The organism is Cyclobacterium sediminis (genome assembly GCF_054781075.1).
Genome location: NZ_BAAGVC010000011.1, coordinates 115,344 through 230,686 on the forward strand (window position 1 = coordinate 115,344; position 115,343 = coordinate 230,686).

Annotated in this window: 96 protein-coding genes (2 of these 96 cut by a window edge); 49 read left to right on the plus strand and 47 right to left on the minus strand. The window is 38.7% G+C overall.

Features of this window, described 5'->3' with window-relative positions; translation table 11 throughout:
- Positions 1-488, plus strand: the final stretch of a protein-coding gene (locus tag ACYVHJ_RS13515; RefSeq protein ID WP_339904977.1) for an acyl-ACP desaturase. It extends 517 nt beyond the left edge of the window; the window shows 488 of its 1,005 coding nt (coding positions 518-1,005); its start codon lies beyond the left edge, outside the window; it ends in the stop codon at positions 486-488.
- Between the two features lie 351 nt (positions 489-839).
- Here the strand turns inward: ACYVHJ_RS13515 and recQ are convergent, their stop codons facing one another.
- The 3 genes from recQ to rho form a co-directional block, all read right to left on the minus strand.
- Complete coding sequence (gene recQ / locus ACYVHJ_RS13520) at positions 840-2,969, minus strand: RecQ family ATP-dependent DNA helicase (protein ID WP_460515601.1); 2,130 nt, start codon at positions 2,967-2,969, stop codon at positions 840-842.
- Between the two features lie 337 nt (positions 2,970-3,306).
- Positions 3,307-5,031 (minus strand): hypothetical protein, encoded by a 1,725-nt coding sequence (locus tag ACYVHJ_RS13525; RefSeq protein WP_460515603.1) that lies wholly within the window; start codon positions 5,029-5,031, stop codon positions 3,307-3,309.
- 246 nt (positions 5,032-5,277) lie between these two features.
- Entirely contained in the window at positions 5,278-7,089 is a 1,812-nt protein-coding gene (rho, locus tag ACYVHJ_RS13530) for a transcription termination factor Rho (protein ID WP_460515605.1), read from the minus strand.
- Positions 7,090-7,365: 276 nt separating this feature from the next.
- Here rho and ACYVHJ_RS13535 point away from each other — a divergent pair, with 276 nt between their 5' ends.
- Positions 7,366-8,460, plus strand: coding sequence for an AI-2E family transporter (locus ACYVHJ_RS13535; protein WP_460515607.1), 1,095 nt, complete (start codon positions 7,366-7,368; stop codon positions 8,458-8,460).
- Between the two features lie 69 nt (positions 8,461-8,529).
- Here the strand turns inward: ACYVHJ_RS13535 and ACYVHJ_RS13540 are convergent, their stop codons facing one another.
- The 5 genes from ACYVHJ_RS13540 to ACYVHJ_RS13560 all read right to left on the minus strand — a co-directional run bounded on the left by ACYVHJ_RS13540 (position 8,530) and on the right by ACYVHJ_RS13560 (position 15,212).
- Positions 8,530-9,003, minus strand: a complete 474-nt coding sequence (locus ACYVHJ_RS13540; RefSeq protein WP_339904803.1) for a glycosyl-4,4'-diaponeurosporenoate acyltransferase CrtO family protein — start codon at positions 9,001-9,003, stop codon at positions 8,530-8,532.
- 229 nt (positions 9,004-9,232) lie between these two features.
- Entirely contained in the window at positions 9,233-9,565 is a 333-nt protein-coding gene (locus ACYVHJ_RS13545) for a glutaredoxin family protein (RefSeq protein ID WP_460515609.1), read from the minus strand.
- Positions 9,562-10,998, minus strand: a complete 1,437-nt coding sequence (locus ACYVHJ_RS13550) for an MFS transporter (RefSeq protein ID WP_460515611.1) — start codon at positions 10,996-10,998, stop codon at positions 9,562-9,564. Before ACYVHJ_RS13550 ends, ACYVHJ_RS13545 begins: the two co-directional genes overlap by 4 nt.
- Positions 10,999-11,007: 9 nt before the next feature.
- On the minus strand, positions 11,008-12,468 hold the full coding sequence (gene gtfA, locus ACYVHJ_RS13555; RefSeq protein ID WP_460515613.1) for an alpha-amylase family protein: 1,461 nt from the start codon (positions 12,466-12,468) through the stop codon (positions 11,008-11,010).
- Between the two features lie 59 nt (positions 12,469-12,527).
- Complete coding sequence (locus ACYVHJ_RS13560; RefSeq protein WP_460515615.1) at positions 12,528-15,212, minus strand: TonB-dependent receptor domain-containing protein; 2,685 nt, start codon at positions 15,210-15,212, stop codon at positions 12,528-12,530.
- 251 nt (positions 15,213-15,463) lie between these two features.
- Here ACYVHJ_RS13560 and ACYVHJ_RS13565 point away from each other — a divergent pair, with 251 nt between their 5' ends.
- Positions 15,464-16,513 (plus strand): LacI family DNA-binding transcriptional regulator, encoded by a 1,050-nt coding sequence (locus ACYVHJ_RS13565; protein WP_460515617.1) that lies wholly within the window; start codon positions 15,464-15,466, stop codon positions 16,511-16,513.
- 137 nt (positions 16,514-16,650) lie between these two features.
- Here the strand turns inward: ACYVHJ_RS13565 and ACYVHJ_RS13570 are convergent, their stop codons facing one another.
- Positions 16,651-17,535 (minus strand): glycoside hydrolase family 43 protein, encoded by an 885-nt coding sequence (locus ACYVHJ_RS13570; protein ID WP_460515619.1) that lies wholly within the window; start codon positions 17,533-17,535, stop codon positions 16,651-16,653.
- 544 nt (positions 17,536-18,079) lie between these two features.
- Between ACYVHJ_RS13570 and ACYVHJ_RS13575 the strand changes: the two genes are divergently transcribed.
- The 24 genes from ACYVHJ_RS13575 (at position 18,080) to ACYVHJ_RS13690 (ending at position 51,915) form a co-directional block, all read left to right on the plus strand.
- Complete coding sequence (locus ACYVHJ_RS13575; protein WP_339903291.1) at positions 18,080-21,181, plus strand: SusC/RagA family TonB-linked outer membrane protein; 3,102 nt, start codon at positions 18,080-18,082, stop codon at positions 21,179-21,181.
- Between the two features lie 27 nt (positions 21,182-21,208).
- On the plus strand, positions 21,209-22,714 hold the full coding sequence (locus ACYVHJ_RS13580; RefSeq protein ID WP_339903290.1) for a RagB/SusD family nutrient uptake outer membrane protein: 1,506 nt from the start codon (positions 21,209-21,211) through the stop codon (positions 22,712-22,714).
- A gap of 327 nt (positions 22,715-23,041) precedes the next feature.
- A complete protein-coding gene (locus tag ACYVHJ_RS13585; RefSeq protein ID WP_460515621.1) occupies positions 23,042-24,082 on the plus strand; it encodes a ThuA domain-containing protein in 1,041 nt (346 codons plus the stop codon).
- A 28-nt stretch (positions 24,083-24,110) separates the two neighbouring features.
- On the plus strand, positions 24,111-24,962 hold the full coding sequence (locus ACYVHJ_RS13590; RefSeq protein ID WP_460515623.1) for a sugar phosphate isomerase/epimerase family protein: 852 nt from the start codon (positions 24,111-24,113) through the stop codon (positions 24,960-24,962).
- A 59-nt stretch (positions 24,963-25,021) separates the two neighbouring features.
- Positions 25,022-25,846 (plus strand): sugar phosphate isomerase/epimerase family protein, encoded by an 825-nt coding sequence (locus ACYVHJ_RS13595; protein ID WP_339903287.1) that lies wholly within the window; start codon positions 25,022-25,024, stop codon positions 25,844-25,846.
- A 3-nt stretch (positions 25,847-25,849) separates the two neighbouring features.
- Complete coding sequence (locus tag ACYVHJ_RS13600) at positions 25,850-26,653, plus strand: alpha/beta fold hydrolase (RefSeq protein ID WP_460515626.1); 804 nt, start codon at positions 25,850-25,852, stop codon at positions 26,651-26,653.
- Positions 26,654-26,795: 142 nt separating this feature from the next.
- A complete protein-coding gene (locus ACYVHJ_RS13605; protein ID WP_460515628.1) occupies positions 26,796-27,488 on the plus strand; it encodes a hypothetical protein in 693 nt (230 codons plus the stop codon).
- A gap of 131 nt (positions 27,489-27,619) precedes the next feature.
- On the plus strand, positions 27,620-28,750 hold the full coding sequence (locus ACYVHJ_RS13610) for an FG-GAP repeat domain-containing protein (protein WP_460515630.1): 1,131 nt from the start codon (positions 27,620-27,622) through the stop codon (positions 28,748-28,750).
- Positions 28,751-28,918: 168 nt separating this feature from the next.
- Positions 28,919-30,496, plus strand: a complete 1,578-nt coding sequence (locus tag ACYVHJ_RS13615) for a calcineurin-like phosphoesterase C-terminal domain-containing protein (protein WP_460515632.1) — start codon at positions 28,919-28,921, stop codon at positions 30,494-30,496.
- Between the two features lie 244 nt (positions 30,497-30,740).
- Complete coding sequence (locus tag ACYVHJ_RS13620) at positions 30,741-31,250, plus strand: cupin domain-containing protein (RefSeq protein WP_460515634.1); 510 nt, start codon at positions 30,741-30,743, stop codon at positions 31,248-31,250.
- Between the two features lie 205 nt (positions 31,251-31,455).
- Positions 31,456-32,997, plus strand: coding sequence for a sulfatase (locus tag ACYVHJ_RS13625; protein WP_460515636.1), 1,542 nt, complete (start codon positions 31,456-31,458; stop codon positions 32,995-32,997).
- A gap of 441 nt (positions 32,998-33,438) precedes the next feature.
- Positions 33,439-34,209, plus strand: a complete 771-nt coding sequence (gene ku, locus ACYVHJ_RS13630) for a non-homologous end joining protein Ku (RefSeq protein ID WP_339902058.1) — start codon at positions 33,439-33,441, stop codon at positions 34,207-34,209.
- Entirely contained in the window at positions 34,210-36,639 is a 2,430-nt protein-coding gene (ligD, locus tag ACYVHJ_RS13635; RefSeq protein ID WP_460515638.1) for a DNA ligase-like domain-containing protein, read from the plus strand.
- A 117-nt stretch (positions 36,640-36,756) separates the two neighbouring features.
- Positions 36,757-38,265 carry a TolB family protein gene (locus ACYVHJ_RS13640; RefSeq protein WP_460515640.1) on the plus strand — a complete coding sequence of 503 codons (1,509 nt, stop codon included), beginning with the start codon at positions 36,757-36,759 and terminating at the stop codon, positions 38,263-38,265.
- A gap of 523 nt (positions 38,266-38,788) precedes the next feature.
- On the plus strand, positions 38,789-39,364 hold the full coding sequence (locus ACYVHJ_RS13645) for a DJ-1/PfpI family protein (protein ID WP_460515642.1): 576 nt from the start codon (positions 38,789-38,791) through the stop codon (positions 39,362-39,364).
- Positions 39,365-39,573: 209 nt separating this feature from the next.
- Positions 39,574-40,302 (plus strand): carbohydrate-binding family 9-like protein, encoded by a 729-nt coding sequence (locus ACYVHJ_RS13650; RefSeq protein ID WP_460515644.1) that lies wholly within the window; start codon positions 39,574-39,576, stop codon positions 40,300-40,302.
- 329 nt (positions 40,303-40,631) lie between these two features.
- Positions 40,632-41,867 (plus strand): hypothetical protein, encoded by a 1,236-nt coding sequence (locus ACYVHJ_RS13655; RefSeq protein ID WP_460515646.1) that lies wholly within the window; start codon positions 40,632-40,634, stop codon positions 41,865-41,867.
- The gene (locus ACYVHJ_RS13660) at positions 41,864-42,811 is read left to right on the plus strand and encodes an IPT/TIG domain-containing protein (protein WP_460515648.1); all 948 of its coding nucleotides are present in this window, start codon (positions 41,864-41,866) and stop codon (positions 42,809-42,811) included. Before ACYVHJ_RS13655 ends, ACYVHJ_RS13660 begins: the two co-directional genes overlap by 4 nt.
- 366 nt (positions 42,812-43,177) lie before the next feature.
- Positions 43,178-44,755, plus strand: a complete 1,578-nt coding sequence (locus tag ACYVHJ_RS13665; RefSeq protein ID WP_460515650.1) for an SGNH/GDSL hydrolase family protein — start codon at positions 43,178-43,180, stop codon at positions 44,753-44,755.
- 110 nt (positions 44,756-44,865) lie between these two features.
- Positions 44,866-45,564 carry a response regulator transcription factor gene (locus ACYVHJ_RS13670; protein ID WP_460515652.1) on the plus strand — a complete coding sequence of 233 codons (699 nt, stop codon included), beginning with the start codon at positions 44,866-44,868 and terminating at the stop codon, positions 45,562-45,564.
- A 5-nt stretch (positions 45,565-45,569) separates the two neighbouring features.
- Positions 45,570-47,027 carry a sensor histidine kinase gene (locus tag ACYVHJ_RS13675; RefSeq protein ID WP_460515654.1) on the plus strand — a complete coding sequence of 486 codons (1,458 nt, stop codon included), beginning with the start codon at positions 45,570-45,572 and terminating at the stop codon, positions 47,025-47,027.
- 285 nt (positions 47,028-47,312) lie between these two features.
- Complete coding sequence (locus ACYVHJ_RS13680) at positions 47,313-48,560, plus strand: spondin domain-containing protein (RefSeq protein WP_460515656.1); 1,248 nt, start codon at positions 47,313-47,315, stop codon at positions 48,558-48,560.
- 276 nt (positions 48,561-48,836) lie between these two features.
- Positions 48,837-51,488 carry a PAS domain S-box protein gene (locus tag ACYVHJ_RS13685; protein WP_460515658.1) on the plus strand — a complete coding sequence of 884 codons (2,652 nt, stop codon included), beginning with the start codon at positions 48,837-48,839 and terminating at the stop codon, positions 51,486-51,488.
- 100 nt (positions 51,489-51,588) lie between these two features.
- A complete protein-coding gene (locus ACYVHJ_RS13690) occupies positions 51,589-51,915 on the plus strand; it encodes a DMT family transporter (RefSeq protein ID WP_460515660.1) in 327 nt (108 codons plus the stop codon).
- Between the two features lie 768 nt (positions 51,916-52,683).
- On the opposite strand, the gene ACYVHJ_RS13695 is transcribed toward ACYVHJ_RS13690, so the two are convergent.
- Together ACYVHJ_RS13695 and ACYVHJ_RS13700 are read right to left on the minus strand one after the other, a co-directional pair.
- The gene (locus tag ACYVHJ_RS13695; protein WP_460515662.1) at positions 52,684-53,595 is read right to left on the minus strand and encodes a helix-turn-helix domain-containing protein; all 912 of its coding nucleotides are present in this window, start codon (positions 53,593-53,595) and stop codon (positions 52,684-52,686) included.
- A 1-nt stretch (position 53,596) separates the two neighbouring features.
- A complete protein-coding gene (locus ACYVHJ_RS13700) occupies positions 53,597-54,109 on the minus strand; it encodes a hypothetical protein (RefSeq protein ID WP_460515664.1) in 513 nt (170 codons plus the stop codon).
- A gap of 568 nt (positions 54,110-54,677) precedes the next feature.
- Between ACYVHJ_RS13700 and ACYVHJ_RS13705 the strand changes: the two genes are divergently transcribed.
- The 4 genes from ACYVHJ_RS13705 (at position 54,678) to ACYVHJ_RS13720 (ending at position 57,269) form a co-directional block, all read left to right on the plus strand.
- Complete coding sequence (locus ACYVHJ_RS13705) at positions 54,678-55,013, plus strand: ArsR/SmtB family transcription factor (RefSeq protein ID WP_339901890.1); 336 nt, start codon at positions 54,678-54,680, stop codon at positions 55,011-55,013.
- A gap of 94 nt (positions 55,014-55,107) precedes the next feature.
- Positions 55,108-55,317, plus strand: coding sequence for a hypothetical protein (locus tag ACYVHJ_RS13710; protein WP_339901889.1), 210 nt, complete (start codon positions 55,108-55,110; stop codon positions 55,315-55,317).
- Positions 55,318-55,488: 171 nt separating this feature from the next.
- Complete coding sequence (gene arsB / locus ACYVHJ_RS13715; RefSeq protein WP_460515666.1) at positions 55,489-56,544, plus strand: arsenic resistance protein; 1,056 nt, start codon at positions 55,489-55,491, stop codon at positions 56,542-56,544.
- A complete protein-coding gene (locus ACYVHJ_RS13720) occupies positions 56,541-57,269 on the plus strand; it encodes a metallophosphoesterase family protein (protein WP_460515668.1) in 729 nt (242 codons plus the stop codon). Before arsB ends, ACYVHJ_RS13720 begins: the two co-directional genes overlap by 4 nt.
- Positions 57,270-57,315: 46 nt before the next feature.
- On the opposite strand, the gene ACYVHJ_RS13725 is transcribed toward ACYVHJ_RS13720, so the two are convergent.
- On the minus strand, positions 57,316-58,764 hold the full coding sequence (locus ACYVHJ_RS13725) for a sulfatase-like hydrolase/transferase (protein WP_460515670.1): 1,449 nt from the start codon (positions 58,762-58,764) through the stop codon (positions 57,316-57,318).
- A gap of 273 nt (positions 58,765-59,037) precedes the next feature.
- Between ACYVHJ_RS13725 and ACYVHJ_RS13730 the strand changes: the two genes are divergently transcribed.
- From ACYVHJ_RS13730 to ACYVHJ_RS13790, 13 genes are all read left to right on the plus strand, one after another.
- Positions 59,038-60,855: a helix-turn-helix domain-containing protein gene (locus ACYVHJ_RS13730; protein ID WP_460515672.1), complete on the plus strand. Its 1,818-nt coding sequence runs from the start codon at positions 59,038-59,040 to the stop codon at positions 60,853-60,855.
- A 122-nt stretch (positions 60,856-60,977) separates the two neighbouring features.
- Positions 60,978-61,961: an NAD(P)-dependent alcohol dehydrogenase gene (locus ACYVHJ_RS13735; protein WP_339903243.1), complete on the plus strand. Its 984-nt coding sequence runs from the start codon at positions 60,978-60,980 to the stop codon at positions 61,959-61,961.
- Positions 61,962-61,995: 34 nt separating this feature from the next.
- A complete protein-coding gene (locus ACYVHJ_RS13740) occupies positions 61,996-62,928 on the plus strand; it encodes a leucine-rich repeat domain-containing protein (protein ID WP_460515675.1) in 933 nt (310 codons plus the stop codon).
- 250 nt (positions 62,929-63,178) lie between these two features.
- Positions 63,179-63,637, plus strand: a complete 459-nt coding sequence (locus ACYVHJ_RS13745; RefSeq protein ID WP_339903241.1) for a hypothetical protein — start codon at positions 63,179-63,181, stop codon at positions 63,635-63,637.
- Between the two features lie 615 nt (positions 63,638-64,252).
- Entirely contained in the window at positions 64,253-65,338 is a 1,086-nt protein-coding gene (locus tag ACYVHJ_RS13750; protein ID WP_460515677.1) for an SGNH/GDSL hydrolase family protein, read from the plus strand.
- A 22-nt stretch (positions 65,339-65,360) separates the two neighbouring features.
- Positions 65,361-65,789 carry a DUF1330 domain-containing protein gene (locus ACYVHJ_RS13755; RefSeq protein WP_460515678.1) on the plus strand — a complete coding sequence of 143 codons (429 nt, stop codon included), beginning with the start codon at positions 65,361-65,363 and terminating at the stop codon, positions 65,787-65,789.
- Positions 65,790-65,948: 159 nt separating this feature from the next.
- Positions 65,949-66,572 carry a TetR/AcrR family transcriptional regulator gene (locus ACYVHJ_RS13760; protein WP_460515680.1) on the plus strand — a complete coding sequence of 208 codons (624 nt, stop codon included), beginning with the start codon at positions 65,949-65,951 and terminating at the stop codon, positions 66,570-66,572.
- A gap of 5 nt (positions 66,573-66,577) precedes the next feature.
- On the plus strand, positions 66,578-67,579 hold the full coding sequence (locus tag ACYVHJ_RS13765; protein WP_460515682.1) for an NADP-dependent oxidoreductase: 1,002 nt from the start codon (positions 66,578-66,580) through the stop codon (positions 67,577-67,579).
- A gap of 252 nt (positions 67,580-67,831) precedes the next feature.
- Positions 67,832-68,584, plus strand: a complete 753-nt coding sequence (locus ACYVHJ_RS13770) for a YoaK family protein (protein ID WP_460515684.1) — start codon at positions 67,832-67,834, stop codon at positions 68,582-68,584.
- Positions 68,585-68,708: 124 nt separating this feature from the next.
- The gene (locus tag ACYVHJ_RS13775) at positions 68,709-68,966 is read left to right on the plus strand and encodes a TetR/AcrR family transcriptional regulator (protein WP_460515686.1); all 258 of its coding nucleotides are present in this window, start codon (positions 68,709-68,711) and stop codon (positions 68,964-68,966) included.
- 18 nt (positions 68,967-68,984) lie between these two features.
- A complete protein-coding gene (locus tag ACYVHJ_RS13780) occupies positions 68,985-69,230 on the plus strand; it encodes a TetR family transcriptional regulator C-terminal domain-containing protein (protein WP_460515688.1) in 246 nt (81 codons plus the stop codon).
- A 201-nt stretch (positions 69,231-69,431) separates the two neighbouring features.
- Positions 69,432-70,166 carry an SDR family oxidoreductase gene (locus ACYVHJ_RS13785; RefSeq protein ID WP_460515690.1) on the plus strand — a complete coding sequence of 245 codons (735 nt, stop codon included), beginning with the start codon at positions 69,432-69,434 and terminating at the stop codon, positions 70,164-70,166.
- A gap of 16 nt (positions 70,167-70,182) precedes the next feature.
- Entirely contained in the window at positions 70,183-70,986 is an 804-nt protein-coding gene (locus ACYVHJ_RS13790) for a hypothetical protein (protein WP_460515692.1), read from the plus strand.
- Between the two features lie 193 nt (positions 70,987-71,179).
- On the opposite strand, the gene ACYVHJ_RS13795 is transcribed toward ACYVHJ_RS13790, so the two are convergent.
- The 27 genes from ACYVHJ_RS13795 to ACYVHJ_RS13925 all read right to left on the minus strand — a co-directional run bounded on the left by ACYVHJ_RS13795 (position 71,180) and on the right by ACYVHJ_RS13925 (position 100,648).
- Positions 71,180-72,556, minus strand: coding sequence for a sulfatase family protein (locus tag ACYVHJ_RS13795; protein WP_460515694.1), 1,377 nt, complete (start codon positions 72,554-72,556; stop codon positions 71,180-71,182).
- A 231-nt stretch (positions 72,557-72,787) separates the two neighbouring features.
- On the minus strand, positions 72,788-75,091 hold the full coding sequence (locus ACYVHJ_RS13800; protein ID WP_460515696.1) for an alpha/beta hydrolase: 2,304 nt from the start codon (positions 75,089-75,091) through the stop codon (positions 72,788-72,790).
- A 33-nt stretch (positions 75,092-75,124) separates the two neighbouring features.
- Positions 75,125-76,573 carry a hypothetical protein gene (locus ACYVHJ_RS13805; RefSeq protein ID WP_460515698.1) on the minus strand — a complete coding sequence of 483 codons (1,449 nt, stop codon included), beginning with the start codon at positions 76,571-76,573 and terminating at the stop codon, positions 75,125-75,127.
- A 12-nt stretch (positions 76,574-76,585) separates the two neighbouring features.
- Complete coding sequence (locus ACYVHJ_RS13810; RefSeq protein WP_460515700.1) at positions 76,586-77,440, minus strand: rhamnogalacturonan acetylesterase; 855 nt, start codon at positions 77,438-77,440, stop codon at positions 76,586-76,588.
- 56 nt (positions 77,441-77,496) lie between these two features.
- On the minus strand, positions 77,497-79,209 hold the full coding sequence (locus ACYVHJ_RS13815; RefSeq protein WP_460515702.1) for a RagB/SusD family nutrient uptake outer membrane protein: 1,713 nt from the start codon (positions 79,207-79,209) through the stop codon (positions 77,497-77,499).
- Between the two features lie 26 nt (positions 79,210-79,235).
- The gene (locus ACYVHJ_RS13820) at positions 79,236-82,802 is read right to left on the minus strand and encodes a TonB-dependent receptor (RefSeq protein WP_460515704.1); all 3,567 of its coding nucleotides are present in this window, start codon (positions 82,800-82,802) and stop codon (positions 79,236-79,238) included.
- Positions 82,803-82,925: 123 nt separating this feature from the next.
- Positions 82,926-83,996, minus strand: a complete 1,071-nt coding sequence (locus ACYVHJ_RS13825) for a FecR family protein (protein ID WP_460515706.1) — start codon at positions 83,994-83,996, stop codon at positions 82,926-82,928.
- 117 nt (positions 83,997-84,113) lie between these two features.
- Positions 84,114-84,710 (minus strand): RNA polymerase sigma factor, encoded by a 597-nt coding sequence (locus ACYVHJ_RS13830; RefSeq protein WP_339902596.1) that lies wholly within the window; start codon positions 84,708-84,710, stop codon positions 84,114-84,116.
- 321 nt (positions 84,711-85,031) lie between these two features.
- A complete protein-coding gene (locus ACYVHJ_RS13835) occupies positions 85,032-86,087 on the minus strand; it encodes a prenyltransferase/squalene oxidase repeat-containing protein (RefSeq protein WP_460515708.1) in 1,056 nt (351 codons plus the stop codon).
- A 234-nt stretch (positions 86,088-86,321) separates the two neighbouring features.
- The gene (locus tag ACYVHJ_RS13840; protein ID WP_460515710.1) at positions 86,322-87,140 is read right to left on the minus strand and encodes a ferritin-like domain-containing protein; all 819 of its coding nucleotides are present in this window, start codon (positions 87,138-87,140) and stop codon (positions 86,322-86,324) included.
- Positions 87,141-87,164: 24 nt separating this feature from the next.
- Positions 87,165-87,866 (minus strand): ferritin-like domain-containing protein, encoded by a 702-nt coding sequence (locus tag ACYVHJ_RS13845; RefSeq protein ID WP_339902599.1) that lies wholly within the window; start codon positions 87,864-87,866, stop codon positions 87,165-87,167.
- 296 nt (positions 87,867-88,162) lie between these two features.
- The gene (locus tag ACYVHJ_RS13850; RefSeq protein ID WP_460515713.1) at positions 88,163-89,728 is read right to left on the minus strand and encodes a hypothetical protein; all 1,566 of its coding nucleotides are present in this window, start codon (positions 89,726-89,728) and stop codon (positions 88,163-88,165) included.
- Between the two features lie 35 nt (positions 89,729-89,763).
- On the minus strand, positions 89,764-90,399 hold the full coding sequence (locus ACYVHJ_RS13855) for a GyrI-like domain-containing protein (RefSeq protein WP_460515715.1): 636 nt from the start codon (positions 90,397-90,399) through the stop codon (positions 89,764-89,766).
- 191 nt (positions 90,400-90,590) lie between these two features.
- Positions 90,591-91,223: a nitroreductase family protein gene (locus ACYVHJ_RS13860; protein ID WP_339905415.1), complete on the minus strand. Its 633-nt coding sequence runs from the start codon at positions 91,221-91,223 to the stop codon at positions 90,591-90,593.
- 10 nt (positions 91,224-91,233) lie between these two features.
- A complete protein-coding gene (locus tag ACYVHJ_RS13865) occupies positions 91,234-91,698 on the minus strand; it encodes a MarR family winged helix-turn-helix transcriptional regulator (RefSeq protein WP_339905416.1) in 465 nt (154 codons plus the stop codon).
- Positions 91,679-92,122, minus strand: coding sequence for a DoxX family protein (locus ACYVHJ_RS13870; RefSeq protein WP_460515717.1), 444 nt, complete (start codon positions 92,120-92,122; stop codon positions 91,679-91,681). The genes ACYVHJ_RS13865 and ACYVHJ_RS13870 overlap by 20 nt, the downstream gene beginning before the upstream one ends.
- A 116-nt stretch (positions 92,123-92,238) precedes the next feature.
- Positions 92,239-92,910, minus strand: a complete 672-nt coding sequence (locus tag ACYVHJ_RS13875) for an SCO family protein (RefSeq protein WP_460515719.1) — start codon at positions 92,908-92,910, stop codon at positions 92,239-92,241.
- Positions 92,903-93,505, minus strand: coding sequence for a toxin-antitoxin system YwqK family antitoxin (locus tag ACYVHJ_RS13880; RefSeq protein ID WP_460515721.1), 603 nt, complete (start codon positions 93,503-93,505; stop codon positions 92,903-92,905). The genes ACYVHJ_RS13875 and ACYVHJ_RS13880 overlap by 8 nt, the downstream gene beginning before the upstream one ends.
- Positions 93,492-94,280: a YHYH protein gene (locus ACYVHJ_RS13885; RefSeq protein ID WP_460515723.1), complete on the minus strand. Its 789-nt coding sequence runs from the start codon at positions 94,278-94,280 to the stop codon at positions 93,492-93,494. Before ACYVHJ_RS13885 ends, ACYVHJ_RS13880 begins: the two co-directional genes overlap by 14 nt.
- A gap of 64 nt (positions 94,281-94,344) precedes the next feature.
- Complete coding sequence (locus ACYVHJ_RS13890; protein WP_460515725.1) at positions 94,345-94,824, minus strand: hypothetical protein; 480 nt, start codon at positions 94,822-94,824, stop codon at positions 94,345-94,347.
- A complete protein-coding gene (locus tag ACYVHJ_RS13895) occupies positions 94,824-95,105 on the minus strand; it encodes a hypothetical protein (RefSeq protein WP_460515727.1) in 282 nt (93 codons plus the stop codon). Before ACYVHJ_RS13895 ends, ACYVHJ_RS13890 begins: the two co-directional genes overlap by 1 nt.
- A gap of 2 nt (positions 95,106-95,107) precedes the next feature.
- Entirely contained in the window at positions 95,108-95,728 is a 621-nt protein-coding gene (locus tag ACYVHJ_RS13900) for an RNA polymerase sigma factor (RefSeq protein ID WP_339902399.1), read from the minus strand.
- Between the two features lie 63 nt (positions 95,729-95,791).
- Entirely contained in the window at positions 95,792-96,820 is a 1,029-nt protein-coding gene (locus ACYVHJ_RS13905; protein ID WP_460515729.1) for a 2-hydroxyacid dehydrogenase, read from the minus strand.
- Positions 96,821-96,897: 77 nt separating this feature from the next.
- Positions 96,898-97,794, minus strand: a complete 897-nt coding sequence (locus ACYVHJ_RS13910) for a DUF6528 family protein (protein WP_460515731.1) — start codon at positions 97,792-97,794, stop codon at positions 96,898-96,900.
- A gap of 102 nt (positions 97,795-97,896) precedes the next feature.
- Complete coding sequence (locus ACYVHJ_RS13915; protein ID WP_460515733.1) at positions 97,897-98,607, minus strand: ZIP family metal transporter; 711 nt, start codon at positions 98,605-98,607, stop codon at positions 97,897-97,899.
- Between the two features lie 151 nt (positions 98,608-98,758).
- On the minus strand, positions 98,759-99,847 hold the full coding sequence (locus ACYVHJ_RS13920) for an Ldh family oxidoreductase (RefSeq protein ID WP_460515735.1): 1,089 nt from the start codon (positions 99,845-99,847) through the stop codon (positions 98,759-98,761).
- A gap of 171 nt (positions 99,848-100,018) precedes the next feature.
- A complete protein-coding gene (locus ACYVHJ_RS13925; RefSeq protein ID WP_339902404.1) occupies positions 100,019-100,648 on the minus strand; it encodes a 3-keto-disaccharide hydrolase in 630 nt (209 codons plus the stop codon).
- A 290-nt stretch (positions 100,649-100,938) separates the two neighbouring features.
- Here ACYVHJ_RS13925 and ACYVHJ_RS13930 point away from each other — a divergent pair, with 290 nt between their 5' ends.
- The 5 genes from ACYVHJ_RS13930 (at position 100,939) to ACYVHJ_RS13950 (ending at position 104,786) form a co-directional block, all read left to right on the plus strand.
- Positions 100,939-101,322, plus strand: coding sequence for a TraR/DksA family transcriptional regulator (locus ACYVHJ_RS13930; RefSeq protein ID WP_303613144.1), 384 nt, complete (start codon positions 100,939-100,941; stop codon positions 101,320-101,322).
- 2 nt (positions 101,323-101,324) lie between these two features.
- Complete coding sequence (gene scpB, locus ACYVHJ_RS13935) at positions 101,325-101,885, plus strand: SMC-Scp complex subunit ScpB (RefSeq protein ID WP_303613145.1); 561 nt, start codon at positions 101,325-101,327, stop codon at positions 101,883-101,885.
- A 132-nt stretch (positions 101,886-102,017) separates the two neighbouring features.
- On the plus strand, positions 102,018-103,058 hold the full coding sequence (locus ACYVHJ_RS13940; RefSeq protein WP_460515738.1) for a pseudouridine synthase: 1,041 nt from the start codon (positions 102,018-102,020) through the stop codon (positions 103,056-103,058).
- A gap of 58 nt (positions 103,059-103,116) precedes the next feature.
- Positions 103,117-103,398, plus strand: a complete 282-nt coding sequence (locus ACYVHJ_RS13945; protein WP_303613147.1) for a DUF427 domain-containing protein — start codon at positions 103,117-103,119, stop codon at positions 103,396-103,398.
- 5 nt (positions 103,399-103,403) lie between these two features.
- The gene (locus ACYVHJ_RS13950; RefSeq protein ID WP_460515741.1) at positions 103,404-104,786 is read left to right on the plus strand and encodes a mercuric reductase; all 1,383 of its coding nucleotides are present in this window, start codon (positions 103,404-103,406) and stop codon (positions 104,784-104,786) included.
- A gap of 562 nt (positions 104,787-105,348) precedes the next feature.
- Here the strand turns inward: ACYVHJ_RS13950 and ACYVHJ_RS13955 are convergent.
- The 8 genes from ACYVHJ_RS13955 to ACYVHJ_RS13990 form a co-directional block, all read right to left on the minus strand.
- Positions 105,349-106,620, minus strand: a complete 1,272-nt coding sequence (locus ACYVHJ_RS13955) for an FAD-binding oxidoreductase (RefSeq protein WP_460515743.1) — start codon at positions 106,618-106,620, stop codon at positions 105,349-105,351.
- A 178-nt stretch (positions 106,621-106,798) separates the two neighbouring features.
- On the minus strand, positions 106,799-107,956 hold the full coding sequence (locus tag ACYVHJ_RS13960; protein ID WP_460515745.1) for a DUF4221 family protein: 1,158 nt from the start codon (positions 107,954-107,956) through the stop codon (positions 106,799-106,801).
- A gap of 690 nt (positions 107,957-108,646) precedes the next feature.
- Positions 108,647-109,051 (minus strand): group III truncated hemoglobin, encoded by a 405-nt coding sequence (locus tag ACYVHJ_RS13965; RefSeq protein ID WP_460515747.1) that lies wholly within the window; start codon positions 109,049-109,051, stop codon positions 108,647-108,649.
- 6 nt (positions 109,052-109,057) lie between these two features.
- Positions 109,058-109,405 carry a cupin domain-containing protein gene (locus tag ACYVHJ_RS13970; protein WP_460515749.1) on the minus strand — a complete coding sequence of 116 codons (348 nt, stop codon included), beginning with the start codon at positions 109,403-109,405 and terminating at the stop codon, positions 109,058-109,060.
- A gap of 668 nt (positions 109,406-110,073) precedes the next feature.
- Positions 110,074-111,540, minus strand: a complete 1,467-nt coding sequence (locus tag ACYVHJ_RS13975) for a glycine--tRNA ligase (RefSeq protein WP_460515751.1) — start codon at positions 111,538-111,540, stop codon at positions 110,074-110,076.
- A gap of 41 nt (positions 111,541-111,581) precedes the next feature.
- Positions 111,582-114,419 carry a PVC-type heme-binding CxxCH protein gene (locus ACYVHJ_RS13980; RefSeq protein WP_460515753.1) on the minus strand — a complete coding sequence of 946 codons (2,838 nt, stop codon included), beginning with the start codon at positions 114,417-114,419 and terminating at the stop codon, positions 111,582-111,584.
- A gap of 3 nt (positions 114,420-114,422) precedes the next feature.
- Entirely contained in the window at positions 114,423-115,286 is an 864-nt protein-coding gene (locus ACYVHJ_RS13985) for a sugar phosphate isomerase/epimerase family protein (protein ID WP_460515755.1), read from the minus strand.
- Position 115,287: 1 nt separating this feature from the next.
- A protein-coding gene (locus ACYVHJ_RS13990; RefSeq protein WP_460515757.1) for a PQQ-dependent sugar dehydrogenase crosses the window boundary here: on the minus strand, positions 115,288-115,343 show its end. The gene runs 1,657 nt beyond the window's last position; only the last 56 of its 1,713 coding nucleotides appear in the window; its start codon lies beyond the right edge, outside the window — the gene reads right to left on this strand; it ends in the stop codon at positions 115,288-115,290.

A 115,343-nucleotide genomic window follows, 5' to 3' on the forward strand; every position in this document is an offset into this window, starting at 1 on the left:
TCCAGGAAAGGGCTACCAAGATCTCCCATGTTAATACAGGAAAACTTGCCGACAAAGCAGGAGATCATGTATTAGGGAAAATATGTAAACAAATTGCAGGCGATGAAGCTCGACATGAAAAAGCATACAAAAGTTTCATGTCCGAGATAATGAAAATTGATCCTAATGGAGCCATTCTTGCCTTTGAAAAAATGATGAGGAAACAAATTGTTATGCCCGCAGTATTGATGGCCAAAGGTGGAAACAATCCTTCTTTATTCGATCAGTTTTCTGCAATAACCCAGAAAGTTGGCATATATACAGGCTGGGATTATGCTCGGATAATCGACCATTTGGTACAACTTTGGAATATTGAAACAGCTACCGGACTCAATGACGTGGCCGCCAAGGCCCAAGAATATTTATCCGGATTGTCTTCCAGGTACATGAGGCTGGCAGATCGGATGAAAACTCCTGACGAAATCAGTCTGGCGTGGATAAGTAAATAAAAGGGCTAAAAAAATATTTAAAAAATGCCCTTTTAAAGAAATAAGTAAAACGGAAGTTTAAAAAGTTGCTTAATCACCCATGACAAAGATACTCAATGCGCAAACGTCAAAAAATACCCCAAATGGGGTATTTTTTTTGCATTTATGCCTGAAGCAGCACTATCGGAAAGCTTGTAATTGAATGTTAACCACCTATTTGGAGCACAGAAGAGCAGATTTAGCTAAATCCATAAGGAAAAACCGATTAATAAATTGTTTAAATACCTGCTCCAACCAATTTGCTAAGCCAACTCATCATCCACTATACATGAAAAGGAATTCCAGCGAATGCGTTTATTAAATACAGTCTAATCAGTTGTTTGCTTTATTATTCCCTGCCAAAGCTACCTTTAAGTCAAAATAGGAAAACTTCTCACCAAAATGATCTTTTAGCCTTTTTAAACCTTGGCCTTCCAGTTGCTTGTCAGCCTCCAGTATTTCCTTGCTGCTTTCTTCATTTAAAAAAGTGTCCTTTGTTAATTTATTTTCCTCAATTAGCTGAGCAATATGCCCTTCAATCGTAGTTTTGGCTAAGGATCTATATTGGGCAATTTGAAAAATGGTCTTCCCTTCTTGGTACAAGGCAAAGGTCTCTTGTACGGAAGCTGAAGGAGCCCTTTTCAGCTTCCGTTTGGGTGCTCCGGGATTTTGACCGGGGTGAATATCATTCTCCTCTACATGCGCATTGATTTCCTTTATAAAGGCCTTCCCATATTTTTCTAATTTAAGCTGCCCTATTCCCCCGATTCTAATTAATTCCTTTTCATTTCTGGGATATCGCTGGCTCATTTCTACGAGGGTAGCGTCAGAAAAAACAATATAGGGTGGCACATTCTGTTGATCCGCTAAAGTCTTGCGAACATTTCTTAGTTTTTCAAACAGGGCCTCATCTTTTTTATTGCTTGGCTCACGGAGATTAAACACTTCCTCTTCCATGGCCAAGAGAAATTTTTCCTTTCGTTTCAATTTCTCCCATGCCAAGTCACTTAGCTTCAAAATAGGTCTTTGAGGATCTTCTTGAAAAAGATATCCCTCTGCAATTAACTGAAACCCTAACCTTTTCCAGAAATCATCACTTCTATCTTTTCCAATCCCATAAACCGATAGTTCTTTTTGGGCATTGGTAACTTTTACAGATTGAGATCCTCTCAACACCAAAATAACATGTCCCAGACCATATTGTTGTCCCAAACGAACAACTGCCGAAAGAAGCATCTGGGAAAAAATAGTCATGTCTGATTTATTGTCTTTTTGAAAACAAACATCACAGTTGCCACAATCCTGGGAATATTCTTCACCAAAATACCCTAACAAATACTTTCTCCTACATGATTTGGTTTGGCAAAATTCTACCATGGTATTCATTTTTGCCTTCATGTGTCTGACATACTCCTCATTTTCGGCACTTTCTATCATTCTCTTTAAGGTGATACTATCCCCCAGACTATAAAACAGCAAGGCCTCTCCAGGTAAACCATCTCTACCTGCGCGCCCGGTTTCTTGATAATAGCTTTCAATATTTTGAGGCATATTGGTGTGCACCACAAAACGAACATTGGACTTGTCTATTCCCATCCCGAAAGCAATGGTAGCAACAATTATCTTTACCTCATCCTTAATAAATTTTTCTTGATTTTCTTGCCTATTTTCTTTGCTGAGGCCGGCATGGTAGGGCAAAGCAGAAAAACCATTGGCATTGAGCTTGGCTGCTGTGTTTTCTACAGATTTTCTGGAAAGACAATAGACTATTCCGGAATCATTGGGCCGATGCTGTAAAAAATCCACCAATTTGCCAAAGCCATCAGATCTTAAGGTAACCCTGTAAGTAATGTTAGGCCTATCAAAAGACGAGATAAACCACTCCGGTTTGTTCAGGTGTAGTCTGGCAGCAATATCTTTACGGGTTTGCTTATCTGCCGTAGCCGTTAATGCCAAAAATGGGGTATCCGAAAAAGCCTTTCTCAAGGCACCCAATTTTAAATATTCCGGTCTAAAATCATGGCCCCACTGTGAAACACAATGCGCTTCATCTACAGCTACCAGAGAAAGATTCATATCTTTGAGCGCATTTACCAAGGGGTGGGTGCCTGAAAATAATCGTTCAGGAGCAACATACAGTAATTTGATACCTCCTTTCATGACTTGATCAGAAACATACCTTTGTTCGCTGATATCCATGGTAGAGTTTAAAAATGCAGCCGGAATACCTATTTCATTCAAGGCGTCTACTTGATCCTTCATCAAGGCAATGAGCGGTGAAATAACCAAGGTGAGCCCCGGCAACACCATGGCTGGTACTTGATAGCAAACCGATTTACCCGCTCCGGTAGGCATTAATGCTATACAATCTTTTTTCTTTATTACTTGGCGAATAACGGACTCTTGTTGCCCCCTAAATGAATCATATCCATAATATTTTTTAAGTACATCTATTGGTTGCATGATGAAGGGAATTTGCGCGAGTTGTAAAGAGAAAGATAAATTTAACACAAATAGGCGTCCTTTTCAACTTCCACTCCAGGCATTCAATGGCAAGCCTTTAAGCGCTCTTCAATGTTGAATATATTATGCTTAAAGACTCGTTTCAATAGACCTGATTAACTGAGGCTTAGCAATTACTAAAAAAGCATACCATTACATCAGCTAGATCATAAAACCTTCTTCTACAAATCATATAGGCTAGCTATTAAAATACAAAAAGGAGCTTCCTGAATTAGAAAGCTCCTATTTACTGATAAAAAAAATTATAAATACAACCATACAAAAATCGGGTGACAAACTATATTTTCATTATCTTCATTCGGTAAGCTTTCCCTTCATAAATTACTTCTAAAACACCCATTCCTTTGCTGGCATTGTTTACTACAGTCAACAACCATTGATCTAGCTCCATTCCCACTTCACCTTCAAAACTGGCTACTGAAGAGCTTTGTAAAAATCTTACGTTTACAGGACCTGATATTTGACCTGAAGCCAATTTAATATTTAAAGAGGACCCATCAGTTGGATTGGGGTAGGCAGTCAATAAAATTGGTTCTTCACCGGATTCTTCACCTGAAGCTTTTATTGAAACTACATCACTTACCATTTGATTTCCATTAAAATCAACTTGTCTGATTCTATAGTAAACCATACCAGCTATATCACTTAATTCAGGGTCTTCAAAAGTATATTTACTAATTGAGTTGGTCCATCCGGAACCATTTATTACAGCTATTTTTTCAAAGTTCCCAATACCATTGATGGAACGCTCAACCTCAAAATGGCTATTCCCATCTTCTGAGGTGGTTTCCCATACCAATTTAGAAACATTATTATTCGTTGCGAGTACATCAAAAGATTTCCAAACTACAGGTAGTGCAAAACAACCCATGCCATAAAAGGAATTCCCACTTAAATTTACATGACTGGAATTTTCTTTGGTAGAGTTTGGATAATCACAAATAAACATAGCACCATCATCTTTAGCCACTACTTTTGCGCCATTGGTAGCAGTAAAAGTACTTCCCAGCATTAGCTCACTTTTATTGTTTAAGGATAATTTACCATTTGTCATGATAACTTCATCGTGAACAGTTCCTCTAGCATTGTCATTTAGCTCAATTTTTGCTCCCCCGCTAGTAAAAAATTTTGATTCAAAAGAAAATTCAGCCTTATCCTTTAAGGTCATTGATCCCCCTCGTCCCATTTCCACATCTCCTATCAACCTAATATTTGCATTGTCTTCTATTTTAATCGATCCACTACTTCCCGTTGAAGAAGTCCCTCCTACCAATAAAGAACTGCTATTGTACATTTTCAAATCGCCATTTCCAATCAACATGTTTCCTGAAACAGTTACTACACCTGAAAAATCTTTGGAACCAATGTTGATTTCACCTCCCGATGAATAATTAAGTTCTCCTGTTTGAAATTGCCCTAATACATTTAATGTACTTTTACTCCTGACATGTGTTTCACCATCGACTATCAACATGGCGCCTTCTTCTATGGTAATAACAGGTTTATTGTCACCGATTTCAAAATTGTTAATGGTCAATTTTGCATTATTTGGAACTATGATTTCAACCCCTCTATCAATATCGAATTTTCCATTAACCACCAATTCAGCACCTTCAACTAAGACTATTTCTGGTTCTGACCCGCCCCCATTGATGGTAATATTGTCTTCAAAAATTAATTTTCCGTTGGGGCCAATTTCAAGGCTAGTAAAAACACCGCTTCCAAAACCTGAAATATTGCCACTATAGGTAACTTCATGATTAATTACGACAGTTACTTCACAACCCCAGCTCTTAGACACAGGAGGTTGTCCATCACTCACATTACTCCATTTAGAGCAGTTTGAAGAACTTTCCCAAGTATTATCTGCTTTCCATTCTCCATCCTTCACACTAACAAAGTCCTGCGAATAGATATTTCCTGTCACCAAGCCAAAAGCGACGGTAAGGATAAATAAAGAAACTATTTTAAGAAGCTGAGTGGAATTAAAAAAAACTTTCATAGCTGTTTGTTTTTATAACAGTATAAAAGTACCCAGGACTATGGCCAATTGGTGTCTTATTCGATCAATGCGATATTTTGGAGGTTAAATGAAGGTAAAACAAAGGTGAAAAAATTATAAGATTCAATTATTTATATCTAAAAAGCGGTTTTATAGGTTTAAAAAAAATAAAAGCCCGTATAAAACGGGCTTCTATTTGGAGCTAATTAGGCTCCTATTTTTTGAACAATAGATCTACTATCCTGTCTAACTATTCATGCTTACCAAAAATTCGGCATTGTCTCGAGTACCTTTCATTCTTTGGAGTAAAAATTCCATGGCTTCCTGAGAGGTCATATCAGACATGATTTTGCGTAGAATCCACACACGTTGCATTTCTTCTTTGTCCATCAATAAATCTTCTCTTCTGGTACCTGAACCAGGCACATCAATGGCAGGATAAATTCTTCTGTTTGAAAGCTTCCTATCCAGAGATAGTTCCATATTGCCCGTTCCTTTAAATTCCTCAAAGATCACCTCATCCATTTTAGAACCTGTTTCCACGAGTGCAGTGGCAATAATGGTAAGTGATCCACCATTTTCCACATTTCTGGCAGCACCAAAGAAACGTTTTGGTTTATGTAAGGCATTTGCATCCACTCCACCCGACAAAATCTTTCCGGAGGAAGGCACCACAGTATTGTGCGCCCTGGCTAGCCTTGTAATGGAATCAAGGAGTATGACCACATCATGTCCACACTCTACCATCCTTTTGGCTTTTTCTAAAACCAAAGCGGCCACCTTCACATGTCTTTCAGCTTGTTCATCAAAAGTTGAAGAAATTACCTCCGCTTTAACAGAACGTGCCATATCCGTCACCTCTTCCGGTCTTTCATCGATCAAAAGAATCATCAGGTGAACCTCAGGATGATTTTCTGCAATTGCATTGGCAATTCTTTGCAAAAGCACTGTCTTTCCTGTTTTAGGTTGTGCCACAATCATCCCCCTTTGACCTTTTCCAATTGGTGCAAAAAGATCAACGATTCTGGTGGATAAATTATCATGGGTAGTGGTTAGGCTCAAACGCTCTTCAGGAAACAAAGGAGTGAGGTATTCAAAAGGAATCCTATCCCTTATTTCATCAGTAGTTTTTCCATTGACGGTTCCTACCTTTAGCAAAGCAAAATATTTTTCACCTTCTTTTGGGGGTCTGATTTGACCTTGGATATTATCTCCGGTTTTAAGGCCAAAAAGCTTAATTTGAGATGGAGACACATAAATATCATCCGGTGATGCGAGGTAATTGTAATCCAAAGAGCGTAAAAAGCCATATCCATCAGACATGATTTCAAGGACTCCGGAATTTTCTATTATCCCATCAAAATCTTTAATGGTTACAGAGGGTTTTCTCTTGGGGTTATAAGGTTTCTCTGAAGTTGATTGCTCCTCAGTCACCTCTTTAGAGGGCTTCCTTTTGGTAAACTCTTGCTCCTTGGACGCTGGAGCTGAAGCCTCTGAATTGCTTTTAGCATCTTCTATATCTACTACAGCTCTTCTTCTAGGCCTAAAGCTTCTACCTTTATTGTCCTCCCCTTTAACTGGCTCGTTGGATTTTTTATAATTGGATTTATCCTTTGCCTGTTTTTCTTTATTTTCCTGTTTTTTTGGTGCTTGACTGTTGGCTTTTTCTTCAGCTTTGGGAGAGCTTTCTTCTGCTTTTACCGATTTCTCCTTGGGTTTGGGAGCTCTGGAAGGCTTAGTACTTTTGTCCGAATCTTCAGTATTTTCTTTCGTAACTTTTGTTACATTTTGCCTTTTAAACTTTGGTTTCTCCTCACTTACAGGCTTGGTAGCCTTTTTATTGCTATCTGCTCCGGTTGTATCCTTTTCAACTTCCACTTCTACTTTGGAAGGTTTTTTTCTTGGTAGGGATTTCTCCGGAGTAATGGCTTGCTGATCCAAAATGGCATAAACCAAATCTTCTTTTTTCAAAGATTTAAAGTTTTTTACCCCCAACTCCTCGGCGATCTCCTTTAACTCAGACAGTAGCCTGATTCTTAATTCTTCTATGTTATACATAAAAAACGCGTGAATGAAATTCTAAGACTTTGTAAATGATAAAATGGTATGTATCTTGATAAGTATAAAAAGGTATACAGACAATTCTGAAACTGCCAGGGTGGCAATCTTCTGCTTTTCGATCTTACAATATTACATCAATCACGAGTAATACGCAAATTTTTATGGAATTGTTATTAAATTAGTGAAAACCAAGCATCTCCATATTTAGAAATATTATACTGGCTTTCCGTTTTCCTAATTCTTATTTTTATTGACACAAAGATTGACCCGGCCATGTCAGAAAGTAAACTTCATCCTCTACAATTTTTTGCCTACGCTCTAATTTCCATTGCGCTCTTTTTATACCTGATGAATATTGGTGCATTTATTTTGGTCCCTTTGGTCTGGGGTGTGTTTTTTGCTTTCGCCTTATACCCTGTCAGCAATTGGCTTGAATCCCATTTATTTCCAAGACCCTTTGCCATCGCCATAAGCATCTTATTTGTGACAGCCATTGGGGCAGCCATTGTCTACATCCTAATTAACCAAATGGTGCTCCTACTATCGGATATCCCTGAAATGAATGCATTATTGCAGGAGAAGGTGAATAAATATTGGGCTGAATTACAAACCACCTTCGGCATTGACAATTATCTTAATAGAGAAAAGTTGCAAGCTATAGAATGGTTTGCCGGTGGTAATTTGAATGAAACCCTCTTCAATACAGGTAAGTCCATTACCTTAATCGGTATCATCCCTTTATACATATTTTTACTATTGTATTATAGGGATTTTTTCGTGGCTTTTTTATTAAAAGTATCTTCCAAAAAAAATGAAGCTATTTTAGAATGGGTTGGTGAAGCGGGAAAGGTGATTCATGCTTATTTGATTGGAATGGTAAAAGTAACCTTTCTTGTGGCCTTACTTGCCGGCATGTATTTTTATTTTTTCGGCATTAAATACTATTTACTCTTCGCTCTATTTATAGCAATACTCAACCTAATCCCTTACATAGGGGTGGCCATTAGCTCAATTTTAGTGATCTTTTATGTCTTCCTGACTTCTGACACCATATTTGCTCCCATTCTCACATTGGCTGTACTTTGGGGCATTCAACTTATTGAAAATAATATAATCACCCCTTTGGTGGTAGGAGCTAAGGTTAAAGTAAATGTTTTAGCCGTTATATTAGCCGTCCTAATAGGTGGGGCTGTGTGGGGCATCTCAGGTATGGTCTTATTTATACCTATGGTGGGAGTGTTAAAAATCACTTTTGATAGTACCCCTTCCCTTCAAGCATACGGCTATTTACTAGGTGATGATTTTCCTAAACCAAAAAATGGACAATCTTTGATTAAGCAGCTCAAAAATAAGTGGTTAAAAAAATAACTGCAGATAAAAAGAAAAACTCCCTCTATAGATAATCTTTACCTCGACCTTAAGATCCAAGGTTTTTGTTTAGGAATTAAAAAACCTGCCAGACTCCATCAGTCGATCAATCCTCCGCTTGTTTTCCTGCTGCAGTAATGAGGGATAAAGATTCATTAATGCATTGACCAACATTATTACAAAAGAAAAAAGGTATTGACCATAAACAACCTTAACCAAGGCAAAGCCCCCTACAAACAAAAAGGCCGCTAAGTGGCTTATTTCTGAAAATGTCATTTCCTTTCTTATTTTCACCAATTCGCTATACACAACTTTTGCTTTTAGCTTCATATTTGGATTAAAAAATTTAAAAGGAGTGTTCTTTACAATCCATTTGAAATAAGGAAGCCCCAAATTTTTATTTACGGCTTTGTTCTCAATAAAATTAAGTTTGGATAGTTTTTGGTAATGATTCGTTTTCATCAAAACTGCATTGATCACCATTCCAACTATCCATGAAATAAAAGATATTGAGACACTGAATATTAAATAATCTTTCAACATTGACATTGAATTAAAGCAATACCCACAGCACTTTTTTTTCACCTTATCCTCACCAATAAAAATAATAATTCACTGACTAGAAATCCAAGTTACAATGGGGCTTTCTGCCCTGCAATGGCAATTAAATTGACGCATAGGCTTTACTTTCTGCTTACCCCTTTCATTATATAAAGCTGATTAGTGGATTTAAAGGCCTCTGCTACACCATTATTACAATTGAAATAGGTATTTATTTCTTTGGGTAATTTTGTTTCTTTAATGCAATTTGCAGCTTCTTGAAGTCTGCACCAATTATTAATTGTTTATTATTTAGGTCAAGAATAGGGATGGATACATTCCCCCGAATTTTATGTTTTTTTAATTTATCTATCAACTCCAATTCTTTTTCCTTATTGGCATCTAAATCGTAGAAAGTATAATGCATCCCTGCACTATCCAATTCCTCTTTCAGTTTTTTACAATGATTACATTTTTCACTTCCGTATATTATTATCTTATTCTCCACCTGTTGCTTGCATCCAAGGCTACAAAAAATGACAATAATTAAAAATAAATTTTTCATATTTTACTTTCTGAAGTTTTTAGTCGCATAGCCAATATACCTGCCACCATAAATGATCCTCCTGCAAAGAGGATGGCATTAATAGGGTTATCGTTTAGCAAATTCTGAATGATAGGGCCAAAGGTTAAGGTTTGGATAAACATAGGCACAACGATCATCATATTTACAATCCCCATATACACCCCTCTTCTTTCTTGTGGAATAACTTTAGACACCATAGAGTAAGGCACTCCCATAATAGTAGCCCAACCGATTCCCAATAAAACCATGGGAAGAAGCAATAAAATTTCATCCTGAATAAATGGTAGTACTAACATGGCTATACCTGTTAGAAATAGGCTAGTAACGTATACAAACTTATTACCGAATCGAGCTGCAAAGGGCACAAGAGCCAGGGCCACAATCATGGTAACCAGATTATAAGTCCCGTTCATCAGACCGGTCTGTGCCAATGCCTGTTCAGACAATCGCTGTATTCTTTCAGCAAATTCTAAATCAGCCGGACTTACAACCGAGCCACTCACGCACAGCGCTTTGATCGTTTCAAATTTTAATATATCATTATTGCTAATTCCATATATAGAGGTCCTCAACATCGGTGTAATGAATTGCCAGTAGATAAACAAGGCATACCACTGAAATAAATAGACTACAGATAATGTTTTCAACAATTTTGGCATATCGGCAATTGCCTCAATAATTTCCAAAATAGGAGCAGTTGCTTTTTTTAAAAAAGGTATGTCATTGTTGCGTTTCAATATCTCCAGCTCTTTTTCAGAGGGAGGGATTTCAGGGGTCTTGATTACTGACCAAAAAATGGTACCCAATGAAGCAGCTGCCCCTAGGAAGAAAGAATAATACACCCAAGTTGGGATACCAGAAGCCATAGCTGAGGAAGGGTCACAAATTCCCGTACTTGTTTCATTATGGGAAAACCAGATCTGAAACAAAAATATAGAGAAGTTGGCAATTGTGATTCCTGCGCCTACGAAAAGACTTTGCATTTGAAAACCAAACGTCAGTTGCTCGTCAGGTAACTTATCAGCCACCAGAGCCCTGTAAGGTTCCATGGCTGTATTGTTCCCAACATCAAGTATCCAAAGTAAGCCTACTGCAAACCATAGCTCTGAACTGTAAGGGAAAGCAAACAAACTAAGGCTTGCTATAATCGCACCTATCATAAAGAAAGGCTTTCTTCGGCCCCAGCCAGGCACCCAGGTTTTGTCAGAAATGGCTCCTATTATAGGTTGGATGATCAGTCCCGTTACAGGACCTGCCAAATTCAATAATGGAAGCTGGGCATGGTCTGCTCCTAAAAATGAAAAAATAGGGTTGACCGCTGTTTGTTGAAGTCCGAAACTAAACTGGATACCAAAGAATCCGAGATTCATGTTCCAAATCTGCCAAAACGATAATTTGATTTTATTGCTCATTGGCTTGTTCTAGAATGGTTCAAACATAGAGGTACCCTTGCTGTCCGAATAATTTATTCTGAATAAATCCTCTTCGAAATCAACAATAAGCGTTGAATTGAACTCACCATTAACCCAGGTCAAGATAAGGACATTGGAATCACTTTTTTCAATAATAAAATCACCATTAAAGGAAGGGTGGTTGTTTCTAAATTTCATTATCTTAATCATGGATTTGACAACATCTCGTTCCAAACAACCCTTTATTTCCTCATCTCCATAATAGTGTCTATTAATATCACGGCCTACTTTTGTTTTTCTCAGCAGCTCCATGTCATTTTCTCCGGCAAGTAATCCCATATAGTATACTTGAGGTATACCTGGGCAGAAAAACTGAATGGCCCTTGCAATCAAATAGTCCTTATCGTTTTTACCGAGTGCATCATAAAAGGTACAATTGACCTGATAAAGGTCAAGATTAGACGCTGCTTCTCCGGTTGCTTCAAGGCTTTGTCCATTGGCATTTTTATGAATACTTTGAACCAAAAGATCAACATCTTCATCAGTCAATAACCCTGGTTGACCATTACTCCCGGTAACATCTATCACACCTATCCCATCATGTGTGTCCAGCACCGTCACACAATTTCTAGGGCTTATTTCCAACCAGTTTTTTAATTCAGTAAATCTTTTACTTCTAATACTATGAAGCACTAAAGGAGGCAAGGCAAAATCATAGACAAAATCAACTTTCTGTGCAATCTTAATCTGTTCTCGATAATAAGAATGAATTTCCACCAATACTTCCATTCCTAAATGTTTGGCCTTTCCTGCAAGTTTATCAAGAAACTCATAGGTTTCTGGAAGCATAAAACAAGAAGTACCAGCCTTCTTAATTGCATATCCAGCAGCATCCAATCTGATCATCTTAATACCAGCCTGACTAAATTTTTCAAGTATAGAGTTCAAATAGTTTTCTCCCAATGGATGCAAAACATCTATATCCAATTGGTTACTTGTAAAAGTAGTCCATAAATTAATTATTTCACCATTAGCAATTGTTTTTTTTGTAAAAGGCGTACTAGGTCTAGGCCTGTAAATTGCCTCAATATCCTCCACCGAAGCCCCCTTAGGGAATACTTTTTCTTTGGTCAAGAACAAATCAAAAAATGGGGAATCAACACCTTTTTCTTCCACATCTTTAAACTCCTTAGATTGGGCAGAAACGTGGTTTACGATAATGTCTCCCAAAACATCAAAATCTGCACCTATTTTGGAAACATCCTCCCATGAACCAATCCTCTCGTCTACCCTTGTGTGATCAATTGGGTCATACCCGGCATCTGCACCGTCAATTGGGAAATAAAAAGGCAATAAATGAACCCCTCCAAATGCATCTTTAAATTCGTTCTTAAGTAATTTATGGATTCCTTTTAATCCATTGTCGCCAAGCCTATTGGCATAGGTTATTAGTTGTATCTGGTTTTTCACGATCTAATTCTCTAGATTGAAAAGGGCAGTCATTTCTGACCACCCCCCCAATCATATGCCTAAAATTTAAACTTAAGTGTAACAGAGGTTGTGCGGCCATTGATGGATCTGGCACGAATCACATTCGTAACTCCATCTGTAATAGACCCTTCTTCTGACTCTGTCAATCCAAATGCATTGAACAAGTTATTGGAGTTAACACCAATCGAAAGTCCTTCAACGATATCATAGTAAGCGAAAGCATTCACTTGCGTATATCCCGGCATTACCAAATCGTTGTTATCTTGTGCATACATATCAGTAGTACCTATAAGGTTAAATCCTACTGTACCCTTTTTAAAATTATAAGATGGTGTTAGATAATAGATAAAATCTGCTTGTCTCCTTGGGGTATTCCCTTCTATTTCAGGGTTTAATTTATCTTTTGAAATTTCAGCGTTGGTCCATGTAACACTACCTCTCACATCAAACTTACCGAATCTTGCTGCTGTTTCTAGTTCAAGTCCTAAGGCTGTATACTCTCTGTCAAAAAACTGTTGAGTAGTTGCTTCAAAATTTTGTTCCTCGAGATTCGAATAAAATGCTGTTCCAAAAATTCCAATTTTAGGTGATTTATATTTGAAGCCGGCTTCCATTTGCGTAACCATATCTGAATTTAATCCACCTACAGCAGATCCGTCAGCAGCTATTCCTGGTCCAAACAATAACCTGTCTGCATTGGCCCTACCCCCACGGCTATACCGAGCAAAAGCTGCCTGACTATCTGAGATTTTGTAATTTAAACCTAAAGAGTAAGAAAGGTAACTCCAATCGTAATTAATGGGGTTTGCATTTGCATTATCTACTGAAGAAACGCTTTGCTCCGGCACTGAAATCATTCCATCTCGGTTCATATCTATAGCAGATTGTACAGCACCTGCATAGGTACCAAAAGCGCTACCATAATCATATCTTAAACCTGCATCTACAGAAAGATCTCCGAATTCAAAACTGGTATTTACGTAAGGTGCATTTACATCATAAACTGCATCATAATTTCTGGTACAGCAGTTGTCCCAAAAAGGAACCCCATAAGCAATAAGGCCATTTTCTGTAAAGGTGGTGTTGCCATCTGCACTTGAAACGTCCAATAAAGCTGCATTTGTGGAATTAACTTCCATTAAGTAAGAATTCCACAGCCATGACATATTGATATGCTGGATGCCTTTATAAAAACCAAAAGTGAAGTTTACATTGTCCATTTCCTTTGACAATTGTAAATCATTGGAAAAGTTATTGAAATTATTAAAGTCCACATCAAAAAGGTGAATTCTCATAGCCAGACCATTACCATTCAAAGCAGATGGATTATTTATGACATTTCCTGCATTTGGGCCATTTGCATAACTCAAGACCGAATTATCTCCACCAATTGAATTAGCCATTGACTGGGCATCTGCAACTTCTGAAGGGAATGGAGACACAAAACGCCCCGTATTAAATTGTTGTCTGAATTTATTGACAATGGACCAATCATTACCTAGGTAAAAGTTAAACTCTCCGCCAATCGCAGTGGATATAGGATTCATACCTTCCTGAATACTACTTCTCCTTAAGTTTCCATCTGCTCCCATACTCAAGTTGGTCATTAAATAGGGTGAATGAGGAGTTCCACTTAATGCGTTGAAATTATTGACATTCCCTAATACAGGAGAGCTATTTGACCCTGTTACCTGAACAGGCATCGGAAGATATCCTATAGACCTGTCATTGAGATGCTTGAAATACAGTCTAACAAAACCTTTATCAAATTTCTTGGTCAAATTAGCTTTAATTTGTCCCCCTGAATTTGCATTGTATCCTGCATCTCTTGGACCTTCTCCTTGTCTCCAAAACCCTCCAATGTGGAAGTTCATGTCTTCTCCAATTGGAGCACCATATTCGAAATCAGTCCTAAAAGTATTATAGTCCATCCCTACTGTGGTTCCAACAGAACCTCCTTCAACTTTACCTGATTTACTAATAAAGTTGATGACACCTGCAGGAGAATTACTTGAGAGTACTGATGCAGAACCTCCCCTTAAAGCTTCAATTCTATCAATCGTATTATCTGCCCTTAAAAATATATCAGCATTCCCAAACGAAATATCTCCAAACTGCATCACTGGAAGTCCGTCTTCATGTAATTGCAAGAATTTAGCACCTCCTGTAGCAATAGGTATTCCTCGGACAGTAATATTTGCATTTCCTTCTCCTCCTGTTGCCTCTGTTTTCACTCCAGGTAAATTTCTGAAAATTTCTGCAGTGGATCTGGGTGCTGCCTGATTAAATTGGTCTGTCCTTATAGAACTTACAGAAATACTTGATTCAATGGCGGTTTTAGGATCTGTATTACCTGTTACGATGACTACATCCAAACCGACAAGGTCTGCACTCATCTGGAAATCTCTGGAAATATCACCTTGTCCTAAAACTACAGGTTCCTCAATAGTTGAAAACCCTAAAAAAGAAACCTTCAAGATATGCTCCCCTTCTAAATTTGTTTCCAAATTATATTTCCCATCAAAGTCTGAAATTGCTCCAAGAGAAGTGCCTTCCAAACTTACAAGGGCGCCAATAATAGCTTCTCCGGTTTGCTCATCAGTAATAGTTCCGGAAAGTTTTGTGGAAGTTTGAGCAAAAGCATTAAAATCATTAAAGAAAAATATTAATGCTCCTATGGCAATGGTAAGTGTTTTTGTAATATTATTTCGTAATAGTTTCATGATTGGGTTATTATTTAAGTAATCGACTTGAATAATTATCAAACTGATAATGGAATAATACTCTGGCCAAATATTATTTACACCCCAAACATGAAAAACATTTGTTTAATAGTCAATAGTGAGTAATTTTATGAAATTACGAAACCGATTACGTAATCGATTTCGGTTTCAAATAAATTTTAATTTATAATCTTTCTAAATAAAAACCGGCGCTTTTTTTATGAATTCACTCTTTGCTTTACCCTATATTTATGCCTAAAATCCGTGTAACTCTGAAAACAATAGCCTCTAAATTAGGTGTTTCTGTGCCTACTGTTTCCCGCGCACTAAAGGATTATCCAGACATTAGCAAGGAAACGAAAACTGCTGTACTAAAACTTGTAGATGAACTCAATTATATCCCCAATAACCTGGCACTAAATTTACGCAAAAACAAATCCAACATTATTGGAGTAATTATACCCGAGGTGGTTCACTTTTTCTTTTCAAGCGTGATTAAAGGAATAATGCAATCAGCCGAAGAGCAAGGCTACTCAGTATTGCTCACTCAATCTCAAGAACTATTAAACCTTGAAAAGAAACATGCAAAACTACTTTTCTCATCACACGTAGATGGGTTGTTGGTGTGTCTTTCTGATGAAACCAAATCCTTTGATCATTTTAAAATTTTTAAAGAGTTCAATATCCCATTAGTTTTGTTTGACAAAGTACTCGACACTGAAACAATAAGTAAGGTGGTTATTAACGACAAAGAAGGCGCTTTTCAAGCCACCGAACATCTGATTCATCAGGGTTGTTCAAAAATTCTTTTTCTAAAAGGCCCGAAAGTTCCTCTTAATACAATAGAGCGTTTCAATGGCTATAAAGAGGCCCTTAATAAATACAACATCCCGCTAAACACTTCCTATATCAAGAGCTGTCCCCACATTACCAGACATGAAGCTTACAAGCTTGTAGATCGAGTAATTAAAAGCAAACAAACTTTTGACGGAATTTTTGGGGTTAGTGATATTTTATCTATAGGAGCATTAGGGGCCTGCCAAGACAATGGAATTAAAGTCCCGGAAGAAGTTTGCATAGTTGGCTTTAGTGATTCTGAAATGTGTGAGATTTCCAGACCCCAACTAAGTTCCGTCTATCAACCTGGATTTGAAATTGGTAAAAAATCAGCTCAAAAATTAATACAGGAAATTCAATTAATTGAAAGTGGCGGGGAATATAGACCAGAACATATCACCTTAAAGTCCACCTTGAGAATAAGGGAGTCCAGCAACAGAGTTTTAAAGAGCAAACAAAATTAATAGTATCTAATTGCTTGGATAGCCCATATTTACATTTCTTTCTAAAAAACAATCTATAACTCAAGTAAAACTTCAAGCCAAAAGACCTAGTTTATGAGCTTTACCCTATGAAATGACTGGATAAACCTTCAATTTTCTTACTCTAAGCGCTTTAAAAACGCATCAAAAAACGCCCTATCTACTTTAAGAACTGAGCCATGTCTGGTACCTTCCGGAAAACTGGTACTTTCTGATACATCTGTCCAGTTCTTTAAATCCGGGGACAATACGGCACCCATTTCATGCTTTCTGTATTTGTCAAAATAAACAATCCATTGCCCATCTACCTGGGTCACGGTGGGACCTTCAGCCCAGTAATCACCCGTAATAGGCTCTCCTGCATCGCCATACCCACTATCAAGTGAATCACTCACAGCTATTCTTATATTCTTCTTTGCTGGCTCACGGGTTTCATCTTTCACAAAAAGATAATATTTACCTTCATGTTTTTGAATGGTGCCATCAATCACATTAAAACCTGGTTCATAAAACATTTCTGTTTCTGAAAAGGTCTTGAAATCTTTTGTGGTTACATAGTATTGTCTATGATTATAGGCATCGTCTAGTTGGGATTGGGTCTCAGGGTATAGCCCTTTTATAGTAGTAGACCAATAAATAATATATAATTCCTCATCTGCATCATAAAATACCTCCGGCGCCCAAGTATTGCGAGCCCCCTCTTCATGAGCCATTACTGGAATAAACTGTTGTTCAGACCAATTGATTAAATCTTCTGAATAAGCATACCCTATGCCTTTCTCTTTCCAACTAACTGTCCAAACCATATGGAACAATCCATCTCCACCTCTTATAATACATGGATCCCGCATAAGTTTATCTCCACCGACAGTAGGTCTAAGCAAAGAAGCACCATCGTTCAAGGCTTTATAAGTATAACCATCTGTAGAATAAGCCAGGTGCAACCCATCCTCCCCATTACCTGTGAAATAAGAAAAAAGATATACCTCTTCCTTTTTCGTCATTTGAGCAACTGATTGACATGAATAAAACAACAAAAGAAGTGGTAATAATACCCAAGCTGTAAGGTTCCAAAAACGCATAACTACAATAATAAAATTTAATCTAAGGTAATAACTTCTAAACTAGATTAAAATATTTTTTGCCTTATCAAAAAAAATAGTGGGTAAGTCACAAGTACCAATGGTAATTGCCTTTCATTCCCATTTATCAAAAAAAATCATTACCCCTAAGCACCTAGCCCTACTTTAATCGGTCTGATTTTACCCAACGACCTGATTACCAACAGACTAACCATAAAGTAAACTGGACTTAAGTCTATATAACATTCAATTAAACTTAACACGGGTATCCAAACAGATTATTCCACATTAACTTAAAATAAAACTAAATTACGGTTTTTAAATGTTTTTTATTTATTTAATCATATTTTGATTTAAATAAATAAAACAGGACAGAACAGGATGGCTTTATTTACTTTTTTAATCAATTTTATAAAAAAGTAACCATTTTATATTGCTTTATTATTATCAATTAAACCCAAAAATTATGAAAAGAAATTTTATTAAATCAAACAAATTCCAGATACTGGCTTTTGTTCTCTCTCTTTTCTTACTATCCGGTCCTTCATTGGCCCAAGGGAATAGAACAATTAATGGCCTGGTAAAATCTCAGGAAGACCAAGAATTGATCCCGGGAGTATCCATCTTGGTTCAAGGAACAAACCGAGGCACTGTCACCGACATTGATGGTAAATTTAGCCTGGAAGTCAACAATGGTGAAACCCTGGTCGCTAGCTTTATTGGCTATGAAAACAAGGAAGTGACCATTGAAGAAGGAATGAATAATATAGAGATTTTACTCAATTATTCGTTTTCAGACTTATCTGAGGTGGTCGTTGTAGGATATGGGACCCAAAAAAAATCAGATCTAACAGGTGCCGTAGGATCGGTTAGTAGCGAAACCCTTCAAGAAAGGCCTTCAGCCTCTTTAACCCAAGCGCTCTCGGGGAGAATTCAGGGTGTTAATGTATCTGTAAATTCCGGGAGACCCGGAGGACGTGCCAATATCAGAATCAGAGGAAACACTTCTGTAAGTATCGCCAATGATCCTTTGTATGTAATTGACGGAGTCATTATCCATGCAGCCGGCCTAGCAAACGGTAGCACCCCCATTGATTATATCAACCCCAATGATATTGCTTCAGTAGAGGTACTAAAGGATGCCTCGGCTACTGCCATTTATGGTGCAAGAGGAGCAAATGGAGTGATTTTGGTAACCACAAAAAGAGGCAGCAACAAAGGAGGAATGATCACCTTTGACACTGATGTAAGTGTGGGTGTATTGCCAAAGAAAATCCCCTTACTCAATGCAGAAGAATTTCTTATGGTGGAAGATATCGCCTATCAAAATGCACAAAAATACGATCCCACAGGTTGGGCCAATGGCATTTATACCGATCCAAAGTTAAAAAGAACCAATCCCTTATTGTTTGATGCGAATGGAAATCCCCTACATGACACAGACTGGCAGGATGAATCTTTCCGTAAAGCGATTACTCAAAATCATCAATTAGGACTTACGGGTGGCAATGAAAAAGACAGTTATGGAATCTATGTCAATCACAGAAATGAAGAAGGATTGATGCGAGAATCCTACCTAAAGCGATATGCAGGCAGATTTGTGTTTGACAGCCAGATAAAGCCATGGTTAAAAGTAGGAGGAAGCTTGAGCTATACAGATCAAAAAGAAAGCCAGGTGGATCCGCTTGGGGCTGGAGGCATAATCGCCATGCGCCAAGTACTGGAAGCGCTTCCCATTATTCCTGTTCGATACAGCGATGGAAGCTGGGCAGGCAATGAAGATTATCCGGGTATGGAAGGGGGAAACAATCCGCTTCATGTAGTAAATGACCGTGTATATATTGTCAATACCCAAACCATGTTAGGCAATATCTATGCTAATTTTAACCTGGCAGAAGGGCTTGAGCTTCGCTCAGTATTAGCCAGCAATATAATCAACCAAAGGGTGGACTATTATGGAGGAAGAACCCTAAATTATATTGCAAGAAACCAACGAGGGGATGCTTCCGTAATGAATGATCGCTTAAACTCCTGGCAGTTTGAAAACTATCTTACTTACAATAAAGACATCGATGAAAACCAATCTATCAATGCCTTACTGGGTATTTCTTGGCAGCATGTTGATCGGTTCAATAGTACTGCAAGGTCTCAAGATTTTCAGGATGATTATTTCAAATTTAATAACCTGGGAGCCGGAGCCAATGTTTATCAAACACTTTCTGGTACTTCAGCCTATGGTTTAAACTCTTATTTCGGTAGGTTTAACTACAACCTAAAAGAAAAATATTTAGTAACCTTTACCGGAAGAATTGATGGATCATCCAAATTTGGAGAAGCCAATAGGTACGCGGTATTCCCATCAGCTGCTTTGGCATGGAGAATTTCTGAAGAAGATTTTCTTAAAGACCATAAAACCATTTCAAACCTAAAATTAAGGGCCAGTTATGGGGTAACCGGAAATTCTGAAATAGCCGCCTATCAGGCTTTGGCAGGAATGGGCAACTATACGGTAATCTTCAATGACTCAAGGAGTATAGGACTGGGTGTCAACCGGCTTTCAAACCCTGACCTTAGGTGGGAAAAAACATTTCAAACGGATGTAGGGTTGGAGCTTGGACTGCTAAATAACAGGCTTACATTTGAACTGGACCTGTATAGAAAACTGACAGAAGACATGCTACTAAATGCCCCCGTTCCCTCCAGCAGTGGGTACAGCTTGGTTACTAGAAATATCGGTAGCATGGAAAACAAAGGAGTTGAATTTGCCCTTAATTCTGTAAACATCGTAAACAATGATTTCAAGTGGGACACGCACTTTAATATCTCTATAAACCGAAACAAAGTTTTGGAGCTCACCGGTGGAGCAGACATATTTTCCGGCTCTACTATCATTAGAGAAGGGGAACCTGTTGGCTCTTTCTTTGGATTTGTTCATTTGGGAACATGGGACACAGATGAAACTGACCTCGCTGCCCAGTACCTCAAACTACCGGGAGACATCAAATATGAAGACGTTAATGGAGATGGTGCCATTAATGACAACGATAGAGTGATCATTGGCCAGGGAATTCCTAAAGGATTTGGCACATTTATGAACACTTTCCAGTACAAAAACCTGGAATTAATGGTTGACCTGCAGTTTAATTATGGAAATAAGGTACTGTGGCGAAGCAAGCACTCCGCTGAAGACCGTCAGGGGATCGCCAATAGTTTTAAAACGGTATTGAATGCCTGGACACCAGACAACCAAAACACAAATATTGCCCAATTGAGACCATTGACTGCAGGATACAATACCTTCAATGATTCAGACAGGACACAGGATGGTTCTTTCCTCCGAGGAAGAAATTTACTCCTTGCCTACACCTTTGAACCTACCCTAATTCAAAGGCTAAAATTAAGCAGATTAAGGGCTTATGTGTCGGTTCAAAATTTCTTCCTAAGCACCAAGTTTCAAGGCTATGACCCTGAAGTTTCCACTTCCGGATCTCCATTTGACCAAGGTGTAGACCTTTATGCTTACCCAAAGCCAAGGGTTTTTATGCTCGGATTAAATATCGCCCTTTAAAAAGTTTCACTTGAATATTTGAATGCTATGAAAAAAAATATAAATAAAATAAGTCGTGTGATCCTTATCAGTTTGCTAATGATCACCACTTGGGGATGCAATGAATTCCTCGATGAGACAGACAAATCGAATTTCACTTTAGAGAATTATTTCACGCTTCCTGAACATGCCTCCAGTGTAGTCAATTCCATCTACGAAAGCCTTAGACCGGTGATGCAATCAGGTTTTGGTGGAGGTCCGTGGATGATGCTTGAATTTTCCACAGGCTTGGCCAATACAGAACTTGGGCAGGCACAAAACAGCTTATTTGTAAGGAATTTGATCAACAATTCTGACAATGGTTATGGACAAACATACTGGACCAGTTACTACAGAGGGATAGCCAATGCGAATCTGGCGATTGAAAAAATTCCTGAAATAGAGATGGACAGTGAGACCCAAAAAAGACTTTTGGGAGAAGCTCGATTTCTACGGGCATTCTATTACTTTAACCTGGTAAGAATTTTTGGTGACATCCCGTTGATAACCTCTCCGATTGACTTAACCAGTCCGGAACTGTATCCGGAAGCTGCTTCTACAGCTACCATTTATGATCAGATTGTGGCAGACCTTGAAGTAGCTGAGAATGCCGGTCTACCTTGGAGAGACACCAGCGGCAGGGTTTCACTGGGGGCTGTAAAAACTTTAATGGCCAGTGTTTACCTCACCATGGCCGGTTATCCCCTACAAGCCGGAGACCAGTATTACCAACTTGCCGCAGAGAAAGCCAATGATGTTATCCAATCAGGTACCTTTGATTTGTTTGCTGATTATGATAAACTTCATTCTGTTGAAGATAAAAATCAAGGTGAGCATATATTTATGATACAATATGCAGCCTTTACTATTCCTTCTTCTTGGCAGGTTTCCATTATTCCTTATAATCGAGGCATTTCTGCTTATAGCGCAGAGACCGGAGGCATCTTCTCCAATCAAGAGTTTGTAGATGCATTTGAAGACGGTGACAAAAGAGCTGATGAAAAGACATTCTTCTATACAGAATACAGTTTGGAGTCCGACAGAAGCACCATCAAAGAACTGGGAGACTATTATATCTGGAAACATTTTGATGAAGAAGCCCAACTAAATTCTACCAGTAGTGGCTTAAATTGGCCTGTCTTCCGTTTTGCTGAGGTATTACTTATCTATGCTGAAGCAATGAATGAAGTCAATGGACCAACGGATGCTACCTATGAAGCCATTAACAAAATTCGAGACAGGGCGGAGTTGCCCGCACTGGAAAACCTTAGCCAGCAAGAATTTAGAGAAGCTGTATGGCGCGAAAAATGGGTAGAGATGTGCTTTGAAAACAAAACATGGTTTGACATGGTAAGGTTACGAAAAGCCTGGAATGTAGTTTCCGGAGAATTTGAAGATTATGTTGGGCATCAATTTACCTATGGTCCTACGGTAACTGAGCGGGAATTGCTTTTCCCAATTCCTACTGCCGAAATCAGAAACAACGACAAACTGAGCCAAAACCAAGGTTATTGAGATACCAATATAACTTAACAGTCAATTAAAAGAAAAGGGGTAAAAAGAAATTGAATCATTCTTTTACCCCTTTTATCCTTTTTTACTCAGATCTAATTGAATAAATGAAGGAATGTTACAAACAATTTTATTACTTTAAACCCGAATTATCCCAAAGGGATTTATTTTAGGTAGGAACTATAATAATTCAGTCAATTCGATGCAATTTTAAACAGGACTCATTTCAATAGATCCTCTTTTATAAATGCCTAGACGATTGAGCTTTCTTCGCTAATTATAGTGGCAACTGATAAACCGGAATAAAACTTGAAATAATAATTACAACCAATGAAAACAATCCGTCAGATTAAAAACAGTAGGCTCAAAGTAGCCAGCCTCTTCGTTTTCACTTTCTTAATCACTGCAGGTTTAGCCTTGGCTCAAGAAGACAAGTTGCTTTTGCAATTCGAAGGAGAAAATGGTGCCGGGAAAGGCAAAAATATAGTCCTAATAAGTGGTGACGATGAATACAGATCTGAAGAAGGATTGCCTATGTTGGCAAAAATCCTTTCCAAACATCATGGTTTTAATACCACTGTTTTATTTGCTATCAATCCTGAAAACAATAATGTAGTCCCAAATTATAAAACCAATATCCCGGGCATGGAGCATCTTCAGGAGGCAGACCTTGTTATCATCTTGTTGCGATTCAGAGAACTTCCCGATGAACAAATGAAACATTTTGATGATTACCTGAAGTCAGGAAAACCTTTGATTGCTTTACGTACTTCTACTCATGCCTTTAATTATGGAAAGGACAGCAAAAGTCCTTACGCCAAGTACCACTGGCAAAGCAATGTACCCGGATGGGAGAAAGGATTTGGTAAAAAGATATTGGGTGAAACATGGGTAGCACATCACGGCCACCATGCTGTGGAAGGTACCAGAGCTCTTTTAGATGGAATTCAGGTTTCTGCCAAAAACCCTATATTAAATGGAGTGACCGACATTTGGGCTGCTTCTGATGTATACACAGTAAACGGTATTGGTGAAGATGCTGAGGTTTTGATCCATGGTGCATCTACCTCCGGAATGAATGCTGAGGCACCAATCAACTGGAAAAAATCATTAATGCCTGTGGTATGGACCAAAACCTACCAAATAGAGGGAGGTAAAAAAGGAAAAGTATTTGCAAGCACTTTGGGGGCATCCATAGACCTATTAAGTGAGGACTTGCGCCGATTAATCATTAACGCAAGCTATTGGGGACTTGACATGGAAGACAATATACCTGAAAAAGCCAATGTAGATATTGTCGGAGATTATGCGCCCACCATGTTTGGATTTGACAATTTCCGACGCGGTATGAAAGTCACAGATTTCGAATAATTTTTAAAGCCTAAAATAATAATAGATAATGAATAAGATTGGATTTAATGTCTTGGCCTGGTCCGCTGCAGTTTCTGATGAATTGAAACCAATTATCGAAAGACTCAAAACCATAGGCTATGACGGGGTGGAGTTTTTTGTAGGTGCACCGGATGAAAAAGCCTATAAAGAAATAGGCAATTTTACCCAAGGACTAGGACTGGAAAGCAGTACAGTATTTGTGATGGGACCTGATGAAAACCCCATAGACCCTGATGCTAAAATAAGGGCTAAAGCCCTAGAAAAAATGAAATGGACCATAGACCGTTCTTATGACTTAGGTGCAAAAGTTATCTGTGGCCCTTTCCATTCTGCTTTCTCCACATTTGCCCAAAGATCCCCCAATGAGGATGAATACAGCAGAAGTGCTGAGGTTTTATACCAAGCAGGAGAACATGCCAAGCAGGCAGGAATTGTACTTACACCGGAAGCACTTAATCGCTTTGAATGTTACCTGTGCAATACCATGGAGCAATTGCTTCATTTGATCAGCAAAACAAATCACCCGAATGTTAGGGCCATGTTTGATACCCATCATGCAAATATTGAAGAAAAAAACCTGGGAGATGCCCTAAGAAAAATAGCACCGGTATTGAGTCATGTACACATTAGCGAGAATGACAGGGGCACTCCCGGCTCCGGCCATGTTCCTTGGGATGATACCTTTGCTACCTTGGCTGAAATAAAGTTTAATGGATGGCTAACCATAGAAGGGTTCACCAGAAATGACCCTGATTTTGCTAACTCCATTGGCGTATGGCGAGATTTCTCCGAACCTTGGGAAATGGCAGAAAATGGCTACAAATTCATTAAGTCCATGGGAGAAAAACATGGGCTCTAAGCCCAGGATAAAATATCATAAAAAATTTATTTTAACAGTAACTAAAATAACCAAAGCAAATGTCTAAACTACCCTTTCGTTTCGGCGCAGAAGTATACACCTGGTTTATGAGTAACAATGGAGAAACTTATAAAGGCCAGCTGGGCCACATGATAGAAGTTATCTCCAAAGCAGGCTTCACAGGAATCCAACCTATATTTACCTGGATGGGTCCTTTGGCCGATGCTGACGCTCTTGAGGCCAAGCTAAAAGAACAAAATATTTCACTAGCAGCAGTAGCTTTAGCATTAGATTGGAACGGAAACAAAGAAACTGAAGAGGAGAAAAAGATAGCAGATGAAGCCATAAAATTACTGTCTAGATTCCCTGATTCAGTTCTTTGCACAGTTCAGATTCCAACCGGAAGACATGAGCTTACACAGAGAAGAAAAAACCTGGTAAATATCGTCAACACCGTATCAGCAAGAGCGACAGACAAAGGGGTTATTAGCAGCTTTCACCCCAACTCTCCCCACACTTCCATTACCAGAACGGAAGAGGACTATAAAGTAATCCTAGAATCTCTGGACCCTAAAGTCACAGGCTGGTGCCCTGATGTAGGTCACATTATCAACGGAGATATGGACCCTTTGACCAAAATGAAAGAATACCGTTCCTTGATCAACCATGTGCATTATAAAGATTGGGATGGCAATCCTGAATTCACACTTATGGGCAATGGGAAAGTAGCCCTTACAGAGATTACCCAATGGCTTAAAGATGAGAAATTTGATGGATGGATCATTTGTGAAGACGAAGGCGAAGAAGCTTTGGAGGACCCTGATTTTGTAACCCTTCACGATGGAAAATGGGTGCAGGAATCTTTAATCCCAAAACTAAAATAAACTATGCCTTTCATTAAATCCAATGGGATCAACCTTTATTACGAAGAGCATGGAGAAGGGGAACCCTTACTATTGATCATGGGCATTACTGCCCCCGGAGCAGTGTGGGAAAAACATCTTGAGTATTGGAAGCAATTTTTCCGATGCATCATCGTAGACAACCGTGGTGTTGGACAGTCTGATAAACCAGCCGGCCCTTACACTTCTTCCATGATGGCTGATGATTGTGCAGGCTTACTGCAACACCTAGGCTTGGAAAAGGTAAGGGTGGCAGGAGTTTCCATGGGAAGTATCATTGCTCAACAACTCGCCTACCGTCATCCAGACCACGTAAAGTCCATGGTCCTCATGTGTCCTTGGGCAAGATGTGACAATACCGCAAAAGATATTTTCCGTCATATGATGGACATCAAAGCCAGACTAAAACCAGATGAATTTAATCGATATATTCAACTGTTAATTTATTCTAAAGCTTCCTTTGATAATGAAGAAACCTACAAAGGAATGCTTGAAGACAGGTTAAAGGCCAATAATGACACCAACCCCCAACCATTAATCGGACTTGAGGGACAAGCTGCTGCCTGCATGGAACACTATATCCTGGAACAATTGAAAGAAATAAAGCAACCTGTGCTTGTCTTAGGAGGTGAAGCGGACAAATTCACCCCGCTATGGATGACCAAAGAAGTTGCTGAAAACCTTCCAAACTCAGATTTACACACCTACTCTAAAAGTGGGCACGCCTTCCATTGGGAAAATATCGATGATTTTAACCCGAGGGTAAAACAATGGTTATTAACACATTAGATTGAAAACCTTGACCATTAGAAAAATAATGGTCAAGGTTTTTTTGGGTAGCTAAACTAGGTTATTTTTTGAAAATAATGATTCTTTCATTATCTTGAGATCACCCCTACATTACCCATACTAAAAACCAAACCCTCACCCAATGAAATTCTTCATTCCTACGGAAAAGCTTTTTAAAGCTTTTTTAGTGGCAATCTTATTGTTGCTAGTTTTAAATATTATCAGCATCTTTCTGGCTATTAATCTCGATCAAAATGACACTTTAGGCTCGTTCCTAATACTGCTTTTTGATTTTAATCAGGAGGCAAATATTCCCTCTTTATTCTCTACCCTACAATTTCTGGTCGCGTCCCTTTTATTGTTAATCATTGCGGTTTATAAAAAATCAAGCGGTAAAAAACATTTGAGATGGCTAGGTATTTCTTTCTTGTTTTTCCTTTTAATGTTAGATGAAGCCATATCCATCCATGAATTTTTATTCACTTTTCTTCAGGAACAGTATCATAATTCTTCATTTTTTTATTATACCAGCCTACTTGTTTTCGGATTAGTTTTGGCAGGAATTGGCTTGATTTACATTCCTTTCTTCAATCACCTCAATAAAAAACTACTCATTGGTATGTTTTTGGCAGCAGGCATATTTTTATTAGGCGCCATTGTTTTTGAAACCATCGGAAACAATGTTTTTGAAACCTATGGTTTAAGCTTAGGATACAGGTTGCTATATACAATTGAAGAGACACTTGAAATGCTTGGACTTGCAATTTTCATTAATGTACTTAATTGGTACATTGGTATAAAAATGCAAAAAATATCCATTGTGCTTACAATTTAATAAATCCTTTATTCCTAATCTACCGATACAAATAACTCTATCAGGATAGCAAGACAATTAAAGCTTTGCTAAGCATTAGAATACTGGACAGTACAGGATAGTTCTGATCGAAAAACTACTATCTTTAAAACATGAATCTAAGCCTGAATATTGCACTTATAGTGGCAGGGTTGACCAATGACCCCAAGCCTATAACTTTTGAAAAACAAATTATTGCCATGGAGACCGCTGAGTCCGCAGGGGTTTTCGATGTAGATGAAGATGGTCATTTGGATATCGTCTCCGGTAGTTACTGGTACAAAGGTCCTGAATTTTCCATGAGACAATTAATCGGTCAAGTTAAGCGAGTGAGTGAATACTTTGATGATTTCTCTACCATTCCCATGGATGTAAATGGAGATGGAAAGACAGACTACGTAACCGGCGGATGGTTTGGAAAGACCCTATATTGGGTAGAAAACCCCGGAAGCAATAAGGAATGGGCGGTGCGCGAAATCACCAATCCCGGGAATGTGGAGACCACACGTGCCTGGGACGTAGACAATGATGGCCATCCCGACATTGTCCCCAATACACCCAATCAACCACTTGCATATTATACCTTAACCCGAGATGCAAACGGAAAAGGTACGGGTGAATTTGTTAAACACCCGGTAACTGAAAAACATGGCCATGGCTTGGGATTTGGCGATATCAATGGAGACGGTAGAGGAGATTTTATTGTCGCTGAAGGTTGGCTAGAAGCCCCACAAGACCTAAAAAATGGCACATGGGAATTACACGAATCTTTTCAATTGGGCGCTGCCAGCGTCCCCATCATCGTAACAGACGTAAATAGTGATGGATTAAATGACCTTATAGTGGGACAAGGCCACGACTATGGTTTACATTGGTACGAACAAGTAAAAGAAGGGAATACCCTTTCCTTTGTAAAACATGCCATTGACCCTTTCCAATCTCAATACCATACCATGGAGTGGGTAGACATAGACAATGATGGCGAAATGGAACTGGTTACCGGTAAACGCTACCGGGCACACAATGGAAATGATCCCGGAGGAAATGATTTTATGGGCATGTATTATTTCAAGTGGAATGGAGAGTCTTTTACCAAAAATGTGATAAGCTACGGCCCTTTTGGAGAAGGTAAAGGAGCAGGCCTTTATTTTTCCGTCACAGACTTAAATGGCAATGGAATGAAGGACATTGTGGTGGCTGGAAAAGATGGCCTGGTAGTGTTCCACAACAAAGGAAGCCGATAAAAAACCATCGTGTTTAACCAAGTTGTTAATTACTGGAAATTTAAATTAACTTTTAATTAATAAGCAGCACTGATCCATGATTGGTGCTTTCTTTATATTTGGTTTTATTTCGGAGAGACTATCACTAAAATTATTTTTCTCCCTGGTACTTTAAACAAATAATCGTTCATGAAAAAACTAATCTGCTTTTGCTGGGCAATAAGTCTCAGTTTTAGTCTTCTGGCTCAAAACACCGTCACAGGCTACGTCTATGAAGACAGCAATCAAAATGGAAAAAAGGAACGCAGAGAAAAGGGCATTCCTGAAGTGGCTGTCAGCAACGGAAAAGAAGTGGTACTTACTGATAAAAAAGGGAAGTACGCTTTACCAATAGGAACCGATAATATCATTTTTGTCATCAAACCAAGTGGGTTTAAAGTGCCTGTCGGTGAAAATCAATTGCCTGACTTTTATTATATCCACAAACCTGAAGGATCTCCCGAATTACAGTACAAAGGTTCTGAACCAACCGGTAAACTACCAAAGACAGTGAACTTTGCTCTGCACAATAGCGAAAAGCAGGATAATTTCACAGCAATGATATTTGGCGATCCACAACCTTATAACAAAACAGAATTGGATCAATTTGCTAAAGGTGTGGTTGATAAGGCCAAAAATGAAAGCAATATTAGTTTTGGAATTAGTCTTGGTGATCTGGCAGGAGATGACCTGGATTTACACCCTCCCTATGTAGAGATTCTAAAAAGAACGAACTGGCATTGGTACAATGTAATGGGCAATCATGACATGAATTACGATGCAAAAATAGACGAGCATTCTGACGAATCTTTTGAAAGGGTATTTGGACCTGCCACCTATTCTTTTAACCACGGAAATGCTCATTTCATAATTTTAGATGATATCCTTTATCCGGATCCCAGAGATGGCAATGGTTATTGGGGTGGATTTACTAAAACGCAGCTGGATTTTGTAGAAAATGACCTAAAACATGTAGCCAAAGACAAATTGATTGTTTTGGCCTTTCATATCCCTTTACAACATATCAACGAAAACCGCTTCAAAGACAGTGACCGACAAAGACTTTTTGATATTCTAGCTGATTACCCAAACCGGCTTGCAATGTCTGCCCATACTCACTTGCAACGACACAACTTCTATTCAAAAGAAGATGGATGGAAAGGAAGTAGCCCATTCCATGAATACAATGCAGGGACCACTTCAGGGGACTGGTACTCCGGAAAAATAAATGATGAAGGTGTTCCCATTTCAACCATGAGAGATGGTACACCAAAAGGATATGCCCTACTTCATATTGAAGGAAATCAATATAAAATAGATTACCAGGTAATCGGAGCACCAAAAGAACACCAGATAAAGATCTTTAACCCCAAAGTAGTCGCTAATAACCGAGGTTCGGGCTCAGGTATTTTTGCCAATTTTTATATGGGAGACAAAAATGATAAGGTAGAATACCGAATAGACAATGGCCCTTGGAAAAACATGAACTGGGTAGAAGCCCCTGACCCTTCTTATGCAGCAGCTGTGATGGAATGGGACTTGATGGACAAATTAGAACCCGGAAGAAGACCTTCCAACCCCGTCAATGTTACGCACCTGTGGAAAGGAAGCATCGACACCAAGCTGCCGATAGGAAAACATACCATCACCGTCAGAGCCACAGACATGTTTGGCCGGACATTTACAGAGACCAGCGAATATACTGTAGCTGAGCCAGTGGCTTATTAATCTAACACATAAGCTTACCTATTAAATGGGTGGCTAAAGTATCAGGCAGAGTACCTGATACTTTAGCCACTTTTTTTATTTAGCCCTGCTAATGAGAAATCGACAATAGGTCTAAATTACATCTTTTGGGTTTTAAATAGTTACCCGAGAATGGAATTAAAACAGGTCACAGTGGTAAACCTCATCCTAAGTTTAAAAAAAGTCACGACTTAATAAGCAATTAGAAAATTCAGTATATTTAAAAATGCATGGAAATTCAATCAATAAAATAATTGACGCATTAGACCTGGCGCCTCACCCTGAGGGAGGATATTTCAAGGAAACTTATAGAAGTACAGATGAAATCAATCAAAGTTGCTTACCTGAAGGATATAAGGGCAAAAGAAATTATGCCACTTGTATTTATTTTTTACTGACCTCAGATGATTTTTCTGCTTTCCATAGGATTAAACAAGATGAGATTTGGCATTTTTATGATGGCTCTCCTTTAAGGTTACATACCATCTCAGAATCCGGACTTCATCAAACACAAATAATTGGTAAATATTTTGATAAAGGGGAAACACCCCAACTCATTGTTCCAGGAGGGCATTGGTTTGGGGCGGAAGTTATTGAGGAAAATTCATACAGCTTAGTAGGATGCACTGTTTCACCGGGATTTAGTTTTAATGATTTTGAGTTAAAATCCAAGAAAGAGCTTAGCAACTTATTTCCACATTGTAAAAAAATAATCGAAAGGTTAACGCATTTTTAAAAAAACTGCATTTAATTTAATGGTTGAAACGATTTCTCCCCCATACAATCTCCCCAAAATACTCAAACCTAACCGAAAAAGTCCCGAACACGGTTGAATTCATGCACAGATGATTCCCTTTCTTATCAAATTCACACACAGAATTAATGGAAGTTTTCTTCTCCTAAAGATTAATATTTATACAAAGAAAACCACTGCAACACCTATGAAAAGTTTAAATCGGAAAATTCATTTATCTCTTTTATCAATTGCATTGCTGATTCTCAGTAATTGCAGTCCTCCACAACAACAACCGGAGAAAAGACCAAACATTTTATTTATTGCGGTGGATGACATGAATGACTGGGCAGGTTTCTTGTCCGGCCATACCGGCATGAAAATTCATACCCCGAATATTGACCGTCTTGCAGCATCTTCCATGATCTTTACCAATGCACATACTCCTGCACCTGCATGTGCACCTACGCGTGCAGCTATTCTTACGGGCGTGCACCATGCCCGATCAGGCGCTCAAAATGTTTACTGGGGAGATGGACCATTATGGAGAGAATTTGAAGCCCTTAAAGAGGTCACAACCTTAGAAAAATTCTTCAAAAACAATGGCTATAAAACACTTGGAGCAGGTAAAATTTACCATAGCCAAGCTCCCCCCTGGTCACCCACGAGTCAGGTAGAACCTGAAAATTGGGATTATTATTACCCCAGCCCCTACATTTCTCACCCATTCCAAATGAGGGCACCTGAAGAGGTCATTTACCCTGAAGATGTAGACAATGAAAACCGCCCCGGAGGAGGAGCCAATAGTTGGTGGACTTGGGGAGCAATTCCTGTTGCGGACGAAAAAATGGCTGATTATCATGTAGCCGACTGGGGGAGCTACCAACTCAGTCAAAAACATGACAAGCCTTTTTTCTTAGCTGTAGGGATGTGGAAACCACATGACCCTTGGGAAGTGCCACAAAAATATTTTGACATGTATCCACTAGAGGACATTGTATTACCGGAGCGCAAAAAAAATGACCTGGAGGATTCATTTGATCATGGAAGAAGATATATCATGAAATGGGTGCTGGAAAATAATCAATGGGAGAAAATCATTCAGTCCTATGCTGCATCCATCACTTTTTCTGATGCCATGGTAGGACGTCTCCTAGATGCTTTTGAGAACTCTGAGTATGCAGAAAACACCATTGTTGTATTGTGGTCTGACCACGGCATGCACATGGGAGAGAAAGACAATATTGAAAAATTTACCCTCTTCGAAAGATCAACCAGAGTCCCGCTACTAATAGCTGTCCCGGGAATGTCACTTGCAGGGAAACGATACAACCAACCAGTGAGCTTAATGGATTTGTATCCAACTCTTGTAGACCTTGCCGGGCTGGAAAAACCTGCTCATCTGGATGGGAATAGTTTGGTACCACAACTGAAAGACCCAAGTATAACTTCCGATCCTGTTATTTCAAGCTATAAATTCAAGTCTATTGAAGGTCATGCAGTAAGGAGCATGAGGTACAGGTATATCTATTACCCTGAAATAAATTTGGAAGAACTCTATGACCATGATAACGATCCAAATGAATGGGACAATATTGCCTATAAGGATGGAAACAAGACTATCATTGAAGAGCACCGAAAGATTTTATCAGAGATGCTATCGGATTTGACTTGGAAAGAAGGTACACCTGAAGGGTATTCAATAGATAAGGAAGGCAATGTGAAAAAAGATGACTTTGTTTCTTTTTAACCTAATTCAGTAAGAATTTCTAAATTGTTGATTCCCATTTTATATGGCAATAACCTCATTAACATTCTTCTATTGAAATCCTATGGGCAGTTTTCGTATTACAAGGACTGCCCATCCTTTTTATTGTCACTTCTTCCAGGGATTTTTTATTCTAAACCTTAAACCATTGGTAAATAATGGGTTCAACCACAGAATTTTGGCAAAATTGTTGCGTAAAAAAAAACTATACCGTCAACATCGTATCTTAAATACTTCAACCGGCTTTGGATATAAACAAAGGTTAGCAACAAGCTTTATGCAATTAGCTAGGGATTTTATACATCTTACCATACAATATAGAATAGGGCTGTTATCGCAGAATTGAACCCTTGGAAGATCATCAAGCCTTCAGCAGGTTTAAGAAACGAATAGACAAATTTCGGATTTTAACCCCAGCAAACTATGAAATCAATTTGGAATGGCACTGTCAGTTTTGGACTTGTCTCAATCCCTATAAAAATGTATTCGGCTTCAGAAGGGCGAACCCTCGATTTAGACATGCTTGACAAACATGATCATGCACGCATCAGGTACAAACGGGTGAATGAAAATACAGGAGAGGAGGTAGCTTATAAAGACATCGTGAAGGGCTATAAAAAAGACGATACCTATGTAATTCTAGAAAAAGAGGACTTTGAAAATGCCAACCTAAAAAAAAGCAAAACCATCGACATAGAAGAATTCGTAGAGGAGACTGAGGTGGCGGATATGCTTTTTAAAAACCCATATTACCTCGAACCCCAAAAAGAAGGAGGGAAAGCTTACAATTTGCTAAGGGATGCCCTAAAGAAGACCGGAAAACTTGGCGTGGCAACTTTTGTTATGCGGCAAAAAGAAAATCTTTCACTCATAGGTGTGTACAAGAATGTCATTGTTTTGCATGTCATTCGTTTTGCGGAAGAAATCCGCGACACCAAGGAAATTAAAGTACCAAAATCTAAAACTTCCGATAAGGAAATTGCCATGGCAGAATCCCTGATTGAAAACTACACCGAGAAATTTCAATTCGAGAAATACAAAGATGTTTATAATGAGCAACTTTTAAAGACCATTGAATCTAAATCTTCAGGTAAAAAAGTCAAGGTTGAAAAGGTTAAAAGTGAGCCAACCGCTGCCAAGGATTTGATGGCAAAACTTAAAGCAAGTCTTGAGCAAAGAAAAAAAGCCTCATAGATGGGACTCAAAGCATACCGGGAAAAGCGAAGTTTTAAGGACACACCTGAACCTAAAGATCTGCTTGAAGAGAGCAGTCAATCCAGGTTTGTCATTCAAAGGCATCGTGCCAGTCATTTGCATTATGACCTGAGATTGGAAATGGATGGAGTACTAAAGAGCTGGGCTGTACCAAAGGGACCTTCCATGAATCCACGGGACAAACGACTGGCAGTACAAACCGAAGATCATCCGGTAGCTTATTTAACTTTCGAAGGAGTCATTCCAAAAGGCAATTATGGTGCAGGAAAAATGACCATATGGGATGAAGGACATTACCAAAGCTTAAATCAACAAAATAATCTTATCAAAGATCATAAGAAGGGGAAGCTGAAAATCATTTTTCACGGCAGGAAACTTAAGGGAAGCTTTACCCTGGTGCGTTCTTCCGCTATGAACAAAAAAGAGCAATGGTTGCTTATAAAGCACGACGATGCATTTGCTACTGACCTGGATTACGATGCTGAAGATTTTAATGTTGAGGCTTTTTCATTGGAGCAAAGTGAAAGTGCAAAGCAGCTGGATTTAAGATCGCTGGTAAAACCCATGCTAGCCTCACCCGGCACTACAATTTTTAATGACAAGGACTGGATATACGAACTAAAATATGATGGCTATCGGGCATTGGCCAATATCAGTAATGGTAAGGTGGAACTCTATTCCCGCAATGGAATTTCCCTCAATGAAAAATTTTATCCTATTCATATAGCGCTCAATAGAATTGAGCATACTGCAATTCTTGACGGTGAAATAGTGGTCCAAGACGATGAAGGGCTTCCCCAATTTAATGCCCTTCAAAATTACAATGAAGAGACAACCAAAGGAAGATTGGTATATTATGTATTCGATCTGCTGCATCTAAACGATCACGATACCTTGGAACTTCCGCTTCTAGACCGAAAGCACTTGCTGAAAGAATTGATTCCGGAAACCTTTCATTTGCGCTATTGTGACCATATCGAAACCATGGGGATAACGGTATACGAACGAGCCATAGAAATGGGTATGGAAGGAGTAATCGCTAAAAAAGCCAATTCAACTTACGACTTAAACCTTCGCTCTCCCAATTGGCTAAAGTTCAAAAAGATTGAAAATACAGAAACCATTATTTGCGGTTATACAATTTCAGAGAAAAAGTCTCGAAAGTTTGGTGCATTAATACTAGGAATGATTGAAGATGGTCAACTGACCTATGTAGGGACTTGCGGTTCAGGTTTTTCAGAAGAACAGTTGAATGAAATGTATTATAAGTTTGAAGTTCTCAAAACTGAAAAGCCTGTATTCGATATACGCAAGCACCTGAAAGGACGTGAAGCAGTGTGGATGATCCCTAAGCTGATTTGTGAAGTTAAATTTTCTGAATGGACTTCCTCAAAAGTAATGCGCCATCCCGTTTTCTTAAGGTTAAGGGAAGACAAAAATTTAAATATTGAACAAAGCCCTACTCCATTTGAAAAAGTAAGCACTCAAAAAAAGACAGTTGAGGAGGAGTTTGCATTGAAAGTGGAAGATGTTATGGTACACATCACCCATCCCGAAAAAACTTATTGGCCGGTATCCGATTATACCAAATACGACATGTTAGACTACTATATCCAAATGTCGGACTTGATTTTACCCTACCTTATGGATCGCCCGGAAAGTTTGCACAGGCATCCCAACGGCATTCAAGGTGAATCTTTTTATCAAAAAGACCATGAACATTTACCTGACTGGATAGATACCCACAGCATCCATTCATCCTCTTCTAACAAAGTAATCAAATATCTAATATGCCAGCAAAAAGCCACCTTGCTATATTTAAACAATTTGGGATGCATTGAGCTACACCCCTGGCATTCTACAATCTATCAATTAGACTACCCTGACTATGCTATCATCGACTTAGACCCTTCTGATAAAAACACCTTTGAACAGGTCATAGAAACCGCCTTGGTTGCCAAAGAGGTACTAAAACAGGCAAAAATTGAGGGGTATTGTAAGACTTCCGGCTCATCAGGTTTGCACATTTACCTTCCTATGGGAGGGAAATACAGCTATGAAGAAGCCCGAAATTTCACCAAGTTGCTTTGCTACTACATTCGGGAAAAACTTCCCCAAATAACTACCATGGAACGGTCGCTTAAAAAAAGGGGGGCAAAAATATACCTGGATTACCTACAAAATCGCAAAGGACAAACCATTGTTGCTCCTTACAGTTTAAGGCCCAAGAAGGATGCTCCGGTATCCATGCCATTGCTTTGGTCGGAAGTCAAATCCGGATTAAAGCTCACCGACTACACCATGAAAACCGTTCCAAAGATAATGGCTGAAAGGAAAGATAATTTTAAAGCTGTTTTAGGGAAAGCGATAGATATGGACATTGCCCTCGAAAACTTGACCAAACTATAAAGCACTAAATCAATTGATTAAAAACAATTTAATTGTTACATTATCAGAATAAAAACAACATCTTTTTTTTTGAATAATTCTGAATCGGCAAAATCCCAATAGAAGACCTAACTAAATATGCACCTCATCAAATATACATTAAATACGACGATTTTATTTTTGGTTTTGAATTTCACCTATGCTCAAACTAAAATTGGTTTGTTCGATAATCATCTAGACATTGGTTCAGTCAAAAATAAGGGGTTTGCCCAATATCATAAACAGGATCAAACCTACACCATTGGAGGTAGCGGTGGAAATATGTGGTTTGACAAAGATGAATTCCAGTATCTCTGGACTACTTTACAAGGAGATTTTATTGTGAGGGCTGAGGTTGAGTTTTTAGGAAAAGGTGTTGACCCTCATCGGAAGGCAGGATGGATAATTAAAAATGACTTAAATGCAGACACACCACATGTGAACGCATCTATTCATGGAGACGGGCTAACCGCTTTACAATTCAGAAGTACCATCAAGGGTAATACAGAGGAAATTGTAAGTTCAGATAGCCTTCCCAGTGTCATCCAGTTAGAAAGAAAAGGAGACACCTTTATCATGTCATCAGCGAAGTTTGGACAGCCATTCCGAGAGGTTATTACCACTAATATCAGTATTAAAAATCAGGTATATGTTGGACTGTATGTATGCGCACATAATGCTGATATAATGGAAGTAGCTAAGTTTAGAAATGTCAGAATCATTAGGCCTCCCTCTCCGGATTTCAAACCCTACCGAGATTATATTGGTAGCAATCTTGAGGTGATGGATGTATCGACGGGACATAGGAAAATCCTCCACAGCACGGCCAATTCCATTCAGGCCCCCAATTGGACACCAGATGGAAATCATTTGATTTATAACGGCGGGGGCCGTCTTTACCAATATGAGATCAATGAAGGAACAATAAGCCCATTCAATACTGGCTTTGCCATCAAAAATAACAATGACCACGTTTTAACTTTCGATGGCAGTTTAATGGGCATTAGCAATCACAATGAAGAGGACAATAATCAATCCACCTTGTATTACCTACCCTCAAAAGGAGACTCCCTTCCTGTGAGAGTTACTCCACAAGGTGCCGGGGATTCTTATTTACATGGTTGGTCACCTGATAATAATAAAATGATTTTCACGGGAAATAGGAAAGGGCAATATGACATCTATACTGTTGATATCAAGACCGGTGTTGAACAACAATTGACTCACCTGAAAACTTTAGATGATGGAGCAGAATACAGCCCTGATGGGGAGTATATTTTTTTCAATTCAGCAAGATCCGGTAAAATGAAACTTTGGAGAATGACCGCAAATGGTGAAAATCAAGTCCAATTGACGAATGACGAGTACAATGATTGGTTTCCTCATGTAAGTCCTGACCAAAAATGGATTGTTTTTATTTCTTTCCCAAAAGAAATTGATCCCAATCAGCACCCATTTTACAAACAATGCTTATTAAGAATTATGCCTTTCAACGGAGGAACGCCCCAGATAATAGGGTATATATATGGTGGTCAAGGATCAATAAATGTTCCTAGTTGGTCTCCAGATAGCAAATACATCTCTTTTGTAACCAATACCAGGCTTTAAGCAGTCATTCCCAAAACTCAATTGATGCGATAATTAAAATTGTTGTAGGACTTTTTTTTCTCTCTTGGACGATATTGCCTTGTACTGAGCTTACACTGGAGAAAGAGATCCAAAATTCTCCATCAAATGTATGGGCGTAGGAAGATGGCTGTCAATTCCCACAAATAATGCAAGATTGGGTAAATCAACGGTAACCTAATCGTATGAATTATAAGTTTGCTTTCAAGAATTTTCCTTGGTTAATTGCTGAAACATCTAGGCCTTCGGAAATCATTTTTGAATGCTATCAAAAATATTTAGAAATGGGTTTTTGCCCATTGAATCGGTCTTTTTTATCCTATATTCACTCTTAAAGATAAAAACCGTAGACAATGAAATTTATATTTAAACCTAATTGTAAAAACCTATCGTTTCATATTAGGTTAGAAATAACTAAATTAAGAACCTATAGCACCGGAAAACCATCAATGAGAGGTTGAGTACAACCTTATAAAAATCAATTGTAATTTTTAAATTCCAAGAAATGAAGAAGGTATTATTCTTAACAGGAGACTTTACAGAAGACTATGAAACCATGGTTCCATTCCAAATGCTTGAGATGGTTGGTTACACTGTTCATACGGTGTGCCCGGACAAGAAAAAGGGAGACGTTGTAAAAACTGCCATCCATGATTTTGAAGGTGATCAGACTTATACGGAAAAGCCGGGCCATAATTTCGTTCTCAACTACAGCTTTGATCAGGTAAACGTTAGTGACTACGATGGATTGGTAATTGCCGGTGGAAGGGCACCGGAATATTTGAGATTGAATGATAAATTGATTGAAATGGTCAAACATTTTTTTGAAAAAGATAAGCCTGTAGCTGCGATCTGTCACGGTATACAAATCTTGACTACAGCTGGCGTAATTAAAGGTAGAAAATTAACCGCCTATCCTGCTGTTGGCCCTGAAGTAACCTTAGCAGGCGGCGAATTCCAAGATATCCCTGCAGACCAAGCCTATGTGGATGGCAACCTTGTTACCTCCCCGGCCTGGCCGGGTCACCCAAGTTTTATTAGAGAATTCTTGAAAATCATGGGTACTAAGATTGAGATATAGAAAAATTGATAAAGGGGCAAATTGCCCCTTTATTTTTAATTAGAAAGCTAATTTTTTTGCGATTAAATTTAACATAAGTTTAATGGGAGTCTAACCATTTGAAAGAAATTTTACTGATCAAAAAAGTGAGATTGCTAATTCCCCAATAATATCCCTAAATAAAAAAAGCACTATTTCCAACTTGAAGTAGAAAAACTCCTACACCAATTATGAATATATGTAACCTACTAGTTATCTCCACTTTCCTTTTACTAGTCCATTGTACAGGTAACTCGTCCAATCCTATAATTGAAGCTACACAGACTTCTAATCCAGTGACCATCGATGGTCGAGCCAATGAACCCATTTGGAAGCAAGCCAAACCTATAACCCTGAAGAATAATCGTACTGGAAAGGAAGTTCAGGAATCAGCGCTACAAACCCATGTCAAGGCATGTTATGATGACACCAATTTGTATTTTCTATTTAAATGCAATGATCCGGATATATGGGCTGATTTCACACAACGTGATGAATATTTGTGGAAAGAAGAGGTGGTGGAAGTATTTATTGATGTGGATGATAACCCAGATACCTATGTAGAAATCGAAGTCTCCCCTGCCAACATTATATTTGACAGCTATATTGTGGATCCAGAAAATATTGATGTTCCCGCTACAGCTAAATTCAATTTACCGGGCCTAAAAACAGGTGTAACTGTACAGGGAACGCTTAATAAGCGGGATGACAAAGACATCAGCTGGACCGTAGAAATGGCCATTCCCTTTGAAGATTTAGCCAATGCAACTACTGAAAAAGTAAGCCCTGAGACTGAAATTAGGCTTAATTTTTATCGACTGGATAAAAACCAAGGCCAAGAATTTGCATCTTATGCTTGGTCCCCTACCGGTAAGAGCTTTCATAAACCAGCTGTTTTTGGGAAACTGGTGTTTAAATAAAAAGCCCTGAGAACATATTTGGTCAACTCATTTCTTAAAAAACAATAAGCTGCTTTTCATACGTGTTAAATTCATTGGAGTAAATTAATTCGGTTTGTGATTAAAAAGAAAAATCACAAAATATTTTTTAGTTTAAAACTTAATACATTTATTTTTTCTTAGCTCTTTTTCTTTATGTTTGTAAAGAAAAATTTTTATAAAAAGACATATACATACGATAGTTAAAGAGAGATTTTTCGATTTTTAATTCAATATACCATTCATTTACAGCACATTAACAATCATTTTAGCAGGATTTTTGAAGTTTAAAAAATAACTTTTTATTAAATATGAGTTTCACAAAGTTACTGGCAACAGCTATTTTATGTATGTTTGCCTTTTCCCCTCTTGCTTATAGCCAAGAGGTAAATCAAGATTACATCATCAATCAAGAGGGTCACAAAATTTACGGTACCATTAAAAAATCCTTTGATTTTAATCATACCAAATCTATCCCTTTTATAAATACTGAAGGAGTTAAAACCAATTATTATCCTGAAGAAATTCAAGAATTCGGATTGGAGAATGGCAGAAGGTTTAAGAGCAGGCCCATGCCTAATAAAGAAAAGGAAGGAACAGTCTTTTTTCAAATAGTTTTGCAAGGAAATGTCAGCCTATTAAGTTATCGGAACCGTTATTTTATAGAAAATGAGGCGCATTTCTTAGAATTATATGTCGTTTCTGAGTCCAAGGATGTCGATGGAAAATTAGTGAGGACAAAAGACCGGGAGTATATGGGGCGCTTAAGCTATATTCTTTACGGTCCCTGCGGAAATGAATTGCAGGAAAAAATTTCCAAAACTAATTTATCAGAGAAAGAGCTAATATCTACGTTTGAGGCCTACTATGCTTGTGAGAAAAAACCCTATCAATTGAATGTCAAAAATCTTCCTTTTGTAAGAGCCTCACTTGTCCCTGGAGCAGGCGTACAGTATAGCCAATCCTATTTAACAAAAGATTCCTTCGATGAAATCCCTCATGTTTTCAACACCAACTATAGCCCATTTATAAGCCTTGGAGTTAAGCTGGATCACTGGAGGCGATTGCCACGTTTTGCTTTTGACTCGGGCATAGGTTTTACCAAAGGTGATAATGTGATTAATATGGAATTGTTTAAACCAAATCAGCGATATTCTGCTACAGAGGAGTTTTCTAGTTCAACAATAATTATCCCCATCTTTATCAATTATTTAACATTTCGGACCCGAAATAATGAATTCTATATTGGTGCTGGAGCAGTCATACGCTCCAATACATTAAAAAGTAAATTTAGTATTGTTGACCATAAAATCACCTATGAACCTGTTACAGTACGGCTTTCTGAAGAATCTGTATTCTCTTACTCATCTTCAAAATTTTCACCAGCAATAAAACTAGGCGTCAACTTCTTGTACAAAAATCGATTCGGCATAGTTTCAGAATTTCAACTGGAGCATGTTTCAAAAGGATACACGATAGATTTAAGCAGTCGTCAATCTTACTACAATTCCCTTGTTGCCTCTTATATGATAGGTTTTAGGTTATGAAAAGACATTTATTTATTATCGCATTATCGGCCATTTTCTCAATTACTGGCTGTGAACAAGAAGAATTGTCACCAAGGACGAACCCCAGATTTAGTGCTACCTACATTCAAAGTATTGATGAAACGGGGGTAGGATTTGCTTGCAATATCTACGATTTTGGTAGCGAGGAGATTATTGAATACGGCTTCCTTTATAGCCTAAATGACTATCCTATTATGGAAAATTCCGAGGTTATTTCGCAGGTAGGCAAACCGGGAGATCAGTTTTCGATGAAAGTCGAACAATCTTTAATCAATGGAGTAAACTATGCCGTGGTTGCATTCATACAAACCACCACTGAAAGGGTATATTCAAAACCCATTGGATTTGTAAGTCAGGGGGCGCCGGGTTTTATTTTTGAAAAGTTTGAATATAAAACACCCATTTATTATGGAGACACCATCACTGTTTGGGGCAGTAAGCTAAGTAAACTCACCGATAAGTATGCAGTGAATTTTCAAAACCAAGAAGCCCAAGTTATTAATATTGAGGAAAATTCATTCAAATTTATTGTTCCTGAATTTTACGAGTTCAATACCAGCGAAAATGGTCCGGACTACTTTGATGTCACCCTTCAGGTTTTGGATAAAACAATTTCAATGAATGTAAATATCCCCTTCCAGGATGCTGAATTCGAAGTAAGAGATATTCAATTAATAGATTATGGGGGCAGTGTCGAAATACACGGCAACTATTTAAAAGACGCTAATCTTAAAATTGTCACCAGCAATGCTATTCTGGAAAGCATTCATTGGACCAATGTCACCGTTGAATATGCCGGAAACGATAAGATAGTATTTAAACCCAGAATCTCTTATTCTGAGACCAACCAGTACCTGACCCTCGAAATTCGTGGCAAGACATATTCCTTAGGCAACAAAGTCTTTGAATTTAAAACTCCTTGAATAAAGGCTGATTGATAGCATGGTGTTTCAAAATCGTTTAAATCCCTTGATTACAAATACAGACGAAAAATATTCAACAGTAACCCCTCTCCATCCCTGCCCTCATACACAACAAATCAAGCCACAAAACCATATCCTTTGATCTCTTCTAATACTGAATAAAAAATGGAGTGTTTAATTGAAACCCCTCTACTTTTATTAAAACCCAAAATCATTGGACTAAATATTGACGCAAAGTTCTTAAATTAAATTTTGGTTCGTAAAAAGCCGATATGAGCTCTTTTACGGACGAAAAACTTTGTTAATATCAGCACAAAATCTCAGGGCGCAATAGTCAATATTGAATCGTGTAAATATCAGACCTCAATGAAATTCAGCATTCTATCAATTCTTATTCTAATTTTCACGAATACCTTTGCACAAAAAGACCCTGCTTGGGACAATACGCATATTGAAAAATGGCCTGAAGCCTGTAAAAAAGTAATGATTACCTCCACTTTGGATGGAGAAAAACAACCCGCCTATTATTATGCTGCTACACAGCCAAACCGACCATTAATTGTCAGCCTCCACACCTGGAGCGGTAATTATGAACAAGAAGATGAACTTGTTAAAGAAATTCTCAAAAGGGACTACAATTACATCCATCCAGATTTCAGGGGGCCAAACAAAACCTTTGAAGCCCTTGGAAGTGAGTTTGTAATTCAAGACATTGAAGATGCCATAGCCTACGCTTTAGAAAACAGCACTGCGGACCCTAATAATATTCACGTAATAGGTACGAGCGGAGGTGGACATGCCACCTTACTCACTTATATGAAGACCAATTTTCCAGTAAAGACCTTTTCAGCTTGGGTTCCAATTTCTGATATCAAAAAATGGTATTATGAATCAGAAGGGCGGGGAAACAAATACTCAAGGGATATTGCCTTATCTACTGTAAAAGGGGCTGCATTTGATGAAGAAAATTACCACATCAATGAAGCGGAAGCCATTAAAAGGTCTCCCATCCATATGCCAACACCAATTGAGAAACGCAAAAACAGCAAACTTTATATCTATGCGGGAATCCATGATGGGTACACCGGGTCAGTGCCCATTACCCAATCTTTGGATTTTTACAATAAGGTAGTTGCTGATTTTGACTCACTGGAGAAAAAAGAGTTAATTCCCCAGAAGGACATCAAAGAAATGCTTGCCTCAAGGAATTTTGTTGCAACCAATAAAGACAGCATTGCCGACAGATTAATACATTATCAGAAGACTTATAAGGATTTGGTAAAACTTGCCATTTTTGAAGGCACCCATGAATGTCTTACCAGTGTGGCGCTAGATCAAATAGAAACGGACAAAGTTTTGGCCATTGGAGATTCAAATGGGGCGAAGAGAAATGGCTGGGTAGATCAATTGAGAAACGCACAGTTTGAGGATTTTATCTACAATACCAGCATCTCCGGAAACACCATTGGTTTTGATAACAATGGTCAAGAAAAGTTAAATACCTTAAGCAACTTAGACAGGTACCTGAATGAGGCCGAAAAAACTTTACACGGACTTGACAAGGTGGTCATTTTGCTAGGCACAAATGATTGCAAAGCAGTTTTTGAACCCAGAAAACATGAAATTGCGGAAAACATGAATCGATTGTTAAAAGGTATAAAATCGCATGCTGTATACCTTAAATACAAACCTCAGGTGTATGTAATTTCACCTCCTCCTTGCGGCGAAGACGATATAATGAAAGAGAAATACCATGGTTCTTCCGAAAGGGTCAAGTGGCTTATCCCTCAATTCAAAAAAGTAGCAGAAAAAAATGACTGCACTTTTATTGATATTCATACCCCTTTGGCCCCTCAGTGGACCTCCTTAGCCAAAGATGGTATTCACCCTGAAGAAGATGGGCAAGAAATGCTCTCCAAAATCATCGTTAATAATTTGAATTGATTTCAACATGTAATAGATTATCTATTGCATATTTCAGGTTTAAACCGGCCACCTGGCATATAAAATATGTTTGTGAAAGTTTTGTGATATTTTTTTTTCAATATTGTATTATGAGCGAGAAAAAGATACTGCTAATCGAGGACGATAAGGATATTGCTGAATTGGTAGCCTTGCACCTTAGCAATTTAGGGTATGAGGTTGATTGTGTCAATAACTTTACTGAAGGCATGAAACGTTCGCTTGAAAACCAGTATCTGCTCATCCTGTTGGACTTGATGCTTCCGGATGGAGATGGATTGGATATTTGTCACAAATTAAGAAGGGAGAAAGTACAAACTCCTATTGTAATGCTCACTGCTAAAACTGAAGAAATTGACAAAGTTCTGGGCCTGGAATCCGGAGCAGATGATTATATAAGCAAACCTTTTAGCATCAGAGAGTTTATTGCTAGGATTAAAGCAATTATTCGCCGAAGCTCTATTTCTATTATTGAAAATGAGGAAGATATTTTTCAATTTGAGGAGTTGGTAATTAACATCTTTAAGCGCAAGGTTACCCTTAATGATAGCCCTATAGATCTAACAAAAAAAGAATTTGAACTCCTTTACTTTTTAGCAAAAAACAAAGGGGTAACTTATTCGAGGGAAAAGCTACTTAACATTATTTGGGGGTATGAGTACAATGGCTACGACCATACTGTAAATTCACATATTAACCGCCTGCGTGCTAAAATCGAGCGTACACCCAATAAACCCAAATTCATTTTGACCTCTTGGGGAGTAGGCTACAAGTTCAATGATGAATTATAAGCTTTATGAAAAGAATTTCAAACAGCCTATTTTGGCGCTTGTCCCTATTTTTTCTAATCATTCTACTTATTATTTCAGGGGTATTTATTTACACTACCCATAATTCGTCTTTGATTTACTCCCAAGAAACTTCACAAAAGCTAAATCGATCGCTTGCTGAAAGAGTAGCCAAGTTCACACAACCATTTATCAATGGTTCAATCAATGAGAAGGAGGTAGAGGACTTGTTTCACAATGTGATGGTTTTAAATCCTTCTGTTGAAGTTTATTTGCTGGATAAGGAAGGAAAAATACTTAGCTATTACGCTCCATTTGGAAAGGTAAAACTTGGCCGACTCGACCTCGTACCTATTCATCGATTTATTAATAATAAAGAAGAATTTATTAAAGGGGAAGACCCAAGGAATCCGGGTATCCAAAAAATATTTTCAGCCGCTAGCATTAAAAACAACGAACAAACTGTGGGGTATATTTATATCATTTTGGCAAGTGAAGAATACACTAGTGTAATAGATATGCTCGCCCATAATTATCAAATCAAGTTGGCCACTAAAGCTGTGTTTATCACATTTTTGACAGCAATAATCGTCGGTTTTATGGTAATCTGGTACCTTACTAAAAATGTTAATAAAATAAGTGTAGCTGTAAATCGGTTCAAACAAGGTGACCTCAAGGCCCGCATTCGTTTACAATCAAAAGGAGAGTTATCTGTATTGGCCAATAACATCGATTCAATGGCGGACACCATTGTCAGCAATATCAATGAAATTCGTTCGGTAGAAAAACTTAGAAAGGAATTAATTTCCAACATTTCCCATGACCTTAGAACACCATTAACATCCATTCAAGGCTATGCAGAGACCTTGGTTTTGCTTGAAGAAAAGTTGGATAAACCAACAAAGATTAAATATTTAAACACCATCCTTTCCAGTACCCAAAGGGTTAAAAAAATGGTGGAAAATCTTTTTGAGATTTCAAAACTAGAAGCCCAGCAGGTGGAAACCAAAAAAGAAACTTTTTCCATTAATGAATTGCTTTCTGATATGGTGATGAAATTCGACCTAATGGCAAAAAGCAAGTCCATTGACTTTAAGATTAACATGGCGGAAAACAACACCTTGGTTTTTGCTGACATTGCTTTGATGGAAAGGGTTTTTCAAAACCTTTTAGAAAATGCCCTGAATCATACTCCAGCGGGGGGGACAGTATTGATTTCCATAGAAAAAAAAGCTACTTCATCCATCGAGGTTACCATCAAAGATACCGGAATTGGTATATCCTCTGAGGAGCTCCCCTATATTTTTGACCGGTATAAAAAAGGAGCCTATGGAACGCACAAAGGCACCGGATTAGGACTTGCTATTGTTAAAAAGATCCTTGAATTGCATAAACTAGACATTAAAGTAGAAAGCGAGTTGAATGTAGGCACTACTTTTTCCTTCAGGCTCCCCGTCTATTCTTAAAATTTGATTTTTTTGTGATCCTTTCGTGATACCCTATCGCTTATTTTGATAAAGTCAAACAATAAATCTTTATCACGATGAGAAAGTCCTCAATTTCGAAAATTTCCTATACAATTTGATCCAAGTACTGCCAACTGAAAAGGCTGAACAAGCCTGTTCTATATCCTCGTTCTGGCTCCATTTAGAATCCAATTAGAAAAAGGATATCAAACTACTCAATCATAGTATAGGCTGGACAGTTAAAAGCTCTCCTAATAAATCAATTGTTAACCAAAAAAAAATACCATGAAAAATGTAAGATTATTTAGCTTTTCAGCCATTCTCGCTTCAATTGTTATGTTCAACGGATGCGACACTAAGGAAGATGAAATGCCTGAGACCATAAGCAGTGAGTTTACTGTTACCATTGAGAATATTTTTGAAGCCAAAGATTATTTTCATACGGGACTTACGGGTTTAATTACCCCCGGAAACAGTGAATCTTTTAGTTTCAATGCGGGCATCGGACACGCCTTAAGCTTTGCTACAATGCTGGTTGAATCCAACGATTTGTTTTATTCTCCGGATGAAGACGGGATCCCCCTTTACGATGAAGATGGAAATCCAGTCATAGGAGATGTAAGCACAATGATTTCCTTATGGGACGCGGGTACCGAAATCAATGAAGCACCCGGAGTAGGCCCCAACCAACCATTGCGACAAAGCGAAGCCAACACTGGACCATCTGAAAACAATCCGGTAAATTTGGTCAATGATACATTTACCTATCCTGCTAGCCAAGAAAGCATCAAGGTGGAAATTGCACATGATGGAGGCACAATGTTTACCATTACCATTACCAATATTTCCGAAAACACCGAATTGCCTTCGCCTTTTGCCCCTGGTGTATGGGTCATTCATAACGATGATCAAATGCCAATTTTCTCAAGTAACGAAATTGCCGGACTTGGTTTGGAGCCTTTGGCCGAAGATGGAGGAAATTCAGTTTTAAACACGGAATTAATGAACAACACAGGATATTTTTCACCACTTGCTCCGGGTGTTTATAGTATAGCTGCTGAAAATATGATCTTTATGAGCGGACAATCATCAAGTGCTGCACTGGAAAGTTTGGCAGAAGATGGAGATGCATCAGGATTTGACCAAGTATTTAACGCACCGGTTGGAATGAGCTCCCCGGGGCCTTTGCTTCCAGGCAGCACTTATTCCTTTACATTTACAGCTGAAAAAGGAGACAAACTATCCTTTGCCAGCATGTTAGTCCAATCAAATGATTGGTTTATTGGGGCAGATAATTTGGATTTATTTTCTAACGGCATGGCCATATCAGGAGACATTACAGGCAATGTATATCTATTTGACTCCGGAACGGAAGAAGATGAATATGCCGGTGCAGGTAAAAATCAACCTTTAAGGCAGGCCGGGCCTAATACCGGTATTGATGAAGGTGGCATTATTAGTAAAGAAGCTAATCCTACTAATAATATTCCAACCCTAGCCGAAATGGTGAAAGTTACCATTACTCCTATGTAAAAGCTTAGACAAGCTTTAAAGCCGAAGTATCCGCTTTCAATCGGTACTTCGGCTTATAATTCCACAAGGATGAGTTCACCGTGAATAGGAAAATTCAACATTTTTAATGCTAAGATGACTTCCTATGTTTTGACCAAGATTACCACCAAAAGACCCACATTGAAATTTCCAATTAACCACTCTTCATTAATTTTATCCGTTTGTACCGTGCAATTTTAGTCTTCTATTTGTATATTCAAATGCAATTCCCAATATTATTTAAAACGATTTTTAATTATGTCATCTGTCAAAGACGCGATAGGTATTAAAGCAGCAAATCAAATACCTGAATCATTGGTCTATTGGGATACGAATGAAATTTGCCAATTTGCTAACACTTCATTTTTAAATTGGCTTGGCAAACCCTACGAAAAGGTGATAGGTAAACTAAGCCTTAGAGATGCATTAGGCCAAAGTTATCAGAAGCAAATCCCCCATTTAAAGGAGGTATTAGCAGGTAATCCGCAAAAATTCTCTTTGGAAATAATTAATGAGAGTAAAGGAGTTAACTATTTTTCCGTCAGCTATACTCCCGATATTGAAAATGATAAATTAATAGGGTTCACAGCTTATTACACCCGGAAAACTGAAACCAATGAAATTACTGAGGTTAAACCTATTTCAATAAATTACCATGAAAATATTCTTGAGTTTGCTCCGGATGCCATAGTTATTATAAATAGCTCGGGCACCATACAATATGTGAATCAACAGTTGGAAAATATTTTTGGGTATGCTAATCATGAAGCAATTGGCCAGAAAATAGAGTTTTTACTCCCGGAAAAACTAAGAGAAAAACACAAATCCCACATCAAGTCATTTTTCCAATCGTCCAATTTCAGGCCAATGGGGAAAGGGTTGGAATTATATGGGCAGAGAAAGAATGGAGAAAATTTCAATGTTGAAATAAGCCTTATACCCGTCCAATTAAATGGAGATTCTTTGGTAATGGCTACAATTAGAGATGTTTCAGAACGAATTAGATTTGAAACGGAGCTGAAAGAAAGCAACAAACGTAATGCCATCTTCATTCAGCAATCACCCTATGCCATTGCCATGGTGGACAAAGAAATGCGATATATGGCCGTGTCTGAAAAGTGGGTTAAAGATTATGTTTTGGAGGGTAAGGAAATTATAGGAAAATCTCATTTCGAAATTTTCCCTAACATTGGAGAAAATCGAAAGAAGATTTATCAAAAATGCTTGAAAGGGGAAACATATATCAAAAAAGAAGAGCTTTTTTTAGGGATTGACGGAAGCAAAAAGTGGGTTAAAATAGATGTTCGCCCTTGGCATATTTCAGAAAACAAAGTGGGTGGGCTACTCATTCATACAGAAGATATCTCGCCCATTAAAAAAGAAGAAATTGAGAAAAAGAGGGTTGAAGCCATATTGGAAAAGACCAATGAAATTTCAAGAATAGGCACTTGGGAATATAATTTAGACGAAGAAAAGTTAATCTGGAGCAAAGTGGTACGTGAGATCCATGAAGTGCCGGAAAATTTTGTACCGGACGTAAATACAGCCATTAACTTTTATAAAGAAGGGAGAAGTCGTGAATTGATAAGTAAGGCAGTGGCAAATGCCATTGAAAAGGGCGATTCATATGATTTGGAATTTGAATTGGTCACGGCAAAGGAAAATGAAGTATGGGTACGTTCCATCGGTCAGGCAGAGTTTATGGAAGGACGTTGTAGACGCATTTTTGGCGTTTTTCAAGACATCACAACAGTAAAAAAGGCTGAAATAAAATTGAATCGTGTCAATGAAGAATTAAATGCAATGTTAAACTCTGAACTGGTTTCAGTAATTGGCACGGACAATCAAGGTACAATCAATCACTTTAACCGGGGTGCTGAAAAGATGCTCCGATATTCCAAGGCTGAAATGATAGGTAAAAAGACGCCTGAGGTTTTTCATTCCATGGAAGAAATTGAAAAAATCGGAAATAAAATATTACCCTCTTCGGATAAAGCAATTAATGGATTTAATATATTTAAGGAAATAGCCAATCAAATAAACATAGGCGCTATAGAGTGTACCTACATTAGAAAGGATGGTAAAAATCTCACTGTTTTGCTTGCCTTAACCACTTTAAAAACTAGCCAAAGAGAAGTTTTTGGCTTTCTAGGAATTGCAACGGACATTACAGAATTGGTGGAAAATCAAAATAAACTTAAAAAAGCCAACGAAAACCTAGAGGTGCTAACTGAAAAACTTACTTCCCAAAACCTTCAACTTGCCAATTTCGCTCATATCACCTCTCATAATTTAAGGGCACCTGCCAATAACTTGAATTCCCTACTCCAATTCTATCATACAAGTGAAGGGCAGGAGATAAAAAGCACCATTATCGAGAACTTTGAAACTGTAAGCAAGCACTTAATTAGCACCTTGGATAATTTAGTAGACTTGCTCAAAATTCAACATGAGGGTTCCAAAAAAATTGAAATCCTCACTTTTGATGAAATATTGGGCAAAACCAAAGAGATGTTGGTTGGTCATATCATGGAATCAAAGGCTCAAATAATTGCAGATTTTTCCCAAGCCCCAAAAATCACTTTTAACCGTATCTTCTTGGAAAGCATATTCCTCAACCTAGTAGGAAATGCAATAAAATACCGTTCTCCTGACAGGGAACCAATCATCCAATTAAAATCTCACAAGGACTCCGGACGAATTGTGCTTTCGGTAAAAGACAATGGTTTAGGCATTGACCTTAAGAAGCACGGAAGAAACTTATTTGGTCTCCATAAAACTTTCCATGAAAACAAGGAAGCCAAAGGAATGGGTTTATTCCTAACCAAAAAGCATGTAGAGGCCATGGGAGGAGTAATTTCGGCCAAAAGTGAGGTGGGGAAAGGGACTACTTTTATCATAAAATTTTAAATCAATTTAAGGATTTGAGTTGTAGGTGTGATTAATTTCGATTTTCTGGCATTTTAAAGTGAAAATCCTATTTGATTTCCGAGATTTGCAGAAAAAAGAAATGAATTGGATCGTATTAATTTTTGCAGGATTATTTGAAGTAGCCTTTGCTTTTTGTCTAGGAAAGGCCAAAGGCAGTTCAGGAAATGAAATGTACCTTTGGTATGCCGGATTTACCCTTGCCCTGTTCATTAGCATGAGTCTATTAATCAAGGCAACCCAGTCTTTACCCATAGGAACGGCCTATGCAGTTTGGACAGGGATAGGAGCAGTAGGAACAGTATTGGTAGGGATTTTGGTATTTAAAGAACCTGCCACATTTTGGAGAATACTGTTTCTTATCAGCTTAGTGGGATCAATTATAGGACTCAAGGTTGTTTCCAATTAACTATCCTATTTAAATAAAAGGAACCAAATATTTGGGCTAAATCCCCTTGAAACTATATGCAATTCCCCCCCCAGCTAAAGCTGGGGGCTATTGATTTTCGGGAATTCCATTGGATGGAAATACAAATCAACCCGCATTGAATCTATACCTGAATTAATTGATTAACCATTAACCCTCAATAGGAACGGGCTTTAGCCCGTTTGTGATGGGCTATGTAATAGCATCCGGCTTTAGCCGAATTTTGAATGCGGTAATGGTGGCCCCTTCCAAATCCCCTATATTTTGGAGGTAGGCAAAATAATTATTTATTAACGCCATCGGGTATATAGTTGGGCTAAAGCCCAATCAAAAACACATTATCCCAATCCTCCAGCTAAAGCTGGGGGCTATTGATTTTCGGGGTTCAATGGACAATTGGAAGCATTAAACCTATTACGGTTTAGCCTAAATCATTTGATTTAGGAAAGCAATCCCCTTGTGAAAAGCATCATTTTTACCCAAAACAATTTGATTAACCATTACCCCTCAATAGGAATGGGCTTTAGCCCGTTTGTGATGGGCTATGTAATAGCATCCGGCTTTAGCCGAAATTAGGATACGGTAATGGTGGCCCCTTCCAAATCCCCTATATTTTTGAGGTAGGCAAAATAATTATTTATTAACGCAATCGGGTATATATTTGGGCTAAAGCCCAATCAAAAACAAATCACCCCAATCCCCCAGCTGAAGCTGGGGGCTATTGATTTTGGGAATCGATTTTTTGAAAATTTAATTCATCTTGAATTTTTCCCTGTATTCGGTAGGGCTTATTCCTTCTTTCTTCTTGAAGAGCCTTGAAAAATAAGGAGGGTATTCAAAACCCAATTCATAGGCCACTTCAGCAACCGTTTTATTTGGATTCAATAATATATTCTTGGCCTCATCTATCAGGTACAATTGTAAATGTTCTGTTGATGTTTTTCCTGTTTCCTTTTTGAGGGTATCACTTAGGTAACGCTGGGAAACCGACAGGTTCTCTGCAATCAGCTCAATGCTGGGAATTCCATTTTCTTGCAATTGCCCCGAATCAAAATATTTTTCCAACTCTAGATTAAACTGCTCCAATAGATCATTTGAAAGCACCTTCCGATTGATAAACTGTCTTTCATAAAACCGATTGGCATACTTCAATAGGGTGCTCAGCTGTGAAACAATTATTTCCTTGCTAAATTCATCCTGATTGTTCTGGTATTCCAGGTCAATATTCTCCACTATTGATTCAATCTGCTTTTCTTCTCGAGGAGAAAGGTGAAGTGCCTCATTGACCGAGTAAGAGAAAAATCCATACTTTTTAATTTGATGGGCCAACTCCGTTCCCTTGATAAAATCTTCATGGAAGTTGATAGAAAACCCCTTTTGCTCAAATACAACACTACTATCCCACTGCAAAACCTGCCTGGGGGCCATGAAAAACAAAGCTCCATTGGTGAAGTCATATTTGGTTCGTCCATAATTTAAATCCCCTTTCACAATTTTTTTGAAGCTAATGGTGTAGCAATCGTTGGTGATGGGTGGTGAACTCTCTTTTGGGCAAGGTAAAAACCCATCTCCTATGGCAGAGAACACACTTAGCATGGGATGCTCCGGACGAGGAAGCTCCAGGTATTCCAAATAGGCCGATAATGTTTTAAAATGTTGCATCTTATTTATCCAATTCTATTGCTGCTTGTTGCAATTGTTTGTTGTATTTGTCGATCCGAGCATGGGCAGTGCCATCAATCAACAAAATCACCACTAACATGGCGATAGCGGTAATCACACTTGCCCTCCAAATAGGTAAATTAACAAATAGAAGTAGGAGCGCACAAGCTGCAATAATTATCGGAATAGCTGTAAAAACAACATTTTCATATTCCTTTAAAGTGCTTTCAGTTCGCTCAAGTTCAGCGGCCACAAAAGCCTTTGCATCTGCATTGTAAGCTGTCTCAAATTGCGTAATTCTTGCTTTATTGGTAAAAAATAATCCTAAGCCTATGATCAATAGCAAAGCACCCGCCACCAAAGCGGGAATGATGTAGGCCTTGGCCATTTCTGTTTTCCCCAATTGCCAAAAAATTAAACTAGCCACCATAAATACCAGTCCAAAAAGGATGAAAAATGGTGTTGAAAAAAGTTCGGCTTTCGCCCAATCAATTGCTGACTTTAATATATCCATGATATTGTAATTTAAAGTTACTTCAATTTATAAATTCCAATTAATACTTGTTGCCTTTTCAGACAACTCCCACAACTTATTTCCAACAGCTCTGTAATTGCTGATTCATAAGCTGTACCGCTTGTGGTTCATGTAAAAATGATAGGTTTACGTTTTCTAATTATTCAATCACCTTACCTTACTCACCAAATCCATTTGCTAATCTATTCTTCGCTAAGCATGATATTATTTATGATTCAAAGATAAAGCCATTGACGGTCTAAACTTTTACACGCATTTTCAAATCTTGTATACTTTTTGGTAAGCTGTATCAAATACTCGTTCATGCCACTGGCAAACTGACTTAACTCTTGATCCATTTATATTTTTTCCAAATAATGCCGTTTCAGGGACTTTTATTAAAGCCTATTTAATCCAACCAAGCTAATTGAATTGGTTCATGGCCTTTCTGGAATAGGACGTTTCATTGATAGCGAACGATAACACGCTGGAGATCACCATAAATTTTGCCTCAAAATTTTGAAGGGTAAAAATCTAATCGTAATATTGCAATGAAATATTTCGAAATATGGGTTTAACAAAATCAGATCTATTTACCAAAGAGCAAAATAATCTGGCGCTTGTGGCCAAAGCTTTTGCTCACCCTGCACGAGTGGCCATCATTCACTTTTTAATTAAAACCAATGCCTGTGTCAATGGAGATTTGGTACAAGAACTTGGCTTAGCTCAACCCACCGTAAGCCAGCATTTAAGAGAGCTAAAAGATATTGGGATCATTCAGGGAACTATTGAAGGGCCTAGGGTAAGCTATTGTATCAATCCAACGAGATGGAATGAAATCAAGGACTTGTTTAACCAAACATTCGAAAAGTTTAAAAATCCTAATCAAGGAGATTGTTGTTGAAAAAATTTTAACAGAGCCATCGTAATAATGCAATAAAACAATATCAAAAATCATAATAAAAATGTAAGGAAAACCAAAAGAAGAAGCCATTACCATGTGTCCCGAACTAAGTAAATACATTGAAACCGTGAAGGCCGGTAGGGAAGCTATACCCCAAGATCGTAAAAATCAACTAAAGAAAATCGCCCTTTTCGTAAAGACCAAAAAACAATCCAATGAGGATGCAAATTTAACTTTCATTTGTACCCATAACAGTAGAAGGAGTCATATGAGTCAAATATGGGCATCTACAGCAGCCAACTAATTTAATATTGCAGAAGGAATCAATACTTTCTCGGGTAGATAAAAACGTAGTAGATTCAATAATCATTTACAGAATCCAATACAGGTAGTAAAACTTCAAATAAGCCCCTAAACCACAGGGTATAATTTTATATCAAAGTTAAAAGTGTTTATATCAGTAATAAAAAAGAAAATGAGCAATAAAAAACTAAGTTTTCTGGATCAATACCTTACCCTTTGGATCTTTATAGCCATGGGTTTGGGAGTAGGTATTGGCTACCTTATCCCATCTAGCGCTTCATTTATTGAATCTTTTAGTAAAGGAAGTACCAATATCCCCATTGCCATCGGTCTAATCCTAATGATGTACCCTCCCCTGGCCAAGGTTAATTACAGCTTACTACCAAAAGTATTTAAAAACGTAAAAATTCTATCCGTATCTTTATTGCTTAACTGGATCATTGGACCGGTTCTGATGTTTGTTCTGGCCTTGCTGTTCCTCCAAGATTATCCTGAATACATGGTGGGCTTAATCTTAATTGGATTGGCACGTTGCATTGCCATGGTTTTGGTTTGGAATGACCTGGCGGAAGGAAGTAGTGAATATGGTGCCGGTCTGGTAGCGCTCAACAGTATCTTTCAGGTCTTTGGCTATAGTTTTTATGCGTGGATTTTCATCACAGTTTTACCTCCTTATTTTGGTTTCGAAGGAGCCATTGTTGACATTTCCATAGCCACCATTGCAGAAAGTGTAGCCATCTATTTGGGCATTCCTTTTTTGGCAGGCATGCTTAGCAGATTCTTCCTAATAAAATACAAGGGCGAAACTTGGTATACCAACAAATTTATTCCGGCCATTTCTCCATTAACATTGATTGCACTCTTGTTTACCATTGTTGTGATGTTTTCACTAAAGGGGGAGATGATTGTGAAAATCCCAATGGATGTGGTGCGCATCGCGATCCCATTATTGATTTATTTCACCTTAATGTTCCTAATAGGCTTCTTTATAAGCAAAGCAACCGGTGCTGAATACGACAAAAATGCATCGATTGCTTTTACCGCTGCAGGGAATAATTTTGAGCTTGCTATAGCGGTAGCCATTGCCGTATTTGGTCTAAATTCAGGCCAGGCTTTTACCGGAGTAATTGGCCCCTTGGTAGAGGTTCCTGCTTTGATATTATTGGTAAGAATATCCCTTTGGCTAAAGAAGAAATATTATGGTCAACCCCTTCCTACTGAAAAATGAAAATCGCTATCTTCTCTGATATCCATGCCAACCTTCCGGCACTAGAAGGTTTTTTCAAGGATATAGACCAAGTAAATCCGGACGCCATTTACTGTTTGGGTGATTTGGTAGGGTACAATGTGTGGCCCAATGAGGTGGTTAGGAAGATCCGGGAAAGGAACATCCCTACAATAATGGGAAATCATGAAGAAGCCTTACTTAAGCCCCCGGCAAAGGAAGAACAATTTACCAATAAGGGGCTGACAAGATCCTTGCTTACTGAGGAAAATAGAGAATATTTGATCAATCTACCCAGACACTTGTCCCTAACCTTTAGCAATTCTTGGGGGGATTTTAATTGGCTAATGGTTCATGGAAGTCCCAAATCAACTACAGATTATATGGTGGAAGACTATCCTGAATCGGAGGTCTTGGAGTTGATGGATCAAAATCGGGCAGACCTGCTACTTTGTGGACATACCCACAAACCCTTCCACAGCATAATAAAATCCAGAGATAGATATAAGCATGTAATCAATATCGGTTCCGTAGGTAAACCTAAAGATGGAGACAGCCGGCTTTGCTATGCACTTATTGAGTTCAACCAGTCCCTAAATTCACATAATTCTGATTCGTTAATAGTAAGCTTTCGCAGAATTGAATACGATATAGAAAAGGCGGCGAGGGCTGTTGAAGTAAGTGCTTTTGACAATTCATTGGCAACCGCTTTAAGAATTGGAAAATAGAATAACCAGTCATTTCAACCACAGAAAAATTGTCCTACCCCTAGGTTTACTCTGAGACTGAAAGCGAATCTATTTTCATTGTCGGCATGGTTTGGTACCAATTGACAACCTTATCAGTCAATGCTTTCACTCTTTGGGGCTCCATTTCAGCCAGATTTTGATTTTCCCCTTCATCTGCAGCAATATTATATAGTTCCGGTCTTCCTCCATCATAATCACAAAGAAGTTTCCAATCACCATCCCGAACAGCCAGGTCAGGGAGGTTTTCAAAACCATAATAATTTTTCCTATCGGGAGGCCTGCTATAGAAAATTGGTGATTGACGTGATAAACTGGATTTACCAAGCAGGGTTTCCAATACATTTTCACCATCCGAAATGGTATTTTCAGAAGCTTTCACCCCGGTAAAAGCAAGCAATGATGGCTTCAAATCGATGGCCGAAAATACGGATGTATTGTTCCTCTTTCCTTTGGTTTCCTCATTTATAAATGTGGATCCCCAGACAATCAAGGAAGAGCGGATACCACCTTCATACAAATGGGTTTTATACCCTTTCAAATCCCCCGCACTTCCGGCCCCTAGCTCCGGACCATTGTCTGAGCAAAAAACAATCAAGGTATTCTCACGTAGGGATTCATGATTGTTAACAAAGTCGAAGAGCTTACCGAATTGTAAATCCATTTCTTCCAAAACTGCATGATACAAATCCTCCTTGCTTGATTCTTTGGTCAGTCCGTACTCCTTAAATGATGGCCAATACGGACTGTGGACATCATCAGGCCAGATATTTACGTAAAATGGTTTTTTCTCATTTTGAGCTTTATCCATAAAGCCTATGGCTGCATCAATAAAACCGGAGGTGATTTCAGATCTTTGCATCCAAGTGACAGGACCTCCAAGAATTTCTGCATCTTCCCATATACGCCCCACTTTCCCGTTTTCATCCATGGTCAAGGGCAACAACTTTGCTCCCATGCCCTCAAAATTGGTTAAAGATTCATCAAACCCATAATCCGTGATGGGAGGAGCTTCGGTAACATCTCTTTGCCCACCCATATGCCATTTCCCAAAATGGCCGGTTACATATCCCGCTTGCTTAAGATCCCTGGCTAGCATGGGAGCAGCAGGATCCAACCAATTTGCAAGGCCTCTTTCCGCATTAACCTTCCGATAGGCCAAATAGGATGTAATGTTCCACCTTTGCGGATAAGTGCCTGTGGATATGGCCACCCGTGATGGGGAGCAGATGGGAGAATTTACGTAAAATTGATCAAACCGAATACCTTCAGCAGCCAACTTGTCAATATTGGGGGTTTCAGCAGAAAGATTGCCGAAACTAGACAAATCCCCATAGCCCATATCATCAATGAAAATGAGTACAATATTGGGTTTTAAATCTTTTTTATCCAGATTACAAGCGACTAGAAAAGACATCACCACAACAATAAACAAGCATGGTGCTTTTTTAAAGGGTAAAAAATCAAATTTTGACATATTTTTTATTTGGGTTGACACAACTTGATACATAAAATGCTTTCTCACAGACCTAAACTAAGAATTTACCTGCTTAAATTAAAAAACATAGGGCAGGAAAAATGAGCCAGCCAAATTTATCAAGCATTTGACAGCCCCCAAAACCTCTTGTTGATTTTTAGACCTCTCACCAAATAAAAATATTGTTTTATCCATTCAAAACAATTAAATTCAAACTTATTAACCGTAGAGATGTGAGCATTCAATAATAATTTCTTCAATCATTCTGCCTTCATGCCAACACACAGCAAAGCACAAGACACCTTCCAGAAATCAATTGCCGTTCTTCCATTTGTAAACATGAGTTCGGATAAGGAAAACGAATATTTTTGTGATGGAATTACAGAGGAAATTATCAATGCATTGGCTAAAATTGATGGATTAAGGGTTACTTCAAGAACCTCATCATTTTATTTCAAAGGAAAGAATATTCCCATAAGCAATATAGGCCAAGAACTAGGAGTGGAAACCCTTTTGGAAGGAAGTGTACGCCTGTCAGGAAATTCCCTTCGAATTACAGCACAGCTAATTCAGGCTGATGAGGATTTTCACTTTTGGTCCGAAACTTGGGACAGAATGAGTGACAATATCTTTGCGGTGCAAGATGAAGTTAGCCTTATCATTGCTGAAAAATTACGAGAGCATTTTGGGCATTTTGAAATACAAGAGCAATTAGTAACCCAACAGACTGAAAGCCTGGATGCCTATACCCTGTATCTTAAAGGCCGTTATTACCTAAATAAATGGAATCCTGAAGATTGTAAAACAGCCATAGAATGTTTTAATCAAGCTTTGCGCATAGACCCCAACCATCCCAATTCTTTGACCGGATTGGCAGACAGCTATAGCTTCCTGGCCACCACAGGATTCATCTCTTATGAGGAAGGATGGGGACAATGTGCAGCATTGACCAATCAAGCCCTGGCCATAAACAACCAGTTGCCGGAAGCCTACTACCAACTGGCCAATCTATCATTTTTCACCGAAGCTGATTTCGAAAAGTCCTTTAATACGATAAAGAAAGGGTTGGGCATCAACCCAAACCATGTTGAATCTCAGCAATTTTTATCCTTCCTATACATATTGGCTGGACAGAATGAGGATTCAAAAAAACACCTGGACTTTGCCTTAAAGATTGATCCTCTTTCCCAGGAAACACAATTTTACAGCGCATATCTGGATTATATGCTAGAAAATTATCAAGAGGCCTTGGTCAAACTCCATAAATGCCTGGAAGTTAACCCAAAAAATATCCCCGCCCATACTGTCATCGCCAACAGCTTGATAATGTTAGGTGAAGCGGATCAAGTTATTGACTATTTTGACAAAATGCCTTCAGAAATTATAGTTCCTGCCGAGAAAGTTGGCAATATGGCCTTGGCCTATATACTGAAGGAAGACGAAAATCAGGCCCGGTCTAGCTTCCGGCTTTTGAATGAAATTTCAAAGCAAGAAGGTGGTTTTGCTGCAGAAGTCTATGTCTTACTCTACCATGTATATACCGGTCAATTTGAAAAAGCATTTGATTGGATGGTCAATGCCAAAGAAAATAAATATCCATTGTTGCTTCTCCGTTTTGCGGACCCCATGATGAATGCAATAAAAGCGGAACCAAGTTACCTTGAATTAAAGCATCAATTGTTTCCTCCGGCACTCTTTGATAAAAGAAGACTTGAGAAAACGAAAAAAGCGCTGCTAAATAATGCAACTGTAAAAGCTTTTAAAGACAAACTCACTTTTTTCATTGAAGAGAAAAAACTGTTTTTAAACCCGGATTTATCCCTACGTTCTCTGGCCGAGGAATTAGATATCCATCCCAATCAACTTTCGTGGATATTGAACGAAAGCATAGGCAAAAATTTCAACGCCTATATTAACCACTACCGTATTAAGGAGTTCAAACGTCTGGCCAAAGACCCTTCCAAAGCGCATATAACTGTAATTGGTCTGGCTTATGAAAGTGGATTCAATTCTAAAACTGTTTTTAACACCTATTTCAAGAAAGAAACCGGCCTTACTCCCAGACAATTTCTTAAAAACCTGAAAGTATAATCCTGTAACGCTAACAACTTTGTTCGGATTTGTAAACCCGAACAAGTGGATGATATCTGGAACTCAAAACTGCTTCATTTGTAAGACATTTGTTTTGTTAATCAACATAAACAAATAAAAAGATGAAAGCAGTAATTACAACAGGCTATGGATCCCCGGAGGTATTCAAACTAGATCAAGTGGCCAAGCCAAGCCCAAAAGCAAATGAAGTCCTTGTACGCATCCATGCCTCTTCGGTAACCAAAGCTGACTCCATGATGCGCACAGGTAAACCTTATATTGGGCGCCTATTTTTAGGACTTACCAAACCCAAAAATCCCATCTGGGGAAGTGGCTTCGCAGGAGTAATTGAAGCCGTTGGATCGGAAGTAAAAAGCTTCAAAAAGGGAGACAATGTATTTGGAGAAAACATCAACTCCTTTGGCACATATGCCCAATATGTAGCCATTCCCGAAGATGGTGTGATCAGCCACTTGCCTAAGTCCCTAAGTTTTGAAGAGGCTGCAGGCATATGTGATGGAGGTATTACCTCCCTAAATTTCTTGCAAAACATTGGGCATATCCATTCTGGACAAAAAATACTTATCAACGGAGGATCAGGAAGTCTGGGCACAGCAGCCATCCAAATTGCAAAATATTATGGTGCACATGTAACAGCAGTTTGCAGTACAGCCAACATAGAACTGGTTAGGTCATTGGGGGCAGACGAGGTCATTGACTATACTAAAACTGACTTTACCCAAAATAAAAATAGTTATGATTTGATTTATGATACGGTCGGTTCTAGGTCCTTTGAAGAATGTAAACATGCGCTGACAGAAAATGGCTGTTATGCTTCTCCTGTATTGGGAATGCCCTTAATTGGCCAAATGATGGTCACCTCCCTTTTTGGTAATAAAAAGGCAAAATTCTCTGCTACCGGTACTTTACCCAGGGAAGAAATCAAGCGACTATTGCAAATTCTACTTGACATCATTAAAGCAGGGCATTTCGTAGCCCCGGTTGACCGCAGCTATAATTTGGAACAAGTGGTAGAGGCCCACAGCTATGTAGATAAAGGCAGAAAGAAAGGCAATGTGGTTTTAAAGCCTTTTGCAATTACCTAATATTTATCACTTCATCATAAAGAAAAGCTTAAGCATGAAAAAGCAAACAATTTCAACCTATTCTCAATTGTTATTCGGACTCTTTGGAATCATTTCCTCATGTTCAGAAGATGGATTAATATCCACAACTCCCCCAAATCAAAAGCATATCACTGAAATCCCGGATGCGAATTTTGAAGAAAAATTAATTGAGTTGGGAATCGATAGTGACGGATTAATTAACCAAATGCTATTAACTGAAGACGCCAAGAATGTCAGTACATTGGTTTTAGATAGTGATCTTGGAACGCCTGAAGAAGAGAAAATAGCGAATCTTAAAGGTATTGAGGCTTTTGAAGAGCTGGTTTCCTTATCCGCTGGAAACAATTTATTAAGTGAAATTAATTTAGCAGCAAACCAAAAATTAACTTCATTGCACCTTGAAGCCAATTATCTTCAGACATTAGACATTAGTCATAACAAGCAATTGGAGGACATTAACCTTATCCTAAACAATCTTACTGAGATCAATGGATTAAATAATGCCGATCAATTGAAAACCTTAAACCTTTCATGGAATCTATTGGAAAGCCTTTCTATCAACATTCCGGGTTTAAATGGACTGAATGTGGAAAACAATAAATTAAAGGTGCTGGATGTGCAGGACTGCACTTCCTTAGAGACCATGATAGCCAAATTAAACGATCTTGAAAGCCTGGATCTCAGCACCAATACAAATTTGAAATATGTAACCTTATCGGCCAATCAATTAAAAGAACTGGATCTCACAAATAATATTAGCTTGGAAAAACTATGGCTTTCAAGCAATTCTCTTGAAGGGTTAGATGTCAGAAATCTCAACGGGCTAAACCTACTTGATATCAGCAAAAACACAAATTTAAGCTGTGTGAGAGTTGGCCAAAACCAAAATATTTTGACAATAGCCAAGCAGGACCACCAAGAACTTAGGACTAGCCCCTGTGATTGAGACCAATGTAAAGGGAATACGAGAAAACCGAATAACTGAATCAATTGAAAGGAAAGCTAATCTTCATTCATTGGAACCTTTACCATTTTACCATATATTTATTATATAAAGAATGAAAGAGCCAACTTTTTCAAACTAATAGAGCAAGACATTTCCGAAACCTTGGTATAAAATAAAGAAATCAAGAACCAATTTTGGCCTTAATAATGAGTTGCTTTTCTTCTTATTTATTTATAATTAAAACAAGCTTATGAAAATTAACCAGCTTAAATCAAGACCGGAAATCAATGATAATGCTAAACTTTTAAAGGTATACACCCAATTTGAAAGTCTTATTACTGTATTGGAAGGCCTTAGTTTGCCCGATAATATTGTTGATTCCATCAATCAATCCATCGAACAACTGAATATGACTTCAAATGATAGATTATTGAAAGAAACCAAAAAGGAACAAACAAAAATCATTAAGCTCATTGAAAAGCAATTAAAAATCGTTCCGATTAATCATTACCGCAATACCTGGATGGCTTTAGGGATGGTAGTTTTTGGTTTGCCACTGGGTTTAGCTTTTAGCACAAGTCTGGACAATATGGCATTTATAGGAATTGGATTACCAATAGGTATGGCCATCGGCCTTGCAGTAGGCACGGGTATGGATAAGAAAGCACAGGAAGAAGGCAGGCAACTCAATTTGGAAATAAAACCCTAAACCATCTTTATATTGGTTAATTAAAAAGAAAATAATTATAGAGAAGTAACAAAATGCATGTTAAGATTAAAAGACCAGGCAAATAAACATTCTATCCCTATCCATCTTAATCTGGAATATAAATGAAAAAACGGTAAATAAACAAAAATCATCTACCCTTCTCATTATAGATGATAATATAGCAACGGTCGCATCACCTTTGGAGAAGGAGGCAGTGCAGAGACGGAAACAGGAGATTCCATGGATAACTATTACCAACCAGTAGAAAAAAAGCACTGCTCCATTGGACAATTTTAAATATTAAGGCTTTTATTTTAGTAAATCTAACTCTCTGTGCAAAGCTACATTTGATCTGACAGAAATATTTTGTCTGTGGATTGAGAAAAATTCTTGCTCTAATAATTAAATGTATAGAACTTGAATAATAAAGTTACCCAATACCACTGCTTTTTATTCTATTTGGACGATGGTTTAATCTTTGATTTTGTTAAATTTAGTAAATCAATTTGGAATAAAATATCGCTAAAAAGTCCCGAATGATCCTGATTTTAAGAATTTTTCCGATTTTTATATTAACTATTTTAAGTTAATATAGACCGACTAACAAATTATAAAATGAAACTTAAATTAAAGCAAAAGCCTCTACATTTTATTACTCTTCTAGTAATAGCTACTTCCACCACCGGTTTCATTTCAAAAATTTTAAGTCAACATCAGTCAAGTTTCCACCCTAGTATAGAAGTAGAGGTACATCCTCAAAAACTAAGCAATTTTACATTAAAAGAGGGAGAATCGTACCAATTGGTAAATTCTTCTATCAAACAATTTTACACCATCAACTTTAAAGGAACAATTGAGAAGTTTGACACCTTAAGCATTGGAAAGGGAAGCGGAAGGTATCTTACAAGTAACTTAACTATCACACCGGACAGCATTATTTCCAGTCGGGTTACCAATGTTACCAATCGAAAAGCCATTAAACATGCACTTCCATTAAAAAATGAACTGAGTATTAAAATTGAAAGAGACTTAAGTTCAAGTACAATCACCATTATAAACGAGGGCGATACTTTAAGTTTCTCCTCAGACTTTATCGGGATGAATCATCCTTTTATTCACTCTTCTGGTACACAGGTAAAGGTTGATACATTTGAATTCATATGTGAGGACTACATTTCTGATGTATTTGTTTTTGGCGACAGCTATGTAAATAGTGCCAGTCCCGCCCGTTGGCCTTATTATACGCATGCTGCGGGATATCAATTTTTGTGTGATGGATTGCCTGGTGGACGATCTAAAGACTCCTTTGATTTTATAAATGCTGCTTTTTCTATTCACCAACCAAAATACGCGATTTGGTGTTTGGGCATGAACGATAAAAGTGATGAGGGAAGAATCCCCAACGAAGACTGGAAAAACTATGCGAAAAAGGTAATGGATCTCTGTGCCAAACACAATGTAACTTTGATTTTTTCTACGGTTCCTTCTGTAGAAAAAAGAAACAACAGAGGCAAGAATGATTTTATCAGGGCTTCAGGATATCGGTACATTGATTTTGACAAAGCTGTTTCTGATGGTGAAGGCAAATGGAAAGAAGGATTGTTGGCCAAGGATGGGGTACATCCTACAGAAAAAGGAGCGGAAGCAATGGCTGATAGGTTCCTATTGGATTTCCCTGAAATCAAAAATTACAATAGGTAAAAAAGTATAAGCCAAAAGAACAATGGATAAATATTTAGACGCAGCACCCGAAGCCGGCATGAGTTTTTTTAAGAACTTTAATGGAAAAGGAAAGATCGTGATGATGAACCTTCTGAGGTTTAGAGATAAGGCTGATTATGCCAATCTGGAATCCATAAAGCCTGCCAAGTCAATTTCCGGATCGGAAGCTTACCAACGCTATATGGACAAGACGCTCCCTTTGTTAAAAAAGGCGGGAAGTCGCATCATTTTTTACGGAGAATGTAATGCGTTCTTAATTGGACCCAATACTGAAAAATGGGATGCTATGTTATTGGTGGAACACGCATCAACGGCTGAATTTATAGCTTTTTCTCAAAACAAGGAATATTTGGCGCATGCCGGTCACAGGACTGCTGCTTTGGATGATTCAAGGTTATTACCCATTTCGGAAAGCAATCACTACGGCTGATTAACTATACTTTTAGCTACCCTCCTCTCAAACATTTCAATATAGGTCTTAAAAAAATTTATTGAGTGAATTATTAGCATTGATTTTGAGGCTATCAGCATTTAGCTAGTTAGTAAAAGGAACAATGAAATAAATGGCTAAAATAAAATTTCTAAAAAAATGAACGTTCATTCATTTTTCTCCGTTGGCTTGGTATTCAAATCGACAAATATGAGTAGCAATTCTAAATCAAATAACAAAAGAGAAGCCTTAGTAAAGGCTACAATTCAACTTGTCAACAACAATGGGTTTCATGCCACCCCCATGTCAAAGATTGCGAAAATGGCAGGAGTGTCTCCTGGTACCATCTATTTGTATTTTGAGAACAAACAGAATCTGGTCAATCAAGTTTACATTGAAGTAAAACGTTCATTTACCAGATTTGCTTTCAAGGACTATAAGGAAAGCACATCAATCCAAGGAGACTTTGAGAAAATATGGAAGAACATTGCAAGGTTTAAACTGAATGAAGTCGAGCAAGCCATGTTTTTGTCTCAATGCGACAATACGCCAATGATCGATGAACCAAGTCGTAAGGAAGGCTTAAAACACTTAAGTCCACTCTTGGAACTTTGGAAACGTGGCCAAGAAGAAGGCCTCATCCAACCGGTATCTCCTTATTTGCTTTATGCATTCAGTATTTATCCCATATCCTTTTTACTACAACAACGCGAAAGGTTTGAAATTAAACCTGAAAACATTAATGAAGCCTACGAAATGGCTTGGAACAGTATTAAAATTTAATTAACATGACTACTACAAAAACGATTAATTTAAAAAATAGGCCAAAAGGCAGTCCTTCAGTTAAAGATTTTGACTTTACAACAGCTAAAATCCCGGAATTGAAAGAAGGAGAGGTATTGTTAAGTACTAAATATGTCTCAGTGGATCCTTATTTAAGAGGTAGAATGAGTGATGCTCCTTCCTATGTCCCACCCTTTAAGCTAAACGAACCCATTTCGTCGGGAATTATTGCAGAAGTCTTGGAATCAAAAAGCGGAAATTTATCCAAAGGGGACAAAGTAATTGGCGCCTTACAATGGAAAGAAACACAAGTGGCCAAAGCCGAAAACCTTAGAAAAGTGGATCCTGATAAAGCTCCTCTTTCGGCCTATTTGGGAATAATTGGCATGACCGGGCTTACTGCTCTTCTTGGATTAAAGGAAATAGGAAAACCCAAAGAAGGCGAAACCTTGCTCGTATCCGGAGCGGCAGGTGCAGTGGGTTCTGTTGTGGGCCAAATTGGAAAAATCCTTGGACTTCGAGTAGTAGGTATTGCTGGTACGGATGAAAAAGTTGACCTGCTTAAATCTGATTTTGGATTTGACGAAGGGATCAATTACAATACTACCGATAATATGGTACAAGCCATAAAAGAAACTTGCCCCGATGGTATTGACATCTATTTTGATAATGTAGGTGGAGAAATATCAGATGCTGCACTTTTCAATATCAACAAATTTGCCAGAATTATTATCTGTGGGGCAATTTCTGTTTACAACAATACCGAGACCCCAAAAAGTCTAAGTGTGCAGCCTTTCCTCGTTAAAAAAAGTGCGCTCATGCAAGGTTTTATTGTAGCTGACTTTTCAGACAAACATGCCGAAGGGGTTCAGCAACTGGCCACATGGCTTCAAGAAGGAAAATTGCATTATAAAGAAACCATAATAGAAGGATTTGACAATATTCCACAAGCTTTTCTAGACTTATTTGAAGGGAAGAATAAAGGCAAGATGGTGGTGAAAATTTAAAAATTTCAAGCGCAATGAATGCTAATCTAGCCTAAACTTACGGCTGAATTCCCTCTGTATCCATATTAAAGAGGATTTAGGCTTTTTTATCAAAAAGGCTACTGAACTTTTATTAAAAAGACTAAGTTAATATTTCTTAGGTACTAGAAAGAAAGCCCTGGATCAAACCTAGGGCTTTTCTTTTGAAAATCTATTTATTATTTAGCTAGAGGTAATAATGATTGCCTAAATCGATATATAAATATCTATCCAATGTTTAGGCACCAAGGAAAGAGCAGGACCTTCAAACACAATTTACAAATTGCTACATTTTTATCATTTGTAGCTGGTATTGTCAATGTAAGCGGGTTTTTATCAATTAAACAATTGACTACCAATGTCACGGGGCACTTTGCTTTATTCATTAATGACCTTTCTAATTTTGAATTCTGGAAGGGTACCATCTATTTCTTATACATTTTCGCTTTTCTTTTTGGTTCATTTACATCAAGTTTCTTAATTGAGAATTTTCGAGAAAACAAGAAATTGAATGTCTTTGTATTACCCACAATCATCGAATGTATAATTCTGTTATCAATTGGCTTGATCAGTAATTTTATAGAAATCAGTCAACCGGATGTAATAGCCTGTTTGTTACTTTTTGCAATGGGTTTACAAAATTCATTTGTCACCAAAATTTCTAACGCCATTGTCAGAACTACTCATCTCACCGGCTTATTCACCGATTTGGGAATAGAGCTGTCTCAACTTCTTTTTCCAAAATCACATCCCAATAGAAAAAAAATAAAAAAGACAATCCTCCTCAGAGTTTCCATCATTTTGTTCTTTTTCGCAGGCGGACTATTAGGCGGTTTTCTTTATTCCAGAATTAATCTCAAATTAAACACTTTGATAATCGGAGTTTTAATTTTATTGGTCGGCCTATTTTATGATGATTTTAAGTATAGATTGATTATGACAAAAAGGAAATATCAGCAAAGAAAAATTAAGCGCTTGGCGGCCTAAATTTGTATCAGCAAAAGTAGATCGTCTATGATTATTATAAAGGATTAAATTGGTTTGCTAAAATCTTTTTTCTCTAGACAAATCTTTTTTAGGATGGTTTTTATTCTTGCATGCCTTTCAATAATTGGGGGATTTTATCTATAGAAAAACAAACCAACCGGTATTTTTATTCGTATGCCTATCCCATACAACAAGAATTAAAGCCCGAAAGAACCAAAACAATAATTTTAGAAAAGCATTTGAACTGTTTTATGAAGAAGGTTTTAAGTCCAGTAGTATTGATAGAATAGTCAAGGCGTCAAACCTTACCAAGGGGGCTTTTTACCACCATTTCAAAAGCAAGAAAGAATTAGGTTTAAAGGTTATAGAATTAAAAATTTAGGAAAGGATTAATCAAGGAATGATTGACCCATTAAATAGACCCGGAAATGCTTTAGATTTATTGAAGGATACTTTTTTTCACCGGATAAAATTATTCTCCCATTATGACAAAAAACATGGCTGCCCTTTCAATAATTTAATCAATGAGATAGGAGATCTAGAGCTTGCTTACCGCTTAGCGCTAAAAAAGATAATTGATGATTGGAAACAGGCCATTATCCGAACAATTGAAAAAGGTAAATACCATAAAAAAAAGTATTTCTAGTAAAGCGGTAGCTACTTATTTAATTCGTGCATTTGAGGGTGTTCGAGGCATTAGAAAACTCTATGACAATGACACAATACTAGCAGAATACTTATTAGGGCTTTCTTCATATTTAGACCATATGCAAGCCAATTAGTTTGGCCAAAAACCACTTATTTGCAATTGCCCAAATCCAACCCAAAAACTACTAAAACCACAAAAATGAAACTAGAAAACAAGGTAATCATTGTAACCGGCTCTTCGAAGGGGATAGGAAAAGAAATTGCACTACTATCGGCAGAAAATGGGGGGAAAGTGGTAGTGAATTTTTCTAGCAGCATATCGGATGCAGCTTCAGTAGTTGAGGCCATAAATAAAAATGGAGGGCAAGCCATGGCCATCAAAGCCGATGTAAGCAATAGAGAAGAAGTAACACAGCTTTTTGAACAGACCATCAAAGCTTACGGAAAGGTGGATGTTTTAGTGAATAATGCAGGGGTGATGATTTCCAAGACGATCAAGGACAACACACAGGAAGACTTTAGCAAGCAATTTGACATCAATGTAAGAGGTGTTTTCAACACCTTGCAAGAGGCTGAAAGAAAACTTTCAGACAATGGAAACATTATCAACCTCTCCTCAAGCACGGTTAAAATGATGTTTCCTACCTATGCTTTGTATTCAGGGACCAAGGCAGCAATAGAACAAATGACCCGTGTATTTTCCAAAGAAATCGGAAGAGGGATTTCAGTAAATGCTCTTGCACCAGGGCCAACAGAAACAGAACTTTTTTTAAAAGGAAAATCACCTGATTTAATAGAAAAATTAAAGGCAATGAATGCCTTCAATCGATTGGCCAAACCTAATGATATTGCTAAGGTTGTATTGTTTTTGGCAAGCGAGGACTCTAAATGGATTTCCGGTCAAGTCATTGGAGCAAATGGTGCTATGATATAACTTTAACAAATAATCAATGAAATTAAACCTACAAACACTTCTGATAATAACTGTGCTTTTCATGTCCTGTAAGGAGCAGAAGGGTTCAGATGAAAAGACTTCCTTTCAAAACAAAGGTCAGCAGTTAGTTTATGAAATGGTCCAAACAGTGGGGGATTATTCAAAATTGGCTGAAAAAAAAGACGTAATCTACACCTATCAATACCAAACACCGGATGGTAAAACAGATTTATCTTCAGAAAAGTACATTTTTGATGGTGAACTTTCTTATGGCGCATATGAGCAACATGAAAGAACGCTTCCGGAGTATGAAGGATTGATAGAACAAGGGTATGATGGTAAAGCCTATTGGCTTAGACATAAGGGAAATTATATCGATGACCTTGTCTCACTAAAAAGGGTGAAGTTTAATCGGCCAACAAATTTCTACTGGTTTACCATGTTCCAAAAATTGCTTGATCCCGGATTAACTTATGAATACTTGGGTGCAAAAAGCATTGAGGAACAGCGGTATGACATTGTCAAAATCTCATTTGACTCAAACAATGAAAAACCAACAGACATTTACCAGATTTATATCAATAAGGATACGAAATTGGTAGACCAGTTTCTATTTACTGTTGCTGAAGTTGGTGTGATAGACCAACCCTTGCTTATGAAGCTTAAATATGAAGAAATTGAAGGATTATTGATCCCCACACAAAGGATTTATAAGGGGTCAAATTGGGAAGCAGAAGTCACAGACGCCCCATGGATTAAGGTAAATTGGTCCAATATCCAATTTAATAATGGCTTAAGTAGGTCAATTTTTGAGAAGTAGTATCTCATAAAAGCTTTAATAAAAAGGGCTATTTGGAGTAAAATACCAAGTAGCCTTTTTCTTGTATATTAATCTAAACTTATTGTTTTGGTGAAACCAAAGAATTGGTTTCCGGCACTGTTTTTTTATGCTCCCATGTTTGAAAAAGTATAGGGAAATAAAATACAGTTATTAATCAAATCAGTAAATCCCCCTATTGATTGGCCTCTTCAATATGCTTTTGAAGTAGGGCTTTTAATTTGGCTTTCCTTTCCTTGTAGGCTACATTTTGGCTTAAATTAACCAATTCCCCTGGATCTTGCTCAAGATCAATCAGCATTTCATCCCCATTGTCATAAAGGGTATATTTAATATTATCTCCTCTTATCATAAAGCCCAATTCATTTTCCATAAACAAATATCTGCGAGAATAATAATCTGATTTTTGATCTTTTAAAAGCGGAGCAAAAGACAGTCCCGGCAGGTGACCGAGACTGGAAATACCGGCTAAATCGCACAAGGTGGGATAAAGGTCTAAACCAGTGGAAATCATGTTTTCTTTGTCTACTGATTGCCCATTGGCCATGCCCTTGTACCACACCACCAAAGGAACATTTGCGGACTCCTCATAAAAAACAGTCTTGTGCTCCAGCCTGTGAGAACCACTCATCTCCCCATGATCTGAGGTAAATATCACAATGGTATTGTCAGCAAAAAGTGAAGCTTCCAAAGCATCCAAGACCATTCCAATTTGGACATCTACGCTTTCGGTCAGCCTATGATAGGCATACCTGTGCATGCGCCAGTCCTTTTCTGTCCAATGTTCCCTTGCGTCTATTGTAAAGGAATGCAGTTCCTTTAAATCATAAATCGCACGAGGTTCATCCGAAGTAGGTTCAAAATTAGCCGGGAGAGGAGGTACGTATTTTGCCATAAAATCATCTTCATCAATGGAATCAGGAATGGCAATCGCTTCAAGTAAAGGAACCGGAACATCAGCAGGAGGCCTGTTATTCGGAGGGAATTGCCTAATGGCCTCATAGCAAATGTCATGCGGGTTGATAAAATTCAAAGCAAGAAGAAAGGGTTTATCTGAAGTCCTATTGGTTAACAATTCAACACTTTCCGCAGCCAGCTGATCTCTTTCATCTTTTGAAATAAAAGTCTCAAAACCATAAGGTTTAACCTCTTTTTTTGCTCCGGGAAGGTGGGATTTCCCACCGTAAAAGGTTTCATAGCCCGCTTTGGCAAAGGCATTCCCCATGGCCTTGGGAATTATTTCCTGAAGTGCCGCAATATCTAGTTTACTTGCATTGTGTCGCATATTTATTGCGGAAGGATATTGTCCGGTAAACAAGCTAAAGCGGGAAGGAGAACAAACCGGGTTGGTAACATAGGCTTTTTCAAACCTCAATCCTTTATTGGCCAGCTTATCCATATTTGGCGTTTTAAGCCATTCATTTCCTGCTGCGCCCATCATTTTGGCGTTTTGCTGATCCGTTATAATAATCAGAATATTTGGTTTTTCACTTTGTGCCTGCACAACAGTGGTGGTCAAACACAACACCAACCATACAATACTTTTTTTCATATGCGATTATACTTAATAAAATGTTAGCCTTAGAAAAAACTTTCGGAAATTAATTACTATGTGGGGATAAACTATTACCGAGGGTTAAATCATCGACTATTAAAACATAACAAAAAGCAATCACCTAATAAAACACAAGTCCAATATTACTAACTCGAAAAAAAGGACCGCTTTATAAACGGCCCCTTTTATCAAAAAATTATCCCCCTAAATAATTCCTTTTTTCAGCACCTACCTCCAGCGAGTTTCTTTTAAAAAAACAGGTTTTTCTTGAACATACTCCCCTTTGTTTCCCAAGGAATCACTTGTTTTAAAGGATACATCATAGAAATAAGTGGGTTTTCCGGAAATTTTTGTGCTATAAACCCCATCTCCTTTTACGGCATCCCCGGCTAAACCATCATCTTTTAATTCGATGGAAAAAGTAGCCGGCACCAAGTCCCAGTTTACATGTTTCAAGGTTGACTTTTCCTCATTAGGAGATAAAGTAAGCATGACTTTATTCACTGATGTACCATCATAAATTCTTGCTTCTATCAATTCATCATTCAGGACCTGAACCCATTGCACCACCGGGGCAGTCTTGTCTTCACCTTTCACGGTTATATTAATTTTACCTTTGTGAATGATATGCTGCCCACTTATATCCCCCGGTGTCCAGTATTCCACATAAAAAGGAATTTTCTCACCTTCAGGGATTTCACCGCTCAACACCGGCTTGGTGTATTTTACTGTGCCTCCTATATGGTCATATTCCTGCCATGGATCGGCAATTCGAATACTTACATTTCCAGGGTTGATGTATTCATTGGTGGTATAGGCATGTGTACGCAAATACTTCCCCTGTTCTTTGGCCAGTATAACAATGGTTTCTCCGGGATTTGCAATACCATCTCCATTTCCGGCACCCACAACCATAGTCACCGAATCCACTGCTTCTTTCACGATGGTGAATTCTTTTCCATCAGCTATCACAAAATCGGTAATTTCATCTACTGGATCTTTGAATAGTATCTCAAACTCTTCCTTCCATGTATTGCCTTTGTCATCAGTATAATCAGCTTGAAACTTCGCAATATCATAACCCATTCGATTGTTTCTGACCTTAAAGATTCCATTTACTTTTTCTTCTTCTTGGGGTTCCAAGTCCTTAATCTTGCCTTGACCGGACACTATATCTAGCCCCTCACTTATGGGATTTATTTCTGCTATGACATTTTCAGCTGTTGCAAATCCTTTGTTCAGCACATTCATAGAGAATTCTACTACTTGGCCACTTTCTGCCCAGTCCATATTCTCTATTTTGATATTGGTCATCGAAAGGTCTGGCATGCTAGGAGAAAGGCCGATCCCAATCTGATGTTCACTCCCATTTAAAGTCAATTTCAACCTGCCTGAAGCATCGCTTTTAATGGCATATTGTTCACTTTCCATCGTGCGGACATCTATGTCAGTCACTTTATATTCAGTATTCTTTTTATAAATTGGAGCAGTTAAAACCTGCACCTTTACATTGGGCATCAATTCACCATCCGGTAGAAAATTTCGCACTGCTAAGTTGAATCCTTCCTTATTTACGTTTTCCAAAATGGTATAGCCTGAACGGTTTCTACTTGTCTCCACTTTGTAACCCCAGACCTCGAAGTAGGGATAAATGTCAATATAATCCCACTTTTCTGGCAATGGCAGAGGAGATTCAAAGGCATCTTTCAGAAAATGAAACATATCCCCCATGCCACAAGTAATGTGAGAAGCTTCATATTGCTTGAATTGATAATGTGGCACTGCATTCAGTAGGTAGCGGTTCATGTCTTCATGGTAAAACCGCAACCGATCACTGTCCCCATTGTGCATCCGCAAACTGATTGTTTTAAAATTATCATACATATCGGCATGTGCATACCTCACCGGGAAATCAAGTAAACCTGCTGAAAACTCAGTTGACCCACAGAAATTCCCCGCAGCACTTACCCAATCCGGCAATTTAGCCGCTAGCCAAAAAGTCATAAAGCCCCCCATTGAGAGTCCAGATACTGCCCTATGGGTTCTGTCAGGAACTGTTCGGTAATGACTGTCAATGTATCCAACAAGCTCCTTAAAGTATTCAGGGAACTGACGAAAAGTAGAGACAAGGCTTACATTGTAGGGGCTTAAATTAATAGGTTCGACCTTGAACTGATTCAAGCCATCTACCTTCAGCACAATGACATCGTTCTCAGAAACAAATTTTTCAATATTGTCCCCATTGTTTTCATCTCCGAAATCATAATTAGAGTAGCCCCCTCCCATTGATCCAAAATAACGTTGGGCCCAACCATGAAAAAAGTAAATCACAGGATAATTTTTCTCAGTATCTTCACGGTAATTTGGAGGTAAAAAAATTCGATAGTTCCTATTGCTAGAAAAGGCCTTGCTATAGTGATAACTATCGATGACCTCCACACCGGAATTTAGCACAACACCCTTACTTTGAGCCCATCCCATATTGGAGTGGATCAAGAGCATTCCAATTACTAATACTTTCAGTAACTTCATAGATTGTTTGATTGGATGACCCAGAAAACAGATTTATTTCAATTGGTTTAAATGTTTGATTAATTCGGCCGTGATCTTATCTGAAGCATCTTTTTGCACCCTGTTAGTGGTCAACCAAGATTCATAGCCGCCTAATTTATGCTGGGCAGGAGTTGGTAGATAACCATAAGAACCATTGGCCAATTCAATGGTAAAGGTGTTTTTAAAAGGACTCTGATCCTTGATATCCAATCCAATTTGAGCAAAAACTTCAAAGGGTATGGAGGCAATGCCAATGTCATTGATGGCAAAAGATTGCAACACGATCTGTACAGAATCAGGATAAGATGATTCCATATTTAAGATACGGCTTGCATAGGTTTTTTCCAATCTATGAAACAAAGGTTCAGCACCATTATGGTCTCTAACCAAAGCGACATTTTTAAGTATTTCCGGCGAAGCCCTTCTCACAGTAAGGGTCATTTCCGATAATGCTGAGCCTAATTTAACTTCTGACTGAAAATCCAACTCTTTGTATTTTTGATGTACTTTATTGGCAACATCATTGGCCACATAATGCATTTTTTCATAAGGAGGAAGTTTTTCTTTGGGCCTGGGTTTAGAATAATCATTGTTGTTGATATCCCCGGATGTACCGTTGGTCATGATCCCTACAAAAGCCGGGGAATTGGCTCCTGTCCCCAATAGTTCCCCCATGCGGTTACCAAAAGCAGCAAAATAATCAGCTGAAATATGTCCTTTAGGCACACCTCCTACATAATGCAAAGAATAGTTGGCCAATAAGGCTATGGGAGTGCCTTCCTGAGATTCTACTGCAAAAAATGCAACCTCAGGATCGATGGGACCGGCAGGCCTAAGTAGGGCATTGCTGTGTCCTGGATTCATTTTAGCAATTTCCACCTGTCCCAAAGGGTTCACAACTGAATCCTTCATGATCCACCTTCTGTTAAATACATGCTCCGGAACATCTACACTACCAAAGGCAATTTTAGCTAACTCCTTATTTTCTCTTGCAATCTTGACTCCATCCACCATTCTTTTAACCACAAAAGTCTGGTATTCATCAAAAGCCACTCCCACCTCAGGAGATATACTTTTTAACCCTTCTCCATTAAGACTAATTCCTGAATGGGTATGGGTTGAGGCCATCATTATATCCTTTGCAGGAATATCTAAATCTCGTTTGAGCATCGACTTGGCAGCATCAAACACCTCTCGATTAACATGAACATTATCCACAATTACAAATATCAATTCCTGCTTACCATCATCCAGCACTAGCGTTCTTACGCTCAGCGGATCATGGATATAAGTTGCAGGAGGAGAGTTGTAATTGCCAACGATTGGATGTCCCAGGTGAGGAGTAATGTCAGTAATTGAAGCTCCTGCCTTCAATTGCTGAGCCAAGGATTCTTTATTTGGGGCAAAAAACAGTATGCTTACCAGAAGCAATCCACCCACTATCTTTTTTATTTCTTTCATAGTCAAATTTCGTTAAAGTATATTATTGCAATCAGGTCTTTCACCTAAGAGGTAATTTTTCAAGGGGCTTTTTGATTGCTCAAGTCCATCGGCAAATAGTCCCGAAACTGCACAAGCACCTTGATTGCTTAAATGGGTATTGTCCTCCATTCCTTCCGGCAACTTCTCAAATACCCCCGGCTTTATGTGTAAAAACCATTCCTTGGACTCTTCAGGCCCCAATTGATTTAAATAATTCGTGGTCATTTGATTTAAATCTATCAATGGAACACCTGCTTGTTTAGCCGCTTCGCGAGAGGCCAATACATAGTCACCGTGCGTATCTACGAGCTGTTTTTCTGCATTAAATTTCCTGCGGGCTATAGAGGTAGCTATAATAGGAAAAGCACCATGTTCTTCGGCTTCCTTTGCATACCGAATTAAGTTGTCTTTATACGCTCCGAAAGCTTCAGTATATCTTGTGGTATCTTCTACTTTTTCATCATTGTGTCCAAATTGGATGACAACAAAATCCCCTTCCTGAATCTCTTCCAATACTTTGTCCCAATAACCTTGAGCCCTAAAGTTTTTGGAACTTCTGCCACTTACCGCAAAGTTTCTTACTTCCGCATTGTCATTCAAGAATTCCGAAAGGGCCATGGCCCAACCCCTCCTTGGAAAATCTGGCCCTCCATACCTTTCCTCCATTCCTTTCAAATCGTAGTGACTCATAGTAGAGTCTCCAATACAAAAAACCTTAACCTCTTTTTGGGCACAACTGCATAAAAAGAGAATCAGGCCGTAAAACAGGGCTTTATATGGCAGCGTTTTCAAATGAGTAATCCGAGCCGCTAGGTCCGGATTTACTCGATTTTTATTTTTTTCCATAAGTTGAATTAACAGTATAACTAGAAGTTTAAATTAGTATATGATTCATACCAGCTTTACCAACCCGGATTCTGAGATAAATTCGGATTTAGGGTCAACTCTGTTTGTGGAACACTCTCAAGATAGTTTCGCCCGGGAATAAAATTATACCCACTTGACAATTCAACTTGTAAAGGATCTAGCAAACCATTTTCATCAACTACCGGAGACTCATCTGGAAATTCCATACTGCTGAAAGGATAACCTTTGGGACGTTTATTGAGAAACAATTCATGTGCTGCCCATCGCTTCCAATCCTGCTCTCTTAGTACTTCAAAGGCCAACTCAACTCTTCTCTCCCTTCTTATCTCATAAAGGGCATCAGAGATAGGATATCCATATTCAATTTTATTTGGATCTGCATCTTGGGAAAGCACTTCGAAATCAGGCATTCCTGCCCTTTCACGCAAAAGGTTTAGCTGATCATAAGCTACCGTCCCATTCAATTCTTCCAATGCTTCCGCATAATTTAGTAACACTTCTCCGTACCTAAAGATAATTCGCCCAGCGTCATTGGCATTGGCATAATCTAATTCTTGCTCGGGGTTAGCGTATTTTTTCACCTGAAAGCCAGTAGGATTATTCTCTCGACTCCCTGCAAATATTGGTGGATAATCAAATACTACATCAGATGGATAATGTTGAACATCTCCGGGAATCCAAATACTTTGTCGCAACCGCAAGTCAACTTCACTAGCCAGCATCTCTAAAAAATCATTGCCTTTAACATCTTGGGCAATGGACAGATAATCAATAGGCTCTCCATCGCTTCCTAAATGTGAACTCACATACTCCCAAGTGGCGCCAAGTTCTGAAGGAGTTGTGGTATTGTAATAATTTTGATTGTGCCCAATAAATTCCCCAATATTATAAGCCCTGTATAGCAATACCTCGCTGACAGCACCCATATCACCGGTTTTAAACAGGTCAAAATAATCTTGATCAGGATTTCCCGTCGAAAATATGCCCACATTGTAATCGCCATTGATCAATTCATTTCCCGCATCTACGCAAGCCTGAAAATATTTATCAGGATCGGCACCAGCAGTACCAAATTCATCATCACCATGGTATTTCTGCCAAGTTCCTTCAAACAAAGCCACCCGGCTTTTAAAAGCCAAGGCAGCTTCCTTATTGATTGAATTATTTCCCCACGGAGCTTCATCTCTTTTCTCAAGGTTAATTATGGCCTTATCCAATAAGGACAAAATTGAATCTACTACTACAATTCGAGAATCCCGAGGTTTGATTAATTCTGCTTCATCATCGGGAGTCAAGGCATGGGTATACCAAGGCACATCACCATAGGTTTGTACCAAGTCAAAATAAATCCAGGCCTTAAAGAACTGCGCTTCACCCAGATATTGTTTCCAAGAGCTGTATGGGTCTTCACACTTATTATAATTGTCAAGAAAAATATTGACGCTCCGTACAGGAGCAAACCCACTTTGCCAAGAACCGGTAGACAAGGTCGTTTCCCCATTCAAAATGGAGTTTGCTGTCCGATAAGTTACATTGGTGGTTGCCGCCTCACGTCCTGCGGTGGAAAGGTTGTTTTCATGGTAAGGTAAGCTTTCATAAAACCTTGCTGTATAATTTTTTAGATCTACGGATGACTTCCAATAATCATCAATACCTATTTGGTCCAAAGGGGGTCTGTCTAGAAAATCCGTACAAGACCAACCTGAAAATAATGTCAATATAAAGAATATTTTTATAGTGCTTTTCATAGTAAATAAGTTTTGTAAAGATGAGATTAAAAGGTCACATTCAAGCCCATGGAATAAATTCTATCTGCTCGATAATCCTTCCCTGTACTCGTACGATACCCTCCGGAAGGCAAGGTCGGATCCATGCCCACCGGCAAGTGATCAAAAGTCAAAAGGTTGGAACCTGAGAGGTAAACCCTCACTTTACTCAATCCAAATCTACCAATCACATTATCACTTAAACTATATCCAAGCTGTACATCTTGCAAACGGATATAAGCAAAATTACCCAGATAACGTGAGTTATACGTCTGATTTTTTACATTCGACAAATTGTCCTCATAGGGACGAGGATAGAAAGCATCTGTATTGATATTGGCCTCACCTTCATACAAACCTACATACTTGGTACCCGGAGTATCTCTGTAGTAATCCAAGTGATCCCATTTTGGTTGTGACCAATTTGCACGCCTAAAACCATAATACGCATAATCATTATAGTTCATGCCTTTGTCCCGCTTGGCAGTTCCTTTCCACAACATGGAAAAGTCAAAACCCTTATAATTGGCTCCAAGATTGATCCCAAACTGATAATGAGCACTTGAGTTACCTAATAACATTAAGTCCCCATGGTCATCTATAGTATTCTGACCATTGTTGATCACTCCATCTCCATTGAGGTCATCGTATTTTACATCACCGGTATTCCAAATATTATAAATAAATGACTGATCTGCATGATTGTCAATTTCTTGTTGTGATTGAAACAATCCATGGGATGACCACCCCCATATATCTCCCACTTCTTGTCCTACAAGCCATGAGCCAAGATACCCTGTTGGATTGTTGTATTCTGTAATAACTGCCTTCGCATCATACAAGTTGAACCCAACAAAATAACTTAAATCAGAATTGACATATTCTTTCCATTTCACGGAAAGTTCCCAGCCTCTAGTTCTTAATGAGGAGTTGTTGGACCTTGGAACAGAGGCTCCAAGTACCCCGGGCAATGCTTCTGAGGGCCCTATCATATCGGTCGTATTTCGCTCAAACCAATCAAAATTAACGCCTAGCTTATTGGCCATAAAAGCCATATCCAAACCAATATTTGTAGTGGCTGCCTTCTCCCAAGTCAATGATGGACTGACCAAAGAGGGAGTTAAAGTGTAACCTACCTGACCGGTTTGATTGTATCCCGGGAGCCAGTTTAAAATATTCTTAGACAATTGAATTAAAGCAAGATCTTGATAAGCAGAAACATTTTGGTTTCCTAATTGTCCCCAAGAACCACGCACTTTTAAACTACTAAAAAAATCTGATGTTTGGCCCCAAAAGTCTTCATTGCTTACTACCCATCCTGCAGAAAAAGAAGGGAAAAAGCCCCATCGCTTGCCTTCCAAGAAACGAGAAGTACCATCATACCTTACATTTGATTCTAATAGGTACTTTTCTTTATAATTATAAGTAAGTCTACCAAAATACCCTTCAGTGGCCCATTGGCTGAGGCCTTCACCAAGGGATGGATCGCCTGTAGCCGTATTTAGTGAAATAATGTTCGGAACAATTAGATTCCTGGCCTGTGCATCCAAGGAGCGGTATTTTCCAGTTTCATATTGCCCACCCACCATGGCCATAAAATTATGTGACTCATTGAAACTCCACTCATATGAAGAAAAAATATTAGAGCTCCAATAATAATCACTGCGATGGTATTCATTGACCTGACTGGCCACCCAAGAACCTGTTTGCTCACCTGTGAGCCAGTTTATTTGACCAAACTCCCTGCCATCATGAAGTCCATAAAAATCTGTAGATTGATAGGCAAAATCGGCATTGATTTTCCACCCTTTTAAAGGCCTCAATTCTGTCCCAATGATTTGCCAGTTCTCCGTAGTTTCATCATCACTTGCCCCTGCTTCAAAAAAACTTTTCACACTACTCTGTACCTGATTCCCAAAACTGTCATACACTGCTTGTTTTGGTGCAGTATTATAAATTATATGGAGGAGTGCATTATAAGAATCACCTGACTCAGGTCTTGCACCCGATGGGAAACTTCTGTTGTTTTTCATTAAGCGGGTTTCAAATCTCAAATCCCACCAATCGGTCAAAGAGGTTTTAATTTTAGCTGTAAGATTATAGCGTTTATTATAATCATCTGCCCAAGTGAACGAGCTTACTTGGTTTGTGAATCCTGCAGACATATAATAGGAAGTTTTTTCCGAACCTCCCTGAACGGAGAGATTGTGGGACTGACCTACATTCGGACCTGTGGCAAGATCCCAGAAATCATTGTTGGCATGGCCTTCACCATTTCCTCCTGCCCAGCCACCTCCAACTGTAGGAAATGCTGCCCAATTGGTGATATTTTCAGCAGGAAAATCTGCAGGAAACTGAGATCGAATATAATCATAATCGCCATTTTGATATGCGATCACCCTATCAATCGTTTCCTCGCTAAATTTAAGGGTGGTACCCTTATTCAAAGCAGCCTCGTTTAGCACGCGGGAATAAGTATAGGAGTCCAAGGTTCCTGGAAGTTTCGCCGGGGTTACCAAATTAACGCTCCCCGAGTAATTGACCGTTAATTTAGAATCTTTTTTTCCGGATTTTGTGGTAATCATCACCACTCCGTAAGGGGCCCTTGCACCATATATGGCTGAGGCGGCTGCGTCTTTTAAAACGGAAATAGAGGCGATGTCTTCCGGATTCAAAGAGTTCATGTCCCCAGGAAATCCATCGATAAGGATATAGGGAGCTCCACCATTCAATGAGCCTATGCCACGAATATCGATTGAAGCCTTGGCACCTGGTTGATAACCATTGGCATCGAATCCAAAATTCAAGCCCGGAGAAGTACCTATTAACAATTGCGAAACATTGGCCGCATGACGGTCCTCTAGCATGTCATTGGAGATAACATCCACGGACCCTGTCAAATTAACTTTCTTCTGCGTTCCATAGCCTACAACAACCATTTCTTCTAAAGAGGCCACACCTTCACTTAAAACCACATCAATTGTACTCCTCGAACCTATGGTAATTTCTTGGCTATCAAATCCTATAAATGAAAATACCAAAACACCACCTTCCGGTGCAACTATGGTATAATTCCCATCTATGTCCGTAGCTGTTCCTTTTGAAGTTCCTTTCACGTAAACCGTTGCTCCTGGAATAGGGTCCCCATTGACATCGGTTACCTTACCAGTTACGGTTACCTCAACGGCAATTTCTTTTACTTTGACATGTTTCTTTGCGATTTTTACACTAATTCTATTGTCTACTTGCTTGAAAGAAAGGGTATGACTGGCTGCAAGGGACAATAAAACATTTTCTAAGCTTTGGTGCTCAACTTGAAGATCAACTGGTTTGGAATTTTTCACCAGTTCTTGGTCATAGATAAACGAAAATTCGGTTTGACTTTTGATCTTATTAAAGGACTCTGCCAAAGACGCACCCTTAAGATCTAGGCTCAAATAAATCTCGCTGATATCCAACGAGCTTTGCCCCTTGGTAGGGGATGCGTACATTAGGTTTAAAAACAACAGCTGTAAGAAAAAGCCGTATAGGTAATATTTCCCCACCATACTAAGTACATGTAATGATTTTTTCATAAATTTGAAAGTTTTACTGTTATCAATGGCATTAAAACGATAGTCAGAAGGTAACCTGAGAGCTTTCCTTCTTTCTGGAATTGGCCAATGAACTGCTATTCATTGGCCTTTTTTTTTCATAGGCTATTCACTTTTTTTAAATTGAATTTTAACTGCTTTACTTTTTATTGAGAAATCGAAATTATAAGCATAACCCAAACTCTCTAAAACATCTTTGAGATAGGTGTTTTTTTTAAATTCAGCAGAAATTTTTAAGTTTTTTGGGGCGAAATTATTGATTTCTATTTCTGCGGCATACCAGCGTTCTAGTGTCCGAACAACCTCTTGAAAAGGCATATTATTAAACACCAAGACCCCATCTTTCCAAAAAAAGGCTTTGTCTAAGTCAAATTTCCCTTTCTTCAACTGACTATTCTCTCCAATCACCGCCTCTTCACCCGGAATCAATTCTAGGGATTGATTGTCCTTGGTTACATTTATCACCCTCACCTTGCCTGTGGCCAACTGTACCTGCACCCAATCATCTTGATAAGAATTAATGTTAAAAGATGTTCCCAATGCAGTAGTAATCAAATCTCCACTGTGTACACGAAAAGGCATGCTGTCAGAGGCAACCTCAAAAAAGGCTTCTCCTGACAAGAATAAGTCCCGATGAAGTTGACCAAAGCCACTCTTGAAACGCAATTCACTTTCTGCATTTAAAACCACATTGCTACCATCAGCAAGTTGTAGGGTGGACTTCTGACCTTTGGGGTTGGACTTTATTATCCATTCGCTGGCTTGGGGGACTACACTAATTGCCTCTTTATTCTCCTCTGTCACAAATACATAAAACAGTGCAAATGAAAATGAGACAATAAGCGACAAGCCCAAAATAAGCCTTATCCGATTTTGAATCCCAACAGTATCAGAGGTATAAGTATAGACTTTTGTACTTCTTCTTTTTTCGTCAGAAATATCTATCCTACCTTGAATGGCCTGAAATGTATTTTCTTTTCCCTTTTTAGTCCAATTTGAAGTTGAGGCATCTAATTCCAACAGTATCGTTTTGGCCTGGCTTAATAACTCAATCTTGGAAGGGTTTGAGGCAATCCATTCCTGCCAGAATTTATCCTGCGCGACATCTTCTTTAAGCACCCATTGCCTAAAAGATGTATCTTCTAAAAAGTCTTCAATTTTTTCGTAGAACTTCATTTACCAACGATCTATATAATAAAGAGGAAACTTGTTGGTAAATCTCATCATGGAATGATGATTTTTTTTAAAATAATTATTTAATTTTTAAAAAATCAAAAAAAACATCTTGAGATCCTAAGCAAAAACACCAAAGAATAATATCACTTTGGCTGTATAATTAGAAGAGGTTAAAAATTGCTTCATGGACTTAAGTCCTTTTAAAACCAAGTTATATAGGGAGGGCACTTTTATCCCCATTAATGATGAAATTTCTTCATAGGACATGTCCTGCATGTATTTCAAATAAATTGCCTCTTTCTGACGGGTAGATAAATTGTCCAATGCAGAGGTAATTTTCATGCTGGATTCTTGAGTAATCTGGTTTTCAATCAAAATCTCCTGAAATGAGTCCTCCCAAGTTACACTTGAGTGATAATCTTCCAGCAACTGATGTTTTTGGTTTATTTTTAACCTTCTTACCAGCTCTCTACGAAAAGTAGAGAACAAATAAAACCTGATGGAGGAATGGATAACCAAGGTACTCTTTAGCTCCCAAAGTCGTACAAAAATATCCTGAATTACATCTTCGATAAGCTCACAGTCAGTTGTGAACTTTTGTCCATACTTAAAAATATCATCAGAATTTGTGGTGAAAATATAAGCAAAAGCTTGCTTATCGGCTGACTGAATCAAACCCCACAATTCATAAGAACTAAGTTGTTCGTATTTCATTTTATTTGGATTATAGGGTTTAAAACACTTAAAAATGTATATAAATATTTTAACTTCCAAATATCAAAATACATTAGCTTAAAAAATTATTATTTCTTAAATCCTACCTAAGTCCATATCAGGTAGATCCCTTTCCCCCTTAATTTACCCCCTGACTACCAGAAAATAAGGTTTCACAGCCATTTCCCTGGGTTAATAAAAACGTAAAAAATGAGGTGAAAATAGTATTGAAAAAAGGCATATTTTTAACATAAACTTTAAACCCTACCTATAGCAATATAGGAGTTAGCTTCCAGCCAAATAGAAATATCAAAATATTAGTTAAATAAGGCAATTATACGTTTTGTCCGGATCCATCAAATGTCCCCAACCATAAATTTCTTCATTTACTATTCCTTTTTGGGGTTTTAAATAGCCGCATTCCACCAGACCGGCAACATGAAAATAGACCGCATCAATATCAGAAGGACCACTATTGGGATAATGGCTAAAACCTCCATCTTCATTTTGACACTTTAATATCCAATTCTTGGCTTTCCGAAAAGCTTGCTTAATCTCCTTTTTACGCTGATTACTACCCACTTGCTTTAGAATAAATAGCGCATCAAAGACTGCATGAACATCCCAATCAGGTGGATTTAGGGACCAGGAACCATCTTCTTTTTGGTCATTCAATACTCGACCCACCATTTCTTCCGCCATGGGGGTTTCCTCTCCTATTAATCTGAAATAATGTGCAGCGTGGAAAGTGGAGGCCACATGATTGCCTATGTATCCGTCTTCCGTTTGATTTTCTCTCAAATAACGCCTCATTTTATTGTCAATATGAGGGGGCATTTTTTCGTTCCAAGCACTAAAAAAGAGCGCAAAGAAACTGGTTGTATAAAGCGGTAGCTCTTGAAAATCACCACCCTTAAAGAAATATTCAATCACAGGCATGGGGTCATATTTTGGCGCCACGCCCAATATTTTTAATGCCGCCACACTTTGAACCGTATTGTAGAGTTTGGCGAGCGGTGTTTCCATATCTCCCTCACCGCTGGGCGCATAAAATGCACCATCTTCCTTTTGGCAAGAGAGAAAGAAATTTATTGTTTCTTGTTCATAAGGCAACTCCCAACCAAAGGTTTTATGGATTACCACCGCATAGGTAGGTGCTGCAATTCCTGAAAATTTCGTATCAGAATTCCCCTCATAGCTCTTGGGCAAACCCGGACTAAATGTTCCATCATGATTAGCTGTTTTCTGAAAAAATGAACGCACGCCTTCAAGGATTTTTCTTTGATTGTCCAAGGCTAAAAACTCCAAGTCCCCCATAGTTACACCTCCTGTGACCACAGGGATTAATTGTAAGACTTTTCTTCGGCTAATACTCATTTTTTTAATATTATATTTTTAAAAATATTGATTAATAAACTTTATGCTACCTCTTTTAAATTTAAAGTCAAAATATGCAAATTTTCCCTCATATTAGAACACTAATTCAGTATATTTTAAATAATAAGGAAAATACGTTTAAAAAAATTATTAAAGTTAAAACAAAAAAAATGGTGCCATCTTCCAACAAAGATGACACCTAAGCACTCAACCCCAACTAAAAAATTTTATTGCTTACGCTAAGAACAAGGATGCTATACCCAATACTTGATCTTTGTTCAAAGGTTCATCCCAACCTTCCGTTACAGCTGCGGAATCAATTCCGGTCAATTGAGTTACATCTGCTCCTCCATGCATGACATTGTCTTCTCCTGAGTAGATGGCTTGTGTAGCAGCAGGCAAGGTCCCTATGGAATCACCGGTTATCCAACCTTTTATGCTATCTTGACCTTTTTTGGTACGCAACCTTCTCACCATAGATGCATGTCTTGCTTCAACCGAATGAATGGACAAGGCAGCGGTAAGCACCACATCATTTTCCATCACATTTCCGGCTTGCCCTTTATAGGCCCTCACACCTGTATCTTCAAAAGCCTGTGACAAAGCCAAAAAAGTTGGATAATCAGTAAATGGAGAAAAATTTCCACCTGCTGTAAAATCAAATTCAGGTTCCATTACAGGGTCTCCGCCCAACACATTCCCTACAACTTCCGTAAGGAAATTAACATGCGCCAACTCATGGTCTCGAATTTTTTCAAAGATGGCAGTATCAGCTCCATCAATAACTCCTGCATCAATCCCCATTTGGTAATACCTGTATTCCAAATGTTCCAAAGTCAAAGCGTAATTCAATACACCGATCAGGCTCTCAGTATCTGCTTTTGCTACTTTTGGCAAGGCAGACAATATTCCCAAAGGAACGGCTGCCATGGCCACTTTTTTACTCATATCCCCAAATCGGTGGAAGGCTTCTCTTCTTGAGAAAAACATTTCTTTTTCATCCGCATTTTTAGTATCCGGACACATTTTATCTAATAAATTCAATAAGTTCATGTCTATTTCTGTTAAGGTTAAAAATTAGCTTGGCAATTGACTGAAATCAATTGGTGTGGTCACATAATTGCTGGCGGCCGTCAATACTTCTGAAAAGTTGAGCGTACGCTCCAAACCATTTCCATCAATTATATCATCTCCCGCAAAATCCGCAGATCCGGGATTCAGTAAATCCCTAATGGCAGCAGCATGTCTTGCTTCTACAGAAACAATTTTTCCTGCAATAAGTAAATAACCTGCATCTTGAATGTGTTGGCCAGCTCCATTATAAGCAGCTACTCCTAAATCTTCAAAAGTTTTGGCTGCATTCAATACAGACATTCTATCATCAAAATTAATGGCGCTGAAGTCTACTTCTAAATCTTCAATGGCTGCACTTCCTAATGCTGCTTTAAAAAATTCTTTATGTGCTCTTTCATGTTTTTCAAGATCGCCCATAATCTCCTTCTCCTCAGCACTGGCATTGGCAAAATAGCCACCTTGCATCACCGCTGCGTAAAAAGCTGCTTCCAGTTGTTCAAGTGCATAGGCATAATTCAATATTCCAATATCTCCGGACCCTAGCATCACTCCTTCTTCTTTCATGGGGGGCATGATGTCATCATCATCCTTACATCCAACCATAAACAATCCTGCAGCAGCAATGGACAATGAACCCTTTTGAAGGAACTTGCGTCGGTTGGCATCTTTCACCAAACCCTGCGGTTTAATCAAATCCTTTTTCATTTTTTTAAAGTTTAGGTTAATAACTTAGTTTCGTTTTCATCATTTTAGGTCAATCGAAAATTGGATTGATTCTTATGACTTATTTGACTAGAGTTACGAAGCTAGTTTGCAGCTTGGATCGAGCAGGATTGAATTTTCTTTTGAAAATCAGTAGAAAAACCAATGAAATCTCCTATTAACAACACCCAGAAACCTTCAATAGGTGGCTTTAGAGGCAATTTTAGCGGCAATAAAAAAAGATGTGTAAAAGAATAAAAAACTTCAAAAAACAAGAACAAAGGTTAAAAATCACTCCCTCATTCAAACCCATGGTAAAGATACAAGGCACCATAGGTCCAATTTGGCCCAACCATTCCCGGGTAGTTAATTCTATCCATCATTAAAGCCACATATCGGAAAGGATAACCTTTGGGCAATTGAACGACATTGGGCCATACCCGGGTTCCGGAAGACTTATCCCAAGGAGGTAAATCCATTTTTAATGTACCAACCTCTTTTAAATCGGGATAAGTATAAATATAAATTTCTCTTTCTGAACTACCGGAAAAACAATAGCGTTCATTTCCAATTTTCTGTATAGAAGTTCCGGTGGAATTCTGTGCCACAGGTCCGGCAATTTTGATATAGCCCTTGTCCCATTCATCTGCTTCCATTACGATGGCTTTGTAGCCTCCCTCATTCACACAGGTTAACATCCTCCACTTTTTCGTCTCCTCATCATAAAGTATATGCGGATCCTCTATATCTCCTACGACTCCGAAAGCCTTGGCTTCCATGATGGAAAAACCAAACCTGGGATCCCTGCTACTCTGAATGGCCAATAGTTGTTTTTTCTCCAATTCAGGATTGGCATAAGCACTAAAACCTGTAGTCAGCCCTTTCCATAAATTATCATTTCTGTCAAAAATAAGATGTGAGGCAACTTCATTTCTCAACAAACCATCCCCCCTATCGAAAAGAATGACTCCCTCTAACTTGATGTCAAACACGGAGGGATTCATACTAAAAACCCCCTGAATATGATGAGGCAAAGCGCGGCCTCTGATTGACATTGTGTACCAAAGGCGCCCTTGATCCAGGAAAGGCGATCCATCTTCATAGGTTATGGCACGAATATCCGCCAAGCCAACTCCGGTAGTTAAGCCCATAAGTACTTTATCTACCTTTATCTCTCCTGAGTCAAGGGCCACATAAAAGTGAGATTGAAAACTGTGCAAATATTCCTTTTTTCGCAAATCAATCAATTGATTGAAATCCGATTGAGCTATTACCTGTGGCAAATCACCGTCTTTCAAATACAGTACCAAGCCACTTCCTAACATCTGCAGGTATAGCCTGCCGTGTAATGTGGCATCATTAGGGAAATTAACTGCAATAGACGACTCTTTTGACAGCCCTTTCCTGTCCGTATAGTGAAGACTTACACCTTCCGGTTTTTCATTATGGAAACTTACTTTGAGGGTTAATTTTTCTTTTAAACCTTTACCGAAAAATGAAAAGCCAAGCGCCCCCTTGCCTTTACAGGAAGCCAAATCTATGGAATAAGTAGCCACTGGATTAAAGCCTCCAAACCAAATATTTGTTGCTGTTTTTGACAAAGATTGGATGGTCAATTGATTGGAAGTTATGGCAACTTTTGCACTGTCTTTTAGTTGGTGAATCACCGGGTGCATGACAGAAAAACCAACACTTTTCTCCGGCCAAATTCCCGCTAAAGGAATGGTCTGGTCTTCATCAAAAACCAACCTTTTTGAGGCTTGTCGCGTAAATTTTATTTGCTCAGGAAGGACCTGAGACTGCAGAGTTGCCTGAGAAGTAAATATAAATAGGGCAATAATACAAGCACGTTTGGCTAGGGGCATAGGGCAATCGGTTATCATTAGGTTTATTGCAAATATTAAGACTTTTGTTTAACATTTAATCTTAATACGGTTTTTAATTTATCTTCAGGAACCTTCCTGAAATCCGACAGGTAAATTTCACGGTGAGTTTTGGTAAGCCTGATTAAATCATTTTCTCTTGCATATGCTTCCATTACTGAAAAAGTTTCATCCTCCTTGTCATAACTTCCAATATGAAGCATTTGCACACATAAGCCTTCTTCAATTGTTTCAAATTTGACCTTATCTAATAGTTCATGAGGTTTTTTTCGATGGGTTAAGGCATGCATCTCTCGGTAGAATGCTTCTGTTACAAAATCGGGCTGGCGAATCATAAGGGTAAAAACCAGATCATCTTTGTTGAAGCTGCCATTAAAATTTTCCTTGGCTTCCTCATTGATATCCCAGATTCCTTCGAGCGGATAAACGGTATAATCCAGATAGCCTTCCGGTGGGTTTTTGCTTTTCTTCAAGGTCATTTTTATGGCATAGGACAAGGAGTAAAGCACAGCGATGAATTCGGCAAACTGGCTACTGTTGGGATTACCTTCACCTGCAATGGTTATGAACTTTAGCGCCGGGACTTTTAGCTTTTCCGGCTTGGCTTTCGGTAAATAAAGGTTTTTTTCAGATTTTCTCCACTCATATTTCATGGTTAAAAAGAATTAATTGCTGATGCTTCAAATAGCTAAAAGCCGCTATTTCGAAGGGATAGTAATTTCCCTGACAATTTACCCAAACTGTATTAAAAACATAACTTTCATTCAGCATAAAAAAAGGCCTAAAAGAGTATTAAACTCTTTTAGGCCTTTTCTAACCAATGGATTATAATCACCTACTTTAATTAATCCAGTACAGTCACTAAATCCTCTTTGCTTTTTCTTACTTTCTTAAGATTAACCAACCAGTCTTTTTCGCTATCTCTATATCCCAAAGGAAGTATCACACAACTTCTCAGCCCTTTTTCCTTCAATCCCAAAATTTCATCCAAGGCATCCGGATCAAATCCCTCCATTGGTGTGCTATCCACTCCTTCAAAGGCCGCTGCAGCAATGGCTTGAGAAAATGCAATATAGGCTTGCTTGGAGGTATGGTTAAAATTTTCTTCTGCAGACCTGTTTGGATAGGTAGCTAAAAGTTGCTTTCTATAGTTCTCCCAACCCTCATTGGTAAATCCCCTTTTCTCATTGGTAAGGTCAAACATTTTATTGATTCGTGCTTCGGTATAGGTGTCCCATGCAGCAAAGACCAATAAATGAGAGCAATCAGTTACCACGGATTGATTCCAGGCAATGGGTTTAATCTTCTCTTTAATCTCTTGGTTTGTTATTACCAAAACCTCAAAAGGCTGCAAACCACTTGAGGTAGGTGCCAATGATATGGCCTCTATGATATTTTCCACCTTCTCCTGCGCTATTTTTTCACCATTCATGGCTTTCGCAGCATATCTCCAATTCAATTTGTCAATTAATTCAATTTTACTTTTACTATTTAATCTTATTATCACTACTATTTTCTGAAAGCGCCTTAATCCAATTGTTCAAGGTGTTTCTTAAATTCGATATCTCCTCCACCGTAATGCCCTCATGAGCTAATCCTTCAAGCATTTGCTCAGGAATAGGGGAAGCCAATTCTTTTAATTCCTTCCCTTTTTTGGTTAAAGTTACAATCACACTCCTTTCATCTTCATTGGATCGAATCCTGTTAATTAAACCCATTGATTCAATTCTTTTCAGCAAAGGAGAAACAGTATTGGTATCCAAAAATAATTTCTCTTTGATTTCATTGATGCGTATCCCATCCGACTCCCATAAAACCATCATGACCAAATATTGAGGATAGGTCAAACCTATTTTACTCAAAAAGGGTTTGTATGCCTTGGTTATCAGCCTTGAAACAGAGTAAAAGGGAAAGCAGATTTGATTTTTTAATTTAAGCTGTGAATCTGTCATCAGTACTTACTTTTTTTGATCGATAATCAGCCCACGATCCTGCGGACCATAAAGCCCAAGCTATTAGAACAGGTTGAAAAAACAAGCGAACTAGTCTTGCCCTATCAGAATCCAATGCTCCAAATGCATCTTTACTATCGAGGTATTGGGCAATATTCCCCGGGAAAACAAGCAGAAAAAAAGCAGCTAGTGCCCAACCAAAGTTTACTCGCTGACTTTTCCAGAATGCCAAACCAAGCGCAAGGGCTATTTCTACATAACCGGATAATACCACTACCAAATCCTTACTCATCGGCACCCAGTCTGGCACCTGTGCCTGAAAATCAACCCTATTGAACGTCAAATGACTAATACCGGCATAAAGCATAAATGCTGCCAAGAGTAACCTGAATATATTCTGTAGCGTTGAAGTTTGCTTTTTCATATTTCTTCTTTTTTATATCTTGCAAGTTTATATCGTAAACGACATAGATACATGAAAAGTTTCTTTCTTTGGATTTTATTTTTAAAAAAATGCAGCGAATAAGTGGGGCAGGGATCTTATAGATCGATCAATTTATCTCTAAGCAACTTAGCATCAGCCAATAATTGCTTGATAGCAGTTTTGTTTAGCCCATTGTAAATCCCCCTGATGTGTCGCTCATTGTCAATCAGTAAAATATTTTCGGTATGTAGAAAATCATCAGGACTCTTTTGGAGTCCCATATCTTCTTCCACAAAGAACTGATTTCTTCCCAGTTCATAAATAACCTTCCTTTCACCGGTCAACAAATACCAATTTTCATTACTGATACCATTTTTCTTGGCATAGGCATTAAGTTCAGGCACACCATCCATATCCGGGGTTACAGAATAAGAAAGCAGTTGAAGGCCTTTATCCTCAGACAACTCCTCCTGAACCATATCCATATTGGCCATCATCTTAGGACATATGCCCGGGCAGGTGGAAAAGAAAAAATTTACAATGGTGATTTTATCATCAAACACCTCCGCAGTTACTGTATCCCCCAGTTGGTTGTAAACCTGAAATTCAGGGATCTTATGAAAGCTGTCCGGCACTTCTTCCTTGTTGGCAAACCAACGAGGTGTAAAGGTTGATTCTTCGTAATAGGGCAATTCCACACCTAAAGCTCCCTCCACTTCACCTTGCTGTTTGTCAGAATTACAGGCTACAGCAAATACTGCAATTAGTATAATTATAAATTTATTCATCGGTAACAATGTTTTCTCCCTCCAATTCATAGCATAAGTTGGCCCTATTGAGGCCAAAAATCCTTCCGTTTTTTGCTTCATAATTGACGAACAATTCCCCATTTTCTCTCCAGCCCCTTTGTAAACCTTCCTCTTTACCATTCACAATATTTAGCTCTTTAAAAGGCTGTCCACTGGCATACCATTGCTCTTGCGAACCATGAACCACTCCCTTACTATAATTGGAGGCTGATCGCAAATGGCCATTGATCCACCAGGACCTGACCTTTCCATCCAACCTGTTATTTTCATAAAAAGCTTCAAAGCTCAATTCTCCATTTTCGAACCAACGCTTGAGCACACCATTTCTCTTTCCACCCAGATAGGTGATTTCCTCTGCAATTTGCCCATTTGAATAGGTCGCTACACCTAGCCCACTAAAGGGTTTTCCTTTGTAATATACTACCCCTTCATTAGGATTAAGTTCTAACCTTTCCTTGGCTACACGCCCTACTATTTCAACCGTAGACTTATCTGTATCCTTACTGCCAAAAAATACAGCGAAAACTCCTAAAAAAAACCAAGATAGCCAATGATAGTGTTTAATGAATAGCATTTGGGCTTCCTTGATAATTTCCCGGAAACAGAATATAATACCTATTCAAATACAACTCATTCTGAATATGGTAATGATAGACTGCTGTTGTATTGTATTTGGTGGCTGACACATGCCCACCGGAATAATCCAAATCGGTGGGATAAGTACCTGTCCCTGCACATTTTCTTCCATACAAGAAAAACCCATCCGATATTATTCCGATTAGATTGTCATCATCATCAGAAAAAGCCAGAGGCTCAAGATGGTAATGGTAACTCTGAGGGCCCGTATGAGCGCCGTTGAAGTCCAAAGATGGTGCGGCATCATCCAGAGGTATATTAGGTCCTTCTTTATCATTATAAATCATGGATCCACTCACTGCAATTCCAATGGGACCTAATCCGGTAGATGATGGTGAAGATGCTTTCTTAGGGACAGCGGGCACCATTAGGGTATAAGCCCCATTAAAGTCATCAATATTTCCCGGAGCCATTTGGCCAAATGAAGTATGGGTGGGGTTTACAAATAAGGGATGGTTTACTTTCGCAGCTTCGGTGACCAACACCCTCCCTCTTGGGTCTGTTGCTACCCGCTTAGTGGTATTGGACCAGTAGGGAGACCCATGATTAGGAAGACCGTTGGACTCAATAATGATTTCATCTCCATCAAGCATTATTGTGGTATTGTCCTTGTCAAAAACCTCAAATGCAGCAGGTAGCTTGGTTATCTTTTCCGAGGAATTGGCCTTTCCTGCATTGCAAGAATACACAATCACTGTAACCAATATAATCAAACCTATATTTCGGCAAGTTTTTTCCTTGTCAATAAATTATTTTTTACCTATTGACGTAAGACAACTATTTATCCCTCGCAGGAGGTGGGTTATTTCCACCTCCCCTAACCAATACTTGCTGTAAATTTTTTACGATGTTTTCAAAAGCTTCTTGCTGCCCTTCGTTGCAAATTGCTTTCAATTCTTCAAAATGCTTAAAAGTAATTTCAGCTTTTCTTGACTCCGTCTTGGCAATTGCTTCCAATTTCTCCTTCTTTTCCTTTTCGTCTACATCCGATAATTTCAAAAAATCGAAATATTCCTTCACCAATTTTCTATGATTTTGCTGAAGGGCAGACATTTCCTGTTGGTGCACCATGGCCGAAGCAAAATACTTTTCTTCTTGCTCTTCTGAAAGTCCCAAATCTTCACTGATCCTATTTTTAAAATCCGCATCCCCTCCTCCCTGAAAAGGCGGTTTAGGACCTCTCCAGATGACCAAGGTCAGCAATATATTTAGCACCAGAAGGCTGATAAATCCAATCTTGTATACCTTATTACCCATTATTCGTAAATATTAAAGTCAGAGATCATCTCGCTATAGGAATTGGATACCTGTTCTGTGTCATCTTGGTATTCAAAATAATTACTAACTACAAACACATTGGCACACAAGAGCATCACAATCACTGCCGCAACAGGCATCCATTGACTTTGTTGTTTTTGTAATTCCTTGCTTTTCCGTTCCTTAATTTTTTCTTTTATTTTCAACAAATTACCTTCCGGAGGTCGGACTTCTTCCATTCCTTCGAGGCTATTTACCACTTTATTTTTCCACGCTTCCATAATTACTTTGACGTATTTTTTTTGAAATTCCCTCGCTCAGGATAAAATTTTTCTAATTTTTCACGCATTGATGCCTTGGCTCTTTGCAACAGTGATTCTACAGATTTTCTACTGACCTCCATAATATCTGCCACCTTCTGTTGTGGTAGCCCATCGATCTGTGTCAGGATAAAAACTGTTTTTTGATTTTCTGTCAACTCATCCAAGACTTTGAATAGCAGTTTGCCATCTTCGGCATTTTCAAGTTTTATTCCGGGGTGAACGAAATCTACCGGCTCTACAATGGTCTCACCTGTATCTTTACTGAAAATAGACGAAAAAATGCCTTTTCGTTTTAGACTATTTTTCTTTCGAAGAAAATCCAGGGATTTATTGACGGTAATTCTGTAAATCCAAGTACTGACAGAGGCATCATTTTTAAATTTACCTGCGGCTTCAAAAAGTGTGATAAAAACATCTTGCAGTACCTCTTCAGCATCTTGTTCATTTTTGGTATAACTTATGGCTGTAGAATAAACTTTAGGCGAATACTTATTGTAGAAATAGTCAAGCGGTTTTTCATTGCCTCCGGCCATTTCCAATAGCATCTGATCTTCTTCATAAAGGGACCTGTCCTTAGTCATTCTTTATGTTCTGGACAAAATTCATTTTACTTACGGAAATCTTTAATCGCAAATATATACCCATTATAGTCGCTCGTCACTTATATAAACAGTATTTAAATGACTTTGTTGCTGAAGCCTTGGGTCTTTGGACTTTATTAGTACAGGTCTATTTTCGAAGATTTCTTCGCATCTATCCAAGGTTTCAGTCTCCAAACGCTCCATGGCCTCATTCGTGTAAAAGCTAAGGTGGGGAAATAGTAAAACATTTTCCATGGTATAAAGCTTTTTTAATGGGTGAAACTCCTGATTTAAAGGCTCATTGCTAAAAACATCCAAAGCCACACCTGCCAACTGCTTTTTTTCCAATGCCTGCAACAATTCCTCTTCATCTATCAGGGCACCTCGAGCAGTATTAATAATAATAGCAGTCTTTTTAATCTTTGCCAATTCTTCCCTACCAAGCATATGGTGGGTCTCATTGGTCAACACGGCATGCAATGATATAAAATCACTCTCTTCCAATAAAGTGTTGAGTGCCTCAACTTTAACAATCCCTTTTTCTGCCAATTCATCCCTGGATTTATAAGGATCATATCCAATTACTTTGGCATTGAATCCCAAACCAGCCATCCTTGCCATACTCGAACCTATTTTGCCACAACCTATTATACCCAAGGTTTTGCCTGAAACATCCTGTCCCAGCCACCTTTGTGTGGGCCATGCCCAAGCATAGCTGCTCATCTGATGATGGATTGAAGGGATCTTTTTTGTCAAAGCCAACAACATGGCAAATGCACCCTCTGCTACAGTTTCTTCTGCATATTCAGGAACATTCACCACCACAACACCCTTATTATTGGCTGCAGTTATGTCAATGGCATCTATACCCACTCCATATTTGATAATGGCCTTTAGCTTGGACGAAGCTTCTATGACTTTTTTACTTATCATAGTGTAACACATCAACAACAGGTCACAGTCCCTAACCTCTTCCAAAAGCAACTCCTCACTTATCCCTTCAGGTAAAAGAACAAGTTCATGCCCTTTTGCCTCTAGTTTTCTATCTACCAGTGGAAGTTCAAGCTCTTTATCTGTCCTTACAATCTTCATACAATAAAAAATTCTACTAAGAAATCGCACTCCAGGGGGACCCAATTATCCCTCATCTAATTTACCTACTTAAGGTTTCACATAACCCTAACTTTATAAATTTTCTTATTGGTTAGCGCTAAAGTATCTTTTTTAGGTAGGTGCATATAAACATGGTGGGTCCACCAACTTATCTCTCCTTTGGTGTACACAAGTTCACCTGTTTGCGCGTTCAAGTTTACTGATTTGACGTGATGAACACCTTCAAGTGCCGGAAAAGGAGAAAATATTGAACGATTAATATCAAACTGCCACACACTATTGGTAGTGGACAATAGCAACCGGCTATCATCGGTAAGAAACAAATCATGACCGCTTTCATCAGGGATTTCCCATTCACTGACTTGCTTTAACCAAGGCGCTGAGCTGTCCCAGTCCTCAAGCTTATATTCACGCAACAGATCGAATCCCAAAGCAAACAAACTATTATTTTGCTCATCCCATACCACACCGTGTCCTGAGTATAAACTGTCAGTAAACAATATGCTATCAGAATGGTCCAAGTCATATAGTCTAATGGAATTTCCATTCTTTGCTGTAGACAAAGCCACCACCAATTTATTTCCGGGCAGGTATTCTGCAGAATGGGCATTGGGGGCATGCGCATAAAAAACGGTCTTCTTATCGTCTCTGTTCACCAAGGCCACACCTCCACTAGAAGAAGTGATTAAAATTTGGTTTTCCCCCACAGGTTTGCATTCATCTGTCGTATTAAAATAATCATGAAAGTCTTCAGGCAGCCCTTCAGACATGGATGCTGTCCATTCCCAAACCTTGACAAACCCAAGTGAATCAGTCGCTGCCTTTTCAAATACCGCCACTTCCTCATCTCCACAGGTGATCAACTGTGAAAAGCCGTGATTAGTGTTTGTATTATTATTCCCTGTGCAGGAATAGAGCCATAATATGGATATAAGAAGAGGCAATGACTTCATGGTTTTCAAAGCTTGAATAGGCATATCTAGTAGGAATAGCAATTTTTATGAATGATTGATGATTTGACGGGTGATATTAATTCAATTTTTAAGCTTGGGCACCTACATTACTTTTTCCCCTATAATTCCTACCAAAAACCCCAATATAGCCCCCAAAGAAGAAAGGTAATTATTTTTCAACTTACTTTCAGGAATAATGTCTTGGATTAACAAATATAAAATACCCCCACTTGCAAAGGCCATCAATTGTGCGGTCAAATCAGGATAATCACTTAAGTAAAAATGACCTACCAATGCACCGGCAATTCCGGAAAAGCTTAATAATGAAAATATCACTAATGTTTTGGTGACTGTAAATCCGCTCAAAACCAAATCTCTAAAAGAATTAAAAGCTTCAGGAAGATTTTGTAAACCTATAAAAACAGCCAAAAGGGTAGCCATTTCCGGATCAATGGCAAAGGTAGCCCCCAAGGCAATCGATTCGGGAATAAAATCCATCACCATGGCCAATAAGGCAGCCAATTGACCACCCTTTTTAGCCAAATACCAATCAATCGCCATAAACAAAATTGCTCCAATTAGGAAGGAGGCCACCATCGGAAGAAGCTCCAGTTCTTCCATGCCTTTTGGTATAAGCACCAATGCCAATGCAGACAATATTATTCCTGCACCAAAGGACATCAGGGCATGAATTATCTCATATTTAATGGGCTTCTCTTTGATATGGTGATTAAAATAATTGGCTAAAAGACCACCGATTAAAACAGTAATACCCGAGAACCCCGAAAAAAGAATGAGTTTTTGTACCATCATCTATAAACTTAGCCTAACCCAAATAATCTATTACACACAAATTAAGTAATCATCTTACCAAATAAAAACATCAAAGCCTTTGTTCTGCTTCCCAGCTTCCATCCTGGTGCTAGTTGAAAAATTAAAACCAAATTCAAAATGATCCAACACCTTAAGGCAAAGGAATTTTACAAAGTTTTGACATGGTCATTAACTCCTCAAGGATCATATGATGCACAGGAATACCTTGTTTCATCCTTGAAGCAAAAGCTTCTCGCTCAGGATCTCCGGGAATCAGCACCTTCCCTTCACTTTTCTGTGGTACGGCATTTCTCATGGTAACAATCCAATGATCCATACTCTCTTTGAAAGCCTTTAAATCCCTAAATCCTTCAATATCCCAAGCCATAAAGAAATGTCCAATTCCTTTTCCCACCTCCATTACAGGAATAGCAGAATGTATGGCGAAGGGCGTGGCAAAGGGTCCCCAATTGGCTCCACTTAAGACTGCAGTAAGGATATCAACTGCCGCTGCCAAACAGTATCCCTTATGCCCTGAGCCTTCTTTGGTACTTCCAAGTGGCAATAATGCGCCTCCATTGATCATCTTTTCAGGAGCTGTGGTGACCTCCCCTTTTTCATCCAGACACCAATATTCAGGTATTGATTTCCCTTCCCTATGTGCAATTTCCACCTTTCCATAAGCCACAGTGCTACTGGCAAAATCAATCACCACCTCCGGTTCATTTAAAGTGGGAAAGGCCATTGCCAAAGGATTGGTTCCCAGCATTTTTTCCTTACCATTAAATGGGGCCACGCCTTTGGTGGTATTGGTCATGGACATTCCTATATAATCCTTTCGAGTGGCCATAAGTGGATAATAACCGGCTGCTCCATAATGGTTGGTATTACAAACTGCTATGGAGCCGGACCCATGTTGGCTGGTTTTTTCAATGGCCATTTGCATGGATTGAGGACCTACCACCAATCCCAAACCATTGTCCCCATCTATGGTGGCAACTGCATGTTTTTCCCGAAGGACCTTGAGCTTTGGTTTTGGGTTGACCCTACCTGCCTTGAGTAAATCAAAATAGGTTTTCAATCTTGCTATTCCATGAGAATCAATCCCATGTTCATCGCTGTAAGCAAGCACATCCGCCGCAAGGACGGCCTCTTCAGGGGGCACGTCAAGTGACATAAAAACCTTCCCGGTAAACTCCCTTAGGGCTTGATGATTTATTAGAGTATATTTATTAGTCATTGCTTCATTTGTTATTGCAACACCTGCCCTATTTTTTTTAATGAATTAGTACCTTTAAAAAATTCATGTGAATCACTAAGCATTGAAAAAAATCGATAAAAAAAATCCGGTCAACCAAAAGGCCGACCGGATTTTAAATTTTTTTTTAATGATATATAAAAACAAAACTCATTAAGGCAGGGGTTTAATCATTATATCTTTGTAATAAACGACGCTTTTGGGATCGTGGGCCTGAAGTGCCACAGTTCCATGACTTAACCTCTTGCCGCTGTCACCAATTTCTCCTCTATCTGTTTTTTCATTGAATTCATTGATCACTTTCCCATTGATTTTAACGGTTACATCATCACCCTGAACGATGATGTGTTGGGTATACCATTCGTTATCTTTAACAAAAGTTTCTTTTACATCTTTAAAGCTGTAAACACTACCGGTTTTCCTCCAATCACCCTGCGTTTGATTGACCTGAATTTCATAGCCTTTACTTGGCCATCCGTCTTCTTCAAACTCAGTATGAACAAAAATTCCGGAATTAGCCCCAGGCATGGTTTTTACCTGCATCTTCAATTCAAAGTTTTTAAAATCATGCTTTTTGTATTTGCCGGTGTAGAACATGTGGGACCTTGGCCCCTCCACCTTAATTACTCCATCCACTATGCTGAATGATTCAGGATTTTCACTAAAAGACCAACCTTTAAATGATTTGCCATTAAAAAGCTCCTTCCAGCCTTTATCTGCTTTTTGAGCGGACACGTTTAAGGAGATTAATGCACATATAACAATTGCTAAGATTCTTTTCATCGGATTTAATTTGGATTAGTATTGTTTAGGCGTTCAAATTAATACTTTCTTAGGGATATTTCAAGTATAGCATGTGAATCACTTTTCAAAATATTTTCAAACCAACAATTCAAAATAATTTGATTGCAGAATGAGAAATAATAAAATATAAAAGTCAATTCTATCTCTTTCATCTCTTCTTTTTAAAATTAAATTCACCTAAAATGAATTCATGTAATTTTATCTTGAAAATAAAATTTTTGATTTCAGAATACTCACTGTATTTTAGGGAAATTTTAAAGTAATGTTTTATGAGCCAGGTAGAAAAAACCAGTTATTCCAGAGAAGAGCTTCAGGAATTTGAATCGCTTATTAATGAAAAACTGTCCATCGCTAAAGACGAGTTGAATCAATTGAAACGTTCTTTAAGTAAACAAAATGACAGTGGAACTGAAAACACGGCCTCCACATCAAAGCTACTTGAAGACGGAGCTGACACGCTTGAAAGAGAGAGCCTAAGTCAATTGGCTGCAAGACAGCAAAAGTTTATTATTAATCTGGAAAATGCCCTGAGGAGGATAAAAAACGGGACTTATGGGGTATGTGTAGACACAGGAAAACTCATAAGCAAGGAAAGGTTAAAGGCCGTCCCCCATACCATGCACAGTATTGAAGCAAAATTAGGCAAAAAATAAGCGTGGACTTTTTACCCAGACATATAGAAGCATTAATATTTTGTTCCCCAGAGCCCCTTGGCATCAAGGAAATTCAAAAATGTCTCGCAGAAATGTTTGAGACAGAAATTCCTATGGCGCACTTAGAAGAAGCACTGGAGGAACTGACCAACAAATACCTTTCTGATGATTTTTCATTCAGCTTGGAAAATTTGGCAGGAGGCTACCAGTTTTTGACAAAGCCGGCCTACCTCAGCAGTGTAGCCATCCTGCAAAAACACCAATCACAAAAGAGACTTTCCAATGCTCAATTGGAAACCCTTTCTATTATTGCCTATAAACAGCCCATCACTAAATCTGAAATGGAACAAATTAGAGGTGTCAATTGTGACTATTCTGTGCAAAAACTCCTTGAAAAGTCTCTTGTAGCCATAAAAGGTAAGTCTGATGGACTGGGGAGGCCCATTCTATATGGCACCAGTCCAAAGTTCATGGAATACTTTGGCATTAATGATTTAAGCGAACTCCCACAACCTAAGGATTTCAAAGCGGAAGAAAATGAAATTGGAAATCAATCGGATTGATTTCTCCTGTTTGATGTAATTATTTAATAAATAGCACTAAATTTGCATCCGCTTTGAAACTTAAGGTAAAGTCACCTTAGGCTCAAGCCATTACATTCGTATATTTTAATACAGCAGAGATGCTGCAAGCTTATGAAAAAATTCAACAATAGGTCCGAAAGGTCTCCTAAAAATTCAAAAGGAGAGTCGACCAACTCCGGGAAACGTGGTTCTTACGATAAAAAAAAGGAGCCCAGCTCCAAAATCCCTGAAGAAAAAACTGAATACAAAGGAAGGGGACGCAATCAAAAGCCCATTTTTGGCAAAGCCGAAGACAAAGAAAGGAAGAAAAAGCCTTTCAAAAAGCCTTTTTCACCTCTCAAGAGCGGAAAAAATAAATCAGAGGCTCAACCGCAGTACAACCTTAAAAGCATTCAAAAATCCGGACATAAGGAATCTGATGAAATCAGATTGAATAAGTTCATTGCCAACGCCGGCATTTGTTCCAGAAGAGATGCAGACAAACTCATTGAAAATGGGGAAATCTCCGTGAATGGGAAAGTGGTAAATGAAATGGGTTATAAGGTGCTTAGAAAAGACCGTGTGGTATACAAGGGAAAATCCATACGTCCTGAAAAACCTGTTTATATTTTACTTAATAAACCAAAGGATTTTATTACCACCACTGATGACCCCTTCGAACGAAAAACAGTCATGCACTTGGTAGAAAATGCCTGTGAAGAACGACTTTTCCCTGTAGGCAGGTTGGATAGAAATACCACCGGACTTTTACTTTTCACCAATGATGGAGAACTATCTGCCAAACTCACCCACCCTTCTTATGAGATCAAAAAAATCTACCAGGTAACCTTGGATAAACCCATTGCCAAAAATGATGTGGAGGCGATTCTTGAAGGGGTTACATTAGAAGACGGACTTACTGAAGTTGATGATCTTCAAGTTTTGTCTAAGGACAGAACCATCATGGGTATAGAAATTCATTCCGGTAAAAACAGAATTGTACGTAGGATATTTGCCCATTTCGGTTACGAAGTCATCGCCCTAGACAGGGTAACCTTTGCCGGATTAAGCAAAAAAGACATTCCAAGAGGTAATTATCGATTCCTCGAAGAAAAAGAAGTGATTAATCTTAAATTTCTCAACAAAAGAAAAAATAAGAAGCGTCCTAAATAGTCGCTTTTTTTCTAGCATGGTTTTGGCTGTAATTGATCAGAAATAAACCTGATTAATTATGAAAGCCATCTGGAAAGGAAAAACACTCGCAGCATCTGATGAGACGGTATTTTTGGAAAACAACCATTATTTTCCGCATGCGTCTCTAAACAGGCAATTTTTTGAAATCTCTCAGACTACCTCTGATTGCCCTTGGAAAGGAAGAGCGAATTATTACCATATCCGTGTTGGGGAGGACACCAATCTTGATGCTGCCTGGCATTACCCTGAACCAAAAGAAGCTGCAAGGGAAATAAAAGACCATGTGGCTTTCTGGAAAGGCGTAGAGATCAAAGAATAATCTCCATGAAAAAATACGATGCAATCATCATAGGTGCCGGGCAATCGGGAATGCCCTTGGCAAAAAAGATAAGTGCAAAAGGTTTGACTGTGGCCTTGGTGGAAAAAAGAGTAATAGGCGGGACATGCATCAATGATGGCTGTTCACCTACCAAGACCATGGTAGCCTCAGCAAGAGTGGCTCACCTGGTGGGCAGAGCTGAAGACTTCGGTGTAAATGTAAAAAGTTACACTATCGATCAAAAGGCCATCAAAGCCCGCAAAGACCACATTGTTACTACCTTTAGGGGAGGGGCTGAGAAAAGCCTTACAAAAGCAAAAAACGTAGACATCATCTTAGGCAAAGCAACTCTTCTTTCATCCAACGAAGTAAGCATTGAACGGGAAGGAGCTGAAGTTCTTGAAATTAAAGGGGATAAAATCTTCCTAAATTCTGGTGCTTATCCCTTTATCCCTAAGGTTGATGGTTTGAAAGAAACACCTTACCTGACCAGCACAAGCATCATGGAGCTCGAGGAAACTCCAAAGCACTTGATTATTCTTGGTGCCGGATATATAGGGCTTGAATTTGGACAGATGTTCAAAAGATTGGGTAGCAAGGTCAGCATTATAGACAAAGCCCCAAAACTTGTACCCAAGGAAGACAAGGACGTTTGTGAGGAAATTTCAAAGATCTTTGCTGAAGATGAAATTAACACCTACTTGGATACCTCGGTCACTAAGGTGAATTTCGAAAACGATCAATTTAAAGTTTATCTGGAAGGTAAATCAGGACCAAAAACTATTGAAGGCAGCCACTTACTGGTAGCTACCGGGAGGAAACCCAACAGCAAGGGCTTGGGGCTAGAGGACATCGGTGTAAAGCTTACGAAAAAGGGTCATATAGCAGTAAATGAAACCTTTAAGACCAGCGTTCCGAACATCTATGCCCTTGGAGATGTCGCCGGATCACCACCTTTTACCCATATGGCATATAATGATGCGCACATTGCCTTTAGAAGTATCTATGAAGGAGATAAAGAAATCTCTTCAAAGGACAGGTTGCTTCCCTACTGTGTGTTTATTGATCCTCAACTGGCAAGAATAGGACTTAATGAGCAGGAAGCCAAAGAAAAAGGGGTCTCCTATAAGGTGGGGAAATTTTTCATGAAGCATGCCGGTAGAGCACTGGAAACCGATGAAACGAATGGTTTTTTTAAAGTAATAGTGGATCCGGAGAGCAAGCAGATCTTAGGTGCTACCATTTTAAGTTTAGATGGAGGAGAGGTGATGGCGGTCCTTCAGATGGCCATGGTAGGTAAGGTTACCTATGATAAAATTCAAAACCTCCCAATAGCTCATCCAACGCTAGCAGAAAGTTTGAATAATTTGATGATGCAAATTGAGTAAATTCATTTAATCAAGATTTTCGATTGCAATCACTGGTTCACCTTCTGGGAGAAGCATTGCTTTATAGATATTTTACTTTGGAGGATTTCTTATCATCAATGCCTGCCATTAAGCACACCATTTCAGAAAATAGATCAATGGTTTAAATCAAGAAGATAGAATTGTGATTATTGGGTCCAAATTTGAAATTAACAGTATCGGATTTCCATTCTTTATTTTTTCAGCAAATACCATTGTTACTTTTTTGCTATAGGTCAAAAAAGTAATCAAAAAACCCCACCGCTGAGCATCTTTTGAGCTAAAATTTAAGGCCTGGCCGCACACAGCCAAACTGCGGTGTTTTTTGGTTTAACCATTTGCTTTTATTTAAAATTCCTACGGACCAAAAAACCTCCTCAGACAAGGCTGAGTCTTTTCTCCCCTTCTTAAATTTCTTAACGCTCAAAATCTGCAATGCGGAAATTATCTCTCCAGTAATTTAAAAAAAAAAAAATCAATAATCAAATATACCAATTGAACCACAAAGGCAATCAGAAAATAGTTGGTAATTAATCTAGGACGATTAATAAATATTTGTAGAGAGGAAATGGTTTTTAAATTTTCTTTCAGGGTCATATTTTTTGGTTAATTCCAGAAAATCAGGGTATTTTTCATATTGCTGCTGTAGCGCTTTAGGATTCATCGTAAAAAGCTTTCCCCAGTGGGGTTTTCCATTGAATGCTGCCAGTGTTCCTTCAATTTTGGGGATTAATTCCAATACTTCTTTGACATGAGGCTTCCATGTAAAATGAATGGCTACACTGTCTTGGTGATAACATGGACTCATCCAAAAATCATCCGCAGCAATTGCCCTAATTTCCGAAATAAATAAATGAGGAAAAATTTGATCGTTTAATTTTTCTATCGCAAGGATGGCTGCTACGGCATTTTCACGAGGAACAAAAAATTCAGATTGTAACTCTTCTCCTGCACTTGGATTAAAATCCATTTTAAAATGGGGCAACCTGTCGTACCAAGGTCCTGGCATGCCCATCTGTTCAGAACAGCATTCTGCCGACTGCGCCAGAAAAGGATGAATGTTTTTGGTTGCTGCTGTTGCACCATAAAAATCAGCTTCCATTTGAACAGAGGCCTCAGCCACTTTTTGTTTGACCCATACTTCACATATCTTCTTGTCTCTCCAGTCGGTAAACAGGCTAACACTGTATCCGCTGGACATTATGGCATCAAAATGCAATTCCAAACTTTCTAGTGGAAGGTTTAAAAAGACATTTTGCTGAACGGAAAAGGTTTCCTGCACTTCAAGGGTTAACTTGGTAATGATACCAAAGGCACCCAAACCTACCACTATTGCATAAAAGTCAGGATCTGATTTGTCCAGGTTTTTCAGCTCACCGTTGGGCATGACCAATTCGATGGCTACTACCGCAGTGGCCAGGTTCCCATTTTCCACACCCGATCCATGCGTAGCAGTGGCACATGCTCCTGCCACAGTAATATGGGGCAAGGAAGCCAGGTTATGCAAAGCGAAACCTTGCGCGTGTAATTCTTTACAAAAATCACCGTAGCGTGCCCCCGCTTCCACTGTCAAGGTCTTTTTGTCCCTATCCAATCCAAGGACTTTGTTTAATTGCTTGGTAGAAATCTGATTTTTAGAACTGTCTGCAATGTCATGGAAACAATGTTTGGAACCCAGGGCTTTTACCTGATCCAATCGCTTAACCAAGTCTTGAATTTCAACTACTGTACTTGGTTCATAAAGGTTTTTAGCTTTGAAAGTATAATTCCCAGCCCAGTTTTTTCTCTTCGAACCTATCGTCTCACTTTCCTCCATAATTTGATTTTTTCTTTTTTATGTGGAACAAGACAAATAGGACGCCACAATTCCATCAGTCGAAGCTAGGCTTGATGTTTTAATAACCTCTTCCTTTTTATTGCAAACCTTTAATATACCCTAAATTCACTAATTTTTTTTCATCAGGTTGCAAAATGCATCAATTGAAACCAATTCTTCATAACTTCTCCGGCTTAAATCCCACAAATACCATCTCGTCTTCCGAGGGATTGTTATCGGGATGGTTGAGGGAGAGGTACAGTTTGCCATTGTGGGTAAAATACATGCGGGTATATATAGTATTTAATGGCAGGTCCACTTCCCCTACTTTTTCAAAGTCACTGTTGAGCATGATTACTGAAGGAGGTTTATTGTCCCAGTTTCGCTGCTCCCCATCTGGGCCGATATAATCCACACCCTGGTAAGCCAAGCGGTAGAGGAGCTTGTTTTCTTCATCATAGGCCAACTCTCGGTAGGAGTTTGAAGGAACATAAAAGCTCTCGCTCTTTCCATTCTCAGCATGTTCCCAGGGCAGGGCATCTCCAAAGTGCCTGCTTCCTGCTTCCTTTTCAATCAACTCTTCTTTTTCCAAATCATGGATTAAAATATTGTTGTAAAATGGAAGGGCAAAAACCAAATAACGATCCTCTATCAGCAAATGAGAACTGTGGCTAAAATAGGCACCATGAACATAATTGTAAAAGTGGGAGGGTAACTCAAATACGTGTACGGCCGATTCATCCTCCATATTTGGGATTTTTAAAAACATGGTTCCTGACCATTTTCCAGGTGCATTGTAATCGGTATCTACTCCAGTTAATACATACAAATCACCATTTGTCTTATTATTCACCAATGGGTTAAATGTAGAATAGCTCTGTACAAAGGGGAAGCCTTTGCGCTCAATAATATTGGTTTTTAAAGTTTTTATAAGGTTTCCCATCAGATCTGTAACATATAAACGAATTCTATGGGTACTTCCTACTAAAAGGGTTGAGTCAGAAATCACTTCAAAAGCCTTTAACTTTCCAATACCATTGGGGCCTTCGGTTTTAAAGTGAATCTTAAAATTATCTCCCCCTTTGGAAAGGGCATAAAACTCCATTCCATTTGTGTTTTCATTTACTACCCCTAGGTATTCATTACCATTTATCTCAACCTTTTTAATGTATCTGCTGTAAACATTGGATTTGTCGCTAATAGAAAATACCAGAGTATCCATAGGAACCAAAGTCATTCTTTGGTCAAATTCCCGAGGTGTTGGATCAAGCCTTTTGTCTTCCTTGCAGGAAGCCCAAATGCACAGAAGGAGCACACTAAACAAAATATTTTTCACCTATAGATTTTATATCCGATTATTAGGAAGTACATAAATCAGTTAAATACCATAGATTTAAACCTTTATTTTTTAACCCATATCTAGCATTAAATTTTCAACCCGTTTTAAAACTAAAAAATTAAATTCAAAAAAAACAAATAGTTTATGTTTATTTTTTCATTTTATGAAAAATAGAACCGATTTCTAACTTTAGCCTAAAAACAAAAATACCAGTGAGGAAATAGTATGTTATTCCTGTATTAATCCCCCAGCCCTCCGTAGTGGCGGAAAGAGTTGCCGAAGGGAGAATTTTATTGCTAGATTCCCGGCGGCTGAGCGGAGCCGAAGCCATAGGGCAACGTGTCCGTTATACCTACTCCTTCGGCTCCGCTCAGGAACCGGTTATATGGCAGGTATTCACTTGAAACGGGCTGACTCAATTTAGAATCAGAAACGCATTCGTCAATCCTAAAAAATCGGAATCCCCCTTTAAAAAGGGGGAGTTGCGGAAACGTGAATTGACTGCTGAATTGTTGGGATTTTAAGGGATGAGGAAATGCAAAACAAGGTACTCTTTCGTCAGTCCTAAAATCACGAACTCCCCCTTTAAAAAGGGGGCGAAGAGCCTGTCCCGACATAGTCGGGAGGGATTTTTAACGCAAATATTTTAAAATTTCAGCTTGAAATAGTAGATAAGTAATCTCTCATTCAACCCTCTTTAACTGCTTTAGGCCTTCTATTCCAGATCGCCATAAATTGGAAATGGGCCATCCTTCGGGCGGACTCTTTGGCTTTATCAGCCAATTCTCCTTCATACAGCTCATTTATTGTCTCAAACCATAACTGCAGCCAGATTCCAAAATGCTTTTGCTCTACCGAATGGTGTAAATCCTTGTCTACATTGATATGTTTGAGCGTAGGGTTGCCCTTGAACTTAATCACTCCAAAAAGATTCGTTTCCCAGAAATCAGTAAGTTTCTCCAAGTGTTCCGGCCACCTTTCCTCCTCAATGTGTCCATTGAAAATGGGACCCAAAACTTCGTCTTTTCTGATTTTTGCATAGAATGCGTTTACCAGCACATTGATGTCTTTGCGGTTTTCAATTGGTTTCATCAGGCTTTATTTATTGGATTCCTTTACAACATTTTCTACACGTTTTACCTGATCGGATTTTGAAAGGCTCAAGCGAACCACACTGTCCTTTATGGCAGTAAGGTCATGTGGAATATTCCCATCTAGGGCTACAATACCTCCACTTTTAAAATTGTGTACCTCTCCTTCAGCCCCAAAGTCAATCTCTCCCTCCAGAACCTGAACAACTATCGGGAACTTGGTCTTATGCTCTTTCATTACCTGGCCTTCCTTCAATAGGATGCGTATTTCTTTGGAGAATGGAGATTCCAAAATTACTTTGGTACTGATCTTATCTCCAAATTGTAAAGCTTCATTAAATGATGCAACTTCCATATTATCTGTACTTTAAATTCAAACTCCAATTATTTATCAATACCTTTTTAAGGTACTCAAACTCATCTAAATAATAAAAGATGTTTTTATCTTTTATTATTGTATAGGTATTACAAATTTTTAATACAATACGTTCATTTTTATGGTTTTTTTGAGTATTTCAGGATTTACAGGAACTGACGTTCCCGTAATAATCCCCCTTGCCCCCTTTTAAGGGGGAGTTGCGGCAAAAGGATTTTTATTGCGGAATTGGCAAAATTATGACCGGCAAAAGAAACGCAAAATAAGGACGCGCTCATCAGTCCTGAAAGCTCGAACTCCCCCTTATAAAAAGGGGACTCAGGGGGATTTTTTCTAAATATTTTAAAATTCCAGTTTGAAAAACAACAACTTTTCCATAATCCCTCCCGACTATGTCGGGACAGGAACTGCCTCTAGTCAAGTGGGAGTTGCGGAAACGTGAATTGACTGCTGAATGAGTTCCTTTCCTGCCGGCGGCTGAGCGGAGTCGAAGCCATAGGGTAACGTGATCATTATACCTACTCCTTCGGCTCCGCTCAGGAACCGGTTAACCCATTTTTTATAAAACAGCCAATCCGAATGGGAGTCCCCAACAAAAAAGACCGGCTGTTCGGCCGGTCTTTTTTATGCACTATGAAAATTGAAATTTATATTTTCTCGAAAACATTTCTGAAGCTACAAGCAGCAGCCAACCTGCCATGCAATTCAGCAATTGGCACACGCTCCTGTTCGGTGGTATCTCTGTGACGGATGGTTACGGTATCATCTTCCAAGGTCTGGTGATCTACGGCTATACAAAATGGAGTACCTATCAAGTCCTGCCTTGTATAGCGCTTTCCTATTGACCCGGCTTCTTCATAGATGATATTGAAATCATATTTCAATTGATCAAAAATCGCTTTGCCTTTGTCAGGTAAGCCATCTTTTTTGGTCAATGGCAAAATGGCTGCTTTCACGGGAGCCAAGGCAGGATGCAAAGCCAAGTAAGACCTGGTTTTGCCTTCCACTTCTTGCGTGGTAAAGGCATTACAAAGGGTCATTAAAAACAACCTGTCCGCTCCGATAGAGGTTTCTACTACATAAGGAATGTAATTTTTATTCACCTCCGGATCAAAATACTGTTGCTTCTTTTTGCTGAACTCCTGGTGTGCTTTCAAATCAAAATCAGTACGGGAGTGAATCCCCTCCACTTCTTTGAATCCAAAAGGAAATTTGTATTCTATATCCAAAGCAGCATTGGCATAATGTGCCAGCTTCTCATGGTCATGTCTTCTTAGTTTTTCTTCAGGAATACCCAAAGCTTTGTGCCAGCTCATACGTGTATCCGCCCAATGCTTGTACCATTCCAATTCAGTACCGGGTCTCACAAAGAACTGCATCTCCATTTGCTCAAACTCCCGCATTCTAAAAATGAACTGTCTCGCAACAATCTCATTCCTAAAGGCCTTACCTATTTGTGCAATCCCAAAAGGAACTTTCATTCTGGCTGTTTTCTGCACATTCAAGAAGTTTACAAATATCCCCTGAGCCGTTTCCGGTCTTAGGTAAATGGTGCTTGAATCTTCTGAAACAGAACCCACCTGGGTTGAAAACATTAGGTTAAACTGTCTTATTTCTGTCCAGTTAGTTGTACCACTTACCGGACATTTGATGTCTTCTTCAATTAAAAATTCGCGAAGGGCAGTAAAATCTTCTGCTTCCAACAAACGCCCCATGGTAGCCAAAAGGCTATCCGCTTTCTCCTGATTGCCCTCGTTTTCATAACCGGCAGCTTTTTCTTCTATCAGTACATCTGCCCGATAGCGCTTTTTACTGTCCTTATTGTCCACCATTGGATCATTGAAACTATCCACATGACCGGAAGCTTTCCAAGTGGTAGGATGCATAAATATCGCTGCATCCAAGCCTACAATGTTACCATTTAGACGGGTCATGGATTCCCACCATAACCTTTTAAGATTGTTCTTTAACTCTACCCCATAAGGCCCGTAATCGTACACCGCCTGAAGCCCATCATAAATTTCAGATGAAGGGTAAACAAACCCATACTCTTTGGCATGGGCAATGATATCTTTTAGCAGACCACTTTCCTGCTTTTGTTCTGATTTTGCCATAAGCGCAAAATTAAGCAAAAACCTATACTCTACAAGGTTTTTCAGTTACTGGTATGGCTTTGTATCAGGAAAGCAGCAATATCTGCGATATCTTGCGCCTTAAGATCCATTTCCTTAGGCCCCGGCATCAGACTTATAGGAAGTTGTTTTCTGGTTAACACCAGTTCTGCTGGCAAAACATGTCGCTGCCCTTGGAAATCCAGCACCGTAACCACCGGTCCTGAAGATTGTAGCAAACCTAAAAGTACCGCACCATTTTTTAGTGCAATTAAATATGCTTCTGAACCAAAGCCTACGGCTGCATCAGGTTGAACAATGGCATTAACCAAGGTTGGGTAATCCATTTTCTGTCCGATTCGACTCAAATCCGGTCCAATTTCATTGCCGGAATTAGCAACTTTATGGCAGGCAGCACAATTTTGAATGGCTTTTACCTTGCCGGCTACTGGGTCTTTGCCAAGGGATAAAATTTCTTTTTCATCCATTGCTGTGTCTTCTCCAAAATAATACCTCAATAACTTAAGCACCGAAGGTCTTTTTTCATCCTTATTAACAGCTGAAAAATCTAAATTATAATTTTTAAATGCACCTTCTGCAGCCATCAAAACCAAATGAAGTCTACCTTCCGGGCTTTCCGTCAATTGAGCGATAACCTCCTGCTTTTGCTCCAGATTGGTTAAACTGTCTTTCAGTTGTGCTTTTAATGCCAATAAATCGGGCTGAGCATCTGGTAGGACAATTGGGGCCTCCCAATCTTGCAGAAAAGCGCTCCACTCATTGTATTTCCTGAATTGAAGCCACCATTGGGCTTTTTCTCCAAGTATTCCCTCCTTTTCAGCAGCTTTCTTTACAGCCTCAACTGCCTCTTTCTCAAAAATAAAAGCCAGTGTTTCCAAAGCCAGGTCTCGCGCTTCTATTGCTAAGTCCTCATTCTCCAACCTGGCCTTCAAGGCAGAAACTGCTACTTTTGGGTGCCATTCCCAAACCAGGGAGGCAATTTGAGGAGACCATTTTGCGGGGTCCATTGTAGCGATATTGGCCAAGTAATAGGCTTCCGCATGGTCTTTCATCCCTATCCCCAATGCATTTCTGTACCAGGGGTCTTCTCCATCGTAAGCTTCAATTATTTCTCCATAGATTTCTGAAGTTTTATCCCAGTCCTCATCCCTTAGCAATAAGGCCAGTCCTCTTTTAATCAATGGCGAACTTTCTTTTGCAATCCCCAACGCTTCGTCGAGCAATCGCTCCGGAGCATAGGCTGACAAAGCCCTGAGGGTGGTCAAAACGATTTCCTGATTAGCATCTTCCAATAAAGGCAAAATCAAATGGATTCCTTCTGCTCCCATGTCTGCCAGGGTCCAGATCGCTCTGGCCCTAAAAAAGGGATTGTCCTCATTTTGAACCACCTTTTGAAGCTCAGGCAAAACTGCGGCCCCCTGATCTTTTAACTTTTGCATGGCAAAAGCACGCACATGTACCGCAGGATTTTTTAAGGCTGCCAATTGACCTTCAGTAGTAGAATAATCAATTTTTGGAAGTGTTAAATTTTTATCTTTTGGAACAATGCGGTAAATCTTACCTTCTCCAATCTTATCTCTCATCTGGTGACCTCCAACGATAGGATCATACCAGTCTGCAATAAATAGCGCACCATCCGTCCCAATCGTTACATCACTTGGTCTGAACCATTTCCGGGTATCTTCCTCCACCTGATGCCAAATATAACCGGTATTGTCCCGATCTACAGAAGAAATAAATGCCTGCCGATTATGAAGGGGATACCCTGCTCCTTCTACCTCGGGAGCATAACCAAACACTATATTTCTTCCGGCATCAGCACTTAGCAAAAGGCCTCTGAATTGCGCCCCTAATTCGTCTCCCTCTATTCGCACCATTCCTGTGGGTGATCCTGCTCCATAAACATCCCCTACAGGCAATACGCCGGGATCATGTTGATGCCAATGTGCTTCGGCTATGCTTTGCCCTGGCCTTCTGTCCGCCTGCCAAGTTCGATCTCCTTTTTCACTAAAATAGCCGGCATCACTGCCCTCCATCAACCAGGTGGTTCTACAAGAGGCTGTTTGATCATCATTGTCACTTTGCCACATATTGCCATAAGAATCTACGGCCACTTCAAAAGCATTTCTAAAATTGTGTGACACTACCTCCATACCGGTTCCATCAGGGTTGATTCTGATAATCAACCCCCCATTGTATATTTCGCCGTCGTCACTTATCTGGGAGGGTATATTCTCTGTACTGTAAGGGGTATATTCATTGTAAACACTTCCCGATCGAAGGGTCCAACCATCTTTTCCTTCTACCTGATGTGGTCCTGCATTCCCGGTTATAAAGTACCACTTCCCATCCGGGCCAAGCTGCCCTGCATGTAGGCCATGGTCATGGTCTTTTCCACCAAATCCTGTTAAAAAGACCTCTTTGCTATCAGGAAGATCGTCCCCATCTTCGTCTGTATAGATGATAACATTTGGAGAGCAAGAAACCACTACTTGATTGCCAAGCACCGCTATACCCAAAGGGCTTCTTAGCAAGGTGTCTTGAACAAAAACCTTTGAAGTATCTGCTTTGCCATCGCCGTTAGTATCCTCAAGGATCATTACACGGTCACCTTTATCCTGCACCTTGTGTCCATCAGCATTCCGGAAATCTCTGTAGTTAACTGCTTCAGTGACCCATACCCTACCTTTGGCATCCACATCCATATTGGTGGGATTAAAGAATAGGGGGCTTTCGGCCCATACACTTACCTCCAATCCTTCCGGAACATATAACAATGGCTGAGACTCTTGCTGTTTACCGGAATCACATGCGAACAACCCCAAGAATAAAAAACAACAACAGAGAGGCCACTTTACCATTTTTTAGGATTTCATAAGTTGTGTAACAAAATTTAGATTTTTTCTATAGGCCGGCAACACCTCCATACCTTTTGGGATGGCCCCCTCCATGATGTACCAACCTCTATAGCCAATTTTATCCAGACTCACTTTTACTTTTTCAAAATTCACCTTCCCTTGCCCAAGTAACTGACCATTTTCTTTAAAATGAATTTCACAGATATTTTCAGCTCCTAAGAGGGCTATTTCCTCAAAAATATCATAGCCCATTTTGGTAGCATTGGCCAAGTCATAATAAACCTTTACATGGGAAGATCCCACTGCTGCTAAAATCTCCAGGTGTTCTTCTGCAGAAAGCCAAGATTCAATTCCCAGCACGACATCGGCTGCTTCTGCCTTGGGGGCAACTTTCTTTAATCTACGAATCACTTCCTTTTTTCCAGAAGGATCATTTCTTAGGTCTCCAGCAGAGAAAAAGGCCAGTAAAACATTTTTGCAACCCAATGCTTTGGCTACATCTATGCTGTCTGAAACCCAAGCCTCTGTTTCAGGGGCAGATTTATAGGGCACTCGATTGAGTTCTCCTATGGCCAAGCCGGCAATTTTCACTTTGTTTTTTTTAGCTGCCTTCAGGTAAATTTCCTGCATGCTTTTTTGTCTAAGGTGCATGTCATTGGCTACATTCCCTAAACTTACCTGTACGCCGTCCAGACCTATTTCTCTAGCCAACGCTAATGCACTAGGATCAGAAGCTTTCCCAATAGACCAATCGCAAGCGCCAATCCGGGCTTTTGGTTTGACAAAGCGTTCATTTACCGCCCAAATGGGCCCTAATGCGGCCATACTTCCAAGTGTAAAAAGGGTTTTTCGCCTGCTGAATTTTTTCATCTTAGTTATTTATACCGACCATTTTATAAACCTTCCCATCAGCTTTGGTAAACAAGT

What these genes read in the sequence shown, in the direction of transcription:
- ACYVHJ_RS13655 (WP_460515646.1), top strand. Translation starts at nt 40,632, where the DNA reads ATGAGTTTCACAAAGTTACTGGCAACAGCTATTTTATGTATGTTTGCC.
- ACYVHJ_RS13750 (WP_460515677.1), top strand. Translation starts at nt 64,253, where the DNA reads ATGAAACTTAAATTAAAGCAAAAGCCTCTACATTTTATTACTCTTCTA.
- ku (WP_339902058.1), top strand. Translation starts at nt 33,439, where the DNA reads ATGAAATCAATTTGGAATGGCACTGTCAGTTTTGGACTTGTCTCAATC.
- ACYVHJ_RS13800 (WP_460515696.1), bottom strand. Translation starts at nt 75,091, where the DNA reads ATGAAGTTACTGAAAGTATTAGTAATTGGAATGCTCTTGATCCACTCC.
- ACYVHJ_RS13895 (WP_460515727.1), bottom strand. Translation starts at nt 95,105, where the DNA reads ATGGAAGCGTGGAAAAATAAAGTGGTAAATAGCCTCGAAGGAATGGAA.
- ACYVHJ_RS13880 (WP_460515721.1), bottom strand. Translation starts at nt 93,505, where the DNA reads ATGCTATTCATTAAACACTATCATTGGCTATCTTGGTTTTTTTTAGGA.
- ACYVHJ_RS13870 (WP_460515717.1), bottom strand. Translation starts at nt 92,122, where the DNA reads ATGAAAAAGCAAACTTCAACGCTACAGAATATATTCAGGTTACTCTTG.
- ACYVHJ_RS13755 (WP_460515678.1), top strand. Translation starts at nt 65,361, where the DNA reads ATGGATAAATATTTAGACGCAGCACCCGAAGCCGGCATGAGTTTTTTT.
- ACYVHJ_RS13680 (WP_460515656.1), top strand. Translation starts at nt 47,313, where the DNA reads ATGAAAAATGTAAGATTATTTAGCTTTTCAGCCATTCTCGCTTCAATT.
- ACYVHJ_RS13605 (WP_460515628.1), top strand. Translation starts at nt 26,796, where the DNA reads ATGAAATTCTTCATTCCTACGGAAAAGCTTTTTAAAGCTTTTTTAGTG.
- recQ (WP_460515601.1), bottom strand. Translation starts at nt 2,969, where the DNA reads ATGCAACCAATAGATGTACTTAAAAAATATTATGGATATGATTCATTT.
- ACYVHJ_RS13910 (WP_460515731.1), bottom strand. Translation starts at nt 97,794, where the DNA reads ATGAAGTCATTGCCTCTTCTTATATCCATATTATGGCTCTATTCCTGC.
- ACYVHJ_RS13580 (WP_339903290.1), top strand. Translation starts at nt 21,209, where the DNA reads ATGAAAAAAAATATAAATAAAATAAGTCGTGTGATCCTTATCAGTTTG.
- ACYVHJ_RS13765 (WP_460515682.1), top strand. Translation starts at nt 66,578, where the DNA reads ATGACTACTACAAAAACGATTAATTTAAAAAATAGGCCAAAAGGCAGT.
- ACYVHJ_RS13925 (WP_339902404.1), bottom strand. Translation starts at nt 100,648, where the DNA reads ATGAAAAGAATCTTAGCAATTGTTATATGTGCATTAATCTCCTTAAAC.
- ACYVHJ_RS13710 (WP_339901889.1), top strand. Translation starts at nt 55,108, where the DNA reads ATGTGTCCCGAACTAAGTAAATACATTGAAACCGTGAAGGCCGGTAGG.
- ACYVHJ_RS13620 (WP_460515634.1), top strand. Translation starts at nt 30,741, where the DNA reads ATGCATGGAAATTCAATCAATAAAATAATTGACGCATTAGACCTGGCG.
- ACYVHJ_RS13850 (WP_460515713.1), bottom strand. Translation starts at nt 89,728, where the DNA reads ATGCCCCTAGCCAAACGTGCTTGTATTATTGCCCTATTTATATTTACT.
- ACYVHJ_RS13650 (WP_460515644.1), top strand. Translation starts at nt 39,574, where the DNA reads ATGAATATATGTAACCTACTAGTTATCTCCACTTTCCTTTTACTAGTC.
- ACYVHJ_RS13565 (WP_460515617.1), top strand. Translation starts at nt 15,464, where the DNA reads ATGCCTAAAATCCGTGTAACTCTGAAAACAATAGCCTCTAAATTAGGT.
- ACYVHJ_RS13930 (WP_303613144.1), top strand. Translation starts at nt 100,939, where the DNA reads ATGAGCCAGGTAGAAAAAACCAGTTATTCCAGAGAAGAGCTTCAGGAA.
- ACYVHJ_RS13890 (WP_460515725.1), bottom strand. Translation starts at nt 94,824, where the DNA reads ATGGGTAATAAGGTATACAAGATTGGATTTATCAGCCTTCTGGTGCTA.
- ACYVHJ_RS13695 (WP_460515662.1), bottom strand. Translation starts at nt 53,595, where the DNA reads ATGCAACATTTTAAAACATTATCGGCCTATTTGGAATACCTGGAGCTT.
- ACYVHJ_RS13865 (WP_339905416.1), bottom strand. Translation starts at nt 91,698, where the DNA reads ATGACAGATTCACAGCTTAAATTAAAAAATCAAATCTGCTTTCCCTTT.
- rho (WP_460515605.1), bottom strand. Translation starts at nt 7,089, where the DNA reads ATGTATAACATAGAAGAATTAAGAATCAGGCTACTGTCTGAGTTAAAG.
- ACYVHJ_RS13790 (WP_460515692.1), top strand. Translation starts at nt 70,183, where the DNA reads ATGAAATTAAACCTACAAACACTTCTGATAATAACTGTGCTTTTCATG.
- ACYVHJ_RS13845 (WP_339902599.1), bottom strand. Translation starts at nt 87,866, where the DNA reads ATGAAAAAGGATTTGATTAAACCGCAGGGTTTGGTGAAAGATGCCAAC.
- ACYVHJ_RS13560 (WP_460515615.1), bottom strand. Translation starts at nt 15,212, where the DNA reads ATGAAACTATTACGAAATAATATTACAAAAACACTTACCATTGCCATA.
- ACYVHJ_RS13645 (WP_460515642.1), top strand. Translation starts at nt 38,789, where the DNA reads ATGAAGAAGGTATTATTCTTAACAGGAGACTTTACAGAAGACTATGAA.
- ACYVHJ_RS13780 (WP_460515688.1), top strand. Translation starts at nt 68,985, where the DNA reads ATGATTGACCCATTAAATAGACCCGGAAATGCTTTAGATTTATTGAAG.
- ACYVHJ_RS13665 (WP_460515650.1), top strand. Translation starts at nt 43,178, where the DNA reads ATGAAATTCAGCATTCTATCAATTCTTATTCTAATTTTCACGAATACC.
- ACYVHJ_RS13970 (WP_460515749.1), bottom strand. Translation starts at nt 109,405, where the DNA reads ATGGAAGTTGCATCATTTAATGAAGCTTTACAATTTGGAGATAAGATC.
- ACYVHJ_RS13575 (WP_339903291.1), top strand. Translation starts at nt 18,080, where the DNA reads ATGAAAAGAAATTTTATTAAATCAAACAAATTCCAGATACTGGCTTTT.
- ACYVHJ_RS13675 (WP_460515654.1), top strand. Translation starts at nt 45,570, where the DNA reads ATGAAAAGAATTTCAAACAGCCTATTTTGGCGCTTGTCCCTATTTTTT.
- ACYVHJ_RS13820 (WP_460515704.1), bottom strand. Translation starts at nt 82,802, where the DNA reads ATGAAAAAATCATTACATGTACTTAGTATGGTGGGGAAATATTACCTA.
- ACYVHJ_RS13915 (WP_460515733.1), bottom strand. Translation starts at nt 98,607, where the DNA reads ATGATGGTACAAAAACTCATTCTTTTTTCGGGGTTCTCGGGTATTACT.
- ACYVHJ_RS13975 (WP_460515751.1), bottom strand. Translation starts at nt 111,540, where the DNA reads ATGGCAAAATCAGAACAAAAGCAGGAAAGTGGTCTGCTAAAAGATATC.
- ACYVHJ_RS13805 (WP_460515698.1), bottom strand. Translation starts at nt 76,573, where the DNA reads ATGAAAGAAATAAAAAAGATAGTGGGTGGATTGCTTCTGGTAAGCATA.
- ACYVHJ_RS13525 (WP_460515603.1), bottom strand. Translation starts at nt 5,031, where the DNA reads ATGAAAGTTTTTTTTAATTCCACTCAGCTTCTTAAAATAGTTTCTTTA.
- ACYVHJ_RS13795 (WP_460515694.1), bottom strand. Translation starts at nt 72,556, where the DNA reads ATGAAAAAAAGTATTGTATGGTTGGTGTTGTGTTTGACCACCACTGTT.
- ACYVHJ_RS13985 (WP_460515755.1), bottom strand. Translation starts at nt 115,286, where the DNA reads ATGAAAAAATTCAGCAGGCGAAAAACCCTTTTTACACTTGGAAGTATG.
- ACYVHJ_RS13610 (WP_460515630.1), top strand. Translation starts at nt 27,620, where the DNA reads ATGAATCTAAGCCTGAATATTGCACTTATAGTGGCAGGGTTGACCAAT.
- ACYVHJ_RS13745 (WP_339903241.1), top strand. Translation starts at nt 63,179, where the DNA reads ATGAAAATTAACCAGCTTAAATCAAGACCGGAAATCAATGATAATGCT.
- ACYVHJ_RS13705 (WP_339901890.1), top strand. Translation starts at nt 54,678, where the DNA reads ATGGGTTTAACAAAATCAGATCTATTTACCAAAGAGCAAAATAATCTG.
- ACYVHJ_RS13955 (WP_460515743.1), bottom strand. Translation starts at nt 106,620, where the DNA reads ATGGAGGAAAGTGAGACGATAGGTTCGAAGAGAAAAAACTGGGCTGGG.
- ACYVHJ_RS13770 (WP_460515684.1), top strand. Translation starts at nt 67,832, where the DNA reads ATGTTTAGGCACCAAGGAAAGAGCAGGACCTTCAAACACAATTTACAA.
- ACYVHJ_RS13735 (WP_339903243.1), top strand. Translation starts at nt 60,978, where the DNA reads ATGAAAGCAGTAATTACAACAGGCTATGGATCCCCGGAGGTATTCAAA.
- ACYVHJ_RS13670 (WP_460515652.1), top strand. Translation starts at nt 44,866, where the DNA reads ATGAGCGAGAAAAAGATACTGCTAATCGAGGACGATAAGGATATTGCT.
- ACYVHJ_RS13690 (WP_460515660.1), top strand. Translation starts at nt 51,589, where the DNA reads ATGAATTGGATCGTATTAATTTTTGCAGGATTATTTGAAGTAGCCTTT.
- ACYVHJ_RS13570 (WP_460515619.1), bottom strand. Translation starts at nt 17,535, where the DNA reads ATGACGAAAAAGGAAGAGGTATATCTTTTTTCTTATTTCACAGGTAAT.
- ACYVHJ_RS13550 (WP_460515611.1), bottom strand. Translation starts at nt 10,998, where the DNA reads ATGAGCAATAAAATCAAATTATCGTTTTGGCAGATTTGGAACATGAAT.
- ACYVHJ_RS13965 (WP_460515747.1), bottom strand. Translation starts at nt 109,051, where the DNA reads ATGAAACCAATTGAAAACCGCAAAGACATCAATGTGCTGGTAAACGCA.
- ACYVHJ_RS13830 (WP_339902596.1), bottom strand. Translation starts at nt 84,710, where the DNA reads ATGAAATACGAACAACTTAGTTCTTATGAATTGTGGGGTTTGATTCAG.
- ACYVHJ_RS13720 (WP_460515668.1), top strand. Translation starts at nt 56,541, where the DNA reads ATGAAAATCGCTATCTTCTCTGATATCCATGCCAACCTTCCGGCACTA.
- arsB (WP_460515666.1), top strand. Translation starts at nt 55,489, where the DNA reads ATGAGCAATAAAAAACTAAGTTTTCTGGATCAATACCTTACCCTTTGG.
- ACYVHJ_RS13700 (WP_460515664.1), bottom strand. Translation starts at nt 54,109, where the DNA reads ATGGATATATTAAAGTCAGCAATTGATTGGGCGAAAGCCGAACTTTTT.
- ACYVHJ_RS13900 (WP_339902399.1), bottom strand. Translation starts at nt 95,728, where the DNA reads ATGACTAAGGACAGGTCCCTTTATGAAGAAGATCAGATGCTATTGGAA.
- ACYVHJ_RS13535 (WP_460515607.1), top strand. Translation starts at nt 7,366, where the DNA reads ATGTCAGAAAGTAAACTTCATCCTCTACAATTTTTTGCCTACGCTCTA.
- ACYVHJ_RS13740 (WP_460515675.1), top strand. Translation starts at nt 61,996, where the DNA reads ATGAAAAAGCAAACAATTTCAACCTATTCTCAATTGTTATTCGGACTC.
- ACYVHJ_RS13640 (WP_460515640.1), top strand. Translation starts at nt 36,757, where the DNA reads ATGCACCTCATCAAATATACATTAAATACGACGATTTTATTTTTGGTT.
- ACYVHJ_RS13725 (WP_460515670.1), bottom strand. Translation starts at nt 58,764, where the DNA reads ATGTCAAAATTTGATTTTTTACCCTTTAAAAAAGCACCATGCTTGTTT.
- ACYVHJ_RS13945 (WP_303613147.1), top strand. Translation starts at nt 103,117, where the DNA reads ATGAAAGCCATCTGGAAAGGAAAAACACTCGCAGCATCTGATGAGACG.
- ACYVHJ_RS13815 (WP_460515702.1), bottom strand. Translation starts at nt 79,209, where the DNA reads ATGAAAAGCACTATAAAAATATTCTTTATATTGACATTATTTTCAGGT.
- ACYVHJ_RS13615 (WP_460515632.1), top strand. Translation starts at nt 28,919, where the DNA reads ATGAAAAAACTAATCTGCTTTTGCTGGGCAATAAGTCTCAGTTTTAGT.
- ACYVHJ_RS13825 (WP_460515706.1), bottom strand. Translation starts at nt 83,996, where the DNA reads ATGAAGTTCTACGAAAAAATTGAAGACTTTTTAGAAGATACATCTTTT.
- ACYVHJ_RS13875 (WP_460515719.1), bottom strand. Translation starts at nt 92,910, where the DNA reads ATGAATAAATTTATAATTATACTAATTGCAGTATTTGCTGTAGCCTGT.
- ACYVHJ_RS13540 (WP_339904803.1), bottom strand. Translation starts at nt 9,003, where the DNA reads ATGTTGAAAGATTATTTAATATTCAGTGTCTCAATATCTTTTATTTCA.
- ACYVHJ_RS13625 (WP_460515636.1), top strand. Translation starts at nt 31,456, where the DNA reads ATGAAAAGTTTAAATCGGAAAATTCATTTATCTCTTTTATCAATTGCA.
- ligD (WP_460515638.1), top strand. Translation starts at nt 34,210, where the DNA reads ATGGGACTCAAAGCATACCGGGAAAAGCGAAGTTTTAAGGACACACCT.
- ACYVHJ_RS13685 (WP_460515658.1), top strand. Translation starts at nt 48,837, where the DNA reads ATGTCATCTGTCAAAGACGCGATAGGTATTAAAGCAGCAAATCAAATA.
- ACYVHJ_RS13810 (WP_460515700.1), bottom strand. Translation starts at nt 77,440, where the DNA reads ATGGAAAAAAATAAAAATCGAGTAAATCCGGACCTAGCGGCTCGGATT.
- ACYVHJ_RS13660 (WP_460515648.1), top strand. Translation starts at nt 41,864, where the DNA reads ATGAAAAGACATTTATTTATTATCGCATTATCGGCCATTTTCTCAATT.
- ACYVHJ_RS13590 (WP_460515623.1), top strand. Translation starts at nt 24,111, where the DNA reads ATGAATAAGATTGGATTTAATGTCTTGGCCTGGTCCGCTGCAGTTTCT.
- ACYVHJ_RS13760 (WP_460515680.1), top strand. Translation starts at nt 65,949, where the DNA reads ATGAACGTTCATTCATTTTTCTCCGTTGGCTTGGTATTCAAATCGACA.
- ACYVHJ_RS13840 (WP_460515710.1), bottom strand. Translation starts at nt 87,140, where the DNA reads ATGAACTTATTGAATTTATTAGATAAAATGTGTCCGGATACTAAAAAT.
- ACYVHJ_RS13585 (WP_460515621.1), top strand. Translation starts at nt 23,042, where the DNA reads ATGAAAACAATCCGTCAGATTAAAAACAGTAGGCTCAAAGTAGCCAGC.
- ACYVHJ_RS13980 (WP_460515753.1), bottom strand. Translation starts at nt 114,419, where the DNA reads ATGGTAAAGTGGCCTCTCTGTTGTTGTTTTTTATTCTTGGGGTTGTTC.
- ACYVHJ_RS13835 (WP_460515708.1), bottom strand. Translation starts at nt 86,087, where the DNA reads ATGAGTATTAGCCGAAGAAAAGTCTTACAATTAATCCCTGTGGTCACA.
- ACYVHJ_RS13920 (WP_460515735.1), bottom strand. Translation starts at nt 99,847, where the DNA reads ATGACTAATAAATATACTCTAATAAATCATCAAGCCCTAAGGGAGTTT.
- ACYVHJ_RS13855 (WP_460515715.1), bottom strand. Translation starts at nt 90,399, where the DNA reads ATGAAATATGAGTGGAGAAAATCTGAAAAAAACCTTTATTTACCGAAA.
- ACYVHJ_RS13940 (WP_460515738.1), top strand. Translation starts at nt 102,018, where the DNA reads ATGAAAAAATTCAACAATAGGTCCGAAAGGTCTCCTAAAAATTCAAAA.
- ACYVHJ_RS13600 (WP_460515626.1), top strand. Translation starts at nt 25,850, where the DNA reads ATGCCTTTCATTAAATCCAATGGGATCAACCTTTATTACGAAGAGCAT.
- ACYVHJ_RS13950 (WP_460515741.1), top strand. Translation starts at nt 103,404, where the DNA reads ATGAAAAAATACGATGCAATCATCATAGGTGCCGGGCAATCGGGAATG.
- ACYVHJ_RS13595 (WP_339903287.1), top strand. Translation starts at nt 25,022, where the DNA reads ATGTCTAAACTACCCTTTCGTTTCGGCGCAGAAGTATACACCTGGTTT.
- ACYVHJ_RS13785 (WP_460515690.1), top strand. Translation starts at nt 69,432, where the DNA reads ATGAAACTAGAAAACAAGGTAATCATTGTAACCGGCTCTTCGAAGGGG.
- ACYVHJ_RS13545 (WP_460515609.1), bottom strand. Translation starts at nt 9,565, where the DNA reads ATGAAAAATTTATTTTTAATTATTGTCATTTTTTGTAGCCTTGGATGC.
- ACYVHJ_RS13730 (WP_460515672.1), top strand. Translation starts at nt 59,038, where the DNA reads ATGCCAACACACAGCAAAGCACAAGACACCTTCCAGAAATCAATTGCC.
- ACYVHJ_RS13905 (WP_460515729.1), bottom strand. Translation starts at nt 96,820, where the DNA reads ATGAAGATTGTAAGGACAGATAAAGAGCTTGAACTTCCACTGGTAGAT.